68 protein-coding genes and 3 tRNA genes are annotated in these 81,251 nt (G+C 71.2%); 23 read left to right on the top strand and 48 right to left on the bottom strand.

Annotation, left to right across the window (positions count from 1 at the left end; translation table 11 throughout):
- The first annotated feature begins 102 nt into the window (after window positions 1-102).
- A complete protein-coding gene (locus tag GVL05_RS08460) occupies window positions 103-2,247 on the top strand; it encodes a S9 family peptidase (protein WP_159572808.1) in 2,145 nt (714 codons plus the stop codon).
- A 90-nt stretch (window positions 2,248-2,337) separates the two neighbouring features.
- Here GVL05_RS08460 and GVL05_RS08455 read toward each other — a convergent pair whose 3' ends face one another.
- Genes GVL05_RS08455 through GVL05_RS08445 form a run of 3 tightly spaced genes read right to left on the bottom strand, consistent with a single transcriptional unit; the run spans window position 2,338 to window position 5,026 of the window.
- Entirely contained in the window at window positions 2,338-3,867 is a 1,530-nt protein-coding gene (locus tag GVL05_RS08455) for a CYTH domain-containing protein (protein ID WP_159572806.1), read from the bottom strand.
- Window positions 3,864-4,703 carry a hypothetical protein gene (locus tag GVL05_RS08450; protein WP_159572804.1) on the bottom strand — a complete coding sequence of 280 codons (840 nt, stop codon included), beginning with the start codon at window positions 4,701-4,703 and terminating at the stop codon, window positions 3,864-3,866. The genes GVL05_RS08455 and GVL05_RS08450 overlap by 4 nt, the downstream gene beginning before the upstream one ends.
- Window positions 4,700-5,026 carry a PadR family transcriptional regulator gene (locus GVL05_RS08445; RefSeq protein WP_134194169.1) on the bottom strand — a complete coding sequence of 109 codons (327 nt, stop codon included), beginning with the start codon at window positions 5,024-5,026 and terminating at the stop codon, window positions 4,700-4,702. Before GVL05_RS08445 ends, GVL05_RS08450 begins: the two co-directional genes overlap by 4 nt.
- A 68-nt stretch (window positions 5,027-5,094) precedes the next feature.
- Here GVL05_RS08445 and GVL05_RS08440 point away from each other — a divergent pair, with 68 nt between their 5' ends.
- Window positions 5,095-5,367: a mycoredoxin gene (locus tag GVL05_RS08440; protein WP_123293947.1), complete on the top strand. Its 273-nt coding sequence runs from the start codon at window positions 5,095-5,097 to the stop codon at window positions 5,365-5,367.
- Window positions 5,368-5,499: 132 nt separating this feature from the next.
- On the opposite strand, the gene GVL05_RS08435 is transcribed toward GVL05_RS08440, so the two are convergent.
- Both GVL05_RS08435 and GVL05_RS08430 read right to left on the bottom strand, forming a co-directional pair.
- Complete coding sequence (locus tag GVL05_RS08435; RefSeq protein WP_165901102.1) at window positions 5,500-7,626, bottom strand: DEAD/DEAH box helicase; 2,127 nt, start codon at window positions 7,624-7,626, stop codon at window positions 5,500-5,502.
- 583 nt (window positions 7,627-8,209) lie between these two features.
- Entirely contained in the window at window positions 8,210-9,454 is a 1,245-nt protein-coding gene (locus GVL05_RS08430; RefSeq protein WP_111084551.1) for an aminoglycoside phosphotransferase family protein, read from the bottom strand.
- Between the two features lie 80 nt (window positions 9,455-9,534).
- Here GVL05_RS08430 and GVL05_RS08425 point away from each other — a divergent pair, with 80 nt between their 5' ends.
- Window positions 9,535-10,608, top strand: a complete 1,074-nt coding sequence (locus tag GVL05_RS08425) for an aromatic acid exporter family protein (RefSeq protein ID WP_159572802.1) — start codon at window positions 9,535-9,537, stop codon at window positions 10,606-10,608.
- Window positions 10,609-10,680: 72 nt separating this feature from the next.
- Here GVL05_RS08425 and GVL05_RS08420 read toward each other — a convergent pair whose 3' ends face one another.
- The gene (locus GVL05_RS08420; RefSeq protein ID WP_159572800.1) at window positions 10,681-11,019 is read right to left on the bottom strand and encodes a hypothetical protein; all 339 of its coding nucleotides are present in this window, start codon (window positions 11,017-11,019) and stop codon (window positions 10,681-10,683) included.
- A gap of 225 nt (window positions 11,020-11,244) precedes the next feature.
- Between GVL05_RS08420 and GVL05_RS08415 the strand changes: the two genes are divergently transcribed.
- Together GVL05_RS08415 and GVL05_RS08410 are read left to right on the top strand one after the other, a co-directional pair.
- Window positions 11,245-11,922, top strand: a complete 678-nt coding sequence (locus tag GVL05_RS08415; protein ID WP_111084549.1) for a response regulator transcription factor — start codon at window positions 11,245-11,247, stop codon at window positions 11,920-11,922.
- Entirely contained in the window at window positions 11,919-13,430 is a 1,512-nt protein-coding gene (locus GVL05_RS08410) for a HAMP domain-containing sensor histidine kinase (RefSeq protein ID WP_123293948.1), read from the top strand. The genes GVL05_RS08415 and GVL05_RS08410 overlap by 4 nt, the downstream gene beginning before the upstream one ends.
- A gap of 57 nt (window positions 13,431-13,487) precedes the next feature.
- Here the strand turns inward: GVL05_RS08410 and GVL05_RS08405 are convergent, their stop codons facing one another.
- The 15 genes from GVL05_RS08405 to rplU form a co-directional block, all read right to left on the bottom strand.
- On the bottom strand, window positions 13,488-16,913 hold the full coding sequence (locus tag GVL05_RS08405; RefSeq protein ID WP_159572798.1) for an error-prone DNA polymerase: 3,426 nt from the start codon (window positions 16,911-16,913) through the stop codon (window positions 13,488-13,490).
- Window positions 16,914-16,935: 22 nt separating this feature from the next.
- A complete protein-coding gene (locus GVL05_RS08400; protein ID WP_159572796.1) occupies window positions 16,936-18,564 on the bottom strand; it encodes a DNA polymerase Y family protein in 1,629 nt (542 codons plus the stop codon).
- 34 nt (window positions 18,565-18,598) lie between these two features.
- Window positions 18,599-19,450, bottom strand: a complete 852-nt coding sequence (locus GVL05_RS08395; RefSeq protein ID WP_159572794.1) for a hypothetical protein — start codon at window positions 19,448-19,450, stop codon at window positions 18,599-18,601.
- Between the two features lie 36 nt (window positions 19,451-19,486).
- Complete coding sequence (locus GVL05_RS08390; RefSeq protein ID WP_159572792.1) at window positions 19,487-21,046, bottom strand: anthranilate synthase component I family protein; 1,560 nt, start codon at window positions 21,044-21,046, stop codon at window positions 19,487-19,489.
- A complete protein-coding gene (locus GVL05_RS08385) occupies window positions 21,025-21,948 on the bottom strand; it encodes an aldose 1-epimerase family protein (RefSeq protein ID WP_159572790.1) in 924 nt (307 codons plus the stop codon). Before GVL05_RS08385 ends, GVL05_RS08390 begins: the two co-directional genes overlap by 22 nt.
- Window positions 21,949-22,029: 81 nt before the next feature.
- A tRNA-Ala gene (locus GVL05_RS08380) sits at window positions 22,030-22,102 on the bottom strand.
- A gap of 108 nt (window positions 22,103-22,210) precedes the next feature.
- Window positions 22,211-22,585: a ribosome silencing factor gene (rsfS, locus tag GVL05_RS08375; protein WP_159572788.1), complete on the bottom strand. Its 375-nt coding sequence runs from the start codon at window positions 22,583-22,585 to the stop codon at window positions 22,211-22,213.
- 130 nt (window positions 22,586-22,715) lie between these two features.
- Entirely contained in the window at window positions 22,716-24,239 is a 1,524-nt protein-coding gene (locus GVL05_RS08370; protein WP_159572786.1) for a hypothetical protein, read from the bottom strand.
- Window positions 24,236-24,835 (bottom strand): nicotinate-nucleotide adenylyltransferase, encoded by a 600-nt coding sequence (gene nadD, locus GVL05_RS08365; protein ID WP_111084540.1) that lies wholly within the window; start codon window positions 24,833-24,835, stop codon window positions 24,236-24,238. Before nadD ends, GVL05_RS08370 begins: the two co-directional genes overlap by 4 nt.
- Before the next feature lie 10 nt (window positions 24,836-24,845).
- The gene (locus tag GVL05_RS08360) at window positions 24,846-25,046 is read right to left on the bottom strand and encodes a hypothetical protein (RefSeq protein ID WP_123293955.1); all 201 of its coding nucleotides are present in this window, start codon (window positions 25,044-25,046) and stop codon (window positions 24,846-24,848) included.
- A gap of 41 nt (window positions 25,047-25,087) precedes the next feature.
- Window positions 25,088-26,353 (bottom strand): glutamate-5-semialdehyde dehydrogenase, encoded by a 1,266-nt coding sequence (locus tag GVL05_RS08355; protein ID WP_133936707.1) that lies wholly within the window; start codon window positions 26,351-26,353, stop codon window positions 25,088-25,090.
- 376 nt (window positions 26,354-26,729) lie between these two features.
- Window positions 26,730-27,548 (bottom strand): glutamate 5-kinase, encoded by an 819-nt coding sequence (proB, locus tag GVL05_RS08350; RefSeq protein WP_228505024.1) that lies wholly within the window; start codon window positions 27,546-27,548, stop codon window positions 26,730-26,732.
- Window positions 27,549-27,555: 7 nt separating this feature from the next.
- Complete coding sequence (gene obgE, locus GVL05_RS08345) at window positions 27,556-29,145, bottom strand: GTPase ObgE (protein ID WP_123938841.1); 1,590 nt, start codon at window positions 29,143-29,145, stop codon at window positions 27,556-27,558.
- A 132-nt stretch (window positions 29,146-29,277) separates the two neighbouring features.
- The gene (rpmA, locus tag GVL05_RS08340; protein ID WP_071257351.1) at window positions 29,278-29,529 is read right to left on the bottom strand and encodes a 50S ribosomal protein L27; all 252 of its coding nucleotides are present in this window, start codon (window positions 29,527-29,529) and stop codon (window positions 29,278-29,280) included.
- Between the two features lie 12 nt (window positions 29,530-29,541).
- Window positions 29,542-29,850 (bottom strand): 50S ribosomal protein L21, encoded by a 309-nt coding sequence (gene rplU / locus GVL05_RS08335; RefSeq protein WP_111084536.1) that lies wholly within the window; start codon window positions 29,848-29,850, stop codon window positions 29,542-29,544.
- Between the two features lie 179 nt (window positions 29,851-30,029).
- On the opposite strand from rplU, the gene GVL05_RS08330 reads away from it, so the two are divergent.
- Window positions 30,030-30,302: a DUF4031 domain-containing protein gene (locus tag GVL05_RS08330; protein WP_159572784.1), complete on the top strand. Its 273-nt coding sequence runs from the start codon at window positions 30,030-30,032 to the stop codon at window positions 30,300-30,302.
- Between the two features lie 449 nt (window positions 30,303-30,751).
- Here the strand turns inward: GVL05_RS08330 and GVL05_RS08325 are convergent, their stop codons facing one another.
- Together GVL05_RS08325 and GVL05_RS08320 are read right to left on the bottom strand one after the other, a co-directional pair.
- Window positions 30,752-31,441, bottom strand: a complete 690-nt coding sequence (locus GVL05_RS08325) for a hypothetical protein (protein ID WP_235035916.1) — start codon at window positions 31,439-31,441, stop codon at window positions 30,752-30,754.
- Window positions 31,442-31,728: 287 nt separating this feature from the next.
- Window positions 31,729-34,617 (bottom strand): Rne/Rng family ribonuclease, encoded by a 2,889-nt coding sequence (locus tag GVL05_RS08320; RefSeq protein WP_159572780.1) that lies wholly within the window; start codon window positions 34,615-34,617, stop codon window positions 31,729-31,731.
- 349 nt (window positions 34,618-34,966) lie between these two features.
- Here GVL05_RS08320 and GVL05_RS08315 point away from each other — a divergent pair, with 349 nt between their 5' ends.
- Together GVL05_RS08315 and GVL05_RS08310 are read left to right on the top strand one after the other, a co-directional pair.
- Window positions 34,967-35,569 (top strand): vitamin K epoxide reductase family protein, encoded by a 603-nt coding sequence (locus GVL05_RS08315; RefSeq protein WP_235035915.1) that lies wholly within the window; start codon window positions 34,967-34,969, stop codon window positions 35,567-35,569.
- 122 nt (window positions 35,570-35,691) lie between these two features.
- The gene (locus GVL05_RS08310; protein ID WP_159572778.1) at window positions 35,692-36,543 is read left to right on the top strand and encodes a thioredoxin domain-containing protein; all 852 of its coding nucleotides are present in this window, start codon (window positions 35,692-35,694) and stop codon (window positions 36,541-36,543) included.
- Between the two features lie 72 nt (window positions 36,544-36,615).
- Here GVL05_RS08310 and GVL05_RS08305 read toward each other — a convergent pair whose 3' ends face one another.
- From GVL05_RS08305 to ileS, 5 genes are read right to left on the bottom strand one after another with little or no spacing between them, the layout of a single operon-like run.
- Window positions 36,616-37,464 (bottom strand): thioredoxin domain-containing protein, encoded by an 849-nt coding sequence (locus GVL05_RS08305; protein ID WP_159572776.1) that lies wholly within the window; start codon window positions 37,462-37,464, stop codon window positions 36,616-36,618.
- A gap of 19 nt (window positions 37,465-37,483) precedes the next feature.
- A complete protein-coding gene (gene ndk, locus GVL05_RS08300; RefSeq protein ID WP_111084529.1) occupies window positions 37,484-37,903 on the bottom strand; it encodes a nucleoside-diphosphate kinase in 420 nt (139 codons plus the stop codon).
- Window positions 37,904-37,941: 38 nt separating this feature from the next.
- Window positions 37,942-38,358: a DUF4233 domain-containing protein gene (locus GVL05_RS08295; RefSeq protein WP_159572774.1), complete on the bottom strand. Its 417-nt coding sequence runs from the start codon at window positions 38,356-38,358 to the stop codon at window positions 37,942-37,944.
- Complete coding sequence (locus tag GVL05_RS08290) at window positions 38,355-39,821, bottom strand: folylpolyglutamate synthase/dihydrofolate synthase family protein (protein WP_200849181.1); 1,467 nt, start codon at window positions 39,819-39,821, stop codon at window positions 38,355-38,357. Before GVL05_RS08290 ends, GVL05_RS08295 begins: the two co-directional genes overlap by 4 nt.
- Window positions 39,818-43,072: an isoleucine--tRNA ligase gene (gene ileS, locus GVL05_RS08285; RefSeq protein WP_159572772.1), complete on the bottom strand. Its 3,255-nt coding sequence runs from the start codon at window positions 43,070-43,072 to the stop codon at window positions 39,818-39,820. The genes GVL05_RS08290 and ileS overlap by 4 nt, the downstream gene beginning before the upstream one ends.
- Window positions 43,073-43,316: 244 nt before the next feature.
- Here ileS and GVL05_RS08280 point away from each other — a divergent pair, with 244 nt between their 5' ends.
- A complete protein-coding gene (locus GVL05_RS08280) occupies window positions 43,317-44,351 on the top strand; it encodes a cation diffusion facilitator family transporter (protein ID WP_123938848.1) in 1,035 nt (344 codons plus the stop codon).
- Window positions 44,352-44,374: 23 nt separating this feature from the next.
- Here the strand turns inward: GVL05_RS08280 and GVL05_RS08275 are convergent, their stop codons facing one another.
- Window positions 44,375-44,974 carry a TetR/AcrR family transcriptional regulator gene (locus GVL05_RS08275; RefSeq protein WP_123938849.1) on the bottom strand — a complete coding sequence of 200 codons (600 nt, stop codon included), beginning with the start codon at window positions 44,972-44,974 and terminating at the stop codon, window positions 44,375-44,377.
- Between the two features lie 32 nt (window positions 44,975-45,006).
- On the opposite strand from GVL05_RS08275, the gene GVL05_RS08270 reads away from it, so the two are divergent.
- Genes GVL05_RS08270 through GVL05_RS08255 form a run of 4 tightly spaced genes read left to right on the top strand, consistent with a single transcriptional unit; the run spans window position 45,007 to window position 50,286 of the window.
- A complete protein-coding gene (locus GVL05_RS08270; RefSeq protein WP_159572770.1) occupies window positions 45,007-46,626 on the top strand; it encodes an ABC transporter substrate-binding protein in 1,620 nt (539 codons plus the stop codon).
- Window positions 46,627-46,631: 5 nt separating this feature from the next.
- Window positions 46,632-47,669, top strand: a complete 1,038-nt coding sequence (locus GVL05_RS08265) for an ABC transporter permease (protein ID WP_235035914.1) — start codon at window positions 46,632-46,634, stop codon at window positions 47,667-47,669.
- Window positions 47,666-48,562, top strand: coding sequence for an ABC transporter permease (locus GVL05_RS08260; RefSeq protein ID WP_235035913.1), 897 nt, complete (start codon window positions 47,666-47,668; stop codon window positions 48,560-48,562). The genes GVL05_RS08265 and GVL05_RS08260 overlap by 4 nt, the downstream gene beginning before the upstream one ends.
- Window positions 48,559-50,286 carry an ABC transporter ATP-binding protein gene (locus GVL05_RS08255; RefSeq protein ID WP_159572768.1) on the top strand — a complete coding sequence of 576 codons (1,728 nt, stop codon included), beginning with the start codon at window positions 48,559-48,561 and terminating at the stop codon, window positions 50,284-50,286. The genes GVL05_RS08260 and GVL05_RS08255 overlap by 4 nt, the downstream gene beginning before the upstream one ends.
- A gap of 116 nt (window positions 50,287-50,402) precedes the next feature.
- Here GVL05_RS08255 and proP read toward each other — a convergent pair whose 3' ends face one another.
- Together proP and GVL05_RS08245 are read right to left on the bottom strand one after the other, a co-directional pair.
- On the bottom strand, window positions 50,403-51,989 hold the full coding sequence (gene proP, locus GVL05_RS08250; protein ID WP_235035912.1) for a glycine betaine/L-proline transporter ProP: 1,587 nt from the start codon (window positions 51,987-51,989) through the stop codon (window positions 50,403-50,405).
- Between the two features lie 153 nt (window positions 51,990-52,142).
- Entirely contained in the window at window positions 52,143-53,399 is a 1,257-nt protein-coding gene (locus GVL05_RS08245) for a glycosyl hydrolase (protein WP_159572766.1), read from the bottom strand.
- Between the two features lie 213 nt (window positions 53,400-53,612).
- On the opposite strand from GVL05_RS08245, the gene valS reads away from it, so the two are divergent.
- Window positions 53,613-56,207: a valine--tRNA ligase gene (valS, locus tag GVL05_RS08240; protein WP_235035911.1), complete on the top strand. Its 2,595-nt coding sequence runs from the start codon at window positions 53,613-53,615 to the stop codon at window positions 56,205-56,207.
- A gap of 65 nt (window positions 56,208-56,272) precedes the next feature.
- Window positions 56,273-56,524 (top strand): hypothetical protein, encoded by a 252-nt coding sequence (locus tag GVL05_RS08235; protein ID WP_159572764.1) that lies wholly within the window; start codon window positions 56,273-56,275, stop codon window positions 56,522-56,524.
- Between the two features lie 92 nt (window positions 56,525-56,616).
- On the opposite strand, the gene GVL05_RS08230 is transcribed toward GVL05_RS08235, so the two are convergent.
- Complete coding sequence (locus tag GVL05_RS08230) at window positions 56,617-57,453, bottom strand: alpha/beta fold hydrolase (RefSeq protein ID WP_159572762.1); 837 nt, start codon at window positions 57,451-57,453, stop codon at window positions 56,617-56,619.
- 122 nt (window positions 57,454-57,575) lie between these two features.
- Here GVL05_RS08230 and GVL05_RS08225 point away from each other — a divergent pair, with 122 nt between their 5' ends.
- Complete coding sequence (locus GVL05_RS08225) at window positions 57,576-58,175, top strand: TetR/AcrR family transcriptional regulator (protein ID WP_132099662.1); 600 nt, start codon at window positions 57,576-57,578, stop codon at window positions 58,173-58,175.
- A gap of 256 nt (window positions 58,176-58,431) precedes the next feature.
- Window positions 58,432-60,456 (top strand): M3 family metallopeptidase, encoded by a 2,025-nt coding sequence (locus GVL05_RS08220; RefSeq protein WP_159572760.1) that lies wholly within the window; start codon window positions 58,432-58,434, stop codon window positions 60,454-60,456.
- Between the two features lie 196 nt (window positions 60,457-60,652).
- Here the strand turns inward: GVL05_RS08220 and clpX are convergent, their stop codons facing one another.
- A complete protein-coding gene (clpX, locus tag GVL05_RS08215) occupies window positions 60,653-61,933 on the bottom strand; it encodes an ATP-dependent Clp protease ATP-binding subunit ClpX (protein ID WP_111084519.1) in 1,281 nt (426 codons plus the stop codon).
- A gap of 233 nt (window positions 61,934-62,166) precedes the next feature.
- Between clpX and GVL05_RS08210 the strand changes: the two genes are divergently transcribed.
- Window positions 62,167-62,895: a YcnI family protein gene (locus GVL05_RS08210; RefSeq protein ID WP_159572758.1), complete on the top strand. Its 729-nt coding sequence runs from the start codon at window positions 62,167-62,169 to the stop codon at window positions 62,893-62,895.
- Window positions 62,896-62,945: 50 nt separating this feature from the next.
- The gene (locus GVL05_RS08205) at window positions 62,946-63,551 is read left to right on the top strand and encodes a copper resistance CopC family protein (RefSeq protein WP_235035910.1); all 606 of its coding nucleotides are present in this window, start codon (window positions 62,946-62,948) and stop codon (window positions 63,549-63,551) included.
- A gap of 62 nt (window positions 63,552-63,613) precedes the next feature.
- On the opposite strand, the gene GVL05_RS08200 is transcribed toward GVL05_RS08205, so the two are convergent.
- The 5 genes from GVL05_RS08200 to GVL05_RS08180 all read right to left on the bottom strand — a co-directional run bounded on the left by GVL05_RS08200 (window position 63,614) and on the right by GVL05_RS08180 (window position 66,904).
- Window positions 63,614-64,273 carry an ATP-dependent Clp protease proteolytic subunit gene (locus GVL05_RS08200; RefSeq protein ID WP_111075987.1) on the bottom strand — a complete coding sequence of 220 codons (660 nt, stop codon included), beginning with the start codon at window positions 64,271-64,273 and terminating at the stop codon, window positions 63,614-63,616.
- Window positions 64,274-64,299: 26 nt separating this feature from the next.
- Window positions 64,300-64,929 (bottom strand): ATP-dependent Clp protease proteolytic subunit, encoded by a 630-nt coding sequence (locus tag GVL05_RS08195; RefSeq protein ID WP_111084515.1) that lies wholly within the window; start codon window positions 64,927-64,929, stop codon window positions 64,300-64,302.
- 169 nt (window positions 64,930-65,098) lie between these two features.
- Complete coding sequence (gene tig, locus GVL05_RS08190) at window positions 65,099-66,406, bottom strand: trigger factor (protein WP_159572754.1); 1,308 nt, start codon at window positions 66,404-66,406, stop codon at window positions 65,099-65,101.
- A 52-nt stretch (window positions 66,407-66,458) separates the two neighbouring features.
- A tRNA-Pro gene (locus tag GVL05_RS08185) sits at window positions 66,459-66,535 on the bottom strand.
- A gap of 93 nt (window positions 66,536-66,628) precedes the next feature.
- Window positions 66,629-66,904 carry a hypothetical protein gene (locus GVL05_RS08180; RefSeq protein ID WP_123293976.1) on the bottom strand — a complete coding sequence of 92 codons (276 nt, stop codon included), beginning with the start codon at window positions 66,902-66,904 and terminating at the stop codon, window positions 66,629-66,631.
- Window positions 66,905-66,971: 67 nt separating this feature from the next.
- Between GVL05_RS08180 and GVL05_RS08175 the strand changes: the two genes are divergently transcribed.
- A tRNA-Gly gene (locus GVL05_RS08175) sits at window positions 66,972-67,042 on the top strand.
- A gap of 142 nt (window positions 67,043-67,184) precedes the next feature.
- Here GVL05_RS08175 and GVL05_RS08170 read toward each other — a convergent pair.
- The 7 genes from GVL05_RS08170 to GVL05_RS08140 all read right to left on the bottom strand — a co-directional run bounded on the left by GVL05_RS08170 (window position 67,185) and on the right by GVL05_RS08140 (window position 76,238).
- On the bottom strand, window positions 67,185-67,475 hold the full coding sequence (locus GVL05_RS08170) for a DUF1905 domain-containing protein (RefSeq protein WP_123673347.1): 291 nt from the start codon (window positions 67,473-67,475) through the stop codon (window positions 67,185-67,187).
- A 225-nt stretch (window positions 67,476-67,700) separates the two neighbouring features.
- A complete protein-coding gene (locus tag GVL05_RS08165; protein WP_159572749.1) occupies window positions 67,701-68,621 on the bottom strand; it encodes an endo-beta-N-acetylglucosaminidase H in 921 nt (306 codons plus the stop codon).
- Window positions 68,622-68,670: 49 nt separating this feature from the next.
- Complete coding sequence (locus tag GVL05_RS08160; RefSeq protein ID WP_159572747.1) at window positions 68,671-71,670, bottom strand: glycoside hydrolase family 38 C-terminal domain-containing protein; 3,000 nt, start codon at window positions 71,668-71,670, stop codon at window positions 68,671-68,673.
- A gap of 32 nt (window positions 71,671-71,702) precedes the next feature.
- The gene (locus GVL05_RS08155; RefSeq protein WP_159572745.1) at window positions 71,703-73,088 is read right to left on the bottom strand and encodes a cellulase family glycosylhydrolase; all 1,386 of its coding nucleotides are present in this window, start codon (window positions 73,086-73,088) and stop codon (window positions 71,703-71,705) included.
- Window positions 73,088-73,909: a carbohydrate ABC transporter permease gene (locus GVL05_RS08150; RefSeq protein ID WP_159572743.1), complete on the bottom strand. Its 822-nt coding sequence runs from the start codon at window positions 73,907-73,909 to the stop codon at window positions 73,088-73,090. The genes GVL05_RS08155 and GVL05_RS08150 overlap by 1 nt, the downstream gene beginning before the upstream one ends.
- Window positions 73,910-74,067: 158 nt before the next feature.
- Window positions 74,068-74,946, bottom strand: a complete 879-nt coding sequence (locus tag GVL05_RS08145) for a carbohydrate ABC transporter permease (RefSeq protein ID WP_111084508.1) — start codon at window positions 74,944-74,946, stop codon at window positions 74,068-74,070.
- Window positions 74,946-76,238, bottom strand: coding sequence for an ABC transporter substrate-binding protein (locus tag GVL05_RS08140; protein ID WP_123293981.1), 1,293 nt, complete (start codon window positions 76,236-76,238; stop codon window positions 74,946-74,948). The genes GVL05_RS08145 and GVL05_RS08140 overlap by 1 nt, the downstream gene beginning before the upstream one ends.
- 115 nt (window positions 76,239-76,353) lie before the next feature.
- Between GVL05_RS08140 and GVL05_RS08135 the strand changes: the two genes are divergently transcribed.
- The 3 genes from GVL05_RS08135 (at window position 76,354) to GVL05_RS08125 (ending at window position 78,064) form a co-directional block, all read left to right on the top strand.
- Entirely contained in the window at window positions 76,354-77,385 is a 1,032-nt protein-coding gene (locus tag GVL05_RS08135; RefSeq protein ID WP_123938866.1) for a LacI family DNA-binding transcriptional regulator, read from the top strand.
- Between the two features lie 91 nt (window positions 77,386-77,476).
- Entirely contained in the window at window positions 77,477-77,809 is a 333-nt protein-coding gene (locus GVL05_RS08130; RefSeq protein WP_123293983.1) for a hypothetical protein, read from the top strand.
- A 102-nt stretch (window positions 77,810-77,911) separates the two neighbouring features.
- Window positions 77,912-78,064 (top strand): hypothetical protein, encoded by a 153-nt coding sequence (locus tag GVL05_RS08125; RefSeq protein ID WP_159572741.1) that lies wholly within the window; start codon window positions 77,912-77,914, stop codon window positions 78,062-78,064.
- A gap of 8 nt (window positions 78,065-78,072) precedes the next feature.
- Here GVL05_RS08125 and GVL05_RS08120 read toward each other — a convergent pair whose 3' ends face one another.
- Genes GVL05_RS08120 through GVL05_RS08110 form a run of 3 tightly spaced genes read right to left on the bottom strand, consistent with a single transcriptional unit; the run spans window position 78,073 to window position 81,208 of the window.
- A complete protein-coding gene (locus GVL05_RS08120; RefSeq protein WP_131878496.1) occupies window positions 78,073-78,936 on the bottom strand; it encodes a DMT family transporter in 864 nt (287 codons plus the stop codon).
- 13 nt (window positions 78,937-78,949) lie between these two features.
- Complete coding sequence (locus GVL05_RS08115; protein WP_111084503.1) at window positions 78,950-79,612, bottom strand: response regulator transcription factor; 663 nt, start codon at window positions 79,610-79,612, stop codon at window positions 78,950-78,952.
- Window positions 79,613-79,651: 39 nt separating this feature from the next.
- Window positions 79,652-81,208: a sensor histidine kinase gene (locus GVL05_RS08110; protein ID WP_123293985.1), complete on the bottom strand. Its 1,557-nt coding sequence runs from the start codon at window positions 81,206-81,208 to the stop codon at window positions 79,652-79,654.
- Window positions 81,209-81,251 lie beyond the last annotated feature (43 nt).

Genomic DNA, 81,251 nt, shown 5'->3' with positions numbered 1-81,251 from the left:
GACCGGTTCCGGGCGGGGCGGTCGGGCGGACGCGGTCCGACCGGTTCGGGGCGGCGGCGCGACGCCCGGCTCGCCACGGGGCCGTGCGCATAGGGTGGGACGGTGAGCACCGAGCACTCCCAGGCCACCCCGCCCACCGCCGCCAAGCGGCCCGTGACGCGGACCCACCACGGCATCGACTTCGTCGACGACTACGAGTGGCTGCGTGACAAGGAGTCGCCGGACACCCTGGCGTACCTCGAGGCCGAGAACGCCTACACCGACGCCGCCACCGACCACCTCGCCCCGCTGCGCGACCGCGTCTTCGCCGAGGTCAAGAACCGTGTGCAGGAGACCGACCTCTCAGTGCCGGTGCGCATGGGCGACTGGTGGTACTTCACCCGCACGGCCGAGGGCAGCCAGTACGGCGTGCACTGCCGCGCGCCGATCGCCGGTCCGGACGACTGGACCCCGCCGGCCGTCGTCGAGGGCGAGTCGACCCTCCCCGGCGAGCAGGTCGTCCTCGACGGCAACGCGCTGGCCGACGGCCACGAGTTCTTCTCCCTCGGCACCTACGACATCAGCGACGACGGCACACGCCTGGTTTACGGCATCGACGTCGAGGGCGACGAGCGGTACACCCTGCACGTGCGCGACCTGGCCTCCGGCACCGACCTGGGCGACGCCATCCCGAACACCGGGGCGGGCGCGACCTTCGACCCGGCCGGCCGGTACGTCTTCTACCCGACCGTCGACGAGTCGTGGCGTCCGGACAAGATCTGGCGGCACGCCGTCGGCACGGCAGCGTCCGACGACGTCCTGGTCTTCGAGGAGCCCGACGACCGCTACTGGGTCGGCGTCGGCGTCACCCGGTCGTCGCAGTACATCGTCATCGAGCTCGGCTCGAAGATCACGTCCGAGGCCCTGGTGCTCGACGCCGCCGACCCGACCGGCGAGTTCCAGGTCGTGTGGCCGCGACGCGACGGCGTCGAGTACGAGATCGAGCACGCCATCGTCGGCGGCAGCGACCGGTTCCTGGTGCTGCACAACGACGGTGCCGAGAACTTCGAGCTCGTCGACGTCCCCGCGGACGACCCCACGTCCGAGCGCGACCGCCGGGTCGTCGTGGCGCACCACACCGAGCGCCGCATCGAGTCCGTCGACGCCTTCGCCGGGCACCTCGCGCTCGAGTACCGCTCCGAGGCGCTCCCCCGCATCGCGATCATCCCCATCGAGGGTGACGGGTACGGCGACGCGCACGAGGTCCCCTTCGACGAAGCACTGTTCTCGGCCGGGCTCGGCGGCAACCCCGAGTGGGACCAGCCGACGCTCCGCATCGGGTTCACCTCGTTCGTCACCCCGTCCGAGGTCAGCGACCTGGACCTGGCGACCGGCGAGGTGACGGTCCTGAAGCGCCAGCCGGTGCTCGGCGGCTACGACCCCGCCGACTACGCGCAGGAGCGGGACTGGGCCACCGCGTCGGACGGCACCCGCGTGCCGATCTCGCTGGTCTGGCGCCGCGACGCCGTCGACGCGGACACCCCCTCGCCGCTCCACCTGTACGGCTACGGCTCGTACGAGCACTCGATCGACCCGGGCTTCAGCGTCATGCGCCTGTCAATGCTCGACCGCGGCGTCGTCTTCGCGGTCGCCCACGTGCGCGGTGGCGGCGAGATGGGTCGCCACTGGTACGAGAACGGCAAGACCCTGACGAAGAAGAACACGTTCACCGACTTCGTCGCGGTCGCCGACCACCTGATCGAGTCCGGCCGCACCACCGCGGACCGGCTCGTGGCCGAGGGCGGCAGCGCCGGCGGGCTGCTGATGGGTGCGGTGGCGAACATCGCACCGGACCGGTTCGCCGGGATCGTCGCCGCGGTGCCGTTCGTCGACGCGCTCACGAGCATCCTCGACCCCGACCTGCCCCTGACCGTCATCGAGTGGGACGAGTGGGGCGACCCGCTGCACGACGCCGAGGTCTACCGCTACATGAGCGAGTACACCCCGTACGAGAACGTCCGCGACGACGTGCAGTACCCGCGGATCCTCGCCGTGACGTCGATCAACGACACCCGTGTGCTCTACGTCGAGCCGGCGAAGTGGACCGCGAAGCTGCGCGAGGTCGGGGCGCCGGTGCTGCTGAAGACCGAGATGTCCGCGGGCCACGGTGGCGTGAGCGGTCGGTACGCCTCGTGGAAGGAGCGAGCGTTCGAGCTCGCTTGGCTGCTCGACGTGCTCGGGCTGGCCGACGAGGCGCCCGCCGCCTGATGACTTGGTGAGCAGAAATGGTCGGGTTACCCTCAGGCACCCGACCATTTCTGCTCACGAAGCGAACGCCCGCGGCCAGCGGCGTGCGCCTCACACGCGGTTGAGCGCGTGCACCGCCTCGTCGTAGGACTCCTCGGCCAGGCGCACCCGGTCCCCCGCGAGCACGCCGTACCCGAACGTCCCCTCGCCACCGCGTTCGGCGATCGCCGCGTTGGTCCGCAGTGCGTCGAGGGCGTGCAGCGATCGGACGCGCTCGGTCAGCACGTCGGCTGCGCTGCCGATCCGCTTCCACAGTGCGTGCGGGAACGCGTCGTCGCCGAGGACGTCCATCGCCATCCGCGCCCGCATCGTGCCCTGCCAGGCGGCTTCGGTGGTCGCACGGTCGGCGGCCTCGCGCTCGGCGGCGGTGTCCGAGGTGTCGTCGGCGACCGCGGCCCGGACGAGCTCGCGGATGTGCGGCTTCACGACGGCGCCGACGTCCTGCGCGACCTTCTTCGGCGATCGGAGCGACCACTCGGTCGGGGTCGGCCGTTCGACGGCGTCGTCGAGCGCGTCGAGCAGCTCGAGGAACGGCTCACCGTGCACGAACGCGACGACGTCCCGCACCGACTGGTCGCGGCGCTCACGGGTCGAGGCCAGGATGCGTTCGCGGGTCATGGAGTCGACCAGGTCGTCCTGCGCCGGGGTCGACGCCCGCGGCAACCGGTCGATGAGGTACTCGTTGAGTGCTGCGCGCGCGGTCACGGCAGCCAGGCCGTCGGCCGCCTCGGCGGCGCGGTCGACGGTGTCGCCGGCGGCGAACGCCGGACGGTAGGCGCCGAGGATCGAGGCGATCTCGAGGGCGGTCTCAGCCGTCTGCCGGAGGTCGGCCGCATCGCCGGAGCGGAGGCGCGATTCCTGGCCGAGCAGCGCAGCGCGCAGCTTCCGCAGCCGCTTCGCGAGGACGCGTGCGGTCGTGCCCTTGTCCGGCTTCTCCTCGGTCTGGAGGCGCGGCGCCGGTGCTCCTGCAAGCCCGCGTGCCAGCTTGGACGCGACGGCGGCGGGGCCGGCGCCGACGGCCGCGAAGCGCCCGTCGAGGGCCGCGAAGAGCTCGTGCGCCACCTGCGGGTCGACGTCGGCGACGGCCTCGACCTCGACCTCGCGCCAGGTGCGCGGCGTTTCGGGAGCGTCGTCGTCGAGGCGCTGCGCGGTCACCTGATCATCGGCGAGCTCGGCGACCTGGTCGCCGTCCTCGTCGAGCAGGCGGGTGACGGTGCGGGTGGTCGAGATGCGGACCACGGGGCGCAGGCCACGGCCGCGTCGCTCGGTGAAGAGCGCGGCGAGAACCTCGGTCGGCACCGTGTCGGCGTCGTCGGTCAGCGGGAAGTGCTGCTCGTGGCGGACCGTGTCCGACTCGGACCGCTTGATGTGCCACCCGGCGTCGGGGCCACCGGTCCGCCGGCGGACCGTGACCCGCGCCGCCACCAGGTCGTACCGCTCGGTGTCCCAGTACGTCGCATCGAGCTCGAACGGCTCCTGGTGCTCGGTGCGGAGGATGCCACCGGCGCCGACGAGATCGGGCAGGGCACCGCCCTCTGGCAGGTCGTAGGTGCGCTCGATCTCGAGGTGGGTGTCACTCACACGGTCTTGTCTACCAGGGCTTCGCCGTGCGCCTCGACCACCGCGGGCGCATCTGTGGAGAACCGTGACGCCACCACGGCTCCGACGACGGCGACCAGGAACGGGACGAGCTGCGCGATCCACGACACCAGCGCCATGACGGAGTACGGGATGCCCGTGCCGTTCGCTGCTTCCGTGAGCGGGAACACCAGGATGGCAGCGACGACGGGCAGGAGGAGGAGCGAGTACGTCCATCCCGGCCGGTGGAGCACCACGAGCCAGACCGCGAGCAGCCCAGCCGCGATGACGCCGACCTGGACCGGGGCGTACACGGGGACGTTGAGGGAACCGTTCGTGATCGCCCACCACACTGCGGTGATGGCGAACACGGCAACGGCGCCGAGGACCCGGCGGCGGCGTGCGACGTCCGACACCAGCAGGACGCTCGTTGCGACAGCGGCGCCCGGCACCACTGCGAGCCCGATCCCGACCATGTCGAAGACGAGGCGCGCCTCCGGCAGGCCGTTGTACCGCTGCAGGAGCGCGAGGACGCCCACCGAGACGACGTAGGACAGCACCGCGAGCGCGATGAGGACCGGGATCGTGCGGATGGTGTGCGGTGCAGAACGGACGGGTGTCGGCAGTGCGGTCATGGTGTCCCCCCAGGTGGAACGGTGGCCGGCGCGTCGGTGGAACAGCGCCGTGGTGAACGCGCCGAACGCGAGTGCGGTCGGTGAGAGGTCGAGTTCGTGGGCATCGCGCACGTCGGCGAGCCACTGCTCGCGGCGAGCGGCGCGGTGTGCTGCGGGTGAGACGGCGACGGCGACCCCCACGAGCGCCCGGTCGAGCGCGCTCACGAGGTCACCGGCCGGTGGGCCGAGCGAGCCGGACGAGCGGGCGTCGCGGCGGACGGACGCGCGGCGACGAGGTCGCGTGCGGCGTCGACCCCGTCCAGCGTGAACTCGTAGAGCCGACGACGCGGCCCCGGCCGGCTGGTCTCGTCGTCCCACGACGACGTGATCCACCCCTGCCGCTCGAGTCGCTCGAGGATCGGGTAGACGGTGCCGGCCTGGCGCCCGGTGGCCTTGATGACGAGCAGCCCCCATGCCGGGCCGTCGACGGTCAGCAGCGCGTCGAGCACGTCGAGCGTCGGGGCGGTGATGCGTTGGATCGGATCCATGCGGCTTAACCTAGCTATATCGGATAAGCGCGTCAAGGCCGTCCAGAAAGCGGGGTTAGCCTGGCGCCATGAGCGACACGATCACCCGCGAGCAGTTCACCCCCGAAGCCGGCGGCGTCACGATGTTCACGACCACGTGGTGCGGCTACTGCGCCCGGTTGAAGAACCAGATGACGAAGGCCGGCGTGCCCTTCACCGAGGTCGACATCGAGCAGACCCCGGGCACGGCGGAACTCGTCGCCGAGGTCAACGGCGGCAACCAGACCGTTCCGACGCTCGTGTTCCCCGACGGCAGCACCGCGACGAACCCGTCGCTGGCCGAGGTGCAGTCCCGCATCTGAGCGGCGAAGTACCGCACACACGCATCTGAGCGGCGGAGCCCCGCACAACCGAAGTCCGTCCGAACCGCGTGATCACGTGGTTCGGACGGACTTTGGTCGTGCTGAACGGGTGTGCGCCGCGCGACGCGGTCCCTAGCCCCCGAGCGCCTCGGTCAGCAGCGCGGCCATGGCGTCGAGCTGGATGTCGCCGGAGTCGACGAGTTCCTCGTCCGAACCGTCGAGCGCGCGGGCGGCCAGGGACGCCTTCGAGTCGATGAGCTCGGCGATCTTGGTGTCGATCGTCTGCGCGGCGATGATGCGCCACGCAGTGACGGGCTCTTCCTGCCCGATGCGGTGCACGCGGTCGATCGCCTGGGTCTGCTCGGCGCTCGTCCACGACAGCTCGGCGAGCACGACGTTGGACGCCACCTGCAGGTTCAGGCCCACGCCGGCCGCGGTGAGCGAGCAGACGATCACGGCGACGTCAGGGTCGTTCACGAACGAGTCGATCTGCGCCGTGCGCTGCGTGGCCGTCTGGTCGCCGCGGATCGTGGCGGTGCGCAGGCCACGTCGAGCGAAGACCTCTTCCGCCTGGTCCATCACGTCGAGGTGCTTCGCGAAGAACACAACCTTGCCGACGTTCGACGCGAGCTGCGCGGCGTAGTCCGCTGCGAGCTGGGCCTTGGCACGACCGATGCGTCGGACCATCGAGAACACGTTCTCGCCGGTCGACGAGGCGTCCTGGTCCTCGAGCTCCCAGCGGGCGACCTGCCGGACGAGCTTGTGGTCGATGCCGACGACCGGGTCCTGCCCGGTGCGGGCGTCGAGCGCCTGGTGGTACCGGCGGACGAGCTTCGCGGTGAGCTCGCGCTCGGCGTCGCGGATGGAGCGGCCCTCGTCGCCGTCGAGCTCGACGGGGATGTCGGCGATCCGGCGGGCCGGGATGTCCGCGGCGACGTCGACCTTGCGGCGTCGGACGATGCCCTGGTCGATGACGGCACGACGGGCCTCGACGAAGAAGCCCTGGTCGGCGGGGGTCAGCCCGATCTCCTCGAGCTCGTTCATGAGCTTCGCGCGGGGCTTCTTGTCGTCGATCCAGCCGAGGTACTCCCAGATGGTGCGGAAGTCCTCGACCGAGTTGATGAGCGGGGTGCCCGTCAGCGCCATGAGCAGCGGCGCTGCGGTGCGCTGCCGGATGCGGTCGGCGATCTGCAGCACGAAGCGGGCGCGCTGCGAGTCCTTGTTCTTGATGAAGTGCGCCTCGTCGACGACCATGCCCTTGAAGCCGAAGCCGCCGAGCCAGCCGGCGTGCCGGTCGAGGATCTCGTAGTTCACGATGATGATGTCGGCGAACCCGTCGAGGTCGTTGCCGTCCCCGTGGATGACGGTGGCGCGGTGGTTCGGCACCCAGCGTTCGGCTTCGCGCGCCCAGTTCGTCTTGACGACGTTCGGCACGACGACGAGCAGCGGGAACGCGTTCGCGGCGTCGGCGGCGAGCAGCGACTGCGCCGTCTTGCCGAGGCCCGGCTCGTCGGCGAGCAGGAACGTGCGGTGCCCCTGCGACGCGGCGGCGACCAGTTCGGCCTGGTGCTTCATCAGCGTGGTGCCGGAGCGGGAGTGCAGCGAGGTCGGCTCGGGCAGCGGCATCGTCGCCGCTCCCCCGCCTGCGCCGTACTCGAACGACTTGAACAGCGGACCGAAGAGCTCCCAGTTCGCCAGGCGACGCGGGTGCGCGACCGGCTGGTCGGCGAGTGCGAAGTCCGGCGGCAGGAACGGGTTGGCGAGCTGACGCTGCACGACCGCCTGCGGGGTGACCGCGCGCACCGGGGTCTCGGCGACCGGGGTGGGCTCCGCCGCGATGACGAGGTCCTCCGGCTGCAGCTCCATGCCGCCGGCGATCATCATGTCGCGCTTGACGGCGCGGGTCGCCTCGGAGACCTGCACCTCTTCCGCGAGCAGCTGGATGACGCTGGTGTCGCGGGCCGCGGTCTTCGCGAGGATCGTCGCCACGCCGTCGAGCCGCTTGAGCTGCTCGGCGCGCTGCGAGTCGGTGAGGTCGGTGTCGCCCTTCACCCGTGCGCGCTCTTCGCGCATGAGCAGTGCGACGGCCTGGAACTTCGTCCGGTTCGTCGCCTTGAGCGGTCCGCGCTGCGCCGCCGCCTCGACCTCGCGCACCGCGCGGGCGAGGACGGGGATCACGCCGTCGTTGTCCAGCGGCCTCGTCCGACGTGACGCGGTCCGCGTCCCGCCGGCAGCTCGCCGGGTGCCTGATCGAGCCAACGCTCCTCCTGTTCCGCCCACGCATCGGGGCGAGCCGCCCGTGGGGCGGAAGTCCTGCACCGGGGCCTGACACGGCTCCGGTTCGGCTGCGGGCCACCGTGGCCCACCGCATCGCCGGTCCCCGCTTCGGGACGTCCGGTGGAGTCCCGCGGACCGTTCCACCGCGAGCGCCTGCTCGGCGCCGGGTGCGACGGTCCGCGCCGGGATCCGGCGTCGTCACACGCACGTGACGCCCCCGCGGGGCGGTCACGGCCCGGTTCCCGCGTCGATCAAGTGATCGACGGCTGCGTCCGGAATCGACGCGGCACGCGGGAACGCGGTGCGTGCGCGCTCAGTTTACTCCCCGACCCCCGACAGAGGCGACTCCGCGTCGCCCGCGCGCGTCGCGCCTCCTGGAATGCCCCGTGTACCGGCCGGGAGGCACGGTGCGGGCCCGCCACGCGCCTCCCGTGCGACGCCGGTCGCGTCCACCCCGCCGACGCGACAGATCCCGGATCCCCACGCCGACCACCCCGCCAAAGCGACAGTTCCCCGCCAATGTTCCGCGCAGATCTGTCGCTTTCGCGACGGGGGCTGCGAGCCGTCAGACGCGGGGCGCGGACCGCGGGCGGACCAGGCCGGCCGCCGGCAGGACCGGAGCAGCCTCGGCCAACGCGGCCCGCGTCGCCGCGAGGAGCTGCTCGGCGGTCTGGATGCCGTTCGCGGAGCCGGTGGTCGCCTGGCCGCCGGCGTGGGCGAGCAGCTGGGCACCGATGGCGGGCCCGATGCGGTCGGCCTCGCGCGGGTTGCGGGCGACCCAGTCGCGGGCGATCGCGTCGGCGAGGCGCTCGGCCGCGGCTCCGCGGTCGGCGTCGCCGCGCGATCGGTGCCAGAGGCCGGTGACGACCAGGTGGGCGACGACCGCCCCGATGTCGCGGACCGGGAAGCCCCACCCCGCGGTGTCGATGTCCAGCAGGCCGGAGATGCGCCAGGGCTCGTCCTCGTCGACGAAGACCTGCTCGAGGTGCAGGTCGCCGTGCACGACCTGCTTCGTCGCGCTGGTCCAGCCGATCGACCGGCGGCCGATGGCGTCGTACAGGCGGTCGATCTCGTCGGCGTCCTGCGGCAACGCGGCGATGAGCGTGCGGCGGTGCCAGTCGGCGTGGTCCATCGCGTCGGCACGGGCCTGCTGGGTCATCGGGACGGTCGCGACCCGACCGCTCAGGGCGGCCAGCGACGCGACGAACCGCGGGTCGTCGGCGATGTCGAGGATGCGGCTGCCGGCCGGCACGCCGCGGATCCGCTCGAGTACGAGGAGTCCGTCGCCGCGGCTGGACAGCACGCGGGGCACCGGCAGGCCCGCCGCCACGAACTGCTCGTGCGACTTCACGATCGGCGCGACCCGGTGCGGACGGACGATCTTCAGGAACAGGGTGCGCTCGGGGGCGTCCACCCGCACCACCGCCCGCTTGCCCGGTCGGTACGCGGCCACCGTGAGCACCGGGTCGGTGACCGGCATGCCGAGCGTCGTCAGGAGCTCGGCGACCGCGTCGCGGTAGGTCACCTGCGGCAGCACCGGCAGACCCGGGTCGTTCGGGTACGCCCACACCGAGACGGGTTCGCCGGTCGCGGGATCGGTGACGATCGCACTGTTCTGGTCGTGCGCGCCGCCGGTGTCGACGTACGTCAGGACGGTGGCGCGCTGGCCGTTCCGGTCGACGGTGTCGACCTCGTAGCCGTACAGGTAGCCGTTGCCCGAGGGCTCGACGGAGTGCGCCCGTGCGGCCACGACGGAGGTCCCGGAGCCGGCGAAGGCCTGCGGGATGACGCGCTCATGGTTGGGCCACACGACATCAGTCAACCGTGTCCGGACGTTTTCGTCGCGTTCGTGCACGGCTCGGCGTGCGGGCGGTGGCTAGCGTGGTCGAGGTGAACCCGGTCGCGCGTCTCCGCAGCTCCAGTCGCACGCCGTTCCTGCAGGTCGTGAAGACCGCGGTCGCGGTCGTCGCGGCGGTGCTGCTGTGCCGGCTGCTGATCCAGGGACCGTTCCCGACCTTCGCCGCGATCGCCGCGCTGCTCGTCGTGCAGCCGAGCATCAACCAGTCGTTCGTCAAGGGCCTCGAGCGGAGCGCCGGTGTCGTGCTCGGCGTGCTGCTCGCCACCGGGTTCCACCTGCTGCTCGGCGACTCGGTGTGGGTCGTCCTGCTCGTGGTCGTGCTCGCCATCCTCATCGCCTGGGTGCTCCGGCTGACCCCGACCTCGGCCACCCAGGTCAGCATCAGCGGGATGCTCGTGCTCACCGCGGGGGTCGTCACGCCGAACTACTCGGCCGACCGGATCCTCGAGACGGTGATCGGTGCGATCGTCGCCCTCGTCGTGAACGCCCTGATCATCCCGCCGGTCCTGCTCGAGCCGGCGCACCTCGCCGTCGCCCGACTCGCCCGCGACACCGCCGTGGCCTTCGAACGCGTCGCGATCGGCCTGACCGAGGGGTGGGACCGCGACCGGTGGCAGGACGCCCTGGTGCGGGCCCGCGCGCTCCGGCAGCAGCACGCGAAGACCGAGGCATCACTGAACGCGGCCCGCGAGTCCCTGACGATGAACCCGCGTGGCGGCCGGCACCGCACGATCCTCGACCGCGACGTCGCCATCACCGAGCACCTGCGCGTCCTGGTCACGCGCGTCACCGGCATGACCCGGGCGATCCACGACAACACCGCACCAGACCTGCGCGCCGATCCGGTGGTCGGCGGCATCGCGACCGAGGTGGCCCGGATCGGCTCGGACGTCCGCGCGCTGAGCGCCCGGGTCGAGTCGACACGGCTGGACCCGTCGTTCGCCGCGGGCGCCGGTCGGGACGATGCCGGGGTGGCGACCGCGGAACCCGCGCTGACCGCGCCGATGGAGATCGTGCGACCGAACTCACGGCACTGGGTGCTCATCGGTGCCCTGCTCGAGGACGTCCGACGCGTGCGCGAGGAGCTGCTCGGCGAGGACGACTGACGTCGGTCGGTCGGTCGGTCGGTCGCGGCGTGCCAGTGCCGGCGCCGCTCGGTCGCGGCGTGCCGGTGCCGGTCAGCGCGTGGCGCGCGCGGCTTCGGCCGCCGTCTGCACGACGTCGTCCCAGATCACCGCGGCCGGCACGGCGGGATCGGTGCCGGGCACGCCCACGTCGGCGAACCGGCTGATCTCCGCGACGACGGCCTCGGTGCCGACTTCGCGCGCCGCGCGGCTCGCCACGTCGGGGACGGCCGTCCGCAGTTCGGCGACCACGCGGTCGCGGCGGACGCCCTCCATCTGGCCGAGTGCGCCGATGCCCTTCCACGCGGCATCGAGCTCCGCGCGGAGACGGACGATGGCCGGGTGGTCGACGGACGGGTGGTCGACGGACGCGTGGTCGTTCGGGTCGTTCATGGTGCCCCCTGGTGCAACGGACCGCCCTTCGGGTAAGCGCTGTCCGCCAGGTGATCCTACCAATGAAGCAAGAAGTCCTCATGTCCCTAGAACGCGGGACAGACCGTTCTGCCCGGTGGCCTGGCAGCCACGGTACCCGCTCCTGTGACGAGATTCAGTGAGTTCGGCCCGGGCATCGACCCTCCGCGCCCGTTCGATGCCACGATGGGTCCGAGGAGGTCCACTATGCGGCTGTTGGTGGTCGAGGACGACGACGAGATGCGTGCCCTGATGGAGCGCGGTCTCGCTGCCGAGGGGTACCGCGTGACGGCGGTGGAGAACGGGGTCGAGGCGCTCATCGCCCTCGGCGAGCAGGCGTTCGACCTGGCCGTCGTGGACGTGATGATGCCCGGCATGTCCGGGTTCGAGCTCGCACGACGCATCCGCGAGCGCGAGGACCCCGTGCGGATCCTGCTCGTCACCGCGCGCGACGCCGTGGACGACCGCGTGTTCGGCCTCGACGCCGGCGCGGACGACTACCTCACCAAGCCGTTCGCGTTCGCCGAGCTCACCGCCCGGCTCCGCGCCCTCGGTCGCCGCGAGTCCGCCGGGGCACCCCGCACGATCGAGGTCGGCGACGTCTCGATCGACTCCGAGGCCCGTCGCATCTCGATCAAGGGCCAGCGCGTCGCCGTCAGCCCGACCGAGTTCGCGCTGCTCCGCCTGCTGGCTCGCTCCGCCGGCAGCGTGGTCGACCGGCCGAAGATCCTCGAAGAGGTCTGGGACGGCTCGCAGCACGTCGACCCGAACGTCGTCGAGCAGTACATCTCGTACCTCCGCAAGAAGCTCGTTGCCCACGAGGCCACCGTCGCGATCGCCACCGTGCGCGGCCGCGGGTACCGCCTGGATCTGCTCGGGGCGTGAGCGGGGCCTCCGCTCGCCCGGGGCCGGACCGCCCACGACGCGGTCTGGTCCGCCCCCTGCGCCTGCTGTCCCTGCGGGCACGGATCACGATCGGCTCGACGGCGATCGCCGCGGTCGTGATCGTGCTGCTCGTGCTGGTGATGCGGTTCCAGGTGGTCAGCGTCGTCGCGAGTGCGACCCGCACCCTGTTGGACGCCGACGCCGACCCGTACGTCGCCACGCTCGAGGTGGACAGCGATCCCGACCTGTCCCCGCCGGGCAACGCGCAGCTCGTCGCCGTGGTCTCACCGTCCGGCGACATCGTGCTCTCGACGATGCCCACCCGGGTGGAGAGCGCTCTCGGCAGCCTGACCTCCACTCCGGCCGGCACCTCGATCATCCGGGTGTCCGGGTCCGAGTACCGCGTGGTCGTCGAACACCCCGTGAACCAGGCCGGCCGGTGGACGGTCGTCGCCGCCCGGAACTCGCAGGCCGAGGCGATCGTGGTCGACGACCTCACCTCGACCCTGTCGCTCACCGGCGTCGCGATCCTGCTCGCCTTCGGCGTCGCTTCGTGGATCCTGGCGACCGCGGCACTCCGTCCCGTCAACCGCATGCGCCGAGAGGCCGAGCGGCTGTCCGTCGCGCCCGAACGGGCCGAGCTGCCCGTCGGCCCCGCGCAGGACGAACTCGCGTCCCTCGCCACGACCCTCAACGCCTTCCTCGCCCGCACGCGCCAGGCCACCGAGCGGGAACGACAGATGGTGTCCGACGCCAGCCACGAGCTCCGCACACCGCTTGCCATCCTCACCACCCAGCTCGACCTGGCGTCGCTCGACGGTGACGACGCCGCCGCCCTGGCTGCCCACATCGAGCGCGCCAAGCACAGCGTCGCCCGGCTGTCCCGGTTGGCGAACGACCTGCTCGCGCTGTCGCGGATCGAGGAGTCCGAACGGCGGGAACAGGACGGCGACCAGCGCCCGGAGACCGCCTGGTCCGACCTCGGTGACGAGGTCATGGCGGCCGTCGACCGGGTCCGGCTCATCGCGTCGGCCAAGGACGTCACCGTCGACTTCGACCTCGAGGCCCCGGTGGCCGTCGGTGGCTCCGGGCCCGGCATCGGCGGTGGGACCCACGAACCTCGCTACCGGCTCGACACCGGTGGCATGGCGCAGCTCGTCACGAACATCGCGGGCAACGCGGTGTCGGCGCTCCCCCGCGGTGGCGGCATCTTCGTGTCCTGGCGCAGCACCGGCGGCGAGGGCGTCCTGCAGGTCACCGACGACGGCCCCGGTGTCCCCGAGTCGTTCATCCCGGTGGCGTTCGACCGGTTCACCCGACCGGACGAGGCCCGGAAGTCGCGCCCGAACCCCGATCCGGCCACCGGTGCGATCGCCCTGCCGGGTGGATCCGGGCTGGGCCTCGCGATCGTCCGTGCGGTGGCCGAACGCGCCGGCGGGACGGCGTCGCTGCGGAACGTGCGCTCCGGCGGACTCGAGGTCACGGTGCGACTGCCCGAGGTCGAGTAGCCGCGCGCCTCCTCCGCGCCCGCCGCCCGCCGCGCGCGGACCGCTGCCCGCGACCACTCACTGGAAGTCCCGCGACCGCGTGCGCACGGACAACGACAGGTGCTCGATCCGGTCCGCCACCAGGTTGACCACGCCGTCGGGCGACCGCTCGAGGATGCCGCGGACGATCACCGCCGGGGATTCCCGGGCGACCCGGCGGTAGCGTCCCCACACCCCGACGCTGCAGATGACGTTGACCAGCCCGGTCTCGTCCTCGACGTTCATGAACGTGATCCCCGATGCCGTCGCCGGACGCTGCCGATGCGTGACGATCCCGCCGATCTCGACCCGCCGCCCGGTCTCGGCCGTCGCGGTGTCCTGCACGCTGAGCACCCGGCGGGCGGCGAGCCGGTCGCGCACGTGCCGGACGGGGTGGTCGTCGGTCGTCATGCCCGTCGACCACATGTCGGCGATCAGGACGTCGCCGCTCGTCATCTGCCCGAACAGCGGCGGTTGGACGACGACCTGCGTGTCGGGCAGCTGATCGGCGCGCTCCGCAGCGGCCTGGGCCGCCGACCACATCGCACCGCGGCGGTCGATGTCGAACGGGGCGAAGGCGTCGGCAGCGGCGAGCGCCTCGAGCTGCGCCGTCGTCAGCCCCACCCGGCGGGCCAGGTCGGACATGTCGACGAAGGGACCGTTCGCGTCACGCTCGGCGACGATCTTCTCGGCGCTCTTCCGGCTGAGCGAGGCGACCTCGGCGAGTCCGAGCCGGACCGCGAACGCGCCGTCGCGGCGGTGCCGTGCGGTGTCGTCGGGCAGTGCCTTGTCGAAGGGCAGCACCGGCGGCTGCTCGGTGTGCAGGCAGGCGTCGTCACCGCACGGGGGCACCACCTGGTCGTCGCCGAGCGGTTCGAGCGTTGCGTCGACACCCGAGCGGAGGATGTCCGGTCGGAGCACCTGGACGCCGTGCCGACGGGCGTCGGCGACCAGGGTCTGCGGTGAGTAGAACCCCATCGGCTGCGCCCGGAGCAGCGCGGCCAGGAACGCCCCCGGGTAGTGCAGGCGCATCCAGGCGCTCGCGTAGACGATCAGGGCGAAGCTGATCGAGTGGCTCTCCGCGAAGCCGAAGTTCGCGAACGCCTGGATCTTCGCGTAGATCGCGTCGGCGTCCTCGCCGTGGATGCCGTTGTCCGACATGCCCGCGTAGAGCTTGTCGCGCAGCCGGTCGATCTTCTCGTGGCCGCGCTTCGACCCCATCGCCCGCCGCAGCAGGTCGGCGTCGTCGCCCGAGCAGTTGCCGACCGCGATCGCCATCTGCATGAGCTGCTCCTGGAACAGCGGCACCCCGAGGGTGCGTTCGAGCACCGGTTCGAGCGACGGGTGGATGTACGTGATCGGTTCCTCGCCGGTCCGACGCCGGATGTAGGGGTGCACGGCACCGCCCTGGATCGGGCCGGGGCGGACGAGGGCGACCTCGATCACCAGGTCGTAGAACCGCCGTGGGAGCAGCCGGGGCAGGGTGCCCATCTGCGCACGGGACTCCACCTGGAACACCCCGATGGTGTCGGCTCGGCAGAGCTGGTCGTAGACGCCCTGTTCCTCCTTCGGCATGGAGTGCATCTCCCAGCGTTCCCCGCAGTGCTCCGCCGCCAGGTCGAACGAGTACTGCAGCGCCGCGAGCATGCCGAGGCCGAGCATGTCGAACTTCACGAGCCCCATGAAGGCGCAGTCGTCCTTGTCCCACTGCAGCACGGTGCGGCCGTCCATCCGCGCGTGCTCGATCGGCACGACCTCACCCACCGGCCGGTCGGTGAGCACCATGCCGCCCGAGTGGATGCCGAGGTGGCGCGGGAAGCCCAGGACGTCGCTCGCCAGCCCGACGACCGCCGGCGGGATGTCGTGGTCCTGGCTCTCGGTCACCGAGCCCCACCGTTCGACCTGCTTCGACCAGGCGTCCTGCTGCCCCGGGCTGTGGCCGAGGGCCTTCGCCATGTCGCGGACGGCACCCTTCGGGCGGTACGTGATGACGTTCGCGACCTGGGCGGCGTTGTACCGGCCGTACTTCTCGTAGACGTACTGGATCACCTCTTCGCGGCGGTCCGAGTCGAAGTCGACGTCGATGTCGGGCTCTTCGTCGCGCATCGCCGACAGGAACCGCTCGAACGGCAGGCCGTAGCGGATCGAGTCCACCGCGGTGATCTCGAGCAGGTAGCAGACCGCGGAGTTCGCGGCGGAGCCCCGCCCCTGGCAGAGGATCCCCCGGCTGCGGGCGTACTGCACCATGTCGCGCACGATCAGGAAGTAGCCGGGGAAGTTCTTGTCCTCGATCACGGCGAGCTCGCGTTCGATGCGCTCGCGCTTCTGCGGGTCCACGCCGTCGGCGCTGCCGGGGTAGAGGCGACGTGCACCCGTCCAGGTGAGTTCCCGCAACCAGGACATCGCGGTGTGGCCGTCCGGCACGTCGAGGTCGGGCAGTCCGGGCTTGACCGTGCGCAGCCGGAACCCGAGTTCGTCGGCCAGCGTGACGGTGTTCTCGATCGCCCCCGGGTACCGCCCGAACCGCCGGGTCATCTCGGCGCCGGAGCGCAGGTGCGCGGTGTCGGCGGCCGGCAGCCACCCGTCGATCTCGTCGAGGCTGCGCCGGGCCCGGACCGCGGCCAGCGCCGTCGCCACCGGGAACCGGTCCGGGGTGGCGTAGTGGACGTTGCCGGTCGCGACCAGGGGCAGCGTGTACCGCTCGGCGAGGGTCGCGAGCACGTCGTTCCGCGCACTGTCGAGCGGGTCGCCGTGGTCGAGGAGCTCCACCACGACGTTGCTGCGCCCGAAGCGGTCGAGCAGCACGCGCAGCGCGGTCTCCGCCGCGGACTCCCCGCCCTGCTCGAGCGCCTGCCGGACGGTGCCCTTCCGGCACCCGGTGAGCACCCGCCAGTGTCCGTCGGCCCGCCCCGCGAGCTCGTCGAGGTCGTAGCGTGGGCTGCCCTTCTCGGACCCGGCCGCGAGGTGCGCACTCGTCACCGTGCCCGCGAGCCGGTGGTAGCCGTCCTGCCCGTCGGCGAGCAGGAGCAGGTGGGAGCCCTCGGGATCGGGGACGCCGTTCTGCGGTTCGGTCAGGCCCAGCGAGAGCTCGGTGCCGTAGACGGTGCCGACCTGCGGGTACGCCTCGGCGACCTCGGCCATCCGGGCGGCACCGTAGAAGCCGTCGTGGTCGGTGAGGGCGAGGGCGTGCAGGCGCAGCCGTGCGGCTTCCTCGAACAGCTGCTCGGGCTGGCTGGCACCGTCGAGGAAGCTGAAGGCCGAGTGCGCGTGCAGCTCGGCGTACGGCACGACCGGAGGGCCGTCGTCCGCAGCCGCCGGCTGGTCCGTGGGCACGTACGGCTCGCGCTTGCGCGACCACGCCGGGCTGTCCCCGCCGTCACCGGCCTTCGCCGTCCCCGGACTGCGCTTGTCCGACAGGGCGCGTTCGAACTGCGACCACGGCACGGGTGGGTTGCTGTAGCCCATCAGGTCCTGCTCCTGGATCGGTTCACGTGGCGATCGCCTCCGCCCACCACCGGTGGTCCGCCAACACCAGGTACCAAGCACGGCCCTCGGCGTCGACGAGCTGCAGCCGGTGCAGTCGTCGACCGCCGGACTCCCACCACCGCACGACGAGCGGCCAGGGGCCCGCCCAGGCCGTGACGGGTGCGAACCCGCCGCCCCGGTCCCCCTCGGTGCGGAAGCGTTCGGGCGCGCCGGACAGCACACCGCGGTCGTCGACGTCGACGCTCGCGCCGTCGCGTGAGACGACGTCGACCGGCCGGGGACGCTCGAGGACGGTGGCGGGCGGCGGCCCGGGCAGTTTGCCGGGCCACGGTCGGTCGCGCACGGTGGCCAGGGCACGCTCGCCGCCGGGTGGGGCGTCGCCCCACGGCACGAGCACCACCCGCTCGGACAGGGTCCGACCACCACCGACTCGCGGGCTCACCACCCCGTCGTGCCCGACCATGCCCTGGATCCGGGCCAGCCCGTGGTGCACGCGCTCGTCCGGCCCGGAGCCCCAGAGTCCGCGTTCGTGGTTCGCCATGTCGTCGACGGCGACCGGCTCGAGCACGACCGAGGTGACCGGGGCCTCGAGCCCGGTCGGGTCGACCCCGCCGGCGAGCTGCCACCGCACCCGGTCGACGACGTCGGCGGCGTCGAACCAGCGGGGGTGTGCCCACGTGCGTTCGAGCAGGATGTCCCGCTCGTCGACGATCCCCACCCGGATGGTCGTCGCGACCAGCCCAGCGGCGCGGAGGCGTGCGGCGAAGTCGTCGGCGGAGCGCCGGAACGCGAACGCGATCTGGTCGGCGCGGTCGAGCGGGGGCTCGAAGGCGGCCTCGATCCGGAGCTCGGGCGGGATCGCGCGTGCCGAGATCTCCCGCGGGTCGCGTCCGCCGGCCAGCCGGTGCAGGAACGCTCCGGCGACCCCGAACCGGTCGCGGACCTGCTCGTCGCTGAGCGACGCGAAATCGCCCAGCGTGGTGATGCCGAGCCGGTCGAGCACCGTCGCGAGCTCGGGGTCGCCGAGCACACCGAGGGGCAGGGCCGCCAGGAAGTCCGACGAGCCGGAGACCGGCACGATCCGCACCCGTTCGCCGGGACGCACCGGTCGGGCCCGTGCTGCCTGCTCCGCCGCGAACGGGGTGTCCGCCACACCGGCCCGCACCGCCGGGGCACCGTGGTCGGCCGCGATCCCCGCCAGGGTCGCCGCGGCCGCCCGCTCGCCGCCGTAGTACCGCGCCGGTCCCCGGGCACGCAGGGCGAGGGTGCCGGGACGCAGTACCTCGACCCCGGGGACGGCCGCCTCGACCGCGCGGATGACGGGTTCGAACGCGCGGTGGTCGAGCGCGTCGTCGTAGGGGTGCACGACGAGCTCCGGGCAGCGCGCCTGCGCCTCGCGCACCCGGAGGCCCCGGACGACGCCGTGCTGCCGTGCGGACGCGGAGCTCGCGAACACCAGGCCCTTCGCGACCACGGCGAAGGGCTGCTCCGGCGGTGCCCCGGCCGCGCGGGCCGCCGCGATCACGGGCCAGTCCGGGCACCAGAGCACGATGGTCCGGGTCGGTGGTGGCTCGGGCAGCGCCCCGCCGCGGGCGATCGCGTCGGCCCGGACCCGCCCCGGCGCGATCACGACGCCACCGCCACGCACAGCAGCACCGCGGCGGTCACGACGCCACCGCCACGGGCCGCAGCACCCGGGTGTCGCCGGACCCCACCGACGGCACGGGGGTCGCCGTCCGGACCGTGCCGTCGGCCGCGGGCAGGAAGAGCTCGGTGCTCGTGGGGCGCACCGCACCCGCACGGCCGGTCGCCGTCACGGTGGCGCGGCGCTCGGTCAGGTGCCCGTGGCCCTGCCCGATGCCGCTCCACACCGACGACGTGATCCGCAGCGTGACGTCGGCACCGGGCCAGGACCCGAGCGCGACGAGGGCACCGCCGCGTTGCCGGAGCCGTGCAGACAGCCGGGCGACGTCACCCGGCACGACCCGCCCGAGCGGTCGGGTGAGGACGATCTGGGCGACGTCCGCCATCGCCGCGGTCACCGCGAGCCACTGGTCGCCCGGATCGGGGACGAGCACGAGCCGCTCGAGGTCGATCCCCGCGGCGGCCGCGGCCTCGATCCCGAAGGACGGCACCCCGACGACCGCGCACCACGCACCGGCCGCCGAGGCCGCCTGCAGCATGGTGATCGCGAGCAGCACCGACTCGGGGACGGCGTAGGTGCCGCCGACCCGGATCGCACCGCCGGGCAGCAGCGGCTCGAGAGCGGGAGCGGTCGGGAGCCCCGCGGTGTCGACGCGGGTGGACTCCATGTCGGTGACCCGGGACCGCAGGGACGTGATGCGGTCGAGCGCCGCCCGGGCGTCACCGAGGTGGTCCGCGCGCGCAGCACCCGAACCCCCGCGCGCAGCACCGCCCCGCCCGACCCGGTCCGGGCCGGGCGACCGGAGTGCCGCCGCCGTCTGCATGCCCTCATATTCGAACATGTGTTCGATGATGTCAATCGCGTCCGACATCCGTGGACAATCGGGTCGAACGCGTGTTCGGTCAGCTCACCACGTCGCCACCGCACCGACCGCGCCGAGCACGGACCGCGTCTTCGTCACGACCTCGTCCGCCTCGTCCGACGCCACCGACGACCACGTCACCGCTCCCCCGGCCCCGAGCGTCCGCGACCGGACCTCGACCGGATCCACCCCGCCGCCCGAGGCGTCCACCACCGTCACCAGTGTCCGGATGACCACCGACAGGTCGACCGCCCCGCTCGCCGAGAAATACCCGATCGTCCCCGAGTACACCCCGCGCGGCGCGCCCTCGAGCCGGTCGGCGATCGCCATCGCGCTGATCTTCGGCGCGCCGGTCATCGACCCCGGTGGGAACGCCGCCCGCACCACGTCCGCCGGCGACGTCCCCGACGGCAGCACCGCACCGATCGTCGACACCATCTGGTGCACGCTCGCGTAGGTCTCGACCGCACACAGCCGTTCGACGTGCACCGACCCGGGGATCGCCGTCCGCAGCAGGTCGTTCCGCAGCAGGTCCACGATCATCACGTTCTCGGCACGGTCCTTGGCGCTCACCGCGAGTTCGTCCCGCACGGCCGCGTCGGCGGCAGCGTCGGCGAGTCGTCGCCGCGTGCCCTTGATCGGTTCCGCCAGCACGGTGCGGTCCGCGGCGATCCGCAGGAACCGCTCCGGCGACCGGCTCGCCACGCGCAGCGGGCCGAGCCGCAGGTACGCACCGAACGGGACGGGGTCCGACGCCCGCATCCGCAAGTAGTCGGACAGGTGCGGGTCGGACAGGTGCGGGTCCGTGCCGGGGCCGACCCGGGCCTCCCGGTCCCCGCCCGGCACGGAGAAGGAGGTGGTGAGACAGACCTGGAACGCGTTGCCCTCGCGGATCTCGGCGCGGCACGCGTCGACGGCGCGTTCGTGGTCGGCCCGCGACGTGCGTCCGACCGCTGACGACACCCCGGCCGGGAGGCCCGTGGCCGCGTCCGCCACGTCGGCCGGTGACGGCGCCCCGGTCACCGTCTCGAGCCACGCGCGGTTCTGCGCGCTGGCCGCCGGCTCCGCGTCGGCGACGAGCGTCAGCGCCCAGGCGCCGCCGGTGTGGTCGACGACCACGGCGCGGTCCACGAACCGCAGGTCGGCGTCGGCGTACCCGTCGGCGGTCCGGTCCGGGCCGCCGGACTCGCGACCGAGCTCGTACCCGAGGAACCCGACCCAGCCGAGCGCGAAGCCGCAGCCGACGATCGGCTCGGGCAGTTGCGGCGTCCGCGCGAGGAGGTCGGCCAGCACGGCGAAGGCCGGGCGGTCGTCGGAGGACGACGGACCGAACCAGTCGGCGGCGGGCGCGGCGACCTCGACGGACGCCTGCCGGTCCTGGTGGCGGAACCGAGCCACGAACGGTCCGTCCGTCCACGTCAGCACCGACCATCGCGCCCGTGGTCGAGCGGCCTCCGGTGCGCCGTCCGGCAGCGCGGAGTCGAGCCACACGAGGTCGCCGTCGGCCGCGGCGGCCAGTGCGCCGAGATCGGGGACCGGATCGAGCCGGCGGACCTCGATGCGGGCGCCGGCCAACGGACCGGTCAGATCGCGGAGATCGTCCATGCGGCGGCGTGGGACGCACCGGCGGCGAGCACCACGAGACCACGGTCGACACCGTCGTTGAAGGCGTCGGGGGCGCACGTCATCGGCTCGACCGCCAGCCCGGCGCGGTGGTACTCGGGGACGACGTGGTCGGCCGTGTGCACCTGCACCCACGGGCACTCCGGACCGAAGGTCGCGCGGACACCCCGGCCGTCCGCCGCGGTCAGGGCGATGGTCGCGGCCCCGTCGGCGTCGCGGTCGAAGCCCGTGAAGGCGTGGTCGATGAACCGGTCGCCGATGCGTGTGGCGGTGCGCAGGTCGAACTCGTCGTGCACGGGGACCAGGTCGGTCGGGATCAGCCGGTCCGGCGTGACCTCGAGCACCTCGGCCGCGGGCAGGGTGAGGGTCCAGTCGTCGACCGTGCCGGCGCCGGCGACCAGGTACGGGTGCGGGCCGGTCCCCCACGGGGCGTCGTCCGCGCCGGAGTTCGTGCCGGTGATCGTGGTGTGCAGCCCGGCGTCGTCCAGCCGGTACTCGACCAGGACCTCGACGCGGTACGGGTAGCCTGCCTGGGCCTGCACGGTGGTGGCGAGCACCACGCGGTCGGGCTCCTGCGCCTCGACCCGGAAGTCGGTCCAGGCGACCAGTCCGTGCAGAGCGTGGTGCCGTGCCGGTTCGGTGAGCGCGAGCTCGTGGTCGACACCGCCGAACGAGTACTCGCCGTCGACGACGCGGTTCGGCCACGGAGCGAGGACGGCACCGCGGAACGCCGGACGGACCTCGTCGACGTCGAACGGCACGATCAGGTCGCGACCCTCGTGCCGCAGGGTCCGGAGCGTCGCACCGACCGTGGCGATGTCGGCCGTGTACCCGGCGGCGGAGATCGTCAGCGGGGTTCCGGACAGCGGCGCATCGTTGCTCATGCGCTCAGCGTATCGGGCACGTGCGGCCACCCGCACCACGAGAAAACCCCCGCCGTTCCGGAGAACGACGGGGGTTGTCGGTGGATCTGAGGGGACTCGAACCCCTGACCCCCTGCATGCCATGCAGGTGCGCTACCAGCTGCGCCACAGACCCAGATTGTGTTGCTTCCGTGCCGACCGGTTCCCCGGAGGCACCATAGAAGCGTACACCATGCGAACGCCGGGCAACGAAATCGAAGCCGTCACCCGGGCGCGTCGCTGATCAGGCGGTGTGGTCCACCGGGAGCTCGAGCGGGATGGTCGGGCAGTCTGCCCAGAGACGCTCGAGCGAGTAGTACTGACGGTCCTCGTCGTGGAAGACGTGCACCACGATGTCGCCGACGTCGATGAGGACCCAGCGGCCCTCGCTCCGGCCTTCGCGGCGGAGGGTCTTGGCGCCGAGCTCGAGGAGGTGCTCCTCGACCGCATCGGCGATGGACTGCACGTTGCGCTCGTTCCGACCGGTTGCGAGCAGGAACACGTCCGTGAGCTGCAACGGCCCGGTCACATCGAGCGCGACGAGGTCCTCGGCCTGCTTGGCGTCCGCCGCGAGAGCGGCGGCCTGCACGAGTTCCAGTGCGCGAGTGGAGGCGGTCACGGATTCCTTCCGGTCGTCGACCCGGCAGGGAGCCGGATCGCTTGATGGGTCACGATCATAAGCCACCCCGCCGACGCACGGCCAGGCCGCGGCCGACGCAGGTGTCGGGATCGGTGGTTCGGGTCGGGCGTCAGCCGCCGAAGGTGTGGGTCGTGACGAGCGCGACGATGATGACCGCGGCTGCGGCGACACCGACGGCGCCGACCGTGACGCCGAGGATGAGCGGCGTGCGCGACTCCTTCGGCTTCGCGGCGGCGAGGACGACCTGGCGGGTCGAGGTGTGGCTGGACACCGCGCGGCTGGCGCGCACCGGGCTGGCGTCGGTCTCCGGCTGCTCGTCGTGCTGCTCGAGCAGGCGGTCGACCTCGGCACCGTCGATCGGTCGGTGCGACCCCGTCGAGGACAGCGACGCGGGCAGGTCGATGGACCCGGTGAGGATCACCTCGCCGGTCGCGTTCAGTGCTCCGGTCGGGTCGGCCAGGGCCGAGTTCGGCAGGATGATCGCGTTGGTGTCGGTGACCGCGATCCGGCGGGTGCCGGTCGAGTCGTCGTGCACCTCGGCATCGTTCGAGCCGTGCGCCTGCTGCGACCAGTGCCCGACGGGCGGCTCGAAGGCCGTCGTCATCGGCTTCGGCTCGGCCGGCCGCTGGAAGGACGCGGGGACCTTCGGGGGGTCGGTCCGTGCAGGCTCGGGGAGCGGAACCTCGTTGGTGTCGTCGTCCTCGGGGTCGAGGGACAGCGGGAACACCGCCGGGGTCGACGGCGCGCCGTCCGGGATCCCCGGGAGCGGTGTGGCCGAGGGGCGCTCGGGCACGGCGACGTCGACCGGGGCGTCCGCGTCGGTCTGCGCCTCGTCGGCGCCGGTCTCATGAGTGCCCTTCTCGTCGGTCTGCGTCGAGTCCGTGCTCGCCTGATCGGTGCTCGTCTGGTCGCTGGACGTCCCTGCGGGAGCCTCGTCCGTGGACCCGGCTTCGGGCTGTGCGTCGGATGCGTCGTCGGCGGGCGGCGACCAGGTCGACCGGTGGCGCCGGGGCTCCTCGGCGTGCGCAGCGGCTTCGTCGAGCGGCTCGAGGGCGTCGGGCGACCCGTCGGCCTCGGTGGCCTGGGCGACCGCTGCCTCGTCGAGCACCGTGGGGGTCTCGGAACCGGACGGCTCGTCCCCGGCGCGCGGCGCCGAGGTCGGCTCGATGGCGTCGACCGAGCCGAGGACGTCCTCGACGGTGCGGTCGGAGGACTGCGGCGTGGGGTTCTGCAGCGGGACCGGCAGGACCGCCTGGTTCTCGGCGGCGCGCTGCTGGCGGATCTGGCGGCGGGTCAGACCACCGCTGCCGGGGACGATCTCGGTCGCCGAGGCGGGCGGGAACGGCGACACCCCGGCTGCAGGGACGGAGGTCACCGGCACGGAGGGCGCCGAGGCCGGCGTGCCCGTCGGTGCCGACGTGCCCGTCGCGGCGGACGCCGGAGCGGAGGACTGGGCCGGACCGCCGGGAGCGGGTGCCACGTGCGAACCGGGCCGAGGACGGGGTTCCGTCGATTCGGCGGGTGCGGCGACGGTCGGCGGCGGCGTCGCGGGCTGCGAACCGGCTGCTGCGGCACGCTCCCGCTCGCGCGCCTGGCGCCGCGACAGGGGCGGCTGCGCGTCGGACGAACTCATGCAACGCTCCGATACAGGTGGTGCTTGGAGATGTACTGGACGACCCCGTCGGGAACCAGGTACCAGACGGGGGAACCACGTCTCACCCGGTCGCGGCAGTCGGTCGACGAGATGGCCAGTGCGGGGACTTCGAGCAAGCTTACGTCTCGCTCGGGGAGTCCGCTGATGCTCAGGTCGTGTCCCGGACGCGTCACGGCGACGAAGTGCGCGAGGTCCCAGAGACCATCATGGTCTTTCCAGTCGACAATCTGCTGAACGGCGTCTGCGCCCGAGATGAAGACGAGCTGCGCGTCGGGCCGCTGTTCGTGCAGGTCGCGGAGCGTGTCGACCGTGTACGTCGGGCCGGGGCGGTCGATGTCGACGCGGCTCACCGTGAACATCGGGTTGGACGCGGTCGCGATGACCGTCATCAGGTAGCGGTGCTCGGCATCCGTGACGCCGGACTTCATGTACGGCTGACCGGTGGGGACGAACACGACCTCGTCCAGGTCGAACGCCCGAGCGACCTCGGACGCCGCGACGAGGTGACCGTGGTGGATGGGGTCGAACGTGCCGCCCATCACCCCGATGCGCGGTCGTCCGGTGCTCTCGAGCATCGGGTGCAGATCAGCTCTTGGTGTGACCGAACTCGTCGACACCCGTCTCGTGGTGGCGGGTGGCCTCGAACTTCTGCGAGTGGCGGTAGGCCACGTCGCGGAAGCTCCAGGTGACGAAGCCCAGGAAGATGAAGAACAGCGCGCCGACGAGCGGGAACACGAACGCCGGGGCCCCGGAGGCGTGCTCCGCAGCTTCTGCGAGGAAGGTCATCGTTCGGTGCTCCGTTCGGTCGGGGAAAGACGCCGTTCAGTCTAGCCGCGGATCTGGCCGTTCCCGCGCACGATCCACTTGGTGCTCGTGAGCTCCGGCAGCCCCATCGGGCCACGCGCGTGCAGCTTCTGCGTCGAGATGCCCACCTCGGCGCCGAAGCCGAACTCCCCGCCGTCGGTGAAGCGCGTCGACGCGTTCACCATCACGACCGCCGAGTCGACCGTCGCCAGGAACCGTTCGGCCGTGTCGACGTCGTTCGTGACGATCGACTCGGTGTGGTGGGTGGACCAGCGCGCGATGTGCGCCATCGCGGCGTCGACGTCCGGCACGACGCGGATCGACAGGTCGAGGTCCATCGACTCGGTCGCCCAGTCCTCGTCGGTGGCGCGCAGCACGCCTGGCACGATCGCCCGCGTGGCGTCGTCGCCGCGCAGCGTGACACCGGAGGCACGGAGCCGGTCCGCGAGCACGGGCAGCAGCCGCTCGGCCGCCTGCTCGTGCACCAGGAGGGTCTCGAGGGCGTTGCAGACGCTCGGCCGCTGCACCTTGCTGTTCAGGACGATGTCGACGGCGCGCTGCTCGGGGGCCGACGCGTCGAGGAACACGTGCACCACGCCGGCACCGGTCTCGATCACGGGGACCTGCGACTCGGTGACGACGGTCTGGATGAGCGAGGCGCTGCCGCGCGGGATGAGCACGTCGACCAGGCCGCGGGCGCGCATGAGCTCGGTGGCGCCGGCACGGCCGAACTCGTCGATGGTCTGCACGAGCTCGCGCGGCAGGCCGACCGACTCGACGGCGTCCTGGATACGGGCCACGAGCACGGCGTTCGTCCGCTGGGCGGCGGATCCCCCGCGGAGCACGACCGCGTTGCCGGACTTCAGCGCGAGCGAGGCGATGTCGACCGTGACGTTCGGTCGTGCCTCGTAGATGGCGCCGACGACCCCGAACGGCACCCGCACCTGGGTGAGCTGCAGGCCGTTCGGCAGCAACGAGCCCCGCAGGTGCTCCCCCACCGGGTCCTGCAGGCCGACGACGTCCTCGACGGCCGTGGCCAGCGCCTCGATGCGTGCGGGGTCGAGCCGGAGTCGGTCGACGAGACCGGAGGACAGGCCGCTCTCCTCGCCCGCGACCAGGTCACCGTGGTTCGCGGCGACGATCTCGTCGGTGGCGGCGCGGACCCCGGCGGCGATCGCCACCAGGGCGGCGTCCTTGACCGCCGTCGTCGCGGTCGCCAGCGCCGACGAGGCGGTGCGGGCCGCCACGAGCGTGTCGGTCAGGGTCGGGGCGGGCGCGATCGACGACATGGACCGATTCTAGGTCCGCTCGTCGGCCCGTGACGGGCGTGACGGCGTCTCGCCGGCCGACCGGTCACGACACGTTGCACGACGACCGCCGAGCGGTAGCACCACGTCGCCTCGCGCCGACCCCGTCGACCGGTCCCGACCGTTCGACGCAGTCCGTCGGTGCGTCGTGACCGCCTGGAGGCCCGGCACCGGTCCCCGGGACCCGCGCCGGGCCTCCAGGCGGTCGCGTTCACCACGCCGACCGGTCACGACACGTCGTCCTGCGCCACGCGAGCGGTCGCCGATCGTCGCTCCGCGACGCCCGCGCCGACGGTCCCTGACCAGTCGGCGCCGTCCCGGCGGCGAGTCGTGACCGCTCCGGGCGGTCCGACCCGTGTCAGGGACGCGGCGCGGCGTGGAACCAGGTGCCGACGTGCTCGCCCGACAGGGCGCGGTCGACGAGGGCCGTGGCGGTCACCAGGACCGACGTGCCCGCCTCGGCCGCGAGCCGTGCAGCCGCGACCTTGGTGCCTGCTCCCCCGGTCCCCACGCCGGACTTGCCGACGGAGCCGAACGTGACCCCGGCGAGCTCGTCGCCGAACGGTACCTCGTCGATGCGCTCGGCGCCGGGCTGCTCCGGCGGCTTCGTGTACAGGGCCTCGACGTCGGACAGCAGCACCAGGGCGTCGGCACCGAGCAGCCGCGCCACCAGGGCGGCGAGCCGGTCGTTGTCGCCGAAGCGGATCTCGTGTGTGGCGACCGTGTCGTTCTCGTTCACGATCGGCAGCACCCGCAGGGCGAGCAGCCGGTCGATGGCGCGCTGCGCGTTGACCCGGTGCGTGGGGTTCTGCAGGTCGCCGGCGGTCAGCAGGATCTGCGCCGCGACGACCCGGTGCCGGTCGAGTTCCTTCTGGTACCGGAACATCAGGACGTTCTGGCCGGTGGCCGCGGCGGCCTGCTGCGTGGCGAGGTCGTCGGGACGGCCCTCGAGCCCGAGGAACGGGAACCCGGTCGCGATCGCACCGGACGACACGAGCACGACCTCGGTGCCACGGCCGTAGGCGCTGGCCAGGGCGTCCACCAGCGGACCGATCTGGCCGGCGGCGTCACCGCTGACCGAGGACGAGCCGACCTTGACCACGATCCGCCGCGCACGCGGGATGTCCTCTCGCCGGGTGACGGGTCCGAGGTCGGTGCGGGCGGTCGTGTCGGTCATGCCGCGGTCAGTCCTTCTGGTCGCTGGTCTCGAAGTCGCCGGCCTCGACTCCGCCGGTCTCGGGGTCGCCGGTCTCGAGGTCGTCGCTGGTGACGACCTCGTCGTTCACCCAGAGGCCGGAGACACGCTCCTGCTCGAGCTCGGCACGGGCGGCCGCCTTGGCGTCCATCCGCTCGAAGTACTCCTCGCGCCGCTCGTTGCGGGTCGGACGCGAGGTCGCACCGATGCGGGCGTCGGTCCCGCGCGCGCTCGTGATGAGCTCCGCGGTGGACGTGAGCGTCGGCTCCCAGTCGAAGACCATGCCGCCGTCGCCACCGATCACAACGGTCGAACCGGCGACCGCGCCGGCCTTGAACAAGCCGTCCTCGACGCCGAGCTTCGCGAGCCGATCGGCCAGGAAGCCGATCGCCTCTTCGTTGGTGAAGTCGGTCTGCTGGATCCAGCGCTCCGGCTTCGCGCCGCGGACGCGGAAGAAGCGGTGCTCCTCGCCGCCCTCGGCACGGACCGTGAAGCCTTGGTCGTTGACCGCACGGGGGCGGATGACGATGCGCTCGACGACGGGCTCGGCCGCGCGCTTGGCACGACCCTGCTCGACGACCTCGGCCAACGCGAAGGTCAGCTCACGCAGACCCTTGTGCGACGCCGTGGAGATCGGGAACACGCGGTAGCCACGGCCCTCGAGCTCGGCGGTGACGAACTCGGCGAGCTCGGCGGCATCCGGCACGTCGATCTTGTTGAGCGCGATGAGCTGCGGACGCTCGAGCAGCGGCACCTGGCCCTCGGGGACCGGGTAGCGCTCGAGCTCGCCCAGGATGACGTCGAGGTCGCTGATCGGGTCGCGGCCCGGGTCCATCGTCGCGCAGTCGATGACGTGCAGCAGGGCTTCGCAGCGCTCGACGTGCCGCAGGAACTCGAGGCCGAGGCCCTTGCCCTCGGACGCGCCCTCGATCAGCCCGGGGACGTCCGCGACCGTGAAGCGGCTCTCGCCCGACTCGACGACGCCGAGGTTCGGGGTGAGCGTGGTGAAGGGGTAGTCGGCGATCTTCGGCTTCGCGGCCGAGATCGCGGCGATGAGCGAAGACTTGCCGGCGCTCGGGAACCCGACGAGGGCGACGTCGGCGATGGTCTTCAGCTCGAGGCTGATGTCACCCGCCCAGCCCTCGGTGCCGAGGAGCGCGAAGCCGGGGGCCTTGCGCTTGGTGGTGGAGAGCGCCGCGTTGCCGAGGCCGCCCTGGCCACCGGGAGCCACGACGACGCGCATGCCGGGCTCGGTCAGGTCGGCGATGACCTCGCCGGCCTCGTCGTACACGACGGTGCCGATCGGGAGCGGGAGCTCCTGGACCTCGCCGCTGACGCCGCTGCGGTGGTCGCCCATGCCCGGCTGCCCGTTCTTGGACGAACGGTGCGGGGAGCGGTGGTAGCCGAGCAACGTGGTGACCTGCGGGTCGGCCACGAGCACGATGTCGCCGCCGTCACCACCGTTGCCACCGTCGGGCCCGGCGAGGGGCTTGAACTTCTCACGGCGGACCGAGACGCAACCGTTGCCGCCCTTCCCCGCGCTGAGGTGCAGGGTCACGCGGTCGACGAAGGTCGCCATGGTTCCACTCCTGGAAGATCGTTGCGCCGACGGGTTCCGTCAGCGCGTTGTGCCGACGTGATCCGTCGGCGGGAAAAGCGAAGGAGGGGCGGGCACTCGGCCCGCCCCTCCCGCTGAAGCTGATCGTCGCGACTACGCGTTGACGATGTTGATGACCTTGCGGCCACCCTTGGTGCCGAACTCGACCGAACCGGCCGAGAGGGCGAACAGCGTGTCGTCGCCACCGCGGCCGACGTTGGCGCCCGGGTGGAAGTGGGTGCCACGCTGGCGGATGATGATCTCGCCGGCGTTGACGACCTCGCCACCGAAGCGCTTCACGCCGAGGCGCTGTGCGTTCGAGTCACGACCGTTGCGAGTGGAACTCGCACCCTTCTTGTGTGCCATGAGCTGACTCCCTTACGCGATCTTGGTGATCTTGACGCGGGTCAGTTCAGCGCGGAAACCCTGGCGCTTCTTGTACCCGGTCTTGTTCTTGAACTTCTGGATGATGACCTTCGGACCGCGCAGGTCGTCGAGCACCTCGGCGGTGACGGTCACGTTGACGAGCTCGGAAGCCGCCGACGTGATCTTGTCACCGTCCACGAGGAGCACGGGGGCGAGGTCGATGTTGCCCTTGTCGTCCGCCTTGACACGGTCGACGGTCAGGATGGTGCCGACCTCGACCTTTTCCTGACGGCCGCCGGCGCGCACTACTGCGTAAACCACGTGGAAATCCTTACGTAACTCTGCTTGAGGGAAGTCTCGGGTGCCCACTTCTGCACGAGCGGCTCCCGGAAGGCCGGGCCCGATCGGCGACGCAGGCAGAACGGCCCGCTGACACCAGGGATCGAGAATACTCGATCCCCATGGGTCCGGTCAAACGGCGACACACGTACGATTGCACGGTGACCGTGTTGATCGACCCACCGACGTGGCCCGCTCACGACACTCTGTGGTCGCACCTCGTCAGTGATGAATCCTACGCGGAACTCCACGCGTTCGCTGCACGCGCCGGTGTGCCGCGTCGTGCGTTCGACCACGACCACTACGACGTACCGCTCGCGAAGTACGACGAACTGGTCGCCGCAGGGGCCTCTGCGGTGTCCGGCCGGGAGCTCGTGCTGCGGCTCATCCGCAGCGGCCTGCGCGTGGCGCAGCGCGACAAGCGCGCCAACTGACTCGCCGCGCGTGCGTCCGGCACGCACGGTGCGAGGTTCCCGACTCGGTGCCGGGCACGCCGGCTCGCACGGTGTCTGCAACCGCGCACGTGCGGACGGGAGGCCCGGCGCACCCCCGCCACGTCCGTCCTGTCGCACGGTGCGCGGCCGCGTCCCGGGCACGTGCGCACCGTGCGAGGTTGCCCACAGCGTGCGAGGTCGGCAGCACGGTGCGTCGCCAGAGGCTCGCACCGTGCCGCGGCCGCTGCACCGCCCGGAGAACCTCGCACGGTGCGGCGACAGGCGTGCGCCGCACCGCGCATGACCGTGCATGACCGCGGTCGCGGCTCGGGCACGTGCGCACCGTGCGAGGTTGCCCACATGGTGCGAGGTACGAAGGCCGCACCATGTGGTCAACCTCGCACCGTGCAGCGCCCACACGACCGCACGAGCGACCTCACGACGCGAGGTCAGCGGGGCGCTGGACCACCCCAGGGGGCTGCCGGCGGCTGCTGCTGGTCCGGACGGGGCTGTGCGCCGTACTGGCCGCCGTACTGCCCGTGGGGGTCCGGCTGGACCAGACCCTGCCCGTACGGGCCCTGCTGCGGCTGCTGCGGCCCCGGCTGCACGGTCGCGGGCGGGACGGCGTCGGCGGGCCGTACCGTCCCCGGCAGGCCGGACGTCGGCGCGGCGCCACGGTTCCGTCGCGGGCGCCCGAGCCACAGCCACGCGGCGGTCGCACTCGCCAGGAGCATCACCGTGAACGGCACGCCGTTGCGGAGCGGGTTCGTGACGACGTCGATCACGAGTCGGGAACCGCCCGAGGTGATCGCACCGAACGCGCCCGTGAAGACACCGACGAGCGCGAGGGCGATCGTCCCGGCAGCCCCGGCGAGCACCGCACGGAGCAGCACGGTCGGCAGCGGGCTGCGGCGGGCGATCGGCGTCAGGAACGCCAGCGCCAGGAACGCCCCCGCGTAGAACGGGAACGGCGCCAGGAACACCGAGGCGATGAAGCTGCCGACCAGGCTTGCCCCCGCGCCGTAGTGCGCGAACGGGCTGACGACGAGCGACGTCCCGATGAGCCCGACGATGCCGGACACGAACTCGACCAGCACGAGGGACACCACGGCGATGAGCGCCCCGGCGGTGTTGTTCACCGAGGCGCCGGGCGCGAAGGCCCGACGCGGATCGGCCGGCGCACGGGGCGGTCGCGGCGGGGCGTAGGGCACCCCGGCAGTGGGCTGGACGCCGTGCGGCGGCTGCCCAACAGGCTGCCCGCCAGGTTGCCCACCGTACGGCGGCTGCCCACCAGGCTGCCCGCCAGGCTGCCCACCGTACGGCGGCGCGGAACTGCCGGCTCCCCCGGGTCCGGGCGGTACGGGCTGCTGCCAGCCCGCACCGTAGTACCCACGATCCTGCTGCGGGTCACCGGGGTTCGTCACGCTCAGTTCCCCAGGATGACGGAGCCGTCGGTGTCCTCGCCGGACGCACCCTCGGTCGTGGCCGGGGCACTGATGCTCGGCGACGACACCCGGCGGGACCGCGAACGGCCCTGACCCGGCTGCTTCGGCTCGGGCAGCGCCTGGAGCACGGAGTCCAACAGCGACTCGGCGTCCGGGGCGACCTGACGCGGCTCGCGCTTCGGGGCGGCGTTGAGCGGGATGTCCAGGATCGCGACCGTGTTGTCGGTCGGGGTCACCGTCGCGCTGGAGCTGACCCGACGGCGGGCCGGGGCCTTGGCCTTCGGCTCGGTGGCAGGAGCAGCAGCCTCGGCGACCGCCTGCTTCGGCGCAGCCTGCTTCGGCTGGTCGCGCTTCGGCTCGGCCTGCTTCGGCTCGACAGCGGCCTCCGCCTCGACTGCGACGGGCGCCGACTCGGCGACCTCGGTGGCCTCGGTCGCGGCAGCGTTCGACTGCTCACCGCTCCGTCCACCACGGCCGCCACGGCGCCGACGCTTCGACCCGGTGGGCTGTTCGCCCGCTCCGGAGTCGTCGGACGCGGACGTCGCTGCGGGGACGTCGGCCGAGGTCGGTGCCTCCGCTGAGGTCGGCGATGCCGGTGAGTCCTCGTGCGGGATCGTCGAGGCGGCGATCCGCGACAGCGCGCTCTTCACGTCGTCGGTGATCTGGTGCGCCTGGCTCGACTGCCCGTTCGACGAACCGGAACCCGAGCCACCGCCGGAGTTGCCCCCGCCGTTGCCGTGCCCGTTGCCACCGTTGCCGTTGCTGCCGCTGCCGTTGCCACCGGCACCACTGCGCCCCTTGCGGCGCCCCTTGCTCGGGCCCGGGTCGGCGTTGTTGTCGTTGACCTTCGCGTTGACCTCGTCGAGCGACTCGCGCAGGCCGACGCCGATCTTCTTGCGGGTCATCTGCACGAGGCCGAGCGAGGTGACCTCGGCGACCTGGTGCTTCGTGCGGTCGCGGCTCAGGCACTCGATCAGGCGGCGGAGCACGAGGTCGCGGTTCTCCTCGAGCACCATGTCGATGAAGTCGACGACGATGATGCCGCCGATGTCGCGCAGGCGGAGCTGGCGGACGAGTTCCTCGGCGGCCTCGAGGTTGTTCTTCGTGACCGTCTCCTCGAGGTTGCCCCCGGAGCCGACGAACTTGCCCGTGTTGACGTCGACGACCGTCATGGCCTCGGTGCGGTCGATGACGAGCGAACCACCGGACGGCAGCCAGACCTTGCGGTCGAGCGCCTTGTCGATCTGCTCGTTCAGGCGGTACTCCTCGAAGGAGTCCGGGCCCTCGTAGCGGACGACGCGGTCCTTCAGGTCGGGCGCGACGGCCGACAGGTACTCGTCGATGGTGCCGCCGGCGGCCTCGCCGTCGATGATGAGCTTCGTGAAGTCCTCGTTGAAGACGTCACGCACGATCTTGACGAGCAGGTCCGGCTCCGAGTGCAGCATCACCGGGGCCTGGCCACCGGCGACCTTCTTCTGGATGGCCTCCCACTGGCTGGTCAGGCGCTGCACGTCGCGGGTGAGCTGCTCTTCCGTCGCACCTTCGGCAGCGGTGCGCACGATGACGCCTGCGTGCTCCGGCAGGACCTCTTTCAGGATCTTCTTCAGGCGCGCACGCTCGGTGTCGGGCAGCTTGCGCGAGATCCCGTTCATCGAGCCGTTCGGCACGTAGACCAGGTAGCGACCGGGCAGCGAGACCTGGCTGGTCAGGCGGGCGCCCTTGTGGCCGACGGGGTCCTTCGTGACCTGCACCAGGACCTTGTCGCCCGGCTTGAGCGCGGCCTCGATGCGACGGCCGTGGCTGGTGTCGACCGAGTTCCAGTCGACCTCGCCGGCGTACAGCACGGCGTTGCGGCCGCGGCCGATGTCGACGAAGGCGGCCTCCATCGAGGGCAGGACGTTCTGCACCTTGCCGAGGTACACGTTGCCGATCAGCGACACGTTCTCGGACTTGGTGATGTAGTGCTCGGCGAGGATGCCGTCCTCGAGCACGCCGATCTCGATGGTCGACGAGCTGGAGCGCACGATCATCTGGCGGTCGACGCTCTCGCGGCGGGCGAGGAACTCGTCCTCGCTCACGACCTGGCGGCGGCGTCCGGCGTCACGGCCGTCGCGGCGGCGCTGCTTCTTCGCCTCGAGCCGGGTCGAGCCCTTGATGCGCTGCGGCTCGGTGATGAGCTCGGGCTCGCGGCGGCGGGGCTCCTGGTGGTCGCGCGGCTCGCGCGGCGCACGGGCCTCGCGGTCGGCGCTGCTCCCCCGACGACGCGAGCGCCGGCGGGATCCGCCCTGCTCCTCACGCTCGTCGGTGTCGTACCGGTCATCGCGGTCGAACCGGTCCTCGCGCTCGGAGCGGTCGGAGCGCTCGTAGCGGTCGTCTCGGTCGTCCTCGTCGCGTTCGTACCGCGCGGCACGGCGCGGCAGCTCCGGCAGGACGGGGGCGTGGAAGATCAGGCTGAGCGTGCTCGTCGCCTTCGGGACGAACGGCTCGGCTGGGGCGGCGGGTTCGCTCGCCTCGGCCGTCGGCTCGGTCTCGGTCGGACGGGAGGCACCACTCGGCTCCGCCACGTCGGCTGCGGGCTCGGTCGGCTCGGCCGTCACCACCGGCAGGTCGCCGGTCAGCGTGCTCACGTCGTCCGGCTCGGCGCTCTGCGCGGAGACGGCCTCGACCGCGACGGACACGGCTTCTGCCGGTGCCCCGTCTGCCGGTGCCCCGTCCGTCAGCGCGAGGGGCTCGTCGACGGCCGGCACCTGCACGGCGTCGGCCGCGACCTGCTGGCCGGACGACCGGGCGCGGCGTCCGCCGAACAGGCGGGTCCGACGCTTCGGGGCGTTCTCGTCGTTGGTCGTGTTGTCGTTGTTCTGCTCCACCATGGACTGGCGCACTCCTCGGCCCCACTCGCACCCTTGTCAGGCGGCGGGAATTCTTTGGTTGTGGCGGTGGCGTCGACGCCCCGCGCTCGCTGTCTTCGTGATCGGTCTGCGTCAACTTCTCGTTGCGTCCGCTGCCGTTCCGGTCCGGGCACCCGGCCCGGGTCGGCTCGGCGTCGGAGTGACGCTGTCCCGACCACGGTGCGCTCTCACCGCACCTGATCGTCCGGACACTGCCCCGTGGGGCACTGCCCGGAAAGCTCTCTTCGGTCTGCGGTTGCCCGCACGACCTCCGGCCAGTATCGCACGCCGCTCCCGGAAAGGACCGGAAGCCGCATGCGATGATGACGGCGTGAGCACGTCAGCGCCTGCCCCCCGTCGTCCGATCCCGATGGCCGTCTTCCTCTTGATCACCGGGTTCGTCGGCCTGTACGGGTCCTTCTCCCTGGTGCTCGACGAGTTCAAGAAGTACGCCGACCCCGACACGGTGCTCTCGTGCGACGTGAACCCGTTCATCAGCTGCTCGGACGTGATGGCGAGCTGGCAGGGCCACTTGTTCGGGTTCCCGAACCCACTGCTCGGCGTGATGGGCTTCGTGGCGCCGATCGCCGTCGCGGTGATGATGCTCGCGGGCTTCCGCAACGGTTCGCGGTGGTTCTGGATCGCGTTCAACGCCGGCGTGTTCCTGGCGTGGGTCTTCGTGACGTGGCTCTTCACCCAGACCGTCTGGTTCATCGGCGCGCTGTGCCCGTGGTGCATGCTCGTGTGGTCGATGACGATCCCGATGTTCTGGGTGTTCACGATCTGGAACGCCGCGCAGGGCCGCTTCGGTGCCCGCACCCAGCGGATCGGCCGGGCACTGCTCCCGTTCTGCTGGGCGTTCCCGCTGGCGAACTACCTGTTCATCATCGTGACGATCATCATCAAGTTCCCGACCATCCTGACGGTCTTCTGATCCACTGCTGGGCGTTCTCGATGCGGCGCCGATGACACATCGATGACGCGTCACCGAATTCCTGGGGGCTTCCCAGGCAGGACGCCCGATCCACCTCCGGGCAGCACCTACGCTCGATCTCGATGAGCGAGAACGAGAGCAAGAAGGTCCGTCGCGACGCCGCCCGAGAGCGCGCTCGCGAAGCCCGGGTGCGGGAGCAGGCGCGACGTCGCCGCAACAAGACGCTCGGGATCAGCGGCATCATCGTCGGCAGCTTGGCGGTCGTCGCCGTGGTCGTCCTGGTGATCGCGAACTCGGTGCAACCCGCGGGGCCCGGGCCGCGGAACATGGCGAGCGACGGCATCCTGTTCACCGGCCAGAGCGGCGAGATCGTGCCCGTCGAGACCAAGGCGACACCCGACGGTGGGACCCCGACGGCGACGGAGCAGGACGACTCGGTGGCGAACATCACCGTGTACTCGGACTACATGTGCCCGTACTGCAACCAGTTCGAGACGGCGCAGATGGACCAGATCGAAGAGTGGGTGAAGGCCGGCTCCGCGACGCTCGAACTGCACCCGTTCAACCTGCTCGACCGGGTGTCGCTCGGGTCGAAGTACTCCACCCGCTCCGCCGCCGCGGCCGCCTGTGTCGCGGACTACGACCCGGACGCGTTCCTGGCGTACAACACGTCGCTCTACGAGAACCAGCCGTCCGAGAGCACCAAGGGCCTGACGAACGACGAGCTGGCGTCGCTGGCGAAGGACGCCGGCGCGACGAACAGCAAGGTCACCTCGTGCATCACCGGGCAGCACTTCGCCGGGTGGGTCGCCGACGCCACGAACCGGGTGATGAACGACCCGATCCCGAACTCGTCACTCGACAAGGTGACGAGCACCCCGACGATCATCGTGAACGGCAAGCAGTTCACCGGCTCCCTGACCGACACCGACGCCTTCGCGTCGTTCGTCGAGCAGAACGGCGGCGCCGCGTAGGCACGAGGCAGCGCGACGACGAAGGCCCCCGCTTCCGGATGGAAGCGGGGGCCTTCGCTCGTGCGGGTGGTGCTACTTCGCCGCGGCGTCGATCGCGGTGATGACCGTGCTGAGGTCGTCGAGACGCTTGCCGTCGACGACCACGGTCGGCGTGCCGAAGCCCTGCGTGCCCTGCAGTGCCTCGTCCGCGGTGACGAGCTTGGTGGACTTCGTCACCCAGCCCTTGAACTGCTCGGTCGACAGGCACTCGGAGACGTTCGACCCGGTCGCGCCGCCCGCCTTCACGAGCTTCGCGATCTCGGCGTTCGTCAGGCCCGAGGTGCCCTCGGTGGGCTGGTTGTCGAAGAACTGCGTCTGGACGTCCAGGAACTTGTCCGGCGCGTAGTTCGCGACGCACATCGCGGCGTTCGCGGCCCGGCTGGCGTAGCGCGAGCTCTGGTAGCTGCGGTCGAGGATCGACACCGGCTGGATGGCCAGCGTCGCGTCGCCCGACTTCACCTTGTCCAGGATCTGGTCGGCGTAGGCGGCCTCGAACTGCTTGCAGACCGGGCAGGCCCAGTCGACGTACTCGGTGACCGCGACCGCACCGTCGGTGTTCGACGTCGGGACTGCCGACGGGGTGCCCTTCGCGGTGACGGCCTTCGTGGTCACCGGGGTGACCTCGCCGCCCTCGCCGGTGAACTGGATCGCACCCGTGGCCATGTTCTTCGGCCCGGCAGCGGACACGGCGGGCGCGTTGTTCACGTTCACCACGACGAGCGTGATGATCGCGGCGATCGCGATGATGCCCAGGCCGATGCCGCCCTGCAGGAACCACTTGTTGCGGCGCTTGCGACGCTTCTCGGCATCGGCGCGCTGGCGGGAGACCTCACGCGCGTGCTGGCGACGCTCGTTCTTGGTGGGTCGGTCGTTGTTCGTCACGAGTCGTTCCCCCGGCGTCTCAGGCGAACCAGAGCGCGAGCTCGCGCGCCGACGACTCGGTGCTGTCCGACCCGTGCACCAGGTTCTGCTGCACCTTGAGGCCCCAGTCGCGACCGAGGTCGCCACGGATCGTGCCGGGTGCGGCGCTGGTGGGGTCGGTGGTGCCGGCGAGCGACCGGAAGCCGGCGATCACGCCGTTGCCGGCGACGCGGACGGCGACGACCGGACCGGACTGCATGAACTCGACGAGCGGCTCGAAGAACGGCTTGCCCTGGTGCTCCTCGTAGTGCGCGTCCAACAGGTCGCGCGGCGCGGTGAGCATCTTCAGGTCGACGATCTCGTAGCCCTTCGACTCGATGCGGCGGAGGATCTCACCGGTGAGCTGGCGGGCGACGCCGTCGGGCTTGACGAGGACGAGGGTCTCTTCGAGGTCGGACACGCAGTACTCCTAGTGTGTTCGCGGGATCGGAGGGGTGGTCAGTCCTCGCCCATGGCGGCCCGGCGCGCGGCGTTCTGACGGTCGAGCTGACCGCCCTTGACGAAGCAGAAGACCCACAGCGCCAAGAACACCACGGCGACCGCGAACATGAACGGTTCGATGAACCCGGTGGCGAGGATGGCCGCCTGCAGCAGCCACCCGAACCATACACCGGCGGGGTTGCCGGTCAGGCGTGCGGCCAGCGCCAGCACGATCATCGCGCCGATGCCGCCGCCGAACGCCAGGGCCGGCGGCAGGGTCCCCTTGCCGAACACGACGAGCATCGGGAAGAAGAACATGATCGCCTCGAGCACGAGCGCGATCGACAGCAGGCTCTCCTGCGCCCCACGCTCGCGTCGCGGCTTCCGGGTGCGCGGTGCACGCCCCGGCCTGGAGGCACGGTTCGCGTTCGTCACTTCGTCTCGCCTTCCCGGTGGACCAGGTCCATGACCGCACCCACCATCACGATGGAGCCCGCGACGAGCACGAGGGCGTCCTCGGCGTCCGCCTCGTCCGCCAGGTCGCGTGCCTGCTGCAGCGCGGCGGCGAGCGACGGCTCGACGACGACGCGGTCCGCGCCGACCTCGTCCACGACGACCTTCGCGAAGGCGTCCGCGTCGAGGGCACGCTCCCCCGGTGGCTGCGTGACGACGAAGGTCTCGACGGTGCCCTTCAGCGCGCGGACGAACCCGCGGGCGTCCTTGTCGCCGAGGATCCCGACGACGCCGACGACGTGCTCGGACGGGAACGCCACGGGCAGCGCCTCGGCCAGGGCCTTGGCGCCGTGCGGGTTGTGCGCCGCGTCGACCACGACGGTCGGGTCGGTGGCGATCGGCTGGAGTCGGCCGGGGCTGGTGGCACCGGCGAGGCCCTCGGACAGGACGTCCTCGTCGAGCGCCTGGGTGCCCCGACCGAGGAACGACTCGACCGCGGCGATCGCGACGGCCGCATTGTGCGCCTGGTGCCGCCCGAACAGCGGCAGGAACAGGTCGTCGTAGCGGCCGGCGATGCCCTGCACGGTGATGAGCTGACCGCCCACCGCCGGCGTCACGTCGACGACGCTGAAACCGGTGCCCTCGACCGCGAGGGTCGACTCGGTGAGCTCGGCGGCACGCTCGAGTTCGACGAGTGCCTCCGGGACCTGCTCGCTCGACACCACGGCGGACGACGGCTTGATGATCCCGGACTTGGTCCGCGCGATCTCCGCCACCGTGCTGCCGAGCTGCTTCGCGTGGTCGATGGCGATCGGCGTGAACACCGCGACCTGGCTCTGCACGACGTTGGTGGAGTCCCACTCGCCGCCCATGCCGACCTCGATCACGGCGACGTCGACCGGCGCCTCGGCGAAGCACGCCAGGGCCAGGACGGTCAGTGCCTCGAAGAAGGTGAGCGGGAGCTCGCCCTTGGCGGTGAGCTCCTGGTCGGTCAGTTCGAGGACCGGGGCGATGTCGTCCCAGTTCTCGACGAGCCGGCTCGGCTCGATCGGCTGCCCGTCGATGACGATGCGCTCCCGGATCGACACCAGGTGCGGGCTCGTCATCAGGCCGGTGCGCAGACCGTGGGCGCGGACGATGCTCTCGGTCGTGCGCGCGGTGGACGTCTTGCCGTTCGTGCCGGTGATGTGGATCACCGGGTACGCCAGGTGCGGGTCGCCGAGCAGCTCGACCGCGCGACGGGTCGCGGTCAGGCGGTGCTCGGGCGACTGCTCACCGATCCGGGCGTACAGGGCGGTCTCGACGCGCTTGACCTCGTCGTCGTCACCGCCGTACGGCACGGCCTCGACCGGAGCGTCACCGGACGGCCCCACCGGGATCCGGATGCCGTCCTCGTCGTGCTGGTCGTGCTGGTCGTGCTCGTCGTACTGGTCGTCGTCGCTCATGCGCGTGACACCTCCACGGTCACCTTCGCGCCGTCACCGACATCGGTGGTGGCGCCTGCCCCGAGGGGCACGATCTCGACGCTCGTCGCCAGGGTCTCCCCCGCGATGAGCTGCTGGTGGGTGCGCACCGACGCGTCGGCGGCATCGTCGACCCCGAGGGTCAGGACGATGCGGTCGCTGACGTCCAGGTCGGCGTCGCGTCGGGCCTGCTGGACGGCGCGGACGACGTCGCGGGCGAGCCCCTCGGCCTCGAGCTCGGGCGTGGTCACGGTGTCGAGCACCACGAAACCGCCCTCGTCGAGGAACGCCACGGCGACCGACGGGTCGGCGACGGTGAGGTCGAGCGTGTACTCGCCCTCGACCAGGTCGACACCGCCGACGGTCACGCCGGACTCGGTCGCGGTCCAGTCGCCCTTCTTCGCGGCCGGGATCACCTGCTGCACGGCCTTGCCGATGCGCGGGCCGGCGACGCGGGCGTTGACGGTGAGCTTCCGCTCGATGCCGTACTGCGCCAGTGACTCCTCGGCCTGGGCCTCGAGCACGACCCGCTTGACGTTCAGCTCGTCGCGCAGGATGTCGGCGAACGGTTCGACCGCAGCCGGGTCCGGCACCACGAGGGTGAGCGTGGCGAGCGGCAGCCGGACGCGCTTGCCGGTCGCCTTGCGGAGCGCGAGGCCCTTCGAGGCGACGTCGCGCACGCGGTCCATCGCCGCGACGAGGGCGTCGTCGGCGGGGAACTCGGCCGCGTCGGGGAAGTCCGTCAGGTGCACGCTCCGACCACCGGTCAGGCCCTTCCAGATCTCCTCGGTGACGAGCGGGGCGAGCGGGGCCGCCACACGGGTCAGGGTCTCGAGCACCGTGTACAGGGTGTCGAACGCCGCACGGGCGTCGTCCCCTGCCGCGCCGTCGGCCCCGGTCCAGAACTTGTCGCGCGACCGGCGGACGTACCAGTTCGTCAGCACGTCGGCGAAGTCGCGGACCGCCTGGGCCGCGAGCGGGGTGTCGAGCGCGTCGAGGTGCTGCTGCACGTCGGACACGAGCACCCGGGTCTTCGCGAGCAGGTACCGGTCGAGGACGTCGGTGCTGTCCGTTCGACGGGTGGCCTGGTACCCCGACTCCCCCGATGCGTTCGCGTAGAGGGTGAAGAAGTAGTACGTCGACCACAGCGGCAGCATGAACTCGCGGACGCCCTGGCGGATGCCCTCTTCGGTGACGACGAGGTTGCCGCCGCGGATCACCGACGAGGACATCAGGAACCAGCGCATGGCGTCGGCGCCGTCGCGGTCGAACACCTCGGAGACGTCCGGGTAGTTCCGGAGCGACTTCGACATCTTCTGGCCGTCCGAGCCGAGGACGATGCCGTGGCTGATGACGTTCTTGAAGGCCGGTCGGTCGAACAGCGCGGTGGACAGCACGTGCATGACGTAGAACCAGCCGCGGGTCTGCCCGATGTACTCGACGATGAAGTCGGCCGGGTTGTGCGACTCGAACCACTCCCGGTTCTCGAACGGGTAGTGCACCTGGGCGTACGGCATCGACCCGGAGTCGAACCAGACGTCGAACACGTCGGTGATCCGGCGCATCGTCGAGTTCCCCGTGGGGTCGTCGGGGTTCGGGCGGGTCAGGTCGTCGATGAACGGGCGGTGCAGGTCGACCTCGCCGTCGGCGTTCAGCGGCAGGCGGCCGAAGTCGCGCTCGATGTCCTCGAGCGAGCCGTACACGTCGGTGCGCGGGTACTCGGGGTCGTCGGACTGCCACACCGGGATCGGCGTGCCGAAGTAGCGGTTGCGCGACACCGACCAGTCGATGGCGTTGCCGACCCACTTGCCGAACTGGCCGTCCTTGACGTTCTCCGGCACCCAGTTGATGTCCTGGTTGAGCTCGCCCATGCGGTCGCGGAAGTCGGTGACCCGCACGAACCACGACGACACGGCCTTGTAGATGAGGGGCTTCCGGCACCGCCAGCAGTGCGGGTAGCTGTGCTCGTAGGACGCCTGGCGGAGCAGACGACCGGCGTCGCGGACGGCCTTGGTCAGCGGCTTGTTCGCGTCGGACCAGAGCATGCCGGCGACCTCGCCGAACTGCGAGGTGAAGACCCCGCCCTCGTCGAGGGAGAGCACCACGGGGATGCCGGCGGCGGCGCAGACCACCTGGTCGTCGGCACCGTAGGCCGGAGCCTGGTGCACGATGCCGGTACCCTCGCCGGTCTCGACGTAGTCGGCGACCAGGATGCGCCAGGCGTGCTCCATGCCCTCGGTCTCGGCGAGGAAGTCGAACAGGCGCTCGTACTCGACGCCGTCGAGCTCCGCACCCGTCAGGGTGCGGACGACCGCGGCAGCGGCGTCCTCGGCCGTCTCGTAGCCGAGGTCCTTCGCGTAGGCGGCCACGGTGTCCGAAGCCAACAGGTACGAGACGGAACCGGCGTCGGCACCGTCAGCCGCGCCTCCCGGCCCCGCAGGGAGCACCACGTACGAGACCGCAGGCCCGACGGCCAGCGCGGCGTTCGTGGGCAGGGTCCAAGGGGTCGTCGTCCAGGCGAGCGCACGCACGCCGGCCAGCCCGAGCGACTCGGCGCGCGCACCCTGCAGCGGGAACGACACCGTGACGGACTGGTCCTGGCGCATCTTGTAGACGTCGTCGTCCATGCGCAGCTCGTGGTTCGACAGCGGCGTCTGGTCGTTCCAGCAGTACGGCAGGACCCGGAAGCCCTCGTACGCCAGGCCCTTGTCCCAGAGCTGCTTCCACGCCCACAGCACGCTCTCCATGAACGTCGTGTCGAGCGTCTTGTAGTCGTCCTCGAAGTCGACCCAGCGCGCCTGGCGGGTGACGTACTGCTGCCACTCGTCGGTGTACTGCAGCACGGACTTCTTGGCGGCGGCGTTGAACACGTCGACGCCCATCTCGTCGATCTCGTGCTTCTCGGTGATGCCGAGCTGGCGCATCGCCTCGAGCTCGGCGGGCAGCCCGTGGGTGTCCCAGCCGAAGCGTCGGTGCACCTGCTTGCCGCGCATCGTCTGGTACCGCGGGAAGACGTCCTTGGCGTACCCGGTCAGCAGGTGACCGTAGTGCGGCAGGCCGTTCGCGAACGGCGGGCCGTCGTAGAAGGTCCACTCGTCGCAGCCCTGGCGCTGGTCGATGGACGCCTGGAACGTGTCGTCGCCCTTCCAGAAGGCGAGGATCCCCCGCTCGACGGCGGGGAAGGACGGCGAGGGGACGACGCCATCGGCATCGGCGTTCAACGGGTACGGCACCGGGACTCCTTGTGGGTTCGCTCGATCTCCACGAGGACGGAGCACGCTCCGCGGTACCACCTCGCTTGCCACGCCGTGCTGTCCGCACGTCACGACCGCTCGTGTTCGGGTTCGGTGCGGCCCGGTCCGCCCGGTTCTACTGACGAGCCGCTCGCGCGGACCGCGTTCTTCCGGGAGCTCCCCGGTGATGGCCGGATCGACGCTCGTGTGACACGAGTTTAGCGGACGGGAGCATGCTGGAGGGATGCCCGACGACTCTGCCTCCGGCGAACGCCCGGAGTCCTCCCTCACCGTCATCATCGCCTTCGGCGCGAACCTGCTCGTCGCGATCGCGAAGACCATCGCGTCGCTCATCTCGGGTTCGGCCTCGATGGTGGCCGAGGCAGCGCACTCGTGGGCGGACACCGGCAACGAGATCTTCCTGCTGGTCGCCGAACGACGGGGCGCGCGGAAGCGCGACACCGCACACCCGCTCGGGTACGGACGCGAGACCTACATCTGGTCGATGTTCGCCGCGTTCGGGCTGTTCACCGCGGGCGCCATCGTGTCGATCTACCACGGCATCTCCGAGCTCGGCGAGACGGGTCCGGCCGAGGACGTCCTGCTCAACTACATCGTGCTCGCGCTGTCGTTCTGCCTCGAGGGCACGAGCTTCCTGCAGGCCTACCGCCAGGCGCACGGAGCGGCGACGAAGCGCAAGGTGCCGGTGCTGCGCCACGTGCTGCAGTCCTCGAACCCGACGCTGCGGGCCGTGTTCGCCGAGGACGCCGCTGCGCTCATCGGCCTCGTCGTCGCGTTCCTCGGGGTGTTCCTGCACCAGATCACCGGCCTGGCGATCTTCGACGCGATCGGGTCCATCGCGATCGGCCTGCTGCTCGGGGTCGTGGCGATCATCCTCATCGACCGCAACCGCCGCTTCCTGCTCGGCGAGAGCACGTCGCCCGAGCTCGAGAACGCCGTGCTCGTCGAGCTGCTCGGCCGCTCGCAGATCGAACGCGTCACCTACCTGCACCTGGAGTTCGTCGGACCGTCGCGGGTGTACCTCGTCGCCGCCGTCGACCTGACGGGCAACGAGAACGAGGAGCACGTCGCGGTGCGGTTGCGCGACGTCGAGAAGTCGCTCGAGGACAGCCCGTACATCGAGGAAGCCGTGCTGACGCTGAGCTACCCGGGCGACGCCTCGCTGCGGCCGACGAGCGACGAGGTGCCCGAGGTGGTGCGCGACGGGACGGCCTCGGACGTGGCCGCCGGCGGCGCCGGGACGCTGCGCACCGACTGACGCGCGGGCGCCCGTCGCCGGCGTCAGCGGGCGTCGAGGCCGGCGACCACCGGGGTCAGCGCCGCCGCGACGTACTCGACGAGCGGCCGGCGGGCCACCCCGTCGGCGACCCACACCCCGAACGCCGCAGCAGCCGCCCCGAGCACCGCGCCCGAGACCGTCTGCGGCCAGAGCGACCCCGGCTGCTCCCCCGTGCGCCCGGCCACGAAGGCGGCGACGGCCCCGTGCTGCGCCATCACCCGGACGGCGACCCCGGCGACGAGCTCGGAGCCGATGCCCATCACCTCGGCCTGCGCGACCGCCCACGGCACCCGCTCGGGGTCGTGGGCCCGGGCCGCGGCGAGCAGGGCCTGCTCCACCGCACGCACCGCGCTGGGTTCGGTCGAGGCCGCCAGGTACCCGGGCAGCCCCGCGACCGCGGCGTCGAGCTCGAGCCACATCACGTCCGACTTCGCCGTGAAGTAGTTGAAGAACGTCGCGCGACTGACCCCCGCACGCACGGCGATCTGGTCGACCGTGGTGCGTGCGTACCCCTGCTCGAGGAACAGCTCGGCAGCGGCGTCCGCGAGGACCTCGGCGCTCGAGCGTCGGGGCCGGCCACCGCGGCGGATCGGTTCGTCCATGGGCCCCAGTAAACCGCTAGACTCGTGCAGCCATGATCTTGGACTCAGTACAGAAAACCGTCGCCGCCGTCGCGAGCGCCACCGCCGTCGTCCTCGTCCTCGCGGGGTGCAGCGGCGCCGGGACGAGCACCACGAGCAGCAAGCCGGTGAGCGGCGGGACCCTGACGTACGCCTCCGGCGACGCCGAGCCCACCTGCCTCGACCCGCACGTCGGCGGCAACTACCCGCAGGCGCTCCTGGCGACGCAGTACATCGAGGAGCTCGTCGGGCTCGAGGACGGCGAGCCGACGCCCGAGCTCGCGACGAAGTGGACCACGAGCGACGACGGCAAGACCCTCACCTTCACGCTGCGCGACGACGTCACCTTCACCGACGGCACCCCGTTCGACGCCGCCGCCGTCGTGGCGAACATCGAGCACGTGCAGGACCCGGCCACCGCGTCGAGCACCGGGTACCTCGCGCTGCAGTCCATCACGAAGGCGACGGCCACCGACGACCACACCGTGACGCTCTCCCTGAGCCGTCCGGACAGCGCGCTGCTCGAGTCGTTCTCGCAGCCGTGGGTCGGCATGGAGTCCCCGAAGGCGCTCGAACGCAAGCAGGCGACGAACTGCGAGTCCCCCGTCGGCACCGGCCCGTTCGAGGTCACCGGGTGGAAGCACGGCGACCGCGTCACCCTCACGAAGAACACCGACTACTGGGGCACCACGAAGCCGCGCCTGTCCGGCATCACGTGGCGGTTCCTGCCCGACTCGACGTCGCGCTACGCGGCGCTGCAGTCCGGGCAGGTCGACGTCATCGACAACGCGCAGCCCGACCAGCTCAAGGCAGCGTCGGCGAAGGGTGCCATCCGCGACCTCGACGCCCCGCGCCCTGGTGCCTCGAACCGCCTCGAGCTGAACTCCGGCCACGGCGTGTTCCGTGACGAGGCCGTGCGGCAGGCGTTCATCGCGGGTGCCGAGATCGACCCCGGCCTGCAGTCGCTGTTCCTCGGCACCGCGAAGCGCTCGTACTCCGTGCTCTCGAGTGCCGAACCGCTGGCGTACTCGGAGAAGAGCCGGTTCGACTACTCCCCGACGAAGGCGAAGCAGCTGCTCGACGACGCCGGCTGGAAGGTCGGGTCGGACGGCATCCGTGTCAAGGACGGCCAGCAGCTCACCGTGACGTTCCCGGTGTCGACGAACCAGTCGGTGCCGGCCGAGCGCAGCCTGTTCCAGCAGATCCAGGCGTCCGAGAAGGCCGTCGGGTTCAAGGTCGTGCTCGACGAGCTCGACCTGTCCAGCTGGTACGCGGCCCTCGCGGCGAACGAGTACGACGTGGTCAGCGCCCCGTACACGAAGGTCGGCCCCGACGTCCTGCGGATCCTGTACGACAGCGCGAGCATCGAGCCGGCGCCGTCCGGGTACTTCGCGAACCTCGCGCAGCTCGACGACCCCGCACTCGACACCCTGCTCGAGCAGGCGGCCCGCACCTCGGACGCCGACGAGCGCGCCGACCTGTACGAGCAGGCGCAGAAGACGATCCTGGCGAGCGACACCGTGCTGCCCCTCTACGACCAGCAGAACCACTTCCTGGTGCGCTCGGCCGTGCACGGCATCCAGACGACCTCGGTGTCCACGCCCTGGTTCGGCACGGCCTGGATCGACCGCTGACACGGATGCCCTGGGTGTGGTGGGCCGTCCGACGGCTCGCGGGCGGGATCGGCGTGCTCTGGGCCGTCGCGACGATCGTGTTCGTCGCGATCCGGCTCATCCCCGGCGACCCCGCACTCGCGATCCTCGGTGGTCCGGGCTCGCAGGCCTCCGCCGAGGCCGTCGCCCAGGTCCGGCACGAGTACGGCCTCGACCAGCCGGTGCTCGTGCAGTACGCGGTGTTCCTCGGACGCCTCGCCACCCTGCAGCTCGGTGACTCGTACGCCTTCCGCACCCCGGTCGCGACGCTGCTCGGCCAGCAGCTGCCCGTCACGCTCACCCTGGCGGTGGCCGGGCTCGTCGTGGCCTGGGCTCTGGCGATCGTCGCGGCCTGGTGGTCGACGCAGCGCGGTCGGTTCGCAGCCGGGCTGACGAGCGCGCTGAGTGTCACCGCGAGCGTGATGCCGCACTTCTGGCTCGGCAGCGTGCTCATCGTGGTGTTCGCGAGCGCCCTCGGTTGGGTGCCCGCGGTCAGCGACGGCACCGTGCGCGGCTGGGTGCTCCCGGTGCTGACGGTGGCCGTCCCGGTCGCCGGGTACCTGGCCGAGACCGTCCGCGACGGGGTCGTCGATGCGCAACGGTCCGCCTTCGCCCTCGCCGCCCGGGGCCGTGGTGAGACCCGCCTCGGGCTGTTCGCCTGGCACCTGCTCCGCCACGCGGCGCTGCCCGGGATCGCCCTGTCCGCCTGGGCGTTCGGGTCCCTCGTGTCCGGCGCCGTCGTCGTCGAGTCCGTGTTCGCGCTGCCCGGCATCGGTCGCGCCCTGGTGACCGCGGTGACGCAGCGGGACATGCCGCTCGTCGCCGGCATCGCGCTGGTGTCCGCCGCCGCCTACGTCGTGGTGCTCGCGGTCGCGGACCTCGTGGAGCGCGTCGTCGACCCGCGCACCGGAGACCGGCGCACCGGCGCCCCGCGCGCCGGAGGCCGGCGCACCGCAGGCCCGCGCACCCGCGCCCCGCGAGCCGCGCGACGCCGTGGACCCGGCCCCGAGGCGGCGGCGCGGTGAGCGGCATCGCCGAGCCGAGCCTCCTGGCCGGTGAACCGGTCGACGGACGACCGGCAGCAGCACGTCGCCGGCGACGGGGCCTCGGCGTCCCCGGAGCCGTCGCGGGTGCCGTGGTCCTGCTCGCCGTCGTGGCGGCCGCCTGGCCGGCGCTGCTCGGCGGCGCGGACCCGCTCGCCGTGCACCCGTCGGAGGCGCTCCTCGCGCCGAGCGGCGCGCACCCCTTCGGCACCGACGAATCCGGACGCGACGTCCTGTCGCGGGTCGTCGCCGGCACGCGGGCCTCGCTCGTCGTCGGTGTCGCCGCGACCCTGATCGGCGGCGGGACCGGCGTCGTGCTCGGGGTCGTCGCCGGACTGGGCGCCGGCGCCGGACGCATCGGCCGACTGCTCGACGCCGTGATCGGCCGCGTCACCGAGGTCGCGTTCGCCCTGCCGCTGCTGCTCGTCGCCCTGGTGGTCATCGCCGTCACCGGCCCCGGCCCGGTCCCCGCCGTGCTCGCCGTCGGCTTCGCCACCGCCCCCGGCTACGCCCGCATCGTCCGTGGCCTGGTCCGCGCGGCCCGGTCGTCGCAGGTCGTCGAGACCGCCGTGCTGCTCGGCCGCTCCCCCGTCCGCATCGTGGTCCGGCACGTCCTGCCGACCGCACTCTGGCCCGTCGTCGCGGTCGCGACGCTCGGCGTCGGCCAGGCGATCGTCTGGGCCTCGGCGCTGAGCTACCTCGGCGTCGGCACACCACCTCCGGCTCCGGAGTGGGGCGCGATGCTCGCCGACGGCCGGACCTACCTGCAGACCGCACCGTGGATGAGCACCTTCCCCGGGCTCGCCATCGTGGTGCTCGCGACCGCCGTCACCGTGCTCGGTCGCGCGATCCGCCGAACAGGAGTCGTCCGATGACCACCGTCCTCGAGGTCCAGGCGCTGTCCGTCGCCATCGCGGGCACCCCGATCGTGCGCGACGTCGCCCTGCGGGTCGACGCCGGCGAGTGCGTCGCCCTGGTCGGCGCGTCCGGCTCCGGCAAGACCGTCACCGCCCGCGCCGCGCTCGGCCTGTCCGCACCCGGCTCCGCCGTCCGCGCCGACGCCTTCACCGTCGCCGGCCTCGACGTCCGCGCCTTCTCCGATCGTCGGTGGCGCCAGGTGCGCGGGTCTCGGGTCGGCTACGTCGGCCAGGAGGCCCTGGGCGCGTTGGACCCGCTGCGTCCCGTCGGACGCGAGGTCGCCGACAGCCTCCGCCTGCACACCGAGATGGGTGCGGCCGAGCGCGTGGACGCCGTGCGCGATGCCCTGCGTGCGGTGGGCCTCGACCCGGACATCGCGACCGACGGCCGACTCGCCGGCACGCTGTCGGGCGGGATGCGGCAGCGAGCCCTCATCGCCGCGGCCACCATCGGGTCACCGGCGCTCGTAGTCGCCGACGAGCCCACGACCGCACTGGACGCCGGAGTCGCGGTCACCGTGATGGAGCAGCTGCGGGTGGCGCAGCGGCGCGGGGCGGGGCTGCTCGTGATCACGCACGACCTCGGGCTCGTCGCGGGGTGGGCCGACCGGGTGGCCGTCATGCACGAGGGCCGGATCGTCGAGCAGGGCCCGGTCGCCTCGGTGTTGCAGGATCCGCAGCACGCCGCGACGCAGGCCCTGGTGCGCGCGGCGCACGGTGCCGATCTGGTCGACCGGTGCGAGGTTGATGGCTCCGTGCAGTCCTCTGACGACGCACCGAGCGGGCAACCTCGCACCGAGCGCACGTCCACGCACCGTGCGCCGATCGGCGACCGCGGCACCCAGCACGCAACCTCGCACGGTGCGAGGGGGGTGCTCGTCGCCGCGGGCCTCGCGCGCGACTACGAGGGCGTCCGCGCCGCCGACGACGTGTCGTTCGGGCTCGACCGCGGGCGAGTGCTCGGGGTGATCGGCGCCTCGGGGTCGGGCAAGACCACCCTGGCGCGGATGCTCCTCGGGCTCGAGACGCCCGACGCCGGCACGGTCTCGCTCGACGGAGCCCCCTGGGTACCGCTCCCCGAACACGACCGACGACCCCGACGCCACCGGGTCGCGGCCGTCGTGCAGGACCCTGGCGCCACGTTCGACGAGCGGTGGTCGGTCGAGCGGGTCCTCGCCGACGCGTTCTCGCGGGGCGACGACCGCCGCGCCCGTGGTTCCCTCGCCGCCCGGGTGGACGCAGCCCTGCGACAGGTGGACCTCGACCCGGCGATCCGGCCGCGGTCGCCGCTGACCCTGTCCGGTGGGCAACGGCAGCGACTCGCGATCGCCCGGGCGCTGGCCACCGACCCCGAGGTGATCATCCTCGACGAGCCGGTCACCGCCCTCGACGCCACCGTGCAGGACGCCGTGCTGACCCTGCTCGAGCGGCTCCGCGACGACACCGGTGTGGCGATGGTGTTCGTGTCGCACGACCTGCGGGCCGTGCGCCGGATGGCCGACGACGTGCTGGTCGTGCACCGGGGCGCGGTCGTCGAGCACGGCCCCGCCGCGACGGTGTTCGCGCGCCCGGCGCACCCCGTGACCGCGCACCTGCTGCAGGCCGCGGAGCGGCTCGCCGCCGGCCCGAGTCTCGCGCAGGGCGACCAGCCTCGGGCCGCCGGCCGCGAGGCCGGTCGCTGACGCCGAGTCTCGTGGCCGGCGGCCACGTGCCCTGAACGTGACCGGAGGCCCGGTGCGCGTCCGTGGCGGACGTGCACCGGGCCTCCAGGGCGGGTTGCCGCGGGGCGGCCCCGGGGTCAGGAGTCGGCGGACTCCTTCTTCGCCGCGTCACCCGAGATGATCGGGATCTCACTCGTCGCGAACTCCTTCGCCCAGTCGGACTGCGCGAACTCCGAGTTCGGGTCGTTGTAGTCGTCGATCACGCCGGCGACCTCGTCCTCGGAACCGACCGTCGGGCCGGAGCCCATGAGCGGGGTGGCGGCGGTCTCCTTGGTGAAGTACACCGCGACGAGCCCGATGACGGCGGCCAGCATCAGGTAGAAGGCCGGGATGTCCTCGGCCCAGCCGTAGCCGGCGTCCTTCGCGGCGTTGATGAGCGCCGAGGTCGCGAGCGGGGTCGTGCCACCGAACAGCGACACCGAGACGTTGAACGCGATCGCCAGGGCGCCGTAGCGGATGATCGTCGGGAACAGCGCGGGCAGCGTCGACGGCATGGTCGAGGTGAACGTGACGAGCACGACACCGAGGATGAGCAGGCCGGAGAACACCCCGACGCCCGTGCCGGTCTGGACGAGCTTGAGGGCCGGCCAGGACAGCAGGATGAAGCCGATGCAGCCGGCGGCGAGCACCGGGCGACGACCGAACTTGTCGGACAGCCGGCCACCGAACGTGATGACGACCATCATGAGCAGCATCACGACGACGATCAGGATGAGGCCGAACGTGGCGTTCTGGCCGAGGTTCTGCTCGAGGTAGGTCGGCATGTACGACAGCAGCATGTAGTCGGTCACGTTGAAGACCAGGACCAGGCCGATGCAGATGATGAGCGCGCGCCAGTTCTCGGCGAAGAGCTTGAGGAACGGGGTCTTCTGCCCCTCACGCTCGGCGGCCTGCTCCTGCTGCTTCTGGAAGGCCGGGGTCTCCTCGAGCTTGAGACGCAGGTACAGCCCGATCAGGCCGAGTGGGCCCGCGATGATGAACGGGATGCGCCAGCCCCAGCTGAGCAGGGCGTCCTCGGACAGGCCGAACTGGAGGCCGGTGACGATCGACGCGCCGAGCACGTAGCCGGCCAGGGTGCCGAACTCGAGCCACGAGCCCATGAACCCTCGGCGCTTGTCGGGCGAGTACTCGGCGATGAAGGTCGCGGCGCCGCCGTACTCACCGCCGGTCGAGAAGCCCTGCACGAAGCGGGCCACGAGCAGCAGGACCGGGGCCCAGAAGCCGATCGAGTCGTACGACGGGATCAGGCCGATCATCAGCGTGCCGGCGGCCATCAGGATCATCGTCAGCGCGAGGACCTTCTGCCGGCCGATCCGGTCGCCGATCGGACCGAAGACGGCGCCACCGATCGGTCGGACGATGAACGCCGCGGCGAAGAACCCGAAGGTCGCGACGATGTTCGCGGCCGGGTCGCCCTGCGGCAGGAAGACCTGCGAGATCGTGACGGTCAGGTACGCGAAGATGCCGAAGTCGAACCACTCCATCGCGTTGCCGAGGGCGGCGGCCGCCACAGCGCGCTTGAGCAGCGACTCCTCGACGACGGTGACGTCGTCCTTCGTCAGGTTGCGCCGAGCGCGCTTCGCAGCGCCCTTCGTGCGCAGCGGTCGGTCGCCGTGCGGCAGCGGCCGATCGCCGTGCGGGTGGGGTGCGTCGTTCGGTGCCAAGTCGTTCCTCCGGTGTGCGGTGCGTCCTTCGGGCGTCCGGCGGACGGCAACGGTGCAGTTCCTGCGAACCCGCGCTCGCCGGACAAACTCCGACAGACTACCAGGTCTCCGGCGTGTCCGACAGGTCGGTGTGGTAACCGCCGCTCCGACGCGTCACCGATCGGAGCGGAGGAAAACCGGGGCTGCCCGGACCCGCACCGACGCCGCACCGCGGACCACGGTCAGCCGGCTCGTCGCCCCGGTCGCCGAGACCAGCGAGGAGCCGCCCGGCACGCCGACCGACGTCGTGCGGACTCCCGACGTCGACCAGACGACGCGGACCACGTCCCCGCCCGAGCCGTACCTGACGATCCAGACCCCGCCCGTGCCGGCCCGTTCGACCGCCACGAACCGGCGATCACCGACGGTGCGCACGAGGACCGCGTAGGCCGCGGCAGCCCGCCGCGCCGTGTACCCACCGCTGGCGGAGCCGTACAGGCCGTACCCGGTCGGTGTCGACGCCGCGTCGTTCAGGGTGAACGGCACGACGAGCGTGGCACCGAGGTGCGCGGCGAGCGCTCCCCAGCGCACCAGCCAGGCGGACTGCACTGCGGGGGTGACGGTACCCGCCTGCCCCGGCGGACCGGCCTGCCAGCCGCCTTCGGTCCACCAGACCGGGACGGAGCGGTGTTGCGCCGTGAGGGCCGTCCGGAGCTCCCGCATCGCGGGCCCCAGAGTCGTCTCCGGCGGTCGTGTCCCGGTGTACGCGTGGACCGACACCGCGTCGACCGTCGCCGGACCACCTGCGGCGAGCCACTGCCGGAGCCACGGGTGCAGGCCGTCCGCCCCGAGCAGGCTCATGGCGGGACCCGCCACCACGGAGCCCGGCGCCGCGGCGTGGACGGCCGCGGACGCCGCCCGGGTCAGTGCGACGTAGCGTGCAGCACTGCTGGCCTCCGGCGCGACGGTGTTCGGCCACTCGTTCCAGATCTCGTACCCCGCCACGTCCGGGCCGAACGTCGCGGCGACGAACCCCGCGTACCGCGCGAACGCGGCGATGCCGGCGGCTGTGGTCGGACCACCACCGCCGTCGTGGTGGGGATTGCCGTAGTCGAGGACGATGAGCGGTCGGATCCCCGCCGCGCGGAGACGCTCGACGGACTTCCGGTACGACGCGGGCATGACGAGTTCGTCCCGGGCCTTCTCGACGCCCGTCCACCACAGGTCGACCCGAGCGGTCCCCACGCCGAGCCCCGCCGCGAGGGCCACCTTCGCGCCGTCCGCCGTGGTGTCGATGCCGGAACCGATCCCGAACCGAGCCGAACCGGTCGCGGCCGCGGCCGTGGCCGCAGCCGGCACCGGCGGGGACATCGGCAGGAGCAGCGCGGCCACACCGACGAAGGCGGTCGCGACTTTCTCGAAGGCATTCACGGATTGCACCCTACGAGCATTTCCGATCAATGCAAACAATTGCATTCGTGCGGCATTTGCGTATTTCCGCCGAAAGAATTCCCCATCCAGCATTCCCGCGGTCGACTCCGGGTCTCCGGTACCGGGTAACCTTGGGACACCACGCACCAGGCGTGGACACTCAGGCACCTCATCACGGACTCGGTGCCGCACACACGCACGGAAGGCGCAGCCATGACCAAGCCCATGCCCGAGAAGCCCAGCGTCGACGGACTCGAGCAGGTCTGGGGGCCGGTCTGGGAGCAGGACGGCACCTACCGCTTCGACCGTGACGCCGCCGACCACCGCGACGCCGTCTACTCGATCGACACCCCGCCGCCGACCGCCTCGGGGTCGCTGCACATCGGGCACGTCTTCTCGTACACGCACACCGACCTCAAGGCGCGGTTCGAGCGCATGCAGGGCAAGCACGTCTTCTACCCGATGGGCTGGGACGACAACGGCCTGCCGACCGAGCGCCGCGTGCAGAACTACTACGGCGTCCGCTGCGACCCGACCCTCCCCTACGACCCCGACTTCACGCCGCCGTTCGAGGGCGGCGACGGCAAGTCGTCGAAGGCCGCCGACCAGCTGCCGATCTCGCGCCGCAACTTCATCGCGCTGTGCGACCAGCTGACCGTGCAGGACGAGCAGCAGTTCGAGGAGCTCTTCCGCACCCTCGGCCTGTCGGTGGACTGGACGCAGTCGTACCGCACCATCGACGACACCTCGCGGGCGAGCGCGCAGCGCGCCTTCCTCCGCAACCTCGCGCGCGGCGAGGCCTACCAGGCCGACGCCCCGACCCTGTGGGACGTCACGTTCCGCACCGCGGTCGCGCAGGCCGAGCTCGAGGACAAGGAGATGCCCGGCGCGTACCACGGCATCGCGTTCCACCGTGCGGACGGCGGCGACGACGTCGTGATCCAGACGACCCGTCCCGAGCTGCTGCCGGCGTGCGTCGCCCTCGTCGCACACCCCGACGACGAGCGGTTCCAGGACCTGTTCGGCACCACGGTCCGCTCGCCCCTGTTCGACGTCGAGGTCCCGGTGCTCGCGCACCACCTGGCGCAGAAGGACAAGGGCGCCGGCATCGCGATGGTCTGCACCTTCGGCGACACCACCGACGTCGTGTGGTGGCGCGAGCTGCAGCTGCCGAACCGCGCGATCCTCGGCTTCGACGGCCGCGTGCGCTCCGACGAGCCCGCGTGGATCGAGTCGGCGACCGGCAAGGCGCTCTACGCCGAGATGGCCGGCAAGACCGTGTTCTCGGCGAAGAAGGTCGTCGTGGACGCCCTGACCGAGTCCGGCGAGCTCGTCGGCGACGTCAAGACGATCAACCACCCGGTGAAGTTCTTCGAGAAGGGCGACAAGCCCCTCGAGATCGTCTCGACCCGCCAGTGGTACATCGTCAACGGCGCCCGCGACGAAGCCCTGAAGACGACGCTCCGCGCCCGCGGCGAGGAGATCGCGTTCCACCCCGACTTCATGCGCGTCCGCTACGACAACTGGGTCGGTGGCCTGTCCGGCGATTGGCTCATCTCGCGCCAGCGCTTCTTCGGCGTTCCGATCCCCGTCTGGTACCCGCTCGACGCCGACGGCAACCCGGTGTTCGACCAGCCGATCGTCCCGACCGAGGCGCAGCTGCCCGTCGACCCGTCGTCCGACCCGGCACCCGGCTACTCCGAGGACCAGCGCGGCGTCGCCGGCGGGTTCCAGGGCGAGCTCGACGTCATGGACACTTGGGCCACGTCGTCGCTCACCCCGCAGCTCGCGGGCAAGTGGGAGACCGACCCGGCGCTCTACGACCTGGTGTACCCGTACGACGTCCGCCCGCAGGCGCAGGACATCATCCGCACGTGGCTCTTCACGACGGTGCTCCGCAGCCAGCTCGAAGCGGACACCGTGCCGTGGAAGCACGCGAGCATCTCCGGCTTCATCGTCGACCCCGACCGCAAGAAGATGTCGAAGTCGAAGGGCAACGTCGTCACGCCGCTGTCGATCCTCGAGCAGCACGGCGCCGACGCGGTCCGCTACTGGGCGGCCTCGTCCAAGCTCGGCACCGATGCGGCCTTCGACCCGCAGAACCCGAAGCAGATCAAGGTCGGACGTCGTCTGGCGATCAAGGTCCTGAACGCCGCCAAGTTCGTCTACGGCTTCCCGCTGCCCGAGGGTGCCACGAGCGTGACCGAGGCGCTCGACGTCGACATGCTCGCCGAGCTCGGTGCGGTCGTCGAGCAGGCCACCGCCGCGTTCGACGGCTTCGACCACGCCCGCGCGCTCGAGATCACGGAGCGGTTCTTCTGGACCTTCTGCGACGACTACCTCGAGCTCGTGAAGGAGCGTGCCTACGGCACGGCGGCCGACGCGACGCACGAGACCCAGGCGAGCGCGGTCCTGGCGCTGCGCGGCGCGATCGACGTGCTGCTCCGACTGCTGGCACCGTTTCTCCCGTACGCGACGGAAGAGGTGTGGGCCTGGACCCACGAGACCAGCGTGCACCGGGCCTCCTGGCCGACCGCTGCCGACCTGCCCACCGACGCGGCCCCCACCGGGCTGCTCGCGGCCGTCGGACAGGCGCTCATCGGGATCCGCGGCGCGAAGACGTCGGCGAAGGCGTCCCAGAAGACGCCCGTCACGCGTGCCATCGTCGCCGCGCCGGCCGAGACGCGGGCGCTCATCGAGCGCGCGGCGGTCGACCTGGCGGCCGTCGGCCGCATCGAGAACCTGTCGTTCGTCGACGGCGACGAGCTCGCCGTCACCGAGATCGAGCTGGCGGAACAGCAGGCGTAACGTCGGTCGTCCGGGCCGGGTCGCGTCGGCGACCCGGCCCGTCCACCACCGGACAGGAGGCACGGATGCAGTTGGGCACACGATGGAGCGTGGGTGGGGAGCCGCCTGCGCGACTGCCCGAAGCGATGGTCGTCGCCGTGCGCGGGGTCGAGGACGAACTGGCGGCCGAGTCGGTCGACACGGGGACCTGGGGCTGGACCCTGACGTTCCTCGAGGGCAAGCCGATCGTCGATCTCGACGACGGCACCTCGATCCACCTCGACGATGCCGGGCACGCGCAGGTCACGAACCCCGACGACGCCGCGGAAGAGGACTGACGCGGGGCGAGGGCGCTCCGTGCTCGCTTGGTGAGCAGAAGTGGTCGGGTCCCCGGTGGGAACCCGACCATTTCTGCTCACGATGCGAGCGGCTACTCGGCGAGCCAGGTGAGCAGGACCTCGTTCACCTCGGCAGTGTGCGTGGCGAGCAGGCCGTGCGGGGCGCCCTCGATCTCGACGTACTTCGCGGCCGGCAGGGCCTTGGTGAAGCGGCGACCGGTGGCGTCGATCGGCAGGATGTTGTCCGCCGTGCCGTGCACGATGAGCGCCGGGACGGTGACCTTGGGGATGTCCTGACGGAAGTCGGTCGGCCAGGTCAGCGGTGCTGCGGCGGACGCGATCGCACCCGAGCCGGCGGCGATGTTCCAGGCGTTGCGGACGGCCTCTTCCGAGATGCGCGAGCCGAGGTTCTCCGACAGGTTGAAGAAGTCCTGGTAGAAGTTCGTGAAGTACGCGTACCGGTCCTTCTTGACGTCGGCGGCGATGCCCTCGAAGAACGACATCGGGCCGGCGCCGTCGGGGTTGTCGTCGGTGATGGCCAGGAAGGGCTCGAGCGAGGCGAGGAACGCGACCTTCGCGATGCGGTCCTGTCCGTGGCGGCCGATGTAGCGGGCGATCTCGCCGGTGCCCATCGAGAAGCCGACCAGGATCACGTCGCGCAGGTCGAGGGTCTCGAGGACGGTGTGCAGGTCGTCGGCGAAGGTGTCGTAGTCGTAGCCGGTGCTCGGCTGTGAGGACTGCCCGAAGCCGCGGCGGTCGTACGTGATCACGCGGTAGCCGGCCTCGAGCAGGGCCGGGGTCTGACCCTCCCACGAGTTGCCGTCGAGGGGGAAGCCGTGGATCAGCACGATCGGCTGTCCGGTTCCCTTGTCCTCGTAGTGGAGTTCGATGTCGACGCTGTTCTCGGTTCCGACGGTGATGGTACCCATGATCGTTTCCTTCCCTGAGCCTCGCGGAGAACGTCCGTTCTCCGTCGATGTGCCTTACACTAGAGAACGATCGTTCCCGGCGCAACTCGGGAACGGTGAACACGCAGCGAACGGGGTACGTCATGGCAACCAGCACCATCAGCACGGTCGACGCCGACGTCCGCGCGCACATCGTGGACGTCGCCGACCAGCTGTTCTACGCGCGCGGCATCCAGTCCGTCGGCATGGACGAGATCCGCACGGGCGCAGGCGTCTCGCTGAAGAAGCTCTACGCGGCCTTCCCGGGCAAGGAGCAGCTCATCGCGGCCGTCCTGTCCGGGCGCCACGACCTCTGGGAGCGCGGTGTACACGGTGCGGTCGAGGCGGCCACGACCCCGCGCGACAAGCTGCTCGCCGTGTACGACTTCCTCGAGTCGTGGTTCGGCGACGACACGTTCCGCGGCTGCGGGTTCATCAACGCCTTCGGCGAGCTCGGCGCGACCTCGCCCGCGGTCGCCGAGATCGCCCGCGACCACAAGGACTCGTTCCAGCGGTTCGTGCAGGAGCTCACCGCCGAGGTCGTCGCCGATCCGGACCGTGCCGAGGAACTCGCCGCACAGCTCGCCCTGCTCGCCGAGGGCGCGCAGACCACTGCTGCCATCGCCGGCACCACGGAACCTGCAGCGCACGCCCGCCGTGCCGCGTCGACGCTGATCGACGCCGCCACGGGGCCGTCCCGCTGACCTGGCCGTTCCGGGCGTACCTGGTCGTTCCGGGCGTACCTGGTCGGTTCTTTCGACCAGGTACGCCCGATTCCGCTTTCCAAGCCGGTCGCGATGGGAAGGAACGCACCCACAAGGCGGACTGGGCCCACGCCGCCGGTTCCGGTGCGACGCGCCAGCGGCGCGACGGCCGTGCCGGTGGGGAGAGGCGCGGGGCCAGGCCGCCACGGGCCTCCCGTCCGCCCCGTCGCGGCGCGACGTCCGTAGGGTGGTTGCCATGGCAACCCCGTTCGACGTCCCGAGCACCCTCCCCTACGCCCTGCCGCCCTTCGGCGACGTGCGACTCGAGCACTACCGACCGGCCTTCGAGGCCGGCATGGCCGAGCAGCGCGCCGAGGTCGAGGCCATCGCCACCGATCCGCACGCACCGACGGTCGAGAACACCCTCATCGCCCTCGAGCGCTCCGGGCAGCTGCTGACCCGTGTCAGCCACGTGTTCTTCACGCTGTCGTCGGCGGACTCGACGCCGGAGCTGCACGACCTCGAGGCCGAGGTCTCGCCGTTGCTCGCCGCCCACCGCGACGCGATCACGCTGGACTCCCGGCTCTACGCCCGCGTGCAGTCCGTGCTCGACGGCGCCGCAGCCGCCGGGCTCGAGGGCGAAGCGCTCCGCCTGGTCGAGCGCACCCACGCCGAGATGACCCTGGCGGGTGCCGGGCTCGACGACGCCGGCAAGGAGCGCCTGACCGCGATCAACCAGGAGCTGTCGACGTTCACGACCACCTTCGAGCGCAACCTGCTCGAGGACACCAACGACTCCGCCGTGCACGTGACCGACGAAGCCGAGCTCGAGGGGCTCGACGACGGTGCGAAGTCCGCCGCTGCCGGTTCCGCTGCGGACCGCGGCCTCGAGGGCTGGCTCATCACCCTGCCGCTCTACACCGGCCACCCGTGGCTGCCGTCGCTCGCGAACCGCGACCTGCGCGAGCGGATCATGCGCGCCTCGCTCGCCCGCGGCCGCCGCGGCAACCAGTACGACAACCGCGAGGTCCTGCTGCGCATCGTGCGGCTCCGTGCCGAGCGCGCCGAACTGCTCGGGTTCCCGAACCACGCCGCGGTCGTCACCGCCGACGAGACGGCGAAGACCCCCGAGGCCGTCGACGGCCTGCTGTCGTCGCTCGTCGGCGCTGCAGCCCGGAACGCCGACGACGAGCGGGCCGTCCGGTCCCGCACGGTCGGGTTCGACATCGAGTCGTGGGACTGGGCCTACGCCACCGAGCTCCTGCGCGGGGAGCAGTTCGCCGCGGACAGCTCGGCGCTCCGACCGTACTTCGAGGCCGACCGGGTTCTGCGCGACGGTGTCTTCCACGCCGCGGGTGCCCTCTACGGCCTGACCTTCACCGAGCGCCCGGACCTGCACGGCTACAACGACGAGGTCCGTGTCTTCGAGGTCACCGGCGACGACGACGAACCGGTTGGCCTGTACCTGCTCGACCTGTACACGCGCGACGGCAAGCGCGGCGGCGCGTGGATGAACCCCGTGGTCGAGCAGTCCGAGCTGCTCGGCACGCTGCCCGTCGTGGTGAACAACCTCAACGTCGCGAAGCCGGCCCCCGGGTCACCGACGCTGCTCATCCAGGACGAGGTCGAGACGCTCTTCCACGAGTTCGGCCACGCGCTGCACGGCCTCATCGCCCGCACCACGTACCCCCGGTTCTCTGGCACGAACGTCGAGCGCGACTTCGTCGAGTTCCCGAGCCAGGTGAACGAGATGTGGGTGTCGTGGCCGTCGGTCCTGGCGAACTACGCGAAGCACCACGAGACCGGCGCCCCGCTGCCGCCCGAGCTCGTCCTGGGCCTGAGCGAGTCCGAGGGCTTCAACGAGGGCTTCGGCACCACCGAGTACCTGGCCGCGGCGTTGCTCGACCAGGCGTGGCACCGGCTGTCCTCCGCCGACGCCGCTGCGGTCACGTCCGTCGAGGACTTCGAGCGGAACGCCCTCACCGCCGCCGGTATCGCCGTCGAGGCCGTGCCGCCGCGCTACTCGTCGACGTACTTCGCCCACACGTTCTCGGGCGGGTACGACGCCGGGTACTACGGCTACATCTGGTCCGAGGTGCTCGACGCCGACACGGTCGAGTGGTTCCGCGACAACGGCGGGCTGGACCGCGCGGCCGGTCGACGCTTCGCGGAACGACTGCTGGGCGTCGGGGGCTCGAAGGACCCGCTCGAGGCCTACCGCGACTTCCGCGGCCGTGACGCCGAGGTCGGGCCGCTGCTGCGTCGCCGCGGCCTCGAGTAGGGCCCGGGCGCTTCCGGGCGTACCGCGTCGAATCGGGCGTACCCGGTCGGAACTTCCGACCAGGTACGCCCGATCTCACCTTCCATCGCAGCCGTCATGGGAGGAACCAGACGTCGATCCGCGGGCCGTGCCGACCGCCACACCACGACGAAGCCCCGCACCGATCCGGTGGCGGGGCTTCGGAGCGAACGGAGCGCTACGCCGACTTCTCGACGCGCTTCGCCCGCGGCCGGGGCACGATGGTCGGCGCCGCGTTCTCGAGCACGGACTCGCGGGTGATCACCACGCGGGCGACGTCGTCGTCGGACGGGACGTCGAACATCACCGGGCCGAGGACCTCTTCGAGGATGGCGCGCAGGCCACGGGCACCGGTCTGGCGCAGCACGGCCAGGTCGGCGATCGCTTCGAGCGCACCCTGGTCGAACTCGAGCTCGACGCCGTCGATCTGGAACATCCGCTGGTACTGCTTGATCAGCGCGTTCTTCGGCTCGGTCAGGATCTGCATGAGGGCGGCCTGGTCGAGCTGCGACACCGTGGTGACGACGGGCAGACGACCGATGAACTCGGGGATCAGACCGAACTTGTGCAGGTCTTCCGGCAGGACCTCGGAGTACAGGTCCTGGTGGTCGGTCGCACTGTGCAGCGGTGCCCCGAAGCCGATCCCCCGCTTGCCGACGCGCGAGGACACGATGTCCTCGAGCCCGGCGAACGCACCGGCCACGATGAACAGGACGTTCGTCGTGTCGATCTGGATGAACTCCTGGTGCGGGTGCTTGCGACCACCCTGCGGCGGGACCGACGCGACCGTGCCCTCGAGGATCTTGAGCAGTGCCTGCTGCACGCCTTCGCCGGAGACGTCGCGCGTGATCGAGGGGTTCTCGGCCTTGCGGGCGATCTTGTCGACCTCGTCGATGTAGATGATGCCGGTCTCGGCGCGCTTGACGTCGTAGTCGGCGGCCTGGATCAGCTTGAGCAGGATGTTCTCGACGTCTTCGCCGACGTAGCCCGCCTCGGTCAGGGCGGTGGCGTCGGCGACGGCGAACGGCACGTTGAGGCGCTTCGCCAGGGTCTGCGCCAGGTAGGTCTTGCCGCAGCCGGTCGGGCCGATGAGCAGGATGTTCGACTTCGCGATCTCGATGTCGTCGCGGTCTTCAGCAGCGGTGATCTGCCCCTGCGCACGGATGCGCTTGTAGTGGTTGTAGACGGCCACGGCGAGGGCGCGCTTCGCCGGGTCCTGCCCGATGACGTACTCCTGCAGGAAGTCGAAGATCTCGCGCGGCTTCGGCAGTTCGAAGTCACCGCTCGAGGTGTCCTCGCCGGCTTCTGCCAGACGCTCCTCGATGATCTCGTTGCACAGCTCGACGCACTCGTCACAGATGTAGACACCCGGACCGGCGATCAACTGCTGGACCTGCTTCTGGCTCTTGCCGCAGAAGGAGCACTTGAGGAGGTCCCCGCTCTCTCCGATGCGTGCCATTGCCGTGCCTCCCTGGTTGGACGTGCCGGCCCGCGCACTCGCACCGGCCGCTGGTGCACCGCTGCTGGTGGGCACCTCGTCGTGGACACGAGCCTAACCGCAACCGGTGACACCGACCGTGCGGCGCCGCGGGATTTCGCGCGCGCGTTCGCCCAGGGCGTTCGGGCCTGCTACCGTGATCCAGTCTTCTCTACAAGTTGTAGAAACACCGTCCCGACCATCGAAGGATCCCCATGCAGAAGCGTCTCGCCGTCGGCGGCGCCGTCACCCTCGGCGCCGTGGCCGTCATCGTCCTCGGCACCGCCGGCGCAGCCAGCGCGCACGTGTCCGCGACGGCCACCTCGACCGCCGCGAACTCGTACACCACGGCGACCTTCTCGGTCCCGCACGGCTGCGACGGCTCCCCCACCACGAAGATCGAGTTCCAGGTGCCGGAGTCCGTCATCGAGGTCACCCCCACCGTGAACCCGAACTGGAAGATCACGAAGGCGACCGAGCCGTACACGAGCCCCTCCGCCGCGGCCGACGGAGAGCACGCCGAGGACGCCGCCGAGCGCGTCACGAGCATCACCTACACCGCGAAGACCCCGCTCCCCGCCGACGAGCGCGACACCTTCGCCCTCTCGTTCTCGCTGCCGGACGGCAAGGCCGGCGACCTCGTCGAGTTCCCCGCGATCCAGACCTGCGAGAAGCGCTCGGTCGAGTGGAACCAGGAGCAGCAGGCCGGCGAGGCCGAGCCCGAGCACCCGGCCCCCTCGATCACGCTGACCGCGGCCGAGGCCACGGACGACGACGGTGACCCGGTCGCCACCACCCCGACCGCCGAAGCCGCAGCCGGCTCGACGACCCCTGCGGACCCCGACCTGGTCGGCCGCTTCCTCGGCCTGGGCGGTCTGGTGCTCGGCGCCGTCGCCCTGGTCGTCGCCGTCGCCGGCACGCGTCGTCGGAGCTCCGCCAAGTGACGCAGCGCGGCTCGCGTCGGGCTCGACTGCGGTCCTCTGCCTGGAGGCTCGTGGCCGGGTCCGCCGCGGCCGTCGCGATCGCAGGCGGTGCGGTCCTCGGGCTCGCGGGTCCCGCCAGCGCGCACAACTACCTGATCGCGTCCACCCCGGAGGTCGGCGGCACGCTCACCGCGCTGCCGAAGGCGTTCGAGATCACCACGAACGACAAGCTGCTCGACATCGGCGACTCCGGTTCGGGCTTCGCCTTCCGGGTCGTGGGTCCGGACAGGAAGTACTACGAGGACGGCTGCGTCGACATCGACGGCCCCTCGATGACCACGCCCGCCGCACTCGGCGACTCGGGGAAGTACACCGTCGAGTGGCAGATCGTCTCCGCCGACGGCCACACCGTCTCCGACGAGTACGCCTTCACGTGGAAGGCCCCGTCCGGCTTCTCCGCGGCCTCGGGATCGACCACGCCGCCGACCTGCGCCACCGCGGGAGACGACTCCACCGCGGCCGCCACCACCGGCACCGCCTCTGGTGACACCGACTCGGCCGCGACCGACGCACTCTGGATCGGCGCCGGAGGCGTCGTCCTCGTCGCCGCGGTCGTCGCGGTCCTGCTGCTCCTGCGGCGCCGCCCCGCGCCCGAGACGGACGACACCGAGGACTGACACCGCTGCACGACGAAGGCCCCACACCGATCGGTGCGGGGCCTTCGTCGTTCCTGCTGGTGCTACTTGACGAGCGCCGGCAGGTTCTTGCGGCTGGTGAGGACCTGGTCGATCAGGCCGTACTCCACGGCTTCCTGCGCGGACATGATCTTGTCGCGCTCGATGTCGTGGTTGATCTCCGCCGGCGTCTTGTTGGAGTGCTTCGACAGCGTCTCCTCGAGCCAGGTGCGCATGCGGAGGATCTCCGCCGCCTGGATCTCGATGTCCGACGCCTGGCCGCCACCCTGCTGGACAGCGGGCTGGTGGATGAGCACGCGGGCGTTCGGCAGGGCCAGACGCTTGCCCGGCGTGCCACCGGCGAGGAGCACCGACGCGGCCGAGGCGGCCTGACCGAGGCAGACCGTCTGGATCTGCGGACGGATGTACTGCATCGTGTCGTAGATCGCCGTCATCGCGGTGAACGAGCCACCGGGCGAGTTGATGTACATGACGATGTCGCGGTCGGGGTCCATCGACTCGAGCACGAGCAGCTGGGCCATGACGTCGTCAGCCGACGCGTCGTCGACCTGGACACCGAGGAACACGATGCGGTCCTCGAAGAGCTTCGCGTACGGGTCCTGGCGCTTGTAGCCGTAGGCCGTGCGCTCCTCGAAGCTCGGCAGGATGTACCGATCGGAGGGAGCCGGGACGTTCTGCGCGCCACCGAGCATTGGGAGATGCATTCTCGTTTCCTTTTCTTCGGTGGGGGTCAGGACTGGGCGTCGGGGTCGGCAGCCGCGGTCGGCGTCGCGCCGTCACCGACGGTGCCACCACCGCCGACGACCTCGGCCGACGAGGCACGCAGGTGGTCGACGAAGCCGTACTCGAGGGCTTCCTGCGCGCTGAACCAGTTGTCGCGGTCGTTGTCCTTGAGGACCTGCTCGATCGACTTGCCGGTCTGCTCGGCCGTGAGCTCCGCCATGCGCTGCTTCATGTCGAGGATGACCTTGGCCTGCGTCTGGATGTCGGCAGCGGTACCGCCGAACCCGCCGGACGGCTGGTGCAGCAGGACGCGGGCGTTCGGCGTGATGTAGCGCTTGCCCGGCGTGCCGGAGGACAGCAGGAACTGTCCCATCGACGCGGCCAGGCCGATGCCCACGGTGACGATGTCGTTCGGGACGAACTGCATCGTGTCGTAGATCGCCATGCCGGCGGTGATCGAGCCACCGGGCGAGTTGATGTAGAGGTAGATGTCCTTCTCAGGGTCCTCGGCGGCGAGCAGCAGCAGCTTGGCTGCGATCTCGTTCGAGTTGTCGTCGCGGACCTCGGAGCCGAGCCACACGATCCGGTCTCTCAGAAGGCGGTCAAAAACACTGGGGTTCAGTGTTGCTTCGGCCATGGAAAAGCTCCCGTTCAGTTGTCGCTTGTTGTCGAACTTATCGGTTGCAACGCACCACTTCGCGTGTGTTCGCCGACAGCAATGCGGTGGTGCGGAAAACACGAGACGGGAGGCACGGTGCCAGCTGGCACCGTGCCTCCCGTCTGTATCGCCGGTGGCGTCGAGTTCGTTACTCGGCGTCCTCAGCAGGGGCCTGCGCGACGCCCGCCGTGAAGGCGGACAGGTCGACTGCGTCGCCGTTGGTGTCCTTGACGGTCACCTTCGACAGGACGGTCGCGACCGCCTTCGAGCGGGCGACCTCGCCGACCATGCCGGGGATCTGGCCGTTCTGGTCGATGACCTTGATGAACTCGGCCGGCTCCATGCCGTACTGCGCAGCAGCCTGGATGAGGTACTGGGTCAGTTCCTCCTGGGAGACCTGGATCTCCTCCTTCTCGGCGATGGAGTCGAGGAGGATCTGCGAGCGGAAGGCCTTCTCGCTGGACTCGGAGACCTCCTTGCGGTGCTCGTCGTCCTCGAGGCGGTTCTCCTGCTCGAGGTGACGGTGCACCTCGTCCTCGATGAGCTGCTCCGAGATCGGGATGTTGACGTCCTCGATGAGCTTCTCGACGAGCTTGTCGCGAGCCGCGGCGCCCTGACCGAAGGTCTTGGACTTCGCGATCTGCTCCTTGAGGTCTGCCTTGAGCTCGTCGATCGTGTCGAACTGGCTGGCGATCTGGGCGAACTCGTCGTCGGCCTCGGGGAGCTCGCGCTCCTTGACGGCGGTGACGGTGACGGCGATCTGGGCGGTCTCGCCCTCGCGGTCGCCACCGACGAGCTTCGACTCGAAGTTCGTCGACTCGCCGGCGGTCAGGGACTCGAGCGCCTCGTCGATGCCCTCGAGCAGGTCGCCGGAGCCGATCTCGTAGGAGACGCCGGTGGCCGAGTCGACCTCGTCGTCGCCGATGCTGGCGGTCAGGTCGATCTGCGCGAAGTCGCCGGTCTTCGCCGGACGGTCGACGGTCACGAGCGTGCCGAAGCGGGTGCGCAGGTTCTGCAGCTCCTCTTCGATCTCGTCGTCCGACACCTCGACGGCGTCGACGGTGAGCTCGTACGCGGAGTAGTCCGGCAGGTCGAACTCGGGACGGACGTCGACCTCGAAGGTGAGGACGAGGTCGCCCGCGAAGTCGGCGAGGTTCGGCAGTTCGGCGACGTCGGCCTCGGCACGGCCGAGGATGCGCAGCTCCTGCTCTTCGACCGCCTGGCGGTAGAAGTTGTCGATGGCGTCACCGACGGCGTGGTTCAGGACCTCGCCACGGCCGACGCGCTGGTCGACGATCGCCGGCGGGACCTTGCCCTTGCGGAAGCCGGGGATGTTGATCTGCTCGGCGATGTGCTTGTACGCGTGGTCGATGCTCGGCTTGAGATCTTCCGGCGTCACGTTCACGGTGAGCTTGACGCGGGTGTCGCTCACCTTGTCGACGGTGCTGGTGGCCACGGGATGTTCTCCTGTTGGTTGACGTTCGTGTGGTCGATGGTTCTCGAGGACCTGGTCGGGGCGACAGGAGTTGAACCTGCGACCTCCCGCTCCCAAAGCGGGCGCTCTACCAAGCTGAGCTACGCCCCGTTTGACTGGGCCAGGGTGTCCGCGCGCGCCGAAGGGCGCATGCGACGCCGATGAGTCTAGCGGTCCCCCGGTGCGCGGTTCCCGGGAGGGACGTCACTCGTCCGCTGCGGCGCGTCGCAGGCCGTTGCGCCACCGCACGCCGACCACCACCTGGACCCCGAGCGCCGCGACAGCGAGCACGATGCCGACGACGATCCGCCACACGTGCAGCAGGGCGTGCGCGGGCTGCGACTGCGGATCGCCGAACAGCTCCGGGCGCATCGAGAACACGATCGCGGCGAGGACCACCAGCGCGTAGGAGACCACGCGCGACCAGCGGATCGTGCGCTCGGCGCCGGCGTCCGGCTTGGGGATGACGCGCCCTGGCATGTCGTGCTCGTTCGTCCGGTACTCGTTCGTCCGCTACGATGGTCGGGCTGCGACACGTGCGCAGCGCGGGGATGTAGCTCAATGGTAGAGCCCCAGTCTTCCAAACTGGCCACGCGGGTTCGATTCCCGTCATCCCCTCTCTCGTTCCTCCCTCTGTCTACGGTCGCCGCACGGTGCAGTGTTCTCCGGCCCGTGCACGGTTGCTTGCTCAGTGCGAGGTTGTTCCGGCGCACCGAGCGATCAACGTCGCACGAGGCGAACACGCGCGCACCGTGCGTCGTCAGGGACTGCCGAGTTCGAGCGTGATCTGCGGGGCGTCGCCGAGTTCCACCCGGGCACGCTTGCGCTCCGCCGCACGCAACGGCACGAGGTACCCGCCGTCCTTCGGGAACAACGAGGTGGTCCAGGTCACGGCGCCGATCGTCACCCGGGCAGGGATCACACCCCAGCCGTAGGTGAGCATCGGCGCGAGGTCGGCGATGACCTCGGCGGCGTCCGGCGGCACGACGGCGAAGAAGAACGGTGACGGGCCGCGCCACTCGATCACCTCACCGCGGAACTCGAGCTCCATGTCGCGATCGTACGGCCGCGTCGTCGAGCGCGCCGGACCGGGTTCCGATCTCGGTCCGTGACGGTTCCGGTTCACGATCACCGGGATCTGCGAACCGGAACCGTCAAGCGCGAGGAGGAACTGGTGCCTCCTCGGAGCCAGCGGGACGTGGACGACGGAAGCGCCCCGTGTTTCCAGGCCGGAACCGGGGAGCACGGGGCGCGAGCCGCCGTCGGGACGGAAGGGTCAGCGGTACGACGCGGCCTGCCCGTAGAGCTGCTGCGTCATGGCGGAGACGTAGGCGGACTTGTCACCTCCCGGCAGGTTGTACGTCATGAAGACGCCGTACCCGTCCGCCTTCGTGCGCTGCGCGAGCGACACCGCCGTCGACTGCGAGGTGTTCTGGATGTCCACCGCGGCAGCGGACAACCTGGACTTGTCGAGTCCCGGGATCGACGGCGCCGAGTACGTGCCGTAGTAGGGGTTCCAGGCGTAGTCGAGCTTCGAGCCGATGGTGCTGCTCGACGACGACAGTGAGGACGAGGCCGGGCCGATGTCGTAGAACGAGATGAGCTTGCCGGGCATCTGGGCACGCAGCGCGGTGATGAGCCAGCCGATCGACTGCTGGTTCGGCTGCGGGGTGCCGTTCGCGCCGTAATCGGAGTACTCGTCGTCGAGGTCGACGCCGTCGAGTCCGTACTTCGACACGGTGGCGGCGATCTGGGACGCGAAGTCCGACGCCGCGGCCTGGGTCGGGAAGTTGGCGATGCCCGCACCCTGGTGGTTGCCGAGGACCGACAGCGACACCTTGATGCCCTTCGCCTGCAGCGGCTTGATCTGCGTGGCGGCGTTGTCGAGGGTCGCCTGCACCTTGTCGTTGTTGACCAGAACCGCCTTGGAGCCGTTCCAGTTGATGTTCGCCGCGAAGATGATCGCGACGTCGAAGGCGTTCGCACCGCCGGACAGCGTGTAGCGGCCGACGTTCGCGAGCTGGTCGTTGTTGACCTCGACGTAGGCGATGCTCGTCGGCCCCGACTTCGTCGCGGCGGCAGTGCCGGCGGCGGCTGCAGCAGCGGTCGGTGCTGCGGTCGCGGCTGACGGCACCAGTGGCGCCGCCACCATCGCGGCGATTGCCGCCACGATCCCGAACTTCATGGACTTCTTCATGACACTCCTCTTCGAGTGATGAACCGGCCGGCGGTCGCCGACCGGGGTCTCAGACGCGCGGGAACCGGAAGGTCCGCACCTCGTACGCGTCGACGGCGAACGACGACGCATCCGTGTCGGTCAACGGCTCTTCGAGCAGGGTGACCTCGGAAGCCGGTCCGAACGGCCCGTCGACCTCGATCCCGCCGGTCCCCCGCCGCCCCACCGGCTCGTACACCCGCACGACCAGGTCGCCGGAGCGGTCGTCGGCGAGCTTGACGCTCGACAGCACGACCCCGCCGGACACCCGCACGAGCGGCGCGAACCCGTGCGCCCCGATGAGGGTCCGCGCGCCGGCGTTCATCCGGACGCCCGCCGCGGTGGCCCCGAGCTGGTCGGTCCCGATGACGATCCCGTACCGGTGTGTCTGCACGCCCTGGTCGGTCTCAGGGTCGGGGAACCGCGGTGCGCGCAGTAGGGACAGCCGCACGGTGGTGGTGACGTGCCCGTCGACGGCGTCGCGGGTGGTGTCGAACCCGTGGATCGAGTCGTTCACGAGCGCGACGCCGAAGCCCGGCTCGGACACCAGCACGTAGCGGTGCATCGACGTCTCGAACTTCGCGGCCTCCCACGAGGTGTTCGTGTGGGTCACCCGCTTCTGAGCCCCGAACTGCGTCTCGGCGACGGTGTGCTCAGCGCGGACGTCGAGCGGGAACGCGACCTTGAGGAACTTCTCGGTCTCGTGCCAGTCGGTTGTCTGGTCGAACTCGAGCGTGCGGGAGCCCGGTGCGAGGACGATCTCCTGCCGCACGGTCGAGTCACCGAAGGACCGCGACACGACGACCCGGGCGACACCGGCGTCGTCGACCGAGGCCTCGAGCGACGAGACGTCCACCAGGTCCTCGACCCGGTTCCGGTAGTACCGGTCGACGTCCCACGCGTCCCACATGTTCGGGAAGTCCTGGTGCAGCTGCAGCAGGTTCGCGGCCTGCCCGGCGGCGATCGCCTCGCGCCCGCTGGCCAGGTCGACGGCGCTCGTGACGAGTCCCTGGTCGGTGACCGTCACCCGCACCAGCTCGTTCGCCAGCACGTACCCGCCGTCCTGCTCCGTCAGCGTGACAGCGGTCGGTTCCGCCACGTCGGTCGCCAGGACGGCGCCCTGCGCGGGTGCGCCGGCCTGGAGGAACGGGGCCGGGTTGACGACGACGGCCGCATCTCCGGCACCGGCGAGCGCCGAGAGCGCCTGGCCGATGATCGCGGTCAGCGCCGCGGCCGTCTCGGCGTACTTCGCCTCGGCTTCGCGGTGCACCCAGGCGATCGAGGTGCCCGGCAGGATGTCGTGGAACTGCTGGAGCAGCACCTGCTGCCACAGGGCGTCGAGCTCGTCGTACGGGTAGGCGAAGTCGCTGCGTGCGGCGGCGGTCGTGGCCCAGAGCTCGGCCTCGATGAGGAGCTGTTCGCACCGGCGGTTGCCCTGCTTGGTGCCGTGCTGGCTGGTCAGGGTGGCGCGGTGCAGCTCGAGGTACAGCTCCCCCACCCACACCGGCGGGTCCGGCAGTTCGGCCTTCGCGCGGTCGAAGAACGTGTCCGGGTGCTCCCACCGGACCTTCGCGCTGCCCTCGAGGTCGGCGAGGCGTGAAGCCGTGCCGGTCATCTCGCGGGTCGTGCCGCCGCCGCCATCGCCCCAGCCGACCGGTGCGATCGAGCCCGTGGCGAGCCGGTTCTCACGGAACTGGCGGGAGGCCTTCGCGACCTCGCTGCCGGACAGGCGCGAGTTGTAGGTGTCCATCGACGGGAAGTGCGAGAACACCCGTGAGCCGTCGATGCCCTCCCACAGGAACGTGTGGTGCGGGAACTTGTTGACCTGGTTCCACGAGATCTTCTGCGTGAAGAACCACTCGAAGCCCGCACGGCGCATGAGCTGCGGCAGCGCCGGCGAGTACCCGAAGCTGTCCGGCAGCCAGACGCCCTTGGGCCGGATGCCGAACTCGCGCTCGAAGAACCGCTGCCCCTGCGAGAACTGGCGGACGATGCTCTCGCCGGTCGGCATCACGGTGTCGGACTCGACCCACATGCCGCCGATCGGCAGGAACCGGCCGGCCTCGACGGCGGCCTGCACCCGGGCGTAGACCTCGGGCCGGTGCTCCTTGATCCAGGCGTACTGCTGCGCGCTCGACATGCCGTACAGGAAGTCGTCGGTCTGGTCGATGAGCTCGGTCATCGTCGAGGTGGTGCGGGCGACCTTGCGGATCGTCTCGCGGACCGGCCAAAGCCACGCGGAGTCGATGTGGGCGTGGCCGATCGCCGAGATCGTGTGCGCGGAAGATTCGGCGGGGGCGGCGAGTACGTCGGCGAGCGCCGCACGCGCGTCACCCGCGGTCGCAGCGATGTGCTGCAGGTCGAGTCGGTCCAGCGCGTCGTCGAGGGACTGCAGGATCCGCATCCGTCGCGGTCCCTCGGGCAGCTCGGCCTGCAGTTCGAGCAGGACGTCGATGTCGAGCGCGAGTTCGTGCACCTCGGACTCGAAGACGGCGAGGTCCATCCGGCGCGAGGTGTACAGCCGCTTCGACGACGAGGTCTGGATGTCGCCCTCGTGCGTGACGAGGAAGGGGTGGTAGTCGAGCAGGACCGGGTTCGACGCCGCCTCGACGAAGAGCTCGATCGTCTCCCCGCCCTCGGCCCGTTCCGTCAGCAGCACCCACTGGTTGCGCGGGTTGATCGACTTCACCGGCGTGCCGTCGGCCAGGTACACGAGGCCCTCGCACTGGAACCCCGGCATGTTCTTGTCGAACCCGAGGTCGATCACGGCCTCGACCCGGCGACGGGCCCACTCGGCCGGCACCGTCCCGGTCAGCCGGAACCACGTCGTCCCCCAGGCCGCACCCCAGGGTGTGCCGACCTCGTACGGCGTGAACTCGAGCGCGAGTCCCTGCGCCGGCGGGATCGGCTCCCCCGGCAGCTCGTGCCAGGCGGTCTCCAACGGCACGGCGGTGGCGTGCACCGCCGGCGTGATGCGCTCGTCGAGGACCCGGCGGGCCCGTCCGGTGGTGAGGGGGATGTCGTCGTGCATGGGGGCTTCCAGGGTCGGGGCGTGGGCGCGGGTCAGCGCGTGGTCGCGGGGTGCGCGACGCGGATGGAGGTGGAGTCGAGCTCGGCGGGCACGTCGACGCAGCGGTCGATGCCACGGGCGGCGAGCATCCCGGTGTCGCCGAGCCGGGAACGCAGGACGACCTGCGGGCCGCGACCGTCCGGTTCGGCCGACGCGACCGCGAGCCAGGCGGCGGCGAACCGCCCGCCGGGGGCGCAGTCGGCACGCATCCCGTGTCGGTCCGAGCCGTCGGGCAGCACGTCGTCGAGCACGAGCGCCGTGGCCGGCGGCGCAGCAGCGGTGTCGGTGGCGCCGGACCGTGCGACGGCCGCGAAGGCCTCTCCCGCGGGCTTGATCCGGCCGTCGTTGGTGAAGAGCCCGAGGTCGTACTCGAGCTCCGGGAAGTCGGCGAGCGACCTGGCGACGTCGTGCGAGCACCACCACGTGACGCCGAGCACCTCCTGCGCCCCGAGCACGTGCCGGATGGTCTGCTCGGTGAACGAGGCGGCGTCCTCCGGGGCGACGACGTTGGTGGGCGCCCCGACTTCCTGCAGCCAGTTCGGCCGTGCGGGGTCGCGGTTCCACGCGGCGGCGAGCTGGAGCAGGTACTCCCCGTGCCGCACCGATCCCGGTCCGAGTGCGCCGTGCAGGGCCGCCGAACCGTTGAACACCCACGAGTGCGTGACGGTGGCGTCACCGTGGTCCGCCGCGTGCTCCGGTCCGAACGGCTGCGCGTCGTCGTACCAGGCCGCGTCGTACTGCGCGACGGTGACCAGCGGCCGTGGACGCGACCCATTGCGGGACAGAGCCGGCGCGGACGAGTCGAGCCGGGCCTCCAGGCCGGACGAACCTGCCGAACCGGACGGACCGGACGCGAGCCCGGACCGCGCCGCGGCGACCATCGCCGCCGCCCACGCGTGCCCCTGCTCCGCCGTGATGTCGTGCGGGGCGGGGTGCGGCGCGTGCGCGAACTGGTTCACCTCGTTGCCGATGGTGATGCCGAGCAGGTTCGGCTTGTCCGCGACCGCTGCGGCGAGCGCCCGGACGTACGCCGCGGTCGACGCGACGACGTCCGGGTCGGTGAACATGTTCCGACGGTGCCAGCTGTCCAGCCACGAGGGCACGAAGTCGAAGCTCGACAGGTGCCCCTGCAGGGCGTCGACGTTGACGTCGAGCCCGAACGAGCCGGCGATGTCCACGACCGTCGCGACGTCCTGCAGTGCCGACGCCCGGATGAGGGTGCGGTTCGGCTGCACCACCGGCCAGAGCGGGAAGATCCGCACGTGGTCGGCGCCGAGCGAGGCGATCGCCTCGAGGTCCCTGGCGGTGTCCGACGGTGAGAAGTCGAGCCACGAGTGGAACCAGCCGACCGAGGGCGTGTAGTTGACCCCGAAGCGCATCAGCCCTTCACACCGCCCTCTTCGACGCCCTTGAAGAAGAAGCGCTGCAGCACGGCGAAGATCACGGCGATCGGGATGAACGCGATCATGGTGCCGGCGGCGATCATGCGCTGGTCGGTCGCGAACGTGCCCTGCAGGTACTGCAACCCGACGGTCAGGGTGAGGTTCTCCGGCGACTGCAGCACGATGAGCGGCCACAGGAAGTCGTCCCACGCCCCGATGAACGAGAAGATCGCGATGACGGCGATGGTCCCCTGCACGGCGGGCAGCGAGATGTACCGCAGCCGCTGCATCGCGTTCGCACCGTCCATCACCGCGGCCTGGTCGATCTCCTCGGGGATCTGCCGGAACGCGTTGAACATGAGCAGCACGTTGAGTGCGGCGATCATGCCGGGCAGGGCGACGCCGACCAGGTTGTCGGCGAGGCCGAGGTCCTTGACGGTGACGAACTGCGAGATGATCGTCGCCTCGCCCGGGAGGACGAGGGTCGCGAGGAACAGTCCGAGCACGAGCTTGCGGTGCCGCCACTGCAGCCGCGCCAGGGCGAAGCCGGCGAGGGTCGCGAAGACGATGTTGCCGAACACGTCGATCGCGGCGACGAGCAGCGAGTTGCCGATGTAGCGCCACACCGGGATCGCGGCGGCCACCTTGAGGTAGTTCTCGATGGTCGGCTCGGTCGGGATGAACGACGGGTTCGCGGTGTAGATGTCCTCGCCGGCGCCCTTGAGCGAGGTGGACAGCTGCCACAGGAACGGGCCGATCGTGATGAAGAGCACCACGATGAGCAGGCCGTAGCGCACGACCTTCTCGCGGGTGGACATGACACCCCAGACCGCGCGACGGCGCTTGCGTCCGTCTCGTCCGTCTCGTCCGTTCGGCCGGGAGGCCCGTCCCGCGTCCGTTGCGCCCGTCACGTCCGGCGTCGGGCTGGCTGCACCGCGCGCCCCGCCCAGGGCGGGTTCGGTGGTCGTCGTGTTCGTCACTTGTCCGCCTTGCTGTTCATCCGCGCGAGGGCGAGCATCGGGATCAGCGTCACGACGAAGAGCAGGAGGCTCAGGGCGGACGCGTAGCCGAGGTTGCCGGTGAAGCCGCGGGCGTACTGCTGGATGAGCATGACGAGCGAGTTGTCCTGCCCGCCGGGTCCACCGGTGCCGTTGGTGAGGATGTAGAGCTCGCTGAACACCCGGAGCGCGGAGACGCACACCAGGATCCCGACGAGCGTCATGGTGCCGCGGACCCCCGGCATGGTGACCGACCAGAACCGGCGCACCGATCCGGCGCCGTCGAGGGCGGCCGCTTCGTGCAGGTCCTTGCCGACGTTCCCGAGGGCCGCGAGGAAGATGATCATGTAGTAGCCGAGGCCCTTCCAGACCGTCAGGCTGATCGCGCTGAGGAGCAGCAGCCACCGGTCGGTCAGGAACGGGACGCTGCCCTGCACGACGCCGAGCGCCTGCGCCATCTCGTTGATGACGCCGCGGTCGTCGAGGATCCAGGTCCAGATGAGTCCGACGACCACGGCCGACGCGATGACCGGCGTGTAGAACGCCGTGCGGAAGAACGCGATCCCCGGCAGCTTCTGCTGGACGAGCACCGCGATGAGCAGCGGCAGCACGGTCAGCAGGGGCAGGCAGATCGCCATGTAGATGACGCTGTTGAGCAGCGCCTCCCACACCTGCGGATCGGCGAGCAGGGTCTCGAAGTTCTTGAGCCCGACCCACTGGCTCACGCCCCCCAGCGGGCTGGCGTTCGTGAACGACAGCCGGACGGTGTTGATCGACGGCCAGAGGCTGAACGCGACGAGCCAGACGAGGGCCGGCAGGACGAGCAGCCAGGGCGTGAACCAGCGGTTGGCGCGCATCAGCCGTTGGCCAGCAGGCTGTTCATCTTGGTCTGGGCCGTCTGCAGCGCCTTCTCCGGCGCGACCTGGCCCTTCATGGCGAGGGCGATCTGCTGGTCGAGGAAGTCCGTCATCGCGGAGTTCGCCTCGACCGGGTTGAGGACCTTCGCGGTCTTCAGGGCCTCGTTCGCCAGGACACGGGCCTCGCCGTTGACGGTGCCGTCGTCCTTCGAGAAGTACGGGTCGGACTGCGACGACGTGGTCGACGGGAAGATGTTGACCTTGTGCGCGAACGCCTCTTGGTTCTCCGCGTTCGTCATGAACTTCGCGAACGCCTCGGCGGTGGCGAGGTGCTTCGACTTGGCGGACACCGACAGGCCCTGCACGTAGAGCGGCGGGGTGTCGAGGGCCGGGCTGACGGTGACCTTGCCCTTGAGCGACGGGTTGTTCTTCTCGAAGTCGGCGAGCGAGGTGGCGCCGCCCGTGGTCCAGGCGACCTTCTGCTGCGTGAACAGGGTGGAGTTGCCGAGGTAGTCGCTGTTCAGCACGTTCGAGGGCATGTAGCCGTCCTGGTATGCGTCCTTGTAGCGCTCGATCAGGTCGGCGGCCTTCGACGAGTCGGCGAAGGTGAACTTCGTGCCGTCCGCGTTGAGGACCTTCACGCCGGCCAGGGTGAAGTCGCCGAGACCGGGCTTCCGGCTCATCAGGTAGTCGGTCGGGCAGTTCTCGTGCATGGTCTTCGCCTGCGTGAACAGCTCGTCGGTGGTCTTCGGCGGGTTCTTCGCGTCGAGGCCGCACTTCGCGAACATCGTCGCGTTCCAGTAGTCGACGTCGGTGTTGAGGTACCAGGGGTAGCCGAACGTTCCGTCGACGCCCTTGTACTTGTAGGAATCGAGCGCGCCGGCGACGTACGTGCTCGCGAGCTTCGTGTCGTCCTTCGCGACGTCCTGCAGGAACCCACGCTTCGCGAGCGGCAGGGCGATGTCCGGCGGCAGGTTGATGACGTCGGGCAGCGAGTTCGACGACGCCTGGCTGAGCACCTTGTCGGCGTAGCCGTCGCCTGGCTGGTCCTGCAGCTTGACCTTCGCGTCGGGGTGGGCCTTCTCGAAGTCGGCGATCACCCCGTTCAGGTAGCCCGTGTACGTCGGCGTGAGCGCCCACGTCTGCAGCGTGATCGACCCGCTGATCTCCCCGCTGCCGGTGTCGGCCGCGTTGCCGCCGCTCGAGCAGCCGGTCAGGACGAGTGCCGTGGCGGCAGCTCCTGCGAGCAGCGCTGCGGCGCGGCTCCTCGTCGCACGTGTGGTGGTCCTCATGGCGTCTGACTCCCTCGTCATCCTGCGTGGTCATCGTGCTGAACCGGTTCAGTTCCTGTCCCTGAACCCGCTTGTGGCAGTGACTATGGAGGACTAAAACGCTATAGTCAAGCCCGTGGCCACGAACCGTCGAACGACGATCTCCGACATCGCCGCGCGTGCCGGCGTGTCCGTCAGCGCGGTCTCGTTCGCCCTCAACGACCGCCCCGGCGTGTCCGACGAGACCCGCGAACGCGTCCGCGCGATCGCTCGCGAACTCGACTGGCAACCGCACACCGCAGCGCGCGCCCTGGGCGGCGCGAAGGCTGGCTCGATCGGCTTCGTGCTGAACCGGCCGGCCCGCACGCTCGGCACCGAGTCGTTCTTCGGCGACCTGATCTCCGGCATCCAGCTCGGGCTCGCCGGCACCCACGTCGGGATGAACCTGCTCGTGGCACGCGACGCGGCCGAGGAACTCGAGACCTACCGGGCCTGGTGGCGCGGGCACCGGGTCGACGGCGTCGTCGTCATCGACCCGCGGCGCGACGACGACCGGCTCACCCTGCTCGCCGAACTCGGCATGCCCACGGTCGTCGTCGGCTCCCACCCCTCACCCGAGGGCTCCGCACCGAGCGTGTGGATCGACGACGGCGACGCGACCGACACGGTCCTGCGGTACCTGCACGCGCTCGGGCACCGGCGCATCGCGCACGTCGCCGGGCGCCCCGAGTTCGAGCACACCGCCATGCGGATCGGCCGCGTCCGGGCCTTCGCGGCGACCGAGGGGCTCACGGACGCCGTGTCGATCCCGACCGACTACTCGGCCGAGGCCGGCGCGAGCGCGACCCGGACCCTGCTGTCCCGCAGCAGCCGACCGACGGCGATCGTGTACGACAACGACGTCCTGGCGGTCGCCGGACTCGGGGTCGCGAGCGAGATGGGCGTCGCCGTGCCGACCGACGTCTCGATCGTGTCGTTCGACGACTCGGCGATGATCCAGCTCGTCCGGCCGTCCATCACCTCGCTGACCCGCGACACCGTGGAGCTCGGGCAGCGCGCGGCGACACTCCTGCGAGCGCAGATCGACGCCACTGCACCGCTGGCGTCACGGCCCGGACCACCACTGACCTTGAGCGTGCGGGAATCGACGGCGCGCGCGCAGCCCTGACCGCTCCCCGACACGCCGAGCGGCACGTCGGCGTCCGTCCACGGCGCGCGGCGGACTTGACTCCCGTTCGAACACACGTTCGAATACCGTCGTGGGACGGCGTCGCGAGAACCGGTGGCAGCCCCCGGAGCACCCGGAGGTCGAACGTCCGCGCGCCTACTCGCTCTCAGAGGACGCCCGCGGGCCCGACGTCTGCCACGCCGTCACCCCCGTGCCGGTCTGGGCGTGGATCCAGTTCCCGACCTTCCACGTCCGGGTGAAGGCCTTCGCGAAGAGCTGGACCCGCGATGCCGTCATGGTCGAGTGGGCCCAGTTCGGACAGCAGGCGGACGCGTGGGTGTGGCGGTCCGCCGTGAAGCACCGCACCCTGCGCGCCGACCAGGCGGAGCGCGCGATGCGGAGTCCGCAGAACGCAGCGCGTTGACTTCTGCTCGCACCCCGAGGATGGTTTGTCGAACACCGGTTCGGCAAGTAACTCACTGATCGAGGCATTCGTTCGAGTGTCGCTCCGGGACGAGGAGGCACCATGAAGAACACAGCGGTGCCGTCCTGGGTCGCCCACGTGCTCACCCCGCCCGAGGTCATCAGCGCCTACGTCGAGGCCCGGGTCAACGATCCGGCCCTGCTGTCGGGCGAGCACACGGAACCCACGTACGCCGACTTCCTCGGCGACGAGTAGACGGTCGTTCAGCGGCGTCGGCGGCGCGCGGACAGCGTGACGCCGACGCTCGCAGCGGTGACGCACACCAGCGCCACCGTCTCCAGCACGGACAGCCCCTCGCTGAGCACCACGAGACCGGCCAGCGCGGCGATCGCCGGGCCGAGACTCTGCAGCACGCCGAACACCCGCGTCGGCATCCGCCGCAGCGCCAGCATCTCGAGGGCGTAGGGCAGCACGCTCGACAGCACCGCGACCGCGCCGAAGACGAGCAGGAGCAGGGGTTCGCGGGCCACGCCGTCGACCGCGGACGGGAGCCCGAACGGCAGCGACACGAGCATCGCGACCACCATCGACACCACCAGGCCGTCGACACCCGGGATCGCGGCGCCGACGTGCCGGTTCATCACGATGTAGCCCGCCCAGCACGCCGCCGCGAGCACGGCCCAGACCACGCCGCCGACCTCGGTCACGGCGCTCGGGCCGACCCCGAGCAGCACGACGCCGGCGAGCGCCAGGGCGGCCCAGAGCGCGTCCCGCCACCGTCGGGTGTGCACGAGGGACAGGGCGAGCGGGCCGAGGAACTCGATCGTCACCGCGACGCCGATCGGGATGGTCGCGAAGGCCAGGTAGATGAAGACGTTCATCCCGCCGAGCGCCAGCCCGAGGCCGACCGCGCCGAGCCACTGCGCGCGGGTCCAGTGCCCGATGCGAGGACGGACGACCAGCGCGAGCACCACCGCGCCGATGACGAGCCGGAGCGTCGCGGCCCCGACCGCGCCGACGTCGTCGAAGTGGGTCTTCGCGATCGCGGCCCCGAGCTGGACGGACACCATCGCGGTGAGGGCGAGCAGCGGAGCCGGGATCCGGTCGGTACCGCGGGCCTGGTTCATCCGCGGGACCGGCTCATCCGAGGTAGGCGAGCACGGCGAGGACGCGGCGGTGGTCCTCGCCGGTGTCCTCGAGCGCGAGCTTGCCGAAGATGCTCGACACGTGCTTCTCGACGGCGCCGGTGCCGATGACGAGGGCACGGGCGATGGCCGCGTTCGTGCGACCCTCGGCCATCAGGCCGAGCACGTCGCGTTCGCGCGGGGTGAGCGCGGCGAGTGGGTCGCGCCGCCGGCTCATCAGCTGCGTGACGACCTCGGGGTCGAGCACGGTGCCACCGGCCGCGATCCGACGAACGGCGTCGTCGATCTCCTCGAGCCGGGTGACGCGGTCCTTGAGCAGGTAGCCGATGCCCGTCGCACCGGCGGCGAGGACGTCTTCGGCGTAGGTGGCCTCGACGTACTGCGAGAGGAGCAGGACCCCGGTGCGCGGGGCGATCCGGCGGGTCTCGACGGCGGCGCGGACGCCTTCGTCGGTGAAGGTCGGCGGCATCCGGACGTCCATGACGACGACGTCGGGAGCGCCGTCCGGCAGCGTCGCGAGGAACGCGCGGGCGTCGGCGTACTGACCGATGACGTCGATGCCGGCTTCGTCGAGCACGCGGGCCAGGCCCTCGCGCAGCAGGACGGCGTCGTCGACGACGACGGCCCGGATGCGTGCTGCATCCGGGCCGTCTGTCATGCCGACCAGCCTAGTGGGAGCGCGGGCGCTCCCGTGCGGTCACGACCGCGGGTTCGCCGTCGTGGGGACGCCGTTCAGGGCACCGAGCGGGATCCGCGCCGTGGCCTCGGTCGGGCCGCCCTCGGGGCTCGCGACGACCAGGTCGCCGTCGAGCGCGCGCATCCGGCCGATCAGGCCCTCGATGCCGTGGCCCTGCTGGGGTCGTGCTCCGCCGCGGCCGTCGTCGGTCACGCTGACGGTCAGGTACCAGAGCCCGGAGGCGTCGACCACGAGGCCGAGGTACACCCCGGCGGTCGTGGCACCGGCGTGCTTCATGGTGTTCGTCAGGAGCTCGCTCACCGTGAAGTACACGTTGCGCTGGATCTCCGTCGCGAGCTCGAGGCCCTCGGGCAGGCGGACGTCGAGGCCGACCGGGATCGGGGTGCGGGCGACGAGCGCTTCGAGGGCCGCCACGAGCCCGCGGTCGAGCAGGATCGGCGGGGCGAACCCGCGGGACAGCGCACGCAGTTCGTCGAGGGCGTCCTGCGCGTGCTCGGAGGCCTCGCCGATCAGCTGCTTCGCCTTCTGCGGGTCCTTCTCGAACGCGCGTTCCGCTGCCGACAGGTCCATCCGGAGCCGCACCAGGCGCTGCTGGGGGCCGTCGTGCAGGTCGCGCTCGATCTGGCGCAGGGCCTGACCCTCGGCGGTCACGGCACCGGCACGGGAGGCCTGGAGTCCGGCGACGCGCTGCTCGAGCTGCTCGGCACGGAACCCGCCGAGCAGACCGAAGTCCACCCAGTAGTGCGCGATGACCGAGCCACGGGCCCAGAGCGGGAACAGCACGACCGAGGCGGCCATCGACAGCAGTCCGAGGAACCCGAACCCGACGACGGAGGTCATGTCCCACCCGAAGTACTGCGCGCTCAGGCCGTTCGCGAACGCGACCACCGCGAGTCCGACGGGCCAGAGGAACCCGGCGAGCAGCAGGACGCCGGCGCCCACGGTGAAGAGCGCGACGAGCGGGTAGACGACCGCTGCGTGCAGCAGGTAGAGCCAGTAGTGCGGGTTGGCGACCGCGGAACCGGTGCGCGTCCACCAGTTCTGCTGCCAGCGGGGCGTCCAGTCCACCGGGCGGATCGGACGCCGGTCGGCCCATCCGATGCGGAGCTTCTCGAACTGTCCGAGCCACCGCGCCACGAACAGCGCGATGAAGAACATCAGCAGCACGAACGGGTTGAACAGGTCGCGGAAGCCGCCGCCGAAGATCGCCGCGGGGAACGCGAAGTAGAGCGTGCAGAGCAGCACCCCGGTCAGGGCCATGTAGCCGAAGTCGCGAGGCAGGCGCTTCCACGACTCGCGGTAGAACGCGCCGGCGGTCATGCCGGAGCCCGCACTACCGCCCCGGCCGCCACCCGGCGCCGATCCGTTCGGCGGGGTCGCTCCCCACGACGCTGGCGGCGTCTGCTGGTCGTGCTGTCGCGGGTACTGCGGCATCGGCTTGGTGGCTCCAGGTGGGACGGAGTCGCCCAGCGGGACGGTCTGGGCCTGGTCGGGCGAGGGCGTGACGTCGTCCAGCGGGACGGTTCGCGCCTGGTCGAGGCGGTCGGTGTCGGTCATGACTCCAGCCTCGCGATCACGGGGCCGTTCCCCCATCCTGCCC

The organism is Curtobacterium sp. 18060 (assembly GCF_902706105.1).
In the GTDB taxonomy this organism is placed as follows: domain Bacteria; phylum Actinomycetota; class Actinomycetes; order Actinomycetales; family Microbacteriaceae; genus Curtobacterium.
Note: the sequence above shows the minus strand (reverse complement) of the source record. Positions and strands in the feature narration are given on the sequence as shown.

What these genes read in the sequence shown, in the direction of transcription:
- GVL05_RS08445 (WP_134194169.1), bottom strand. Translation starts at nt 5,026, where the DNA reads ATGGATCCGATCCAACGCATCACCGCCCCGACGCTCGACGTGCTCGAC.
- GVL05_RS08440 (WP_123293947.1), top strand. Translation starts at nt 5,095, where the DNA reads ATGAGCGACACGATCACCCGCGAGCAGTTCACCCCCGAAGCCGGCGGC.
- GVL05_RS08420 (WP_159572800.1), bottom strand. Translation starts at nt 11,019, where the DNA reads ATGAACGACCCGAACGACCACGCGTCCGTCGACCACCCGTCCGTCGAC.
- GVL05_RS08415 (WP_111084549.1), top strand. Translation starts at nt 11,245, where the DNA reads ATGCGGCTGTTGGTGGTCGAGGACGACGACGAGATGCGTGCCCTGATG.
- GVL05_RS08405 (WP_159572798.1), bottom strand. Translation starts at nt 16,913, where the DNA reads ATGGGCTACAGCAACCCACCCGTGCCGTGGTCGCAGTTCGAACGCGCC.
- GVL05_RS08395 (WP_159572794.1), bottom strand. Translation starts at nt 19,450, where the DNA reads ATGTCGGACGCGATTGACATCATCGAACACATGTTCGAATATGAGGGC.
- GVL05_RS08390 (WP_159572792.1), bottom strand. Translation starts at nt 21,046, where the DNA reads ATGGACGATCTCCGCGATCTGACCGGTCCGTTGGCCGGCGCCCGCATC.
- GVL05_RS08385 (WP_159572790.1), bottom strand. Translation starts at nt 21,948, where the DNA reads ATGAGCAACGATGCGCCGCTGTCCGGAACCCCGCTGACGATCTCCGCC.
- GVL05_RS08370 (WP_159572786.1), bottom strand. Translation starts at nt 24,239, where the DNA reads ATGAGTTCGTCCGACGCGCAGCCGCCCCTGTCGCGGCGCCAGGCGCGC.
- nadD (WP_111084540.1), bottom strand. Translation starts at nt 24,835, where the DNA reads ATGCTCGAGAGCACCGGACGACCGCGCATCGGGGTGATGGGCGGCACG.
- GVL05_RS08360 (WP_123293955.1), bottom strand. Translation starts at nt 25,046, where the DNA reads ATGACCTTCCTCGCAGAAGCTGCGGAGCACGCCTCCGGGGCCCCGGCG.
- GVL05_RS08355 (WP_133936707.1), bottom strand. Translation starts at nt 26,353, where the DNA reads ATGTCGTCGATCGCGCCCGCCCCGACCCTGACCGACACGCTCGTGGCG.
- proB (WP_228505024.1), bottom strand. Translation starts at nt 27,548, where the DNA reads ATGACCGACACGACCGCCCGCACCGACCTCGGACCCGTCACCCGGCGA.
- obgE (WP_123938841.1), bottom strand. Translation starts at nt 29,145, where the DNA reads ATGGCGACCTTCGTCGACCGCGTGACCCTGCACCTCAGCGCGGGGAAG.
- rpmA (WP_071257351.1), bottom strand. Translation starts at nt 29,529, where the DNA reads ATGGCACACAAGAAGGGTGCGAGTTCCACTCGCAACGGTCGTGACTCG.
- GVL05_RS08320 (WP_159572780.1), bottom strand. Translation starts at nt 34,617, where the DNA reads ATGGTGGAGCAGAACAACGACAACACGACCAACGACGAGAACGCCCCG.
- GVL05_RS08310 (WP_159572778.1), top strand. Translation starts at nt 35,692, where the DNA reads ATGAGCGAGAACGAGAGCAAGAAGGTCCGTCGCGACGCCGCCCGAGAG.
- GVL05_RS08290 (WP_200849181.1), bottom strand. Translation starts at nt 39,821, where the DNA reads ATGAGCGACGACGACCAGTACGACGAGCACGACCAGCACGACCAGCAC.
- GVL05_RS08280 (WP_123938848.1), top strand. Translation starts at nt 43,317, where the DNA reads ATGCCCGACGACTCTGCCTCCGGCGAACGCCCGGAGTCCTCCCTCACC.
- GVL05_RS08275 (WP_123938849.1), bottom strand. Translation starts at nt 44,974, where the DNA reads ATGGACGAACCGATCCGCCGCGGTGGCCGGCCCCGACGCTCGAGCGCC.
- GVL05_RS08270 (WP_159572770.1), top strand. Translation starts at nt 45,007, where the DNA reads ATGATCTTGGACTCAGTACAGAAAACCGTCGCCGCCGTCGCGAGCGCC.
- GVL05_RS08265 (WP_235035914.1), top strand. Translation starts at nt 46,632, where the DNA reads ATGCCCTGGGTGTGGTGGGCCGTCCGACGGCTCGCGGGCGGGATCGGC.
- GVL05_RS08255 (WP_159572768.1), top strand. Translation starts at nt 48,559, where the DNA reads ATGACCACCGTCCTCGAGGTCCAGGCGCTGTCCGTCGCCATCGCGGGC.
- valS (WP_235035911.1), top strand. Translation starts at nt 53,613, where the DNA reads ATGACCAAGCCCATGCCCGAGAAGCCCAGCGTCGACGGACTCGAGCAG.
- GVL05_RS08235 (WP_159572764.1), top strand. Translation starts at nt 56,273, where the DNA reads ATGCAGTTGGGCACACGATGGAGCGTGGGTGGGGAGCCGCCTGCGCGA.
- GVL05_RS08230 (WP_159572762.1), bottom strand. Translation starts at nt 57,453, where the DNA reads ATGGGTACCATCACCGTCGGAACCGAGAACAGCGTCGACATCGAACTC.
- GVL05_RS08225 (WP_132099662.1), top strand. Translation starts at nt 57,576, where the DNA reads ATGGCAACCAGCACCATCAGCACGGTCGACGCCGACGTCCGCGCGCAC.
- GVL05_RS08220 (WP_159572760.1), top strand. Translation starts at nt 58,432, where the DNA reads ATGGCAACCCCGTTCGACGTCCCGAGCACCCTCCCCTACGCCCTGCCG.
- clpX (WP_111084519.1), bottom strand. Translation starts at nt 61,933, where the DNA reads ATGGCACGCATCGGAGAGAGCGGGGACCTCCTCAAGTGCTCCTTCTGC.
- GVL05_RS08210 (WP_159572758.1), top strand. Translation starts at nt 62,167, where the DNA reads ATGCAGAAGCGTCTCGCCGTCGGCGGCGCCGTCACCCTCGGCGCCGTG.
- GVL05_RS08200 (WP_111075987.1), bottom strand. Translation starts at nt 64,273, where the DNA reads ATGCATCTCCCAATGCTCGGTGGCGCGCAGAACGTCCCGGCTCCCTCC.
- GVL05_RS08195 (WP_111084515.1), bottom strand. Translation starts at nt 64,929, where the DNA reads ATGGCCGAAGCAACACTGAACCCCAGTGTTTTTGACCGCCTTCTGAGA.
- GVL05_RS08180 (WP_123293976.1), bottom strand. Translation starts at nt 66,904, where the DNA reads ATGCCAGGGCGCGTCATCCCCAAGCCGGACGCCGGCGCCGAGCGCACG.
- GVL05_RS08170 (WP_123673347.1), bottom strand. Translation starts at nt 67,475, where the DNA reads ATGGAGCTCGAGTTCCGCGGTGAGGTGATCGAGTGGCGCGGCCCGTCA.
- GVL05_RS08165 (WP_159572749.1), bottom strand. Translation starts at nt 68,621, where the DNA reads ATGAAGAAGTCCATGAAGTTCGGGATCGTGGCGGCAATCGCCGCGATG.
- GVL05_RS08160 (WP_159572747.1), bottom strand. Translation starts at nt 71,670, where the DNA reads ATGCACGACGACATCCCCCTCACCACCGGACGGGCCCGCCGGGTCCTC.
- GVL05_RS08155 (WP_159572745.1), bottom strand. Translation starts at nt 73,088, where the DNA reads ATGCGCTTCGGGGTCAACTACACGCCCTCGGTCGGCTGGTTCCACTCG.
- GVL05_RS08150 (WP_159572743.1), bottom strand. Translation starts at nt 73,909, where the DNA reads ATGTCCACCCGCGAGAAGGTCGTGCGCTACGGCCTGCTCATCGTGGTG.
- GVL05_RS08145 (WP_111084508.1), bottom strand. Translation starts at nt 74,946, where the DNA reads ATGCGCGCCAACCGCTGGTTCACGCCCTGGCTGCTCGTCCTGCCGGCC.
- GVL05_RS08140 (WP_123293981.1), bottom strand. Translation starts at nt 76,238, where the DNA reads ATGAGGACCACCACACGTGCGACGAGGAGCCGCGCCGCAGCGCTGCTC.
- GVL05_RS08125 (WP_159572741.1), top strand. Translation starts at nt 77,912, where the DNA reads ATGAAGAACACAGCGGTGCCGTCCTGGGTCGCCCACGTGCTCACCCCG.
- GVL05_RS08120 (WP_131878496.1), bottom strand. Translation starts at nt 78,936, where the DNA reads ATGAACCAGGCCCGCGGTACCGACCGGATCCCGGCTCCGCTGCTCGCC.
- GVL05_RS08115 (WP_111084503.1), bottom strand. Translation starts at nt 79,612, where the DNA reads ATGACAGACGGCCCGGATGCAGCACGCATCCGGGCCGTCGTCGTCGAC.
- GVL05_RS08110 (WP_123293985.1), bottom strand. Translation starts at nt 81,208, where the DNA reads ATGACCGACACCGACCGCCTCGACCAGGCGCGAACCGTCCCGCTGGAC.